The 114,066-nt window shown below is 67.3% G+C and carries 108 protein-coding genes and 1 pseudogene; 31 read left to right on the forward strand and 78 right to left on the reverse strand.

Annotated features, from left to right (window positions below; translation table 11 throughout):
* Positions 1-1,023, reverse strand: a 1,023-nt coding sequence (locus tag TL10_RS14500; RefSeq protein WP_043986203.1) for a winged helix-turn-helix domain-containing protein, incomplete at its 3' end; no start/stop codon positions are given.
* A 140-nt stretch (positions 1,024-1,163) separates the two neighbouring features.
* On the opposite strand from TL10_RS14500, the gene TL10_RS14505 reads away from it, so the two are divergent.
* Both TL10_RS14505 and TL10_RS14510 read left to right on the forward strand, forming a co-directional pair.
* Positions 1,164-3,197: a toprim domain-containing protein gene (locus tag TL10_RS14505; RefSeq protein WP_043986147.1), complete on the forward strand. Its 2,034-nt coding sequence runs from the start codon at positions 1,164-1,166 to the stop codon at positions 3,195-3,197.
* 12 nt (positions 3,198-3,209) lie between these two features.
* The gene (locus TL10_RS14510) at positions 3,210-5,351 is read left to right on the forward strand and encodes a DNA gyrase subunit A (RefSeq protein ID WP_043986149.1); all 2,142 of its coding nucleotides are present in this window, start codon (positions 3,210-3,212) and stop codon (positions 5,349-5,351) included.
* 21 nt (positions 5,352-5,372) lie between these two features.
* Here TL10_RS14510 and TL10_RS14515 read toward each other — a convergent pair whose 3' ends face one another.
* The 3 genes from TL10_RS14515 to TL10_RS14525 form a co-directional block, all read right to left on the reverse strand.
* The gene (locus TL10_RS14515; protein WP_043393779.1) at positions 5,373-6,176 is read right to left on the reverse strand and encodes a transglutaminase-like domain-containing protein; all 804 of its coding nucleotides are present in this window, start codon (positions 6,174-6,176) and stop codon (positions 5,373-5,375) included.
* Positions 6,177-6,213: 37 nt separating this feature from the next.
* The gene (locus tag TL10_RS14520) at positions 6,214-6,678 is read right to left on the reverse strand and encodes a dihydrofolate reductase (protein ID WP_043986150.1); all 465 of its coding nucleotides are present in this window, start codon (positions 6,676-6,678) and stop codon (positions 6,214-6,216) included.
* A gap of 69 nt (positions 6,679-6,747) precedes the next feature.
* Positions 6,748-7,548, reverse strand: coding sequence for a thymidylate synthase (locus TL10_RS14525; protein WP_043393776.1), 801 nt, complete (start codon positions 7,546-7,548; stop codon positions 6,748-6,750).
* A 43-nt stretch (positions 7,549-7,591) separates the two neighbouring features.
* On the opposite strand from TL10_RS14525, the gene TL10_RS14530 reads away from it, so the two are divergent.
* Together TL10_RS14530 and TL10_RS14535 are read left to right on the forward strand one after the other, a co-directional pair.
* Complete coding sequence (locus TL10_RS14530; protein WP_043986151.1) at positions 7,592-8,332, forward strand: dienelactone hydrolase family protein; 741 nt, start codon at positions 7,592-7,594, stop codon at positions 8,330-8,332.
* Positions 8,333-8,376: 44 nt separating this feature from the next.
* Complete coding sequence (locus tag TL10_RS14535) at positions 8,377-9,294, forward strand: HpcH/HpaI aldolase/citrate lyase family protein (protein WP_043393772.1); 918 nt, start codon at positions 8,377-8,379, stop codon at positions 9,292-9,294.
* Here the strand turns inward: TL10_RS14535 and TL10_RS14540 are convergent.
* Positions 9,288-9,767, reverse strand: coding sequence for a hypothetical protein (locus TL10_RS14540; protein ID WP_043394006.1), 480 nt, complete (start codon positions 9,765-9,767; stop codon positions 9,288-9,290). The genes TL10_RS14535 and TL10_RS14540 overlap by 7 nt on opposite strands.
* A gap of 157 nt (positions 9,768-9,924) precedes the next feature.
* On the opposite strand from TL10_RS14540, the gene TL10_RS14545 reads away from it, so the two are divergent.
* The gene (locus tag TL10_RS14545) at positions 9,925-10,746 is read left to right on the forward strand and encodes a hypothetical protein (RefSeq protein ID WP_043986152.1); all 822 of its coding nucleotides are present in this window, start codon (positions 9,925-9,927) and stop codon (positions 10,744-10,746) included.
* 54 nt (positions 10,747-10,800) lie between these two features.
* Here the strand turns inward: TL10_RS14545 and TL10_RS14550 are convergent, their stop codons facing one another.
* The 3 genes from TL10_RS14550 to dapB are packed head-to-tail and all read right to left on the reverse strand — an operon-like array spanning position 10,801 to position 12,462.
* Positions 10,801-11,250, reverse strand: a complete 450-nt coding sequence (locus TL10_RS14550; protein ID WP_043986153.1) for a flavodoxin family protein — start codon at positions 11,248-11,250, stop codon at positions 10,801-10,803.
* Positions 11,247-11,717: a tetratricopeptide repeat protein gene (locus TL10_RS14555; protein ID WP_043393768.1), complete on the reverse strand. Its 471-nt coding sequence runs from the start codon at positions 11,715-11,717 to the stop codon at positions 11,247-11,249. Before TL10_RS14555 ends, TL10_RS14550 begins: the two co-directional genes overlap by 4 nt.
* A 10-nt stretch (positions 11,718-11,727) precedes the next feature.
* A complete protein-coding gene (gene dapB / locus TL10_RS14560; protein WP_043986154.1) occupies positions 11,728-12,462 on the reverse strand; it encodes a 4-hydroxy-tetrahydrodipicolinate reductase in 735 nt (244 codons plus the stop codon).
* 36 nt (positions 12,463-12,498) lie between these two features.
* On the opposite strand from dapB, the gene TL10_RS14565 reads away from it, so the two are divergent.
* Entirely contained in the window at positions 12,499-13,401 is a 903-nt protein-coding gene (locus TL10_RS14565) for an NAD-dependent epimerase/dehydratase family protein (protein WP_043986155.1), read from the forward strand.
* Here the strand turns inward: TL10_RS14565 and aldR are convergent, their stop codons facing one another.
* Positions 13,402-13,926, reverse strand: a complete 525-nt coding sequence (gene aldR / locus TL10_RS14570; protein ID WP_043393762.1) for an HTH-type transcriptional regulator AldR — start codon at positions 13,924-13,926, stop codon at positions 13,402-13,404.
* Positions 13,927-14,015: 89 nt separating this feature from the next.
* Here aldR and ald point away from each other — a divergent pair, with 89 nt between their 5' ends.
* Both ald and TL10_RS14580 read left to right on the forward strand, forming a co-directional pair.
* Positions 14,016-15,122: an alanine dehydrogenase gene (gene ald / locus TL10_RS14575; RefSeq protein ID WP_043393761.1), complete on the forward strand. Its 1,107-nt coding sequence runs from the start codon at positions 14,016-14,018 to the stop codon at positions 15,120-15,122.
* A 120-nt stretch (positions 15,123-15,242) separates the two neighbouring features.
* Positions 15,243-15,782 carry a DUF4334 domain-containing protein gene (locus TL10_RS14580; RefSeq protein WP_043986156.1) on the forward strand — a complete coding sequence of 180 codons (540 nt, stop codon included), beginning with the start codon at positions 15,243-15,245 and terminating at the stop codon, positions 15,780-15,782.
* Between the two features lie 48 nt (positions 15,783-15,830).
* Here the strand turns inward: TL10_RS14580 and TL10_RS14585 are convergent, their stop codons facing one another.
* From TL10_RS14585 to TL10_RS14600, 4 genes are all read right to left on the reverse strand, one after another.
* Complete coding sequence (locus TL10_RS14585; protein WP_082067949.1) at positions 15,831-17,183, reverse strand: M16 family metallopeptidase; 1,353 nt, start codon at positions 17,181-17,183, stop codon at positions 15,831-15,833.
* Entirely contained in the window at positions 17,161-19,437 is a 2,277-nt protein-coding gene (locus TL10_RS14590; protein WP_043393755.1) for a polyribonucleotide nucleotidyltransferase, read from the reverse strand. The genes TL10_RS14585 and TL10_RS14590 overlap by 23 nt, the downstream gene beginning before the upstream one ends.
* Before the next feature lie 331 nt (positions 19,438-19,768).
* Positions 19,769-20,038, reverse strand: a complete 270-nt coding sequence (rpsO, locus tag TL10_RS14595; protein ID WP_043393753.1) for a 30S ribosomal protein S15 — start codon at positions 20,036-20,038, stop codon at positions 19,769-19,771.
* 92 nt (positions 20,039-20,130) lie between these two features.
* A complete protein-coding gene (locus tag TL10_RS14600; protein ID WP_043393752.1) occupies positions 20,131-21,105 on the reverse strand; it encodes a bifunctional riboflavin kinase/FAD synthetase in 975 nt (324 codons plus the stop codon).
* Positions 21,106-21,185: 80 nt separating this feature from the next.
* Here TL10_RS14600 and mntR point away from each other — a divergent pair, with 80 nt between their 5' ends.
* Positions 21,186-21,902, forward strand: coding sequence for a manganese-binding transcriptional regulator MntR (gene mntR, locus TL10_RS14605; protein WP_043393750.1), 717 nt, complete (start codon positions 21,186-21,188; stop codon positions 21,900-21,902).
* A 71-nt stretch (positions 21,903-21,973) separates the two neighbouring features.
* On the opposite strand, the gene TL10_RS14610 is transcribed toward mntR, so the two are convergent.
* The 12 genes from TL10_RS14610 to TL10_RS14665 all read right to left on the reverse strand — a co-directional run bounded on the left by TL10_RS14610 (position 21,974) and on the right by TL10_RS14665 (position 35,000).
* Positions 21,974-22,822, reverse strand: a complete 849-nt coding sequence (locus TL10_RS14610) for an SDR family oxidoreductase (RefSeq protein ID WP_043986159.1) — start codon at positions 22,820-22,822, stop codon at positions 21,974-21,976.
* On the reverse strand, positions 22,819-24,414 hold the full coding sequence (locus tag TL10_RS14615) for an acyl-CoA synthetase (RefSeq protein WP_043986204.1): 1,596 nt from the start codon (positions 24,412-24,414) through the stop codon (positions 22,819-22,821). The genes TL10_RS14610 and TL10_RS14615 overlap by 4 nt, the downstream gene beginning before the upstream one ends.
* 8 nt (positions 24,415-24,422) lie before the next feature.
* Complete coding sequence (locus TL10_RS14620; RefSeq protein ID WP_234711448.1) at positions 24,423-25,319, reverse strand: alpha/beta hydrolase; 897 nt, start codon at positions 25,317-25,319, stop codon at positions 24,423-24,425.
* A gap of 65 nt (positions 25,320-25,384) precedes the next feature.
* Complete coding sequence (locus TL10_RS14625) at positions 25,385-26,653, reverse strand: acyl-CoA dehydrogenase family protein (protein ID WP_043986162.1); 1,269 nt, start codon at positions 26,651-26,653, stop codon at positions 25,385-25,387.
* Positions 26,650-27,516 (reverse strand): SDR family oxidoreductase, encoded by an 867-nt coding sequence (locus tag TL10_RS14630; RefSeq protein WP_043986163.1) that lies wholly within the window; start codon positions 27,514-27,516, stop codon positions 26,650-26,652. The genes TL10_RS14625 and TL10_RS14630 overlap by 4 nt, the downstream gene beginning before the upstream one ends.
* A 22-nt stretch (positions 27,517-27,538) precedes the next feature.
* Positions 27,539-28,414: a MaoC/PaaZ C-terminal domain-containing protein gene (locus TL10_RS14635; RefSeq protein ID WP_043986164.1), complete on the reverse strand. Its 876-nt coding sequence runs from the start codon at positions 28,412-28,414 to the stop codon at positions 27,539-27,541.
* A gap of 1 nt (position 28,415) precedes the next feature.
* Positions 28,416-28,856 carry a type II toxin-antitoxin system Rv0910 family toxin gene (locus TL10_RS14640; protein WP_043986165.1) on the reverse strand — a complete coding sequence of 147 codons (441 nt, stop codon included), beginning with the start codon at positions 28,854-28,856 and terminating at the stop codon, positions 28,416-28,418.
* A 55-nt stretch (positions 28,857-28,911) separates the two neighbouring features.
* Positions 28,912-30,117, reverse strand: a complete 1,206-nt coding sequence (locus tag TL10_RS14645) for a lipid-transfer protein (protein ID WP_043986166.1) — start codon at positions 30,115-30,117, stop codon at positions 28,912-28,914.
* 123 nt (positions 30,118-30,240) lie between these two features.
* The gene (locus TL10_RS14650; RefSeq protein ID WP_043986205.1) at positions 30,241-30,897 is read right to left on the reverse strand and encodes a TetR/AcrR family transcriptional regulator; all 657 of its coding nucleotides are present in this window, start codon (positions 30,895-30,897) and stop codon (positions 30,241-30,243) included.
* Positions 30,898-31,001: 104 nt separating this feature from the next.
* Positions 31,002-32,537 carry an aldehyde dehydrogenase family protein gene (locus TL10_RS14655; RefSeq protein WP_043986167.1) on the reverse strand — a complete coding sequence of 512 codons (1,536 nt, stop codon included), beginning with the start codon at positions 32,535-32,537 and terminating at the stop codon, positions 31,002-31,004.
* Positions 32,538-32,559: 22 nt separating this feature from the next.
* Positions 32,560-33,498 carry an alpha/beta hydrolase gene (locus TL10_RS14660; protein ID WP_052506420.1) on the reverse strand — a complete coding sequence of 313 codons (939 nt, stop codon included), beginning with the start codon at positions 33,496-33,498 and terminating at the stop codon, positions 32,560-32,562.
* Positions 33,498-35,000, reverse strand: a complete 1,503-nt coding sequence (locus TL10_RS14665; RefSeq protein ID WP_043986168.1) for a flavin-containing monooxygenase — start codon at positions 34,998-35,000, stop codon at positions 33,498-33,500. Before TL10_RS14665 ends, TL10_RS14660 begins: the two co-directional genes overlap by 1 nt.
* Positions 35,001-35,262: 262 nt before the next feature.
* Between TL10_RS14665 and TL10_RS14670 the strand changes: the two genes are divergently transcribed.
* The gene (locus TL10_RS14670) at positions 35,263-36,144 is read left to right on the forward strand and encodes a short-chain dehydrogenase/reductase (RefSeq protein WP_043986169.1); all 882 of its coding nucleotides are present in this window, start codon (positions 35,263-35,265) and stop codon (positions 36,142-36,144) included.
* A 23-nt stretch (positions 36,145-36,167) separates the two neighbouring features.
* Here TL10_RS14670 and TL10_RS14675 read toward each other — a convergent pair whose 3' ends face one another.
* Positions 36,168-37,211 (reverse strand): AraC family transcriptional regulator, encoded by a 1,044-nt coding sequence (locus tag TL10_RS14675; RefSeq protein ID WP_043986170.1) that lies wholly within the window; start codon positions 37,209-37,211, stop codon positions 36,168-36,170.
* Positions 37,212-37,284: 73 nt separating this feature from the next.
* Between TL10_RS14675 and TL10_RS14680 the strand changes: the two genes are divergently transcribed.
* The 3 genes from TL10_RS14680 (at position 37,285) to TL10_RS14690 (ending at position 41,168) form a co-directional block, all read left to right on the forward strand.
* Positions 37,285-38,859: a flavin-containing monooxygenase gene (locus TL10_RS14680; RefSeq protein ID WP_234711451.1), complete on the forward strand. Its 1,575-nt coding sequence runs from the start codon at positions 37,285-37,287 to the stop codon at positions 38,857-38,859.
* 135 nt (positions 38,860-38,994) lie between these two features.
* Complete coding sequence (locus TL10_RS14685; protein WP_231575544.1) at positions 38,995-40,314, forward strand: cytochrome P450; 1,320 nt, start codon at positions 38,995-38,997, stop codon at positions 40,312-40,314.
* Entirely contained in the window at positions 40,311-41,168 is an 858-nt protein-coding gene (locus TL10_RS14690) for an SDR family NAD(P)-dependent oxidoreductase (RefSeq protein WP_043986172.1), read from the forward strand. The genes TL10_RS14685 and TL10_RS14690 overlap by 4 nt, the downstream gene beginning before the upstream one ends.
* Positions 41,169-41,195: 27 nt before the next feature.
* Here TL10_RS14690 and truB read toward each other — a convergent pair whose 3' ends face one another.
* From truB to TL10_RS14705, 3 genes are read right to left on the reverse strand one after another with little or no spacing between them, the layout of a single operon-like run.
* Positions 41,196-42,095: a tRNA pseudouridine(55) synthase TruB gene (gene truB / locus TL10_RS14695; RefSeq protein ID WP_043393731.1), complete on the reverse strand. Its 900-nt coding sequence runs from the start codon at positions 42,093-42,095 to the stop codon at positions 41,196-41,198.
* Positions 42,092-42,757 (reverse strand): 4'-phosphopantetheinyl transferase PptT, encoded by a 666-nt coding sequence (gene pptT / locus TL10_RS14700; protein ID WP_043986173.1) that lies wholly within the window; start codon positions 42,755-42,757, stop codon positions 42,092-42,094. The genes truB and pptT overlap by 4 nt, the downstream gene beginning before the upstream one ends.
* A gap of 31 nt (positions 42,758-42,788) precedes the next feature.
* Entirely contained in the window at positions 42,789-43,730 is a 942-nt protein-coding gene (locus TL10_RS14705) for an ACP phosphodiesterase PptH (protein ID WP_043393728.1), read from the reverse strand.
* A gap of 164 nt (positions 43,731-43,894) precedes the next feature.
* On the opposite strand from TL10_RS14705, the gene TL10_RS14710 reads away from it, so the two are divergent.
* Both TL10_RS14710 and TL10_RS14715 read left to right on the forward strand, forming a co-directional pair.
* Positions 43,895-44,476 (forward strand): DUF3558 domain-containing protein, encoded by a 582-nt coding sequence (locus TL10_RS14710; RefSeq protein ID WP_043986208.1) that lies wholly within the window; start codon positions 43,895-43,897, stop codon positions 44,474-44,476.
* Between the two features lie 59 nt (positions 44,477-44,535).
* A complete protein-coding gene (locus tag TL10_RS14715) occupies positions 44,536-46,182 on the forward strand; it encodes a CocE/NonD family hydrolase (RefSeq protein ID WP_043986174.1) in 1,647 nt (548 codons plus the stop codon).
* On the opposite strand, the gene TL10_RS14720 is transcribed toward TL10_RS14715, so the two are convergent.
* Together TL10_RS14720 and TL10_RS14725 are read right to left on the reverse strand one after the other, a co-directional pair.
* Positions 46,171-46,719 (reverse strand): DUF1802 family protein, encoded by a 549-nt coding sequence (locus tag TL10_RS14720; protein ID WP_043393725.1) that lies wholly within the window; start codon positions 46,717-46,719, stop codon positions 46,171-46,173. The two genes, TL10_RS14715 and TL10_RS14720, sit on opposite strands and share 12 nt — an antisense overlap.
* Positions 46,716-46,982 carry a DUF2277 domain-containing protein gene (locus TL10_RS14725; protein WP_043986209.1) on the reverse strand — a complete coding sequence of 89 codons (267 nt, stop codon included), beginning with the start codon at positions 46,980-46,982 and terminating at the stop codon, positions 46,716-46,718. The genes TL10_RS14720 and TL10_RS14725 overlap by 4 nt, the downstream gene beginning before the upstream one ends.
* A gap of 71 nt (positions 46,983-47,053) precedes the next feature.
* Here TL10_RS14725 and TL10_RS14730 point away from each other — a divergent pair, with 71 nt between their 5' ends.
* Positions 47,054-47,803, forward strand: coding sequence for an enoyl-CoA hydratase (locus TL10_RS14730; RefSeq protein WP_043393984.1), 750 nt, complete (start codon positions 47,054-47,056; stop codon positions 47,801-47,803).
* Positions 47,804-47,856: 53 nt separating this feature from the next.
* On the opposite strand, the gene TL10_RS14735 is transcribed toward TL10_RS14730, so the two are convergent.
* The 7 genes from TL10_RS14735 to rimP all read right to left on the reverse strand — a co-directional run bounded on the left by TL10_RS14735 (position 47,857) and on the right by rimP (position 55,714).
* The gene (locus TL10_RS14735; RefSeq protein ID WP_043986210.1) at positions 47,857-49,173 is read right to left on the reverse strand and encodes an MATE family efflux transporter; all 1,317 of its coding nucleotides are present in this window, start codon (positions 49,171-49,173) and stop codon (positions 47,857-47,859) included.
* Between the two features lie 97 nt (positions 49,174-49,270).
* Positions 49,271-50,272: a DHH family phosphoesterase gene (locus TL10_RS14740; RefSeq protein ID WP_043393724.1), complete on the reverse strand. Its 1,002-nt coding sequence runs from the start codon at positions 50,270-50,272 to the stop codon at positions 49,271-49,273.
* Complete coding sequence (gene rbfA / locus TL10_RS14745) at positions 50,247-50,738, reverse strand: 30S ribosome-binding factor RbfA (RefSeq protein ID WP_043393723.1); 492 nt, start codon at positions 50,736-50,738, stop codon at positions 50,247-50,249. The genes TL10_RS14740 and rbfA overlap by 26 nt, the downstream gene beginning before the upstream one ends.
* Before the next feature lie 3 nt (positions 50,739-50,741).
* Positions 50,742-53,591 (reverse strand): translation initiation factor IF-2, encoded by a 2,850-nt coding sequence (gene infB / locus TL10_RS30175; protein WP_197063759.1) that lies wholly within the window; start codon positions 53,589-53,591, stop codon positions 50,742-50,744.
* 133 nt (positions 53,592-53,724) lie between these two features.
* Positions 53,725-54,072 (reverse strand): YlxR family protein, encoded by a 348-nt coding sequence (locus TL10_RS30180; protein WP_418002279.1) that lies wholly within the window; start codon positions 54,070-54,072, stop codon positions 53,725-53,727.
* A gap of 26 nt (positions 54,073-54,098) precedes the next feature.
* Entirely contained in the window at positions 54,099-55,163 is a 1,065-nt protein-coding gene (nusA, locus tag TL10_RS14765; protein WP_043393721.1) for a transcription termination factor NusA, read from the reverse strand.
* Positions 55,160-55,714, reverse strand: coding sequence for a ribosome maturation factor RimP (gene rimP, locus TL10_RS14770; RefSeq protein WP_043393720.1), 555 nt, complete (start codon positions 55,712-55,714; stop codon positions 55,160-55,162). The genes nusA and rimP overlap by 4 nt, the downstream gene beginning before the upstream one ends.
* 168 nt (positions 55,715-55,882) lie before the next feature.
* Here rimP and TL10_RS14775 point away from each other — a divergent pair, with 168 nt between their 5' ends.
* Both TL10_RS14775 and TL10_RS14780 read left to right on the forward strand, forming a co-directional pair.
* Positions 55,883-56,410: a hypothetical protein gene (locus tag TL10_RS14775; protein ID WP_043986175.1), complete on the forward strand. Its 528-nt coding sequence runs from the start codon at positions 55,883-55,885 to the stop codon at positions 56,408-56,410.
* Positions 56,407-56,874, forward strand: a complete 468-nt coding sequence (locus TL10_RS14780) for a ferritin-like domain-containing protein (protein ID WP_043986176.1) — start codon at positions 56,407-56,409, stop codon at positions 56,872-56,874. Before TL10_RS14775 ends, TL10_RS14780 begins: the two co-directional genes overlap by 4 nt.
* 80 nt (positions 56,875-56,954) lie before the next feature.
* Here TL10_RS14780 and TL10_RS14785 read toward each other — a convergent pair whose 3' ends face one another.
* The 11 genes from TL10_RS14785 to mqo all read right to left on the reverse strand — a co-directional run bounded on the left by TL10_RS14785 (position 56,955) and on the right by mqo (position 70,045).
* Positions 56,955-58,700 carry a proline--tRNA ligase gene (locus TL10_RS14785; protein ID WP_043393715.1) on the reverse strand — a complete coding sequence of 582 codons (1,746 nt, stop codon included), beginning with the start codon at positions 58,698-58,700 and terminating at the stop codon, positions 56,955-56,957.
* An 11-nt stretch (positions 58,701-58,711) separates the two neighbouring features.
* Positions 58,712-59,368 (reverse strand): 4a-hydroxytetrahydrobiopterin dehydratase family protein, encoded by a 657-nt coding sequence (locus TL10_RS14790; protein WP_043986213.1) that lies wholly within the window; start codon positions 59,366-59,368, stop codon positions 58,712-58,714.
* Between the two features lie 25 nt (positions 59,369-59,393).
* Positions 59,394-59,810: a hypothetical protein gene (locus TL10_RS29645; RefSeq protein WP_131630744.1), complete on the reverse strand. Its 417-nt coding sequence runs from the start codon at positions 59,808-59,810 to the stop codon at positions 59,394-59,396.
* Positions 59,811-59,868: 58 nt separating this feature from the next.
* Positions 59,869-61,281, reverse strand: a complete 1,413-nt coding sequence (locus tag TL10_RS14800) for an alpha/beta hydrolase (protein WP_043986177.1) — start codon at positions 61,279-61,281, stop codon at positions 59,869-59,871.
* A gap of 32 nt (positions 61,282-61,313) precedes the next feature.
* On the reverse strand, positions 61,314-62,849 hold the full coding sequence (locus TL10_RS14805) for an MFS transporter (RefSeq protein ID WP_043986214.1): 1,536 nt from the start codon (positions 62,847-62,849) through the stop codon (positions 61,314-61,316).
* Positions 62,850-62,904: 55 nt separating this feature from the next.
* Positions 62,905-64,131: a uroporphyrinogen-III C-methyltransferase gene (gene cobA / locus TL10_RS14810; RefSeq protein ID WP_043393707.1), complete on the reverse strand. Its 1,227-nt coding sequence runs from the start codon at positions 64,129-64,131 to the stop codon at positions 62,905-62,907.
* Positions 64,128-65,504 (reverse strand): cobyrinic acid a,c-diamide synthase CobB, encoded by a 1,377-nt coding sequence (locus tag TL10_RS14815; RefSeq protein ID WP_043986178.1) that lies wholly within the window; start codon positions 65,502-65,504, stop codon positions 64,128-64,130. The genes cobA and TL10_RS14815 overlap by 4 nt, the downstream gene beginning before the upstream one ends.
* Positions 65,505-65,580: 76 nt before the next feature.
* Positions 65,581-66,195 carry a cob(I)yrinic acid a,c-diamide adenosyltransferase gene (gene cobO / locus TL10_RS14820; RefSeq protein WP_043986179.1) on the reverse strand — a complete coding sequence of 205 codons (615 nt, stop codon included), beginning with the start codon at positions 66,193-66,195 and terminating at the stop codon, positions 65,581-65,583.
* Positions 66,196-66,218: 23 nt separating this feature from the next.
* On the reverse strand, positions 66,219-68,066 hold the full coding sequence (locus tag TL10_RS14825; protein WP_110789092.1) for a magnesium chelatase subunit D family protein: 1,848 nt from the start codon (positions 68,064-68,066) through the stop codon (positions 66,219-66,221).
* Between the two features lie 5 nt (positions 68,067-68,071).
* Complete coding sequence (locus TL10_RS14830; protein WP_043393698.1) at positions 68,072-68,533, reverse strand: GNAT family N-acetyltransferase; 462 nt, start codon at positions 68,531-68,533, stop codon at positions 68,072-68,074.
* A gap of 15 nt (positions 68,534-68,548) precedes the next feature.
* Complete coding sequence (gene mqo / locus TL10_RS14835; RefSeq protein ID WP_043393696.1) at positions 68,549-70,045, reverse strand: malate dehydrogenase (quinone); 1,497 nt, start codon at positions 70,043-70,045, stop codon at positions 68,549-68,551.
* A gap of 114 nt (positions 70,046-70,159) precedes the next feature.
* On the opposite strand from mqo, the gene TL10_RS14840 reads away from it, so the two are divergent.
* Positions 70,160-71,221, forward strand: coding sequence for an alpha/beta hydrolase (locus TL10_RS14840; protein WP_043986215.1), 1,062 nt, complete (start codon positions 70,160-70,162; stop codon positions 71,219-71,221).
* A 4-nt stretch (positions 71,222-71,225) separates the two neighbouring features.
* Positions 71,226-72,602, forward strand: a complete 1,377-nt coding sequence (mtr, locus tag TL10_RS14845) for a mycothione reductase (protein ID WP_043986216.1) — start codon at positions 71,226-71,228, stop codon at positions 72,600-72,602.
* Here the strand turns inward: mtr and nicT are convergent.
* From nicT to TL10_RS14865, 4 genes are all read right to left on the reverse strand, one after another.
* A complete protein-coding gene (nicT, locus tag TL10_RS14850; protein WP_043986182.1) occupies positions 72,599-73,702 on the reverse strand; it encodes a Nickel transporter NicT in 1,104 nt (367 codons plus the stop codon). The genes mtr and nicT overlap by 4 nt on opposite strands.
* A gap of 15 nt (positions 73,703-73,717) precedes the next feature.
* Positions 73,718-76,954: a DEAD/DEAH box helicase gene (locus tag TL10_RS14855; RefSeq protein ID WP_043986183.1), complete on the reverse strand. Its 3,237-nt coding sequence runs from the start codon at positions 76,952-76,954 to the stop codon at positions 73,718-73,720.
* A 67-nt stretch (positions 76,955-77,021) separates the two neighbouring features.
* Positions 77,022-77,567 carry an alpha/beta hydrolase gene (locus tag TL10_RS14860; protein ID WP_043393970.1) on the reverse strand — a complete coding sequence of 182 codons (546 nt, stop codon included), beginning with the start codon at positions 77,565-77,567 and terminating at the stop codon, positions 77,022-77,024.
* A 43-nt stretch (positions 77,568-77,610) separates the two neighbouring features.
* Positions 77,611-77,958 carry a hypothetical protein gene (locus tag TL10_RS14865; RefSeq protein WP_052506421.1) on the reverse strand — a complete coding sequence of 116 codons (348 nt, stop codon included), beginning with the start codon at positions 77,956-77,958 and terminating at the stop codon, positions 77,611-77,613.
* Between the two features lie 188 nt (positions 77,959-78,146).
* On the opposite strand from TL10_RS14865, the gene TL10_RS14870 reads away from it, so the two are divergent.
* From TL10_RS14870 to TL10_RS14885, 4 genes are all read left to right on the forward strand, one after another.
* Entirely contained in the window at positions 78,147-78,806 is a 660-nt protein-coding gene (locus TL10_RS14870) for a response regulator transcription factor (protein WP_043986184.1), read from the forward strand.
* Positions 78,778-80,181 carry a sensor histidine kinase gene (locus TL10_RS14875; RefSeq protein ID WP_234711452.1) on the forward strand — a complete coding sequence of 468 codons (1,404 nt, stop codon included), beginning with the start codon at positions 78,778-78,780 and terminating at the stop codon, positions 80,179-80,181. Before TL10_RS14870 ends, TL10_RS14875 begins: the two co-directional genes overlap by 29 nt.
* Positions 80,178-81,107 (forward strand): TAXI family TRAP transporter solute-binding subunit, encoded by a 930-nt coding sequence (locus TL10_RS14880; RefSeq protein ID WP_043986185.1) that lies wholly within the window; start codon positions 80,178-80,180, stop codon positions 81,105-81,107. The genes TL10_RS14875 and TL10_RS14880 overlap by 4 nt, the downstream gene beginning before the upstream one ends.
* Positions 81,108-81,210: 103 nt before the next feature.
* Positions 81,211-82,791 (forward strand): amino acid permease, encoded by a 1,581-nt coding sequence (locus TL10_RS14885; RefSeq protein ID WP_043393683.1) that lies wholly within the window; start codon positions 81,211-81,213, stop codon positions 82,789-82,791.
* On the opposite strand, the gene TL10_RS14890 is transcribed toward TL10_RS14885, so the two are convergent.
* The 10 genes from TL10_RS14890 to TL10_RS14935 form a co-directional block, all read right to left on the reverse strand.
* Positions 82,792-84,279, reverse strand: coding sequence for a cobyric acid synthase (locus TL10_RS14890; RefSeq protein WP_082067952.1), 1,488 nt, complete (start codon positions 84,277-84,279; stop codon positions 82,792-82,794).
* Between the two features lies 1 nt (position 84,280).
* Positions 84,281-85,138, reverse strand: a complete 858-nt coding sequence (gene map / locus TL10_RS14895; RefSeq protein WP_043986186.1) for a type I methionyl aminopeptidase — start codon at positions 85,136-85,138, stop codon at positions 84,281-84,283.
* 84 nt (positions 85,139-85,222) lie between these two features.
* The gene (locus TL10_RS14900; protein WP_043986187.1) at positions 85,223-85,804 is read right to left on the reverse strand and encodes a DUF1707 SHOCT-like domain-containing protein; all 582 of its coding nucleotides are present in this window, start codon (positions 85,802-85,804) and stop codon (positions 85,223-85,225) included.
* Between the two features lie 52 nt (positions 85,805-85,856).
* A complete protein-coding gene (locus TL10_RS14905; RefSeq protein WP_043986188.1) occupies positions 85,857-87,671 on the reverse strand; it encodes a penicillin-binding transpeptidase domain-containing protein in 1,815 nt (604 codons plus the stop codon).
* A 121-nt stretch (positions 87,672-87,792) separates the two neighbouring features.
* Positions 87,793-88,647, reverse strand: coding sequence for a GNAT family N-acetyltransferase (locus TL10_RS14910; RefSeq protein ID WP_043986189.1), 855 nt, complete (start codon positions 88,645-88,647; stop codon positions 87,793-87,795).
* A gap of 73 nt (positions 88,648-88,720) precedes the next feature.
* Positions 88,721-89,887: a flavodoxin-dependent (E)-4-hydroxy-3-methylbut-2-enyl-diphosphate synthase gene (gene ispG, locus TL10_RS14915; protein WP_043393673.1), complete on the reverse strand. Its 1,167-nt coding sequence runs from the start codon at positions 89,885-89,887 to the stop codon at positions 88,721-88,723.
* A 9-nt stretch (positions 89,888-89,896) separates the two neighbouring features.
* Positions 89,897-91,132: a M50 family metallopeptidase gene (locus TL10_RS14920; protein WP_043393671.1), complete on the reverse strand. Its 1,236-nt coding sequence runs from the start codon at positions 91,130-91,132 to the stop codon at positions 89,897-89,899.
* A complete protein-coding gene (gene dxr, locus TL10_RS14925; protein WP_043393669.1) occupies positions 91,129-92,289 on the reverse strand; it encodes a 1-deoxy-D-xylulose-5-phosphate reductoisomerase in 1,161 nt (386 codons plus the stop codon). The genes TL10_RS14920 and dxr overlap by 4 nt, the downstream gene beginning before the upstream one ends.
* Positions 92,290-92,375: 86 nt before the next feature.
* The gene (locus tag TL10_RS14930; RefSeq protein WP_043986190.1) at positions 92,376-93,176 is read right to left on the reverse strand and encodes a DUF4097 family beta strand repeat-containing protein; all 801 of its coding nucleotides are present in this window, start codon (positions 93,174-93,176) and stop codon (positions 92,376-92,378) included.
* A gap of 45 nt (positions 93,177-93,221) precedes the next feature.
* Positions 93,222-93,728, reverse strand: a complete 507-nt coding sequence (locus TL10_RS14935) for a hypothetical protein (RefSeq protein ID WP_043393665.1) — start codon at positions 93,726-93,728, stop codon at positions 93,222-93,224.
* Positions 93,729-93,871: 143 nt separating this feature from the next.
* Here TL10_RS14935 and TL10_RS14940 point away from each other — a divergent pair, with 143 nt between their 5' ends.
* On the forward strand, positions 93,872-94,126 hold the full coding sequence (locus TL10_RS14940; RefSeq protein ID WP_043393662.1) for a DUF2631 domain-containing protein: 255 nt from the start codon (positions 93,872-93,874) through the stop codon (positions 94,124-94,126).
* A gap of 64 nt (positions 94,127-94,190) precedes the next feature.
* Here TL10_RS14940 and TL10_RS14945 read toward each other — a convergent pair whose 3' ends face one another.
* The 4 genes from TL10_RS14945 to TL10_RS14960 are packed head-to-tail and all read right to left on the reverse strand — an operon-like array spanning position 94,191 to position 97,460.
* Positions 94,191-94,928, reverse strand: a complete 738-nt coding sequence (locus TL10_RS14945) for a YoaK family protein (protein WP_043393659.1) — start codon at positions 94,926-94,928, stop codon at positions 94,191-94,193.
* Between the two features lie 55 nt (positions 94,929-94,983).
* Positions 94,984-95,412, reverse strand: coding sequence for an FHA domain-containing protein (locus tag TL10_RS14950; protein ID WP_043986192.1), 429 nt, complete (start codon positions 95,410-95,412; stop codon positions 94,984-94,986).
* Positions 95,413-95,448: 36 nt separating this feature from the next.
* A complete protein-coding gene (locus TL10_RS14955) occupies positions 95,449-97,086 on the reverse strand; it encodes a SulP family inorganic anion transporter (RefSeq protein ID WP_043986193.1) in 1,638 nt (545 codons plus the stop codon).
* Positions 97,083-97,460 (reverse strand): ArsR/SmtB family transcription factor, encoded by a 378-nt coding sequence (locus TL10_RS14960; RefSeq protein ID WP_043986194.1) that lies wholly within the window; start codon positions 97,458-97,460, stop codon positions 97,083-97,085. The genes TL10_RS14955 and TL10_RS14960 overlap by 4 nt, the downstream gene beginning before the upstream one ends.
* A gap of 148 nt (positions 97,461-97,608) precedes the next feature.
* Between TL10_RS14960 and TL10_RS14965 the strand changes: the two genes are divergently transcribed.
* Entirely contained in the window at positions 97,609-98,949 is a 1,341-nt protein-coding gene (locus tag TL10_RS14965; RefSeq protein WP_043986196.1) for a wax ester/triacylglycerol synthase domain-containing protein, read from the forward strand.
* 25 nt (positions 98,950-98,974) lie between these two features.
* On the forward strand, positions 98,975-99,526 hold the full coding sequence (locus TL10_RS14970; protein ID WP_043393646.1) for a TetR/AcrR family transcriptional regulator: 552 nt from the start codon (positions 98,975-98,977) through the stop codon (positions 99,524-99,526).
* On the opposite strand, the gene rlmN is transcribed toward TL10_RS14970, so the two are convergent.
* Positions 99,523-100,620 carry a dual-specificity RNA methyltransferase RlmN gene (gene rlmN / locus TL10_RS14975; protein WP_043393645.1) on the reverse strand — a complete coding sequence of 366 codons (1,098 nt, stop codon included), beginning with the start codon at positions 100,618-100,620 and terminating at the stop codon, positions 99,523-99,525. The genes TL10_RS14970 and rlmN overlap by 4 nt on opposite strands.
* Positions 100,621-100,702: 82 nt before the next feature.
* Here rlmN and TL10_RS14980 point away from each other — a divergent pair, with 82 nt between their 5' ends.
* Entirely contained in the window at positions 100,703-101,668 is a 966-nt protein-coding gene (locus TL10_RS14980; RefSeq protein WP_082067953.1) for a DMT family transporter, read from the forward strand.
* Here TL10_RS14980 and TL10_RS14985 read toward each other — a convergent pair.
* The 4 genes from TL10_RS14985 to TL10_RS15000 all read right to left on the reverse strand — a co-directional run bounded on the left by TL10_RS14985 (position 101,559) and on the right by TL10_RS15000 (position 104,613).
* Complete coding sequence (locus TL10_RS14985) at positions 101,559-102,431, reverse strand: phosphatidate cytidylyltransferase (RefSeq protein ID WP_043393639.1); 873 nt, start codon at positions 102,429-102,431, stop codon at positions 101,559-101,561. The genes TL10_RS14980 and TL10_RS14985 overlap by 110 nt on opposite strands.
* 31 nt (positions 102,432-102,462) lie before the next feature.
* Positions 102,463-103,020 (reverse strand): ribosome recycling factor, encoded by a 558-nt coding sequence (gene frr / locus TL10_RS14990; protein ID WP_043393636.1) that lies wholly within the window; start codon positions 103,018-103,020, stop codon positions 102,463-102,465.
* Positions 103,021-103,056: 36 nt separating this feature from the next.
* On the reverse strand, positions 103,057-103,800 hold the full coding sequence (pyrH, locus tag TL10_RS14995) for a UMP kinase (protein WP_043393633.1): 744 nt from the start codon (positions 103,798-103,800) through the stop codon (positions 103,057-103,059).
* A gap of 114 nt (positions 103,801-103,914) precedes the next feature.
* Complete coding sequence (locus tag TL10_RS15000; protein ID WP_043986199.1) at positions 103,915-104,613, reverse strand: class I SAM-dependent methyltransferase; 699 nt, start codon at positions 104,611-104,613, stop codon at positions 103,915-103,917.
* Positions 104,614-104,658: 45 nt separating this feature from the next.
* Between TL10_RS15000 and TL10_RS15005 the strand changes: the two genes are divergently transcribed.
* Positions 104,659-105,084 carry a MarR family winged helix-turn-helix transcriptional regulator gene (locus TL10_RS15005; RefSeq protein ID WP_043393628.1) on the forward strand — a complete coding sequence of 142 codons (426 nt, stop codon included), beginning with the start codon at positions 104,659-104,661 and terminating at the stop codon, positions 105,082-105,084.
* A 6-nt stretch (positions 105,085-105,090) separates the two neighbouring features.
* On the opposite strand, the gene TL10_RS15010 is transcribed toward TL10_RS15005, so the two are convergent.
* The 4 genes from TL10_RS15010 to TL10_RS15025 form a co-directional block, all read right to left on the reverse strand.
* Positions 105,091-105,540, reverse strand: a complete 450-nt coding sequence (locus TL10_RS15010; protein ID WP_043393626.1) for a DUF350 domain-containing protein — start codon at positions 105,538-105,540, stop codon at positions 105,091-105,093.
* 19 nt (positions 105,541-105,559) lie between these two features.
* A complete protein-coding gene (locus TL10_RS15015) occupies positions 105,560-106,723 on the reverse strand; it encodes a glutathionylspermidine synthase family protein (RefSeq protein WP_043393623.1) in 1,164 nt (387 codons plus the stop codon).
* Positions 106,723-107,334: a hypothetical protein gene (locus TL10_RS31705; protein ID WP_043986200.1), complete on the reverse strand. Its 612-nt coding sequence runs from the start codon at positions 107,332-107,334 to the stop codon at positions 106,723-106,725. The genes TL10_RS15015 and TL10_RS31705 overlap by 1 nt, the downstream gene beginning before the upstream one ends.
* A 208-nt stretch (positions 107,335-107,542) precedes the next feature.
* Positions 107,543-108,949, reverse strand: a complete 1,407-nt coding sequence (locus tag TL10_RS15025) for an amidase (RefSeq protein WP_043986201.1) — start codon at positions 108,947-108,949, stop codon at positions 107,543-107,545.
* Between the two features lie 289 nt (positions 108,950-109,238).
* Here TL10_RS15025 and TL10_RS15030 point away from each other — a divergent pair, with 289 nt between their 5' ends.
* Entirely contained in the window at positions 109,239-110,972 is a 1,734-nt protein-coding gene (locus TL10_RS15030; RefSeq protein WP_052506422.1) for a purine-cytosine permease family protein, read from the forward strand.
* 50 nt (positions 110,973-111,022) lie between these two features.
* On the opposite strand, the gene TL10_RS15035 is transcribed toward TL10_RS15030, so the two are convergent.
* On the reverse strand, positions 111,023-112,117 hold the full coding sequence (locus tag TL10_RS15035) for a substrate-binding domain-containing protein (RefSeq protein ID WP_043986221.1): 1,095 nt from the start codon (positions 112,115-112,117) through the stop codon (positions 111,023-111,025).
* A 157-nt stretch (positions 112,118-112,274) separates the two neighbouring features.
* On the opposite strand from TL10_RS15035, the gene TL10_RS15040 reads away from it, so the two are divergent.
* The gene (locus tag TL10_RS15040) at positions 112,275-112,733 is read left to right on the forward strand and encodes a MarR family winged helix-turn-helix transcriptional regulator (protein WP_043986202.1); all 459 of its coding nucleotides are present in this window, start codon (positions 112,275-112,277) and stop codon (positions 112,731-112,733) included.
* A gap of 61 nt (positions 112,734-112,794) precedes the next feature.
* On the opposite strand, the pseudogene fmdA reads toward TL10_RS15040, so the two are convergent.
* Positions 112,795-113,952 (reverse strand): annotated as a pseudogene (gene fmdA, locus TL10_RS15045) (formamidase); the annotation flags it as partial.
* Between the last annotated feature and the right edge of the window lie 114 nt (positions 113,953-114,066).

Consider the following 114,066-nt stretch of genomic DNA (forward strand, 5'->3'; position numbering starts at 1 on the left):
GCGCTTGAGGTCGACCCGCCCCACCAGCCGGCCGTCGAGCAGGAAAGGCCAGACGTAGTAACCGAATTGGCGTTTGGCTGCCGGGGTGTAGATCTCGATCCGGTAATGGAAGCCGAACAGCCGCTCGACGCGGGGCCGGAAGAAGATCAGCGGATCGAACGGGCACAGTAGCGCCGTCCCCCGGTCGCGCCGCGGCACCGTCTGCCCGGCGCGCAGGTACGCCGGGGTGCCGTCGACCGTCACGGCCTCCAACTCGCCTTCGGCGACCAGCGCCGCCAGCGCCGGTTTCACCTGGCGCGCACCCAGCCGGAAATAGTCGCGGATATCTGCCTCGGTGCCCACGCCCAGCGCCCCGGCCGCCTTGAGCACCAACTGCCGGACCGCCTCGTCGTCGGAGATCTCGCGGGCCAGCACCTCTGCCGGCAGCACCCGTTCGACCAGGTCATAGTGCCGGGCGAAGCCGACCCGGGTGGCGGTGGTGAGCACACCCGACGACCACAGGGCCTCGGCCACCCACTTGGTGTCACTGCGGCCCCACCACGGCCCTTTGGCACCGCGCGGCTCGGCCTCGAGGTGGGCCTCGATCTGGCCCGCGGTCGACGGCCCTAGTTCGGCGATGGCGGCGACGATCTTCTCGGCCAAGTCGCCGTTGCGCTTGACGATCTCTGTGCCCCACCGACCGTGGGTGTACTCGCGCATACGCCAGCGCAGCAGCGGCCAGTCGTCGACGGGCAGCAACGCCGCCTCGTGCGCCCAATATTCGATGAACTGCCGCGGCGACCGCGCATTGTGGCTCCAGGCCAGCGCGTCGAGCGCGTCCCGGTCGTATGCCCCCAGCCTGCTGAACACCGGCGCATAGTGCGCCCGTACGCAGACCGACACCGAATCCAATTGCAGCACTTGTATTCTGGACATCAAACGTTTCAGGTGCGCACGGGTTACCGGACCGGACGGCTTGGGCTCGTAAAGGCCCTGGGCGGCGACGGCAATGCGACGGGCCTGGACCGTGGTGAGTTCTGCCACTGTCACATCGTGGCGCAGACCACCGACAAATTCGCGCATGGATCTGCAAGGTTGTCGGCTCCACCGCCTACCATTCCTGCGGCACACCCTGTATTGGGGCATGGGCGCTTCATGCCCGGCCCTGACGGAAAGGACCAGCAGTGAGCTACAACGCTGCGGACATCACCGAACTCGACGATGTTCAGCACACCCGCCTGCGACCGGCGGTCAACCTGGGCCTGGACGTGCTCAACACCGCCCTGCGCGAGCTGGTGGACAACGCGGTGGAAGAGGTCGCCGACCCCAGCCACGGCGGGTCGACCGTCACCATCACGCTGCACGCCGACGGATCGGTCAGCGTCGCCGACGACGGCCGCGGCCTGCCCATCGACTCCGACCCGGTAACCGGCAAGAACGGCATCGTCAAGACCCTCGGGACGGCTCGCGCCGGTGGCAAGTTCTCCGCTCACACCGACGCCACCAGCACCGGAGCCGGCCTCAACGGCATCGGCGCCGCCGCCGCGGTGTTCATCTCCGCCCGCACCGATGTGACGGTGCGCCGCGCCGGCAAGACCTACCTGCAGAGCTTCGGCCACGGCTACCCCGGCACGTTCGAGGGGAAGGATTTCGACCCGAACGCCGAGTTCATCCGTGCTGACAACCAGAAACTGCGCGGCACGGGCAACCGCAAACCCGACGCCCACGGCACCACCGTGCGCATCCTGTTCGACCCGGCCGTCGTACCGGACGCCGGCGTGGACATCGCCGAGGTCCTGCTGCGCGCCCACGCCGCGGCCCGGATGTGCCCCGGTGTGCACCTGAAGGTCGTCGACGAGGGCTGGCCCGGCGAGGAAGTCCCACCCGCACTGCTGCAGCCGTTCGACGGCCCCTGGGGCACCGAGGCGCTGCTCGACCTCATGTGCACCTCCGCGGGCACTCCCCTGCCCGCGGTCCGCGCCGTCGTGGAGGGCCGCGGTGAGTACACCACCGGGCGCGGCCCCACGCCGTTCCGCTGGTCGCTGACCGCCGGACCGGCCGAACCGGCCACCGTGGCCGCGTTCTGCAACACCGTGCGCACCCCCGGCGGCGGGTCGCACCTGACCGCCGCGATCAAGGGCCTGTCCGAAGCCCTGGCCGATCGCGCGTCCCGGATCCGGGACCTGGGTCTGGCCAAGGGTGAGGACGGCCCAGAGCCTCAGGACTTCGCCGCGGTCACCGCGTTGGCCGTCGACACCCGCGCGCCGGACGTGGGCTGGGACTCGCAGGCCAAGACGGCGGTCTCGTCGCGCTCGCTGAACGTCGCGATGGCCCCAGATGTGGCGCGCAGCGTCAACGTCTGGGCCGCGAGCCCCGCCAACGCCGACACGGTGTCGCTGTGGACCCGCCTCGCGCTGGAGTCGGCCCGGGCGCGGCGCAGCGCCGAGGGCGCCAAGGCGCGCTCCCGCGCGGCGTCGAAAGCCAAGGGGCTCGGCACGAACCTGTCGCTGCCGCCGAAGCTGCTGCCGAGCCGGGAGACCGGCCGCGGGTCGGGCGCCGAACTGTTCCTGTGTGAGGGCGATTCCGCGCTTGGCACCATCAAGGCGGCGCGCGACGCCACCTTCCAGGCGGCCTTCCCGCTGAAAGGCAAGCCGCCCAACGTCTACGGGTTCACGGTCAACAAGGCCCGGGTCAAGGATGAGTTCGATTCCATCGAACGCATCCTGGGCTGCGGCGTGCGCGACAATTGCGACCCCGAGCAGTGCCGCTACGACCGGATCCTGTTCGCGTCCGACGCCGACCCCGACGGCGGCAACATCAACTCGAGCCTGATCTCGATGTTCCTGGACTTCTACCGCCCGCTCGTCGCGGCCGGCATGGTCTACGTGACGCTGCCGCCGCTGTTCGTCGTCAAGGACGGACAGGAACGCATCTATTGCCAGGACGAATCCGAGCGCGACACCGCCGTCGCCGAGTTGAAGGCCAGGTCCAAGCGCCGCGTGGAAGTGCAGCGCAACAAGGGTCTCGGTGAGATGGATGCCGACGACTTCTGGAACACCGTGCTCGATCCGCAGCGGCGCACCGTGATTCGGGTGCACCTCGACGACAGTGAGAAGAAGTTGCACCACACCCTGTTCGGCGGGCCGCCCGAGGGCCGGCGCAGCTGGATGGCCGAAGTGGCCGCCGTCGTCGACACCCTTGCGCTGGACCTGGACTAGAAGGACTCGACCGTGACCTCCCCCCTCGACCTTCCCGAGCAGAATCCGGACCTGGTCCTCGACCAGAGCGCCGATGATTACTGGAACCACTACCAGCTGACGTTCGCGCTCTACAGCGTCAGCGACCGCGCCATCCCGTCGGCGTTCGACGGCCTCAAGCCCGGCCAGCGCCGGCTGCTGTACCAGATGCACGACTCGAAACTGCTGCCCGGCAACAAGCCGCAGAAGTCCTCGAAGGTCTGCTCGGCCGTCACCGGCAACCTGCACCCGCATGGCGGCGCGTCGATGTACGGCGCCGCGGCGCTGATGGCCGCCGAGTTCCAGCGCGTGAAAGTCATTGACGGACAAGGCGCTTTCCCGCGCATCCAGGGCGACATCCCCGCCGCCGACCGGTACACCGAGATGCGACTGTCGGCGCCCGGTGCGGCGCTGACCGCCGAACTCGACGACCACGCGGTCCCGATGGTGCCCACCTTCGACGGGGAGTGGATCGAGCCCACGATGCTGCCGGCCCAGTGGCCGGTGCTGCTCTGCAACGGCGCCGTCGGTATCGCCGAAGGCTGGGCCACCAAGGTGCCGGCGCACAATCCGCGCGAGATCATGGCGGCCTGTCGGGCGCTGCTGAAGACCCCGAACATGACCGACGACCGGCTCGCCAAGCTGATCCCGGGCCCTGACTGGGGCTGCGGGTCGACGGTGGTCGGGAGCGCCGGCCTGCGCGAGTACCTCACCACCGGCCGGGGTGCGCTCACGGTGCGCGGCACCTTGTCGGTCGACGGCAAGAACGTCGTCATCACCGAGCTGCCGCCCGGTGTCGCGAGCAACACTGTGCAGGACCGGATTCGGGCGCTGGTCGAGTCCGGCGAGCTGGCCGGTGTCGCCGACATGTCCGACCTGACCGACCGTCGCAACGGGTTGCGCATCGTCGTCACCGCCAAGCGTGGCCACGCCGCCGAAACCATCCGCGACCAGCTGCTCGCGTTGACTCCGTTGGAGTCGACGTTCGCCGCCAGCCTGGTCGCGCTCGACGAGGATCGGGTGCCGCGCTGGTGGACGGTGCGCGAGCTGATCGGCGCATTCCTGCACCTGCGCGACTCCGTGGTGCTGCACCGCAGCCAGTATCGGCTCGAGAAGGTCACCGCCCGTAGGCATCTGGTGTCCGGGTTGATGAAGATCCACCTGGACATCGACGCCGCTGTCGCGGTCATCCGCGGCTCGGACACTGTGGACGACGCCCGGCGGGGACTGCAGGAACGGTTCAGCATCGATGAGGAGCAGGCCAATTACGTACTGGCCTTGCAGCTTCGACGGCTGACGAAGCTCGACGTCATCGAGCTGCAGGCCGAAGCGGACAAGTTGGACGCGGAATTCGCCGAGCTGACCGAGCTGGTGTCGAACCCGGACGCCCGGCGCGTGGTGATCGACAACGAGTTGAAGGAGACGGCGAAGCTGTTCGCCGGACCCGAATTCGACCGCCGGACCGTCCTCGATCTCGAGGGTGTCCCGACGGCATCGGGCTCCGACGAGGATGGCGCCCGCGAACGAAAGGTCAACGCCAACTGGCGTCTTGACGATCGCGGCGTGTTCTCCGACACCCACGGCGACCTGCTCACCGCGGGCCTGGGGTGGGCGGTGTGGACCGACGGGCGCGTCAAGTTCACCAACGGCAACGGCCTGCCGTTCAAGACCCGCGACATCCCGGTGGCTCCGGACATCACCGGGCTGCTGCGCTCGGGTGTGCTGACGCCCGGCTACCACCTGGCGCTGGTGACGCGCCGCGGCAAGGTTCTGCGTATCGATCCGGCCTCGGTGAATCCGCAAGGCGCGGCAGGCAATGGCGTCGCCGGCGTGAAACTGGCGGGCGAGGGCGACGAGGTCATCGCCGCGCTGCCGATCACCTGCGGGAACGGCGAGGCAATCCTGTCGACGTCCGAAAAGGGTTGGAAGGTAACCGAAGTCGCCGACATCCCGGTCAAGGGCCGCGGTGGCGCCGGCGTCGGGTTCCACCCGTTCACCGCCGGCGAGAGCATTCTCGTTACGGCGGCGGTCTCCCCCACCGGGTTTGTGCGCAACGGGAGAGCCGTGCGCGCCGAGAAACGTGCGAAGGCGTCGGTGAAGGGATCGGGTTCGGACGTGTCGCCCGCGGGAGAGTAACCCGCGGGCTTGGCCGACCGGTCAGCTGATCGATACCAGGTCGTGGACCGAGTCGATGGGCAGATCGGTATCCGTGACGGCGGTGACCGCGACGCGGTTCAGATTGATGGCACCGTTGTGGTTGTCCAAGAAAGCGATATCAGCGGCGTCGCGTCCGGTCGCGACGCGCACCATGGACTGCCGTGGCGCCAGTCCGGTCGCATCGACGACCCGCCACTGGCCGTCGACGAGCGCTTCGGCCACAGAGTGGAAGTCCATGGGAACACACCCGGGCGCATACACCGCCACCAGGCGAGCCGGGACTTTCGCGGCACGCAGCAGCGCTACGACCAAATGGGCGTAGTCCCGACAAACTCCGCGTCCGGCCAGCAGGGTGTCGACGGCGCCGTCGATGGGATCACTGGAGCCGGGGACGTATTGCAGCCGGTACCCAACCCAGTAGCAGATTTTCTCCAACAGGGTTGCGGCGTCCGAATACTGGCCGAATTCTGCTGCGGCGAAGCCGTAGAGTCTGTCCGCTTCGGCGTACCGACTGGGCCGCAGATACATCGTCCTGTCGTAGTCCGAGACCGGAGCCGGGTCGCAGTGCCCGTCGATCGTCGCCGAGTAGTGGACGCTCAAGTTGCCGGGGGCCGCATCGAAGGTATGAATGCGGGTTCCGTGCGCCCCGCATATCTCGCGGGGCTGTATTGCGTTGCCGTTCAACACAAATGACATCGACTCCGCGACCGTCGCGCCGGGGTGTGGAGCGACCGCGATCTGAAACTCCAGCGTGGTCGGTTCGGTCACCTCGACGTCGAGCTCAGCACTCACCTGTCGCTTCATGCCACAGATGATGCCAGTACGCGCGACGACCGGCAGACTACGGCCGGCGCAGGTAGCTGCAGAACCGGTACCGCAAGCCGGTCTTACTGGTCAGCCACGCCCCGCGCGTGACGGTCCAGCTGTCGTCCAGGGTCGGCGCGAACGCGTCGCCGTCTGGCACGTCGACGTCGATCTCGGTGACCTCGCACAGCGTCGCAGATTCGAGAGCCAACGCGTACAACTGCGCCCCACCGATGACCCAGCCGTCGACCTCCGCCGGCAGCGACGTCACGACCTCGGCACCGTCGGCGACGTATCCGCCGTCCCGACTGACGACGATGTTGCGGCGCCCGGGCAGCGGCCGGAACCTGGCCGGCAGCGACTCCCAGGTGAGCCGGCCCATCACGACCGTCTGCCCGAGCGTCAGCTCCTTGAACCGGGCCATGTCCTCGGGCAGCTGCCAGGGGATGTCATTGCCGCAGCCGATCACACGGGAGTTCGCCTGGGCCCAGATCAGCTTCATGACATCGGCCGAACGTGAAGTTGTTCGCGAGATTCGGCTGAAAACTCACCATCTACTTTACGTTCGAGGTCAGACCGCAACGGGAGCCTTGATCGCCGGGTGCGGGTCGTAGTTGACGATCGCGATGTCCTCGTACTCGTAGTCGAAGATCGAATCCCGACGCGCCAGAACCAGTTCCGGATACGGCCGAGCCTCGCGGGACAGCTGCAGCTGCACCTGCTCGACGTGGTTGTCGTAGATGTGGCAGTCGCCGCCGGTCCAGACGAACTCGCCGACCTCGAGGCCCGCCTGGGCGGCCATCATGTGCGTCAGCAGCGCGTAGGAGGCGATGTTGAACGGCACGCCGAGGAACAGGTCGGCGCTGCGCTGGTACAGCTGGCAGCTCAGCTTGCCGTCGGCGACGTAGAACTGGAACAGCGCGTGGCACGGCGGCAGGGCCATCTGGGCAATCTCGCCGACGTTCCAGGCCGAGACGATGTTCCGTCGGCTGTCCGGGTTGGTCTTGAGCATCTCGAGCGCCGCGCTGATCTGGTCGACGTGCTCGCCGGACGGCGTCGGCCAGGACCGCCACTGGACGCCGTACACGGGCCCGAGTTCGCCTGTCTCCGAAGCCCATTCGTCCCAGATGGTGACGCCACGCTCCTGCAGCCACCGCACATTCGAGTCGCCGCGCAGGAACCACAGCAGCTCATAGATCACCGATTTGGTGTGCACCTTCTTGGTGGTCAGCAGCGGGAAACCGGCCGCCAGGTCGTAGCGCAGCTGGTGGCCGAACAGGCTGCGGGTGCCGGTCCCGGTGCGATCGGATTTCGGCGTGCCCTGCTCGAGCACCAGGCGCAGCAGGTCTTCATACGGAGTCGGCACAGCCACGCTGCCAGCTTACGTGCGGCACCCCCGGAGTAGAACGGATGCCATGCCGATCACCAAGGACTCCATCACCACCGCCGACGGCAGCTGCGCCGTCACCGTCGCAACCCCCGAGGGCACCGGTCCGTGGCCCGCGGTGGTCATGTACCCCGACGCGGGCGGCCCGCGGCAGACCTTCGACGACATGGCCGCGCGCCTGGCCGCATTGGGCTACGTGGTGCTGGTGCCGGACATCTACTACCGCGACGCCGGGTGGGCGCCGTTCGACATGGCCACCGCGTTCTCCGACGAGACCGAACGGGCGCGGCTGTTCGGGATGATGCGCAAGGTCACGCAGGACATCATGGCCGCCGATGCGGCGGCATTCTTCGACTATCTGGCCGCCCGGCCCGAGGTCAGGGGCGACAAGTTCGGTACCACCGGCTACTGCATGGGCGGCCGCACCTCGGTCGTCATCGCCGGCAAGCTGCCCGACCGGGTCGCCGCGGCGATGTCGTTCCACGGCGGCGGACTCGTCACCGACACCGACGACAGCCCGCACCTGAACGCCGGCCGGATCAGCGCGGTGGTTTATGTGGGCGCCGCCGAGAACGACGGGTCCTTCACCGCCGAGCAGGGCGAGATTCTGGACCGCGCGCTGACCGACGCGGGCGTCGAGCACACCGTCGAGTTCTACCCCGCCGCGCACGGTTTCGCGGTGCCCGACAACGCCGGCGCCTACGACGAGGCCGCGGCGCAGCGGCACTGGGAGGCGATGGAGCGGGTCTTCGGCGCGGCGCTGAAGTAACCCCCGGAGCTGGCCCAGCTCCCGCCGTGCGGGACGATTGACGTGTGTATGACCAGCCCAGCACCTACGAACCCGACGCCAACGAGCACGGATCCCGACTGGACCCCGTACTCGCGCGCAGCTGGCTGCTGGTCAACGGAGCGCAGTTCGACCGCTTCTCGCCGGCCACCCGGTCGCCCGCGGACATCGTCATCGTCGACATCGAGGACGCGGTAGCGCCCAAGGACAAGGACTCGGCGCGCGACAACGCGGCACGCTGGCTCGGCGAGGGCAACACCGACTGGGTCCGCGTCAACGGGTTCGGTACCCCGTGGTGGGCCGACGACCTCGAGATGCTCTCGAAGACGTCGGTGGGCGGCATCATGCTGGCGATGGTCGAGTCCGTCGACCACGTCACCGAGACGGCGAAGCGGCTGCCCAACGTGCCGATCGTCGCGCTTGTCGAGACCGCCCGCGGCCTCGAGCGCATCACCGAGATCGCGTCGGCCAAGGGCACGTTCCGGCTGGCGTTCGGTATCGGTGATTTCCGCCGCGACACCGGCTTCGGCGACAACCCGGCGACGCTGGCCTACGCCCGGTCGCGGTTCACGATCGCGGCCAAGGCGGCACACCTGCCCGGCGCCATTGACGGCCCGACCATCGGGTCCAGCAGCCGCAAGCTCAGTGAGGCCACCGCGGTGTCCATCGAGTTCGGCATGACCGGCAAGATCTGCCTGACCCCCGAGCAGTGCGGAACGGTCAACGAGGGCCTGTCTCCGTCACTGGACGAAATCGCTTGGGCGCAGGAGTTTTTCGCGGAGTTCGAGCGCGACGGCGGCGAAATCCGCAACGGCTCGGACCTGCCGCGTATCGCGCGCGCCAACAAGATCCTCGATCTGGCGAAGGCGTACGGCATTCACCCGTCGATGTTCGGCGACGACCCCGACCACGTGTCGGCGCCGTCGGACACCTACCACTACTGAGCGGCGTCCCCGGCCTTCTTGTTGCGACGCAACACCGACGCGAAAGCCCGGATGATGCCGCGCGCCGCGTACCAACCCGCCAGCGCGGTGAAGACGATCAGCGCGATGAACATCGGCAGCCAACCGGTGCGGGAGTGCTTGACGTTCCACCAGATGATGGTGAACAGCACCGCCAGGATGAAGACCAGGATGTCGCGCAGCCGGCCTTCACGGTTGAACGCGTAGCCGATCGCCGTCGACTTGAGCTGGCGGCTGCGGTCGACAGCGGTGATCAGCTCGTCGATCCGCATGTCGATGGTTCGTTGCAACTCGGCGCGGCGCTCGGTCTGCTCGGCCGGGATGCGGTCCAGCAGGTCCATGTCGGCCTTGATCGCGGCCCGCACGTCCGGTGGCTTCAGGTTGCCCGCGACGGCTCCGAGCAGCGCGCCTCCGGCCAGCGGCGCGGCTCCCAATGCCAGGTCCGCTATTCCCATCGTCGGCTCCTCGTCTGTCCACTCAATCCAAAACACTACGGACCAACAGGCTCAATCCGTGAGCCTGACTGAATCCTGCCGATGTGTTTGTAGCAGTGCCGACGGTGACGGAGATCGCTAGGGTGACGCTATTGCGCAGTGACCGAGGGGGATACCAATGCGGATTGCCGTTGGCTTCTTCGGCATACCCAGAAGTTCCGGCATTTGCTATCCGTCTATCCAGAAGTACGTTGTGGGGGCGTTGCCCACCGAAGCAGAAGTGACATGCTTCTACCATTTCTACCAACAGGATGCGGTGGTCAATCCGCGATCGGGCGAGTCCCACGCACTGAACGTGTCCAACTATTCGCCATTCGTCGACAACATGACAGGAATTCTGGAGCAACCTGGCGAATGCTTGGACAGGTGGGGCTTCCACACCCTCAAGAAGTACGGTGATGCCTGGGACGACGGCTTCTCTTCGCTATCCAACCTTGTTCACCAACTCAACTCATTGCACCAGGTCACCGGACTGATCGAGGCATTCGAGCCCGATTTTGTCGTCTTCGCACGACCCGATCTCTACTACCACCGTCCGCTGCCTCAGTACCCGTTCAGCCAGTCGAACGAGTGGCAACGAACGGTATACGTTCCTTCCTGGCAGTGGTGGAACGGCGTCAACGACCGATTTGCGATCTGCGGATCCGATTCGTTCCGTCCCTATGGATTCCGCATCGAAGAGGCAATGAACTTCTGCGAAGCCGGAAACACATTGCATGGCGAACGATTGCTGAAATATGCACTCTCGAATACGCAATCCCGAATTCGAACGATCAGCACCAGAGCAACCCGCGTCAGGGTCGACGGGCGTTATCAACGCGAGCGTTTCTCAATAATGTGTTCGACGGGTGGCCAACTGCCCATCGAGGTCCTCAATCGAGTTTCGCGGATGCGGACCCTGTTCGACCGGCTGACGACGGCGCGGCACGAGAACGCCTAGAAGTGTGCCGCGATCGCTCGACAACGCGTGCCCATCGGTCAAATGCACCAACGGTCACGCCATCAACGTCGCCGCGACCGTCGCTCCCAGGTTCCAGCACGCCTCCAGGTCGGCCTTGCTCGGCTTACCTGAAACCACCACGTAATCAGCCGCTTTCACCCAGCCCAAACCGGTGGTGATCGACGTGACGGCCTTCTCGGCGCCTTCGGTGCCCTCGTTGCCGTGCAGCCAGAGGCCGAACGGCCTGCCGCGCGTCGCATCCAGGCACGGGTAGTAGATCTGGTCGAACGCATGCTTCAAGGCGCCCGACATGTAGCCCAGATTCGCGGGCGAGCCCAGCAGGTAGCCGTCGGCCTCCAGCACGTCGGCAGCCGACAGCGTCAGCGCCGGTCGGCGCACCACGTCGACGCCCTCGATCTCGGGATCGGTCGCTCCGGCGAGCACCGCCTCGAACATCTCCTGACAGTTCGGAGACGGAGTGTGATGCACGACAAGGAGTTTCATCGTGAGGCTTGTTCCAGTCGTACGGCTTTACGGATGGTCTCGCGGGCCCGGGTCCGGTCCCCCGCGTAGTCGTAGGCCCGGGCCAGCCGGTACCAGCCGCGCCAATCATCAGGCGCGGCCTCGACCTCGTCGCGCACGGACTCGAACAGCGCATCGGCGGCGTCGCGCTCGATACGGCCCGACGGGCGCTTGGGCAGGTCACTGATGTCGAGCTCGACGCCTTCGTCGTGCGCCAGCCGCGCCAGCCGTTGGTGTGCGAAACCGGCCCGCAGCGTGGCGACCATGGCCCACAGGCCGATCAGCGGCAGCACGAAGATGCCGATGCCGAGCCCGATCGCCGCGGCCTCGCCGGACTGCATGAGGATGACGCCGGAGCGCCCGAGCATCACGAAGTAGACCACCATCGCCAGGCACAGGAATGCGACTACCAGCTGGATGCGGAATACCTGCGAGCTCGGTTTGGTCATCACCGGCCCGTCACAGCCCCATCAGGGTCTCGATGCCGATGGTCAGCCCCGGGTATTTGGCCACCTCGCGGACACCGAGCAGCACACCGGGCACGAACGACGTGCGGTCGATGCTGTCGTGCCGGATGGTCAGCGTTTCTCCCTGGGTGCCGAACAGCACCTCCTGGTGCGCCACCAGGCCACGCAGCCGCACCGAATGCACAGGGATGCCGTCGACGTCAGCGCCACGTGCGCCCTCCAGGCCGGTGCTGGTGGCATCGGGGTTGGGCGGCAAGCCCTTTCGCGCCTCAGCGATCAGCTGTGCGGTGCGGGTGGCGGTGCCTGATGGGGCGTCGGCCTTGTAGGGGTGGTGCAGCTCGACGACCTCGACCGACTCGAAGAACGGGGCGGCCTGCTTGGCGAAGTGCATGGACAGCACCGCGCCGATGGCGAAGTTCGGGGCGATCAGGACCGCGACGCCGGGCTTGGCGGCAACCCACTCGCGAACCTGGGCGAGGCGCTCCTCGGTGAAGCCCGTGGTGCCGACGACAGCGTGAATGCCGTTGTCGATGAGGAACTTCAGGTTGCCCATCACGACGTCGGGGTGGGTGAAGTCGACGACGACCTCGGTGCGGCTGTCGGTGAACAGGCTCAACTCGTCACCGGCGTCGACGCCGACGGTGAATGTCAGGTCATCGGCGGCTGCCACGCCCTCGACGATGGTTGCACCGACTTTGCCCTTGGCACCCAGAACTCCGACTCGCATGAGGTCAACCCTAGCGGCCGCCCTACTATCGGCCCCATGCGCGGCGCCAAGATCCTCATCACCGGAGTCACCGGCCAAGTGGCCACCCCGATCGCCACAGCCCTGGCGGTCGACAACGAGGTGTGGGGTGTCGCCCGGTTCAACAACCCACGCTCCCGAGAGGCCCTGGAGCAGGCCGGGGTCCGCTGTGCGGCGGTCAACCTCGCAGTCGGTGACTTCAGCGCGCTGCCATCCGATTTTGACTACGTGATCAACCTGGCGGTGGCCAAGACCGGCCGATGGGACAAGGACCTGGCCGCCAACGCGGAGTCCGTGGGCCTGCTGATGGCGCACTGCCGCAAGGCGAAAGCGTTCCTGCACACGTCGTCGGCCGCGGTGTACGACCCGCCCGACGACGAGCCGCGCACCGAATCAGCCGCGCTGGGCGACAACCACAAGCACCTGTTCCCCACCTACTCGATCTCCAAGATCGCGGGCGAGACGGTCGTGCGCACCATGTCCCGCGCCCTCGGCCTGCCCGCGGTGATCGCCCGGTTCAACGTCCCCTACGGCGACAACGGGGGCTGGCCGTACTACCAGATGGAGATGATCCTGGCGGGCATCCCGATCCAGGTACCGCCGGGCGGCCCGGCCCGCTACAACCCGATCCACGAAGACGACATTCTGGCCACATTGCCCAAGCTGCTCGATGCGGCGTCGGTGCCCGCCACCACGGTGAACTGGTGCGGCGATCAGACCGTCAGCCTGCAGGAATGGTGTGGCTACATCGGCGAACTCGTCGGCCGCGAACCGGTGTTCACCGAAGATCCGAATGCGCTGCGCGGCGGCCCGACGGACACCACGCGCATGCACGAACTGATCGGCGGCACCTCGGTGGACTGGCGCGACGGCATCCGCCGGCTGGTGACCAAGTTCCACCCGGAACTGGTCAGCCGCTAGTCACAGCGGCGAGGCACCGCGCAGGTGCTCGAAGATCAGGGACGTCTGCGTGCCCGCCACGTCGGCGTCGGCGTTGAGGTGCTCCACCACGAACGCGCGCAGGTGCGCGGTGTCGCGGGCCGCGACGTGCAGGATGAAGTCGTCGGCGCCGGCCAGGAAGTAGACGTCCATCACCTGCGGCAGCCTGCACATGTGGGCGATGAAGTCGCGAATACGCGCCCGGGCACCTGATTGCAGGCTCACCGAGATCATCGCCTGCAGGCCCAACCCGAGGGCGGCGGGGTCGATGTCGGCGTGGAAACCGCGGATCACCCCGAGCTCCTGCAACCGCCGAACCCGGCCGTGACAGGTCGACGCGGCGATCCCGACCAGCTCGGCAAGTGCGCTGTTGGGCATGCGCGCATCGGCGTGCAGAGCGGTCACGATCTGGCGGTCCACGTCGTCGAGTTCGACGGGCTGAACATCCTTCGGCCGGGAGGCCGCTGGAACCTCGGATTTCGAAGATCGTTCAGAAGTAGGTGCCATGTTGAGAATTATAGTCACAGATATTGCAGGTCAGCCGACGTTTATTCACACTTAGGGCATCACCTGATCCGCCCTGAGGAGAACCCCAGATGCACGTCGGTATCCCGACCGAAATCAAGAACAACGAGTACCGGGTGGCCATCACCCCGGCCGGCGTCGCCGAACTGGTCAAGCACGGCCATGAAGTGCTGATCCAGGCAGGAGCCGGCGAAGGATCGGCGATCGCGGACAACGACTTCAAGGCCGCCGGCGCACAGCTCGTCACCACCGCAGACCAGGTCTGGGCCGAGTCCGATCTGCTCCTCAAGGTCAAGGAGCCCATCGCCGCCGAGTACCACCGCATGCGCAAGGGCCAGACCCTGTTCACCTACCTGCACCTGGCCGCCTCGCGCGAATGCACCGACGCCCTGCTGGCGTCCGGCACCACCTCGATCGCCTACGAAACCGTCCAGACAGCCGACGGCCGCCTGCCCCTGCTCGCCCCGATGAGCGAGGTGGCAGGCAGGCTGTCGGCCCAGGTCGGCGCCTACCACCTGATGCGCAGCCACGGCGGCCGCGGCGTCCTGATGGGCGGCGTACCGGGCGTTGCCCCCGCCAACGTCGTCGTCATCGGCGGCGGCACCGCGGGCTTCCACGCCGCACAGATCGCCAGCGGCATGGGCGCGCACGTCACGGTCTTCGACGTCAACCTGGACACCCTGCGCCGGATCGACGCCGAGTGGGGCGGACGGATCCATACCCGGTACTCCTCGAGCCTGGACCTGGAAGACGCCGTCAAGCAGGCCGACCTGGTCATCGGCGCGGTGCTGATCCCGGGCGCCAAGGCCCCGAAGCTCGTCACCAATTCGACTGTGGCCCATATGAAGTCGGGCTCCGTGCTGGTCGACATCGCGATCGATCAGGGCGGCTGTTTCGAGGACTCGAAGCCCACCACCCACGACGACCCGACCTTCGCCGTGCACGACTCGGTCTTCTACTGCGTGGCCAACATGCCCGGCGCCGTGCCGCGCACGTCGACCTACGCACTGACCAACGCGACCCTGCCGTACGTGCTCAAGCTCGCCGACCAGGGTTGGCAGGCGGCGTGCCGTGGCGACGCCGCGCTGGCCAAGGGCCTGTCGACGCACGACGGTCAGCTGCTGTGCGGCCAGGTCGCCGCGGACCTGGGTCTGCCACTCGGCGACGTCGCGCTCTGACGCCCTGACACCCGAATCTCGATACCCATCGCCCGACCGGCGCGCCTTCGCGTCGGCCGGGCGATGACTTTCAGACGGACCGGCACTGGATTTTTGACACGTGTCAAGTATCGTCGTGACATGCTCTTGCAGGAACTACTACCCACTCCGCCGACGACGACGGATGCGGCGCTCGAAATCTTCGACGCCGCGCCGGCCGTCGAACCCGACTTCATGAGGGGCACCTGGCACGGCGCGGAAGTACCCACCGGGCACCCCATGGACGGGCTGCTGGAAACCAGCGGCTGGTGGGGCAAGCAGTTCGTCGACGCCGAGACGGTGCACCCGCTGCTGTTCCCCGACGTTTCCGGCGAGTCTCTGTGGCCGCTCAATCCGGCACTGGCATTCTCCGCGCTCGGGCTGGCGACCAAGGTGCCGGCGCTGCACCGGCTTCCGGTCGCCAAGGCCATCGCCGCCCTGCGTCCGGTGCTGCAGGCCCGCTCGGCCAAGGCGCGACTGCGCACCACGCGGTACCGCGGAGTCGACACCGCGACAATGGTTTACGACCAGCTGCCGATCAACGATGTCTTCCGCAAGCTGTCGGACGACGCGGTACTGGGGGCCATGGACTTCCGCGGCGAATCACGGCCGTACTTCTTCGTGCTGCGCCGGGAAAGGTGATTTGGGCGTGATTCGTAACGCCAAGCGTGACGAATCACGCCCAAATCGCTAACCGATGGAGCGCAGCTGCTTCGGCAGTGAGCGCTTCGACCGGTGCGGACCGAGCACCGCGGCGCCGAAGGGCCGCGTCAGCAGTTCGCGCGCAACGGTATTGACCTCTTCGAGCGTCACCGTGTCGATCGACGCGAGGGTTTCCGAGATCGACTTGTGGTTGCCGTAATTCAGCTCGGCGCGCCCGATGCGGTGCATCCGGGAACCGGAATCCTCCAGGCCCAGGACCAGACCACCGCGCATCGAGCCCTTGGCGATACGCAGCTCGTCGGCGGTGATGCCGTCGCGCGCAACATCTTCGAGCACGTCGGTGGTCACGCGGACCACCTCCTCGAAGCGGTCGGGCAGGCACGCCGAATACACCGACAGCGCGCCGGCATCGGAGAACGTGTCGATCGTGGAATACACCGAGTAGGCCAGCCCGCGGTTCTCCCGGATCTGTTGGAACAGCCGGGAACTCAGCCCACCACCGAGTGCGGTGTTGAGCACCGCCAGCGCCCACCGGTGCTCCCAGTTGCGACCCGGAGTGCGCACACCGAGGTACATGTGGGCCTGCTCGGAGTCGCGTTTGACGAACTGCAGCGTCGGTGTGCCGGGCACCCGGCCGGCACCCTTGCGCGGCGGCACCGGCTTGCGGCCACGCACGAGGTGCGGCCGAAAGTGCCTGCGCACCAACGACACCACCTGGTCGTGGTCGATGTTTCCGGCGACCGCGACCACCATCCGGTCCGGCGTGTACCGGCGGACGTGGAACGAGTGCAGCTGGTTGCGGGTCATCGACGCGATCGATTCGACACTGCCGATCACCGGCCGGCCCACGGGATGCGAGCCGAACATCGACCCGAGGAAGACGTCCGCGAGGGTGTCCTCGGGATCGTCGTCGCGCATGGCGATCTCTTCGAGCACCACGTCGCGCTCCAGCTCGACATCCGCTGCGGCACAACGGCCGTTGAGCACGACGTCGGACACCAGGTCGATGGCGAGTTCGAGGTCGCTGTCCAGCACGTGCGCGTAGTAGCAGGTGTGCTCACGCGCGGTGAAGGCGTTCAGTTCCCCACCGACGGCATCCATGGCCTGCGCGATCTCGACGGCCGTGCGCGTCGGGGTCGATTTGAACAGCAGGTGTTCCAGGAAGTGCGCCGCCCCGGCCACGCTCGGCCCTTCGTCGCGCGAGCCGACGTTGACCCACACCCCGATGGATGCCGAATGGACGTGCGGCAGGTGTTCGGTGACGACCCGCAGCCCGCCGGGGAGATTGGTCTTGCGCACAGCGGCCGGGGCCTCCAGCGATGTCGCTGAAGAACCCCGGCCGTTGCGCAGTGTCGATTTAGGAGGTTGCAGTCGCGGCATCTGCCGGCGCAGTCTCCGATTCGGCCTCTGGCGCGTCAGCGCCCGAGGCGTCGTCATTCACCAGGATCAGCGAAATCTTCTGACCCTTGCCACGGTTGTCGGCAGAGATGTCCGCGATCTCCACGCGCAGCTTGTCGCCGACGTTCACGACGTCCTCGACCTTCGCGACGCGCTTGCCCTGGCCGAGCTTGGAGATGTGCACCAGACCGTCACGGCCCGGCAGCAGCGAGACGAACGCACCGAAGTCCGTCGTCTTCACCACGGTGCCGAGGAACCGCTCACCGATCTTGGGCAGCTGCGGGTTGGCGATGGCGTTGATCTTGTCGATCGCCGCCTGCGCCGCCTCGCCGTTCGAGGCGCCGACGAACACGGTGCCGTCGTCCTCGATGGAGATGCTCGCACCGGTCTCCTCGGTGATCTGGTTGATCACCTTGCCCTTGGGCCCGATCACCTCACCGATCTTGTCGATCGGCACCTTGATGGTGGTGATGCGCGGCGCGTACGGGCTCATCTCGTCCGGCTCGTCGATGGCCTCGGCCATCACATCGAGGATGGTCAGACGCGCGTCCTTGGCCTGGGCCAGGGCGCCGGCCAGCACCTTGGACGGGATGCCGTCCAGCTTGGTGTCCAGCTGCAGGGCGGTGACGAACTCCTTGGTGCCGGCGACCTTGAAGTCCATGTCGCCGAAGGCATCTTCGGCGCCCAGGATGTCGGTCAGCGCGACGTAGCGGGTCTCGCCGTCGACCTCGTCGGAGACCAGACCCATCGCGATACCGGCGACCGGTGCCTTCAGCGGCACACCGGCGTTCAGCAGGGCCAGGGTGGAGGCACAGACCGAACCCATCGAGGTGGAACCGTTGGAGCCCAACGCTTCCGAGACCTGGCGGATGGCGTACGGGAACTCCTCGATGCTCGGCAGCACCGGCATCAGGGCCCGCTCGGCCAGCGCGCCGTGGCCGATTTCGCGGCGCTTCGGCGAACCGACGCGGCCGGTCTCACCGGTCGAGAACGGCGGGAAGTTGTAGTGGTGCATGTAGCGCTTGCTGGTCTCGGGTCCCAGCGAGTCGATCTGCTGAGCCATCTTGACCATGTCCAGCGTGGTGACACCCATGATCTGGGTCTCGCCGCGCTCGAACAGCGCGCTGCCATGTGCCCGCGGGATCACGGCGACCTCGGCCGACAGGGCCCGGATGTCGGTGATGCCACGGCCATCGATGCGGAAGTGGTCGGTCAGGATGCGCTGGCGAACCAGCTTCTTGGTCAGCGAGCGGAACGCCGCGCCGATCTCCTTCTCGCGGCCGGCGAAGGTCGCAGAGTCCACAGTGAGACGCTGCAGAACTTCCACCTTGATCTCGTCGGTGCGATCGTCGCGCTCCTGCTTGCCCGCGATGGTCAGCGCCTGAGCCAGCGCATCGCTGGCCACGGCGGCGACAGCCTGGAAGGCGTCGTCGGCGTAGTCGGGGAACACCGGGTACTCGGCGGTCTCCTTACCGGCGGCGTCGTGCAGCTCCTGCTGCGCCTTGCACAGTGCGGCGATGAAGGGCTTCGCCGCCTCCAGGCCCTCGGCCACCACGGCCTCGGTCGGCGCACCCGCGCCACCGGCGATCAGGTCGATGACGTTGTCGGTGGCCTCGGCCTCGACCATCATGATCGCGACATCGCCGTCGACCACGCGGCCGGCGACGACCATGTCGAAGACAGCGGTCTCCAGCTGCTCGACGGTCGGGAAGGCAACCCACTGGCCCTCGATGAGGGCGACGCGGACGCCACCCACCGGGCCGGAGAACGGCAGGCCCGAGATCTGGGTCGACGCAGATGCGGCGTTGATCGCCAGCACGTCGTACAGATCCTTGGGGTCCAGGCTCAGGACGGTGACGACGACCTGGATCTCGTTACGCAGGCCGGAGACGAACGACGGGCGCAGCGGCCGGTCGATCAAACGGCAGGTCAGGATCGCGTCGGTGGAGGGCCGGCCCTCGCGGCGGAAGAACGAGCCGGGAATGCGGCCCGCGGCGTACATGCGCTCTTCGACGTCGATGGTCAACGGGAAGAAGTCGAAGTGGTCTTTGGGGTTCTTGCTGGCGGTGGTAGCGCTCAGCAGCATGGTCTCGTCGTCCAGGTAGGCGACGACGGAGCCGGCGGCCTGGCGAGCGAGCCGGCCGGTCTCGAAGCGGATGGTGCGGGTGCCGAAGCTCCCGTTGTCGATAACGGCGGTCGATTCGAATACGCCGTCTTCAATTTCAACTGCAGACATGGATGTCGCAATAACCTCTCTGGGGCCCGCCCTATGCGGGTTCCGTTTTTCTGGATCCTCTTTGTTACAGCTGTCGCATCGTCACACGCGAGCATCCAGAAAACCCGAAAACCATCCCGCAAACTGCTGACGGCCGTCGATCGAAGCGGCCGGGGTCATGCCCCGGCAGCCACTACCGAAGACCGCCCCACGAGGTTCAGGCGGACGCTGGTGTGACGTTCCGATGTTTTGCGCACTCGGGCCCAAAACAAATTCATGTTACTACCCGTACCAATGGCCATCGCCAGGCCTGCAGGAGCAGACCTGGCGATGGTGATGAATCAGTGGTGCGTCAGCGACGCAGACCCAGACGCTCGATCAGCGAGCGGTACCGCGCGACGTCGACCTGGGCGACGTACTTGAGCAACCGGCGGCGACGGCCGACCAGCAGCAGCAGGCCACGCCGGCTGTGGTGGTCGTGCTTGTGCTGCTTGAGGTGCTCGGTCAGGTCCGAGATGCGCTTGGTCAGCAGGGCGACCTGAGCCTCCGGCGAACCGGTGTCGGTCTCATGCAGGCCGTACTGGCCCAGGATCTCTTTTTTCTGCTCGGTGGTGAGTGCCACGAAAACAACTCCATCAATTCGGTCCGCGAAGAACAATCAAGAGCGCGGCCGCCGCGAACTGCAGCACACGCGTCGGGAAGTTTAGCAGGGAGCTAGTGCGCAGCCAGAATCGTGCGAGCTCGCTGCGTATCGCGATCCATGGCCACGACCAGGTCATCCACCGAATCGAACTTCTCCTGGCCGCGGATGCGCGAGACGAAATCGACCGCCACGTGCTGGCCGTACAGGTCGGCCTCGGTGTCGAGCACGAAGGCCTCGACGGTGCGGGTGCGCCCGGAGAACGTCGGATTGGTGCCCACCGATACCGCGGCCTGGTAACGCTCCCCCGGTGTCACGGTGCCGACCGAGGGGCCGTGCCCGAGCACGGTGAACCACGCGGCGTAGACGCCGTCGGCCGGGATCGCCGAGTGCATCGGCGGGGCAACGTTGGCGGTCGGGAAACCCAGTCCGCGGCCCCGGCCGTCGCCGCGGACGACGACGCCTTCCACGCGGTGCGGGCGCCCCAGCGCTTCAGTCGCGGCCACCATGTCGCCGGCGTCCACGCAGGACCGGATGTAGGTGGACGAGAACGTCACGGTCTCGGCGCGGTGATGCTCGGCCACCAGCGAGATGCCCTCGACGGCGAAACCGAACCGTTCCCCGGCCTTGCGCAGCAGCGGCACGTTGCCGCCGGCCTTCTTGCCGAAGGTGAAGTTCTCGCCGACCACGACCTCGAGGACATGCAAGCGCTCGACGAGGAGCTCATGCACGTAGCGCTCGGGGGTCAGCTTCATGAAGTCGGTGGTGAACGGCATCACCAGGAACACATCGACGCCGAGTTCCTCGACCAGCTCGGCCCGGCGCGTCAGCGTCGTCAGCTGCGCGGGATGGCTGCCCGGTAGGACCACTTCCATCGGATGCGGATCGAACGTCATCAGCACCGTGGGCACGCCGCGGGATCGGCCGGCCTTGACGGCATGGCTGATCAGCTCCGCATGTCCACGATGTACGCCATCGAACACCCCGATGGTGACCACACATCGGCCCCAGTCCGTGGGGATCTCGTCCTGCCCACGCCAGCGCTGCACGCCCGCAAGCCTACGGCGCGCCGCTACGGCAGGCACCGTGAGATCCCCGGATCAGGTGACGATTGCCTAAACTTTGTGCTGTGAGTCCTGCAGAAGACGCTGGCAATCCGCCAGATCTATCCCCGGTCGCCCAGGACTACCTCAAAGTCATCTGGACCGCGCAGGAGTGGTCGCGAGAGAAAGTCAGCACAAAGATGCTGGCAGAACGCATCGGGGTGTCGGCGTCGACGGCGTCCGAATCGATCCGCAAGCTCGCCGACCAAGGCCTGGTGCACCACGAGAAGTACGGCGCCGTGACGCTGACCGACATCGGGCGCAGCGCGGCGCTGGCCATGGTCCGGCGGCACCGGTTGATGGAGACGTTCCTGGTGCGCGAGCTCGGCTACGGCTGGGACGAGGTGCACGACGAAGCCGAAGTGCTGGAGCACGCCGTGTCGGACCGGATGCTCGACCGCATCGACGCCAAACTCGGCTTCCCGACCCGGGACCCGCACGGCGATCCGATCCCGGCGGCCGACGGCCGCGTGCCGACTCCCCCGGCCCGGCAGCTGTCGGCCTGCGCGGATGGCGACGCCGGCACGGTGGCCCGGATTTCCGATCACGACCCCGAGATGCTGCGGTACTTCGACAGCGTCGGGATCACACTCGATTCCCACCTGCGCGTGGTGGCCCGGCGGGACTTCGCCGGGATGATCTCCGTGGCCGTCACGGCCGCCGACGCCCTGGTCGACGACGCGGATGCCACCACCGTCGACCTCGGGAACCCCGCGGCCGAAGCGATCTGGGTCGTCGCCTAACTCACGCCGAGCGGCCAGTTATCGCACGCTTTTTCGTGATTTGCCTGCGATAACTGGCCAGTGGGCGGCAATCAGTTCGCGAGTCTGCTGTGGTACGCCGCACGCACTGCAGCGTCGGTGTGCGTGAACGTGGTGTCGAAGTGGGCGGCATGCGAAATCCAATGCCGGGCGCCGTCCGGAAGCGCGCCCATGATCTTGATCATGGCGCCGAGCAGCCGGGGCACGGCCACCTTCGCTCTGCCACGGACGACAGCGTCGACGATGGCCGCCGCGACATCGTCGGGTTCCACTTCGCTGATGGGCTGAATCCAGCGCGGAGCGCTGTGGCCCGCCGAGAGTTCGGTGTGCACGACGCCCGGGAGCACGGCGGTGACGGCGATGCCGTCATCGGCGAGTTCGAGATGCAGGGTCTCGGTGAATCCGACCACGGCGTGCTTGGTGGCGCAGTAGGTGGCGAGACCGGGAAACGCGCTCACTCCGGCCAGCGAGGCGACGTTGACGATGTGGCCGCCGCGCCCGCGCATCCGGAGGGCGGCCAGCTTCGATCCGTTCAGCACGCCGCCCAGGTTGATGGCGACCATGCGGTCGGTCATCTCGTCGGTCTCGTCGGCGAAGAGGCCGGTTGGCATGATGCCGGCGTTGTTGATCAAGACGTCGACGGGACCCAGCTGCGCTTCCACCTCGTCGAGGAAATCCGTGAACGATGCTCGGCTCGTGACGTCGAGGTGCAGTCCGCAGACCCGCTCGCCGGTGGCGGCGAATTCAGCGGCGGTCTTCTCGGCGAGCTCGACGTCGATGTCGCCGAGAGCGACCCGCGCACCGGCCCGCAGGAAGGCCAGGCCCGTCGCCCGCCCGATCCCTCTGGCGCCGCCGGTGATCACCACTACTTGGCCACGAATGTCGTTGATTTTCTTGGTCATTGGTCCACCATCTTTTGCAGTTGCGCCTTGAGCACCTTGCCGGTCTCATTGCGGGGCAGAGTGTCGACGAAGACGACGTCGCGCGGCACTTTGTGCCGGGCCAGCTCGGCACGGACATAACTCTTGACCTCGTCGGCGTCGAGCTCGGCGCCGCGGCGGCGTACCACGAACGCGCACAACCGCTTTCCGAATTCCAGGTCGTCCACACCCACAACCGAGGTCTCGACCACCGCGGGATGGCCGGCGAGCAGATTCTCGACCTCCAACGGGAAGACGTTCTCGCCACCGGAGACGATCATGTCGTCGTCGCGGCCGTCGACGAACCACAGTCCGTTCTCGTCGAAGTGGCCGGTGTCCCCCGATGACAGCAATCCGTCGACGGACTCTTTGTGGCCGCCGTCGGTGTAACCGGCGAAACTCAGTCCACTGGAGACGAAAAGCGTTCCGCTACGACCGGGTTCGGTGATCCTGCGCCGATGTTCGTCGTATGCGGCGAGGGTGCAGCCCACGGGCGGACGGCCCACAGTACCTGGCGCGCTTCGCAATTCGCGCGGCGTGGCGACGGCCGCGACGGCGACCTCCGTCGAACCGTAGAGGTTGTAGAGCACCTCCCCGAAGGCGTCCATCGTGCGCCGGCACAGGTCCGGCGACAGCGCCGATCCCGCGGCGAACACGACGCGCAACGACGACGTGTCATAGCGCGCCAGGACCTCAGAACCAAGGTCAAGGATCCGGGTGAGCATTGTGGGGACGACGATGAGCGCACTCACGCGGTGCCGTTCGATTGCCGCGAGCGTCGCCTCCGGATCGAATCGGCGCGCGAGCACGACGCGGTTGCCGAGCGCCAAACCCAAAGAGCAGGTGGCCAATCCAGTGGCATGGAACATCGGCGCCGCGACGTAGTAGGCACCACGGGACGGCCACGGGATCCGGTCCAGCAGTTGCGCGGACTGCAGCGGGCTGACCTTGGCGCGTGGCGCACCCTTCGGTGTACCCGTGGTGCCGCTGGTGAGCAGCACCATGCCGCCGACCGAGGACGGCGCGGGCAACGCCGCCGTCGACCGGCCGGCCGCCAGTCCACGGACGCCGGACCAGCCGACGATGCGGTCGACCTCGAACGGCAGCACGTCGATCAGTTCGATGAACTCGTCATCGGCGATGACCGCGGTGACGTTCTCCCGCCGACACACGTCGGCGAGTTGCGGGGCCGCGAAACCGGTATTGAGCAAAACCACTCTGGCGCCGACTTTTCCGGTCGCGAAGAGCGCCAGGAGCAGCGCGCGGTGGTTGCGCACGAGCAGGCCGATCACCGAACCTGCACCGATCCCCCGGTCCGCGAGCCCCCGCGCCAGCGCGTTGGACAGCGCTTCCAACTCGGCGAAGCTCGCCGTGCCATCCTCGTCGGTGAGTGCGGCCGCATCGCCGTAACGCGCCGCGACGTGCCCCACCAACCCACCGAACGATCCGTAACGGCGCAAGCCCCGCGAAGCCGATATCGCGTCCAGTGGCCGACAGATATCCACCAATCCCCTACGCTGCAACACGATTGCGGCCTCGGCCATATCGCGCACCTGGCGCAGCAGCACCGTCATCATGTCCCTCACTCTTGCGCCATGGGCTGATGTGCCTGCCCCACGGCGGCGCGCAGAAAACCACCGCCGGTCGTCATGCTGTCCAAACTTCCGTCGCGGCGACGTGGCACCATCCAATAGCCGTGGGCCAATCCCGGCCATACCCGCTGCTCGCAGTGGCCGCCCGTCGCAGTCACCCGCGCGGCGAAGGCTTCAGCATCTGCACGCATGACTTCTCTTGTGCCGTAGTGCAATTGAATCGGCGGCAGATTCGATAGATCGGCGTTGAGCAGGCACAGCCGCGGATCCGCGATGTCCGAATCACCCACGTACAGCGCCAAGGCGCGGGCAGCCGCACGGGGATCGAACGGCTGCCGACGCACCCGGGGATCGGCGATCGGCGCCCGGTAGGACGGGTCGATCAACGGGCCCCACAACGCCAATGCGGCGGGCGCTGGTAGGCCTTCCTTCTTGGCCCGCAGCGCCACCGCCACGGAGAGGTGTCCGCCGGCCGAATCACCGGCGATCACCACTTTGCGCGGGTCGTAGCCCTGGGCGAGTAGCCACCGATACGCCGCCATTGCCGCATCCTCGGCGGCGGGGAACGTGTGCTCTGGCGCCAACGGGTAACCGATGACCAGTGCCGGCAGCCCCGAGAACTCCGACAGACACGACGCAAAGCCCCGATGCGTGCGCGGCGAGCAGACCACATATCCGCTGCCGTGCAACACCAGTACGACGCCCGCGCGGTCGCGGACACCCGGCGCGCGGACCCACTCACCGTGTAGTGGCGGCTCGACGGATTCGACCGTCGTTCCGGGGACGACAGAGGTGAGGCGGGCGATCGCCTTGTTGGCGACCGGCCGCATCAGCGTGATCAGCCGCGGGTTGGCTGCCATCAGCCGGATGGCAGTACCGGCAGCCACCCGCGCAACCGAATTCCTGGTCAGTCGATCAACTATCGCCATGACGGTGAGTGGGGCCGCGGTTCTCATCCGGCCAGTAGTCCCTTCGCGATGTGGGTCACCTGGACCTCATTGCTGCCCGCGTAGATCATCAACGACTTGGCGTCCCGCGCGAGTTGTTCCACCCGGTATTCGGCCATATAGCCGTTGCCGCCGAACAACTGCACCGCATCCATGGCGACGTCGGTCGCGACCTCAGAGGAATACAGCTTCACCGCGGACGCCTCGGACAGCGACGGGATCTTTCCGGCTTGCACCTTCTCCAGGGTCTGGAACACCATGTTCTGCACGTTGATTCGCGCAATCTCCATCTTGGCCAGCTTGAGCTGGATCAATTGGAACTGTCCGATGTTCTGGCCCCACAGCGTGCGGGTCCTGGCGTAGTCCAGGCAACGCCGGTGACATTCGTTGATGATGCCCAGCGCCATCAGCGCCACTCCCAGCCGCTCTGCGGCGAAGTTCGCGCGGGCGCTTTCGCGCCCGTCCCCGCCACCGTGATCTTCGGTCTCACCGAGCAACCGATCCGGCGTGATGCGCACGTTGTCGAAGAACAGCTCGCCCGTGGGCGAGGACATCATGCCCATCTTCTTGAAGGCCTTGCCCTGAGTGAGGCCCGGCATCCCGGATTCGAGCACGAAGGTGAGCACCTTGCGGTTCCGGCGATCCGCATCGGGATGACCTTCATCCAACTTGGCGTAGACGATCAACACGTCAGCGTCGGGGCCGTTGGTGATGAAGGTCTTCTGGCCGTTGAGGATGTAGTCGGCACCGTCACGTTTGACGTAGGTCTTCATGCCGCCGAAGGCATCCGAACCCGCGTCGGGTTCGGTGATGGCCCAGCACGCGATCTTCTCGAGGGTTACCAGCTCGGGCAACCACCGCTCCTTCTGTGCCAGCGTGCCGCGGCTGGCGATGGTGGCCGCACCCAGGCCGAGACTGACGCCGAGGGTGCTCAGCAGCCCGATGCTGACGCCGGCCAGTTCGGACACCAGCACGGCGGCCATCGACATCTGACCGCCGAGATCGCCCATGCCGCCCGACGACCGCTCGCCCTTCTCCGGCTTCGGCTCCCCCGCGGCGATAGCGGCCGCTTTGACCCTTTCCTTCTCCAGCATGGTCTTGATGGCCTCGGCAGCAACCGCGTCAAGACCGAACTCGCTGAACAACTTTCGGGCGATCGGATAGGGCGACACCTCGCCGCGCTCCAGGCCGTCACGATGCGGCTCGATGTATTTGTCGATGAACTCGCGGACGCTCTCGCGAATGAGCTCGTCGGATTCGGACCACTCGATCACGACAGCCTCCCCGCGATGTCGTCGATCTCCCACAGACCGTCGGTCTCGATGGTTGTCAGGTCGTGCCAGCCGCCGAGCTCGGAGATCGCGCCGCCCTGCACCGCGAAGACCTTGCCGGTCAGCAGGCACTTCTCCGTTGCCAGGTAGGCCACCAACGGTGAGATGTTCGCTGGGCTGAACAGGTCGACCTCGCCGTCGTCGGGCTCCGCCATCAAGGCGCCCATGCCGGGGGTGGCCAAGGTGAGCCGGGTCCGGGCGATGGGTGCAATAGCGTTGGCCCGCACGCCATAGCGTTCCAGTTCATCGGCCGCGACCAAGGTCATCGCCGCGATGCCGGCCTTGGCCGCACCGTAGTTCACCTGCCCGGCGTTCGGGACGGTGAGGCCCGATCCCGATGCCGTGTTGATCACCGCGGCGTTCGGCTGGTTGCCGGCCTTGCTTTGCGCCTTCCAGTACGCCGCCGCGTGCCGGAGCACCGAGAAGTGGCCTTTGAGATGTACTGAAACCACGGCGTCCCATTGGGATTCATCCATCGTCGGGATGAAGCCGTCACGCAAGATCCCGGCATTGTTCACCACCACGTCCAGACCGCCGAACTCACTGACTGCCTGTTCGATCAGGGCCGCTGCCCCAGCCCAGGTGGCGATGTTGTCGGTATTGGCGACTGCTTTGCCGCCGGCGGCAACTATCTCGTCGACGACCTCTTGCGCCGGTCCCGCGTCTGCCCCCTCGCCGGTGTTGCTGCCACCGAGGTCGTTGACGACCACGCTGGCGCCTTCCCGGGCGAACAGCAATGCGTGCTCGCGGCCGATGCCGCGCCCCGCGCCGGTGATGACGGCGATCCGTCCTGCCAAAGCTCCCATGTCTGAAGTCCTCTCAACTCAACTAATCGGCGAATACGGCCAGGCCGTCAGTGATGGCGAATTCCTCGCCGGCACTGCCGTTTCGGACGGTCTCGAACGCGTATCTCGTCGTGTGGCCGCCGCGGCCGGCCTGCCAGATTCGGGTCTCCAGGTCATCACCGGGAAAAACCATCTTGGAGAACCGGACGGCAAATCTCTTGAGCCGGTTGACGTCTTCGCCGCCGACCTCGGTCAGCAAGGCCCACGATGTGAAGGCCATGGTGCACAGGCCGTGGGCGATGATGCCCGGCAGCCCGGCATCCTTGGCCACCTCCTCGTCGAGGTGGATCGGCATCGGATCCCCCGATGCCGGTGAGTAACGGAACGTCTGGTCGGCATCGACATGCTGGATGACCTTGGCCAGCGGGGGTTCGTCGCGCAGAGCGGTGTCGAACTTGTGGCTCGGGCCCAATTCGCCGATCTTCTTGCCGGCGTTGAACCCGCGGAAGAAGCACGTCACGTACTGTTCGTTGACGAGGTCACCATCATCGGTCCGGCATTCCAGGTAGACCGATGCGCGTGTGCCGTTCTCGAGCCCTTCGTAGCCGAGCATCATGCCGCGCGACACCAGCTTGTCACCCGGGTAGATCGGCCGGTGGAAGTGAAAGTCCTGCTCCCCGTGCACCACCCGGGGAATCAGCTCCACTGGCGCCACGTCGACGGTCGGAGTCAGCAAGGATTCGAACACCGGCACGATCGCGAAGATCGGCGGGGCCACATCACCGGCAAGGTGCGCCGGGATGGGATCGTTGGTGGCCTTCGCATAGTCGATCAAGTGCTCCCGGGTGACCTCGAAGTGGTCGTCGTCGGTCCACTTGTTGAGCCCAGCATCATCGAAAACCAGTTCCTCGTCGGCCATTTCAGACCGCCGCCGCGGCCAGCGCGTCGAGCTGCTCGAGGGTCTTGTCGAGTTGCTTGGCACCGTCCTTCTCCACCGCCTTGGCCAGCGCACCCTTGACCAGCGCGCCTTCGAAGTCTCCGGCCACGGTGAACTCCGAACCCTCACCCGACTGTGTGACGGTGAACTCGAAGAGTGCCTTCACTCCCGCCATGCCGGTGCCGGACAACGCGAAGGTGGTGGGCGCGTCCATCTTCTCGATCTTCCATTCGATCTTGTTGGCCATGCCCAGCATGACGATCTTTGCGGTCAACGCAGTACCCGGCGTGATCGTGGGCGGCACTTCGCTCAGCCACTTCTCGTGGACGGTGAACCACTTGTCCCAAGTGGAGAGGTCCGAGACGATCGCCCAGATTGCTTCCGGTGAGGCCGACAGGGTCTTGGTGGCTTCGATGTGTCCCATGGTTGTACTCCTTGTTCCTGTTGATCGGTTGTGTTGTGTTCGTTGATGGTTCGGTTCAGCGTTCGGCGCGCTGGTAGGCGGTGACGACGGCGGCCCCACCCAGGCCGATGTTGTGCTGCAGGGCTGCGGTGACGTTTTCCACCTGACGCTTGTCGGCGGTGCCGCGCAGCTGCCAGGTCAGTTCGGCACATTGCGCCAGGCCGGTCGCGCCCAGTGGATGTCCTTTGGAGATGAGCCCGCCGGACGGGTTGACCACCCAGCGTCCGCCATAGGTGGTGTCGCCGTTGTCGACCAGTTTCGCGGCTTCACCTTCGCCACACAGGCCCAGCGCTTCGTACAACAGCAGCTCGTTGGCGCTGAAGCAGTCGTGCAGCTCGATGACCTGGAAGTCCTCGGCACCGAGTCCCGCCTGTTCGTAAACCTGTTGGGCGGCAGCGACATTCATGTGGTGGCCGATCAGCGCCTTGCAGGTACCGTCGAAGCTGTTCTCGAAGTCGGTGGTCAGCGCCTGCCCGACGATTTCCACCGCCTGACCCGCCAGCCCGTGCTTGTCGACGAACGCCTCGCTCGCCAGGATCGCCGCGCCGGAGCCGTCCGACGTCGGCGAGCACTGCAGCTTGGTCAGCGGGTCGTAGATCATCCGCGCGCCGAGGATGTCGTCCAGGGAGTACTCGTCCTGGAACTGCGCGTACGGATTGTTCACCGAATGCTTGTGGTTCTTGTAGCCGATCTTGGCGAAATGCTCAGTGGTGGAGCCGTATTGCTTCATGTGCTCGCGGCCAGCCGCACCGAACATCCACGGCGCCGGCGGAAAGAGCACCTCGGAGATCTCGGCGAGGGCCATGATGTGCTTGGCCATGGGCTGCTCGCGATCGTCATACGTTGCGCCCAGCGAGCCCGGCTGCATCTTCTCGAAACCGAGCGCGAGCGTGCAGTCCGCCAGGCCACTGCGCACCGCCCGCGCGGCGAGATACAGCGCGGTGGAGCCGGTCGAACAGTTGTTGTTGACGTTGACCACCGGGATGCCGGTCATCCCGAGCTCGTAGACCGCCCGCTGTCCTGACGTCGACTCGCCGTAGACGTAGCCGACGTACGCCTCCTGGACTTCGCGGTAGTCAATCCCGGCATCCTGCAACGCCTTTGAGCCCGACTCGCGGGCCATATCCGGGTAATCCCACGCCGATCCGTCCGCGTTGGTACGAGCGCCGGGCTTCTCGAACTTCGTCATCCCGACGCCGATCACATACACCTTGTTGGGCATGAACCCTCTCTTTCTGTGCGATGCCAGAAACATACCAACCTGTTTGTATCTTAACAAGAGGGTAGCCGAAACCTAGGTCAGCAAGGAGCTATCAATTGCTCGGAACGACCCGAAAAAGACTGGTCAGAAGGAGATTTTGGCGTTAATGGGATTGCCGCCGAGGGCTTCGACAAACATGCCACGAAGCTGCTTACACACCCGGTTCCAGCGCTTCTTGGCCAGTTTCGTATCCCGGTCCACGAAGCTCAACAGGAGAATTCCGCGCAGTGCATCCATGGCGGTGAACGCCAGGTCGCGCAGGTCCTTTTGCGCGCCGCGATCCGGAATCAGTTGCGCCAGTGCGCCGATCAGCGCACCGGTGACGATGGGTTCGACACGCTCGATATGCTCGGCCAGCACCGGGTCGGTGCGTGCGGCCACCCAGAGTTCGAGCGTCGCAACCAGAATCGGCCCCTGGTGTGATTCCCAGAGGTAGTCCAGCATCGTCGACACCGGATCGGGCTTGGCTGCTGTCCGCCCGAGATCGCGGACCGCGGCCTGGACCCGCTGCTCGGCCAGGTGCTCGACCGCCGCCGCCACCAAGTCTTCCTTCGAGCGGAAATGGTGGACCTGGGCCCCGCGTGTGACGCCGGCGATCTCGGCAACCTTCTGCGTCGTCGTTCCGGAGTAACCGTAGGTGACCAGGCATTCGACCGTGGCATCCAACAGACGAGTTCGCATGGCGGCGGTGCGCTCGGCCTGCGTACGCCGCCTGGCCCGCCCGTCCACACCTGCTGTCACCACTGTTGAATGGTACGTCGTGGCGTCGCGAAATCTGTAGACATACCGTTCCAATCGGTATGTAAATGCGTGTCGCCGGCGATACGCCACCGAATCTGGTCCGGTCAACTGAATCGGCGGAGCAGATCGCGGGCACCGAGCAGACGGCCGACGCGGTGCACGATGGCCCCTCGAATCGCGGTGTACGGGTACCAGATGAACTCGCTGGCCGGTTGTACGCGGGCGGACACGATCGCCTGCGGCCGTGCGTATTTGAGCACGGCGTCGGCGCCGTTGCGGCGGCCCAGCCCCGACTGCTTCCAACCGCCCTGCGGCATCGACAGGGTGAACAGGTTGCCGAACACGTCGTTGATGTTGACCGCCCCGGCATCGAGCCGGCGCGCGATCCGTTCCGCCCGGGCTCTGTCGCCGGAGAACACCGTGGCCGACAGTCCGTAGTCCGAGTCGTTGGCCAGCTGGACCGCTTCGTCTTCGTCCCGCACCTTCATCACCGGCAGCGTCGGACCGAACGTCTCCCGCTGCATGCACAGCATGGTGTGATCGACGTCGACCAGGAGCGTGGGCTGGAAGAACGAGGTGCCCTCGATGGGCGCACCACCGACGACGATGGTGGCCCCACGACTGACCGCGTCGTCGACGTGGTCGCACACGATCGCGAGCTGGGCACCGGTGACCAACGGCCCCACGTCATAACGGAATTGCTGATCGTCCTCTCCCACACGCAACGCTTTCAGCTTCTCGACGACGAGACGGAGGAATTCGTCGTACACACCGGCTTCGACGTAGACGCGTTCTACGGAGACGCACATCTGGCCCGAATTGGCCAGCGCGCCCCACACCGCCGCATTGGCCGCGCGGGCCAGGTCGGCGTCATCGAGCACGATCATCGCGTCCTTGCCACCGAGCTCGAGGCCACACGGAATCAGCCGCTCCGCCGCCGCGTGCGCAATGGCCTTGCCGGTTCGCGCCGACCCAGTGAACTGGACGTAGTCGACGTTGTCGACCACTGCCGCCCCGGTCTCGCCCGCACCGATCACGCACTCCAGAACACGGGGTGCCCCAACCGCTGTCCAGCCTTCGATCGCTGCAGCCACCGTCAGTGGGGTGAACTCCGAAGGTTTGACCACGACCGCAGCCCCGGCCAGCAATGCCGGTACCGCATCCAGGAGTGAGAGCCCCAGCGGGAAATTCCACGGCGTGATCACCCCCACGACCGGGTACGGTCGCTGCACCAGGTGCTGACGTTTGGTCGCGGCGATCATTCCGTGGCGCTCTGGCGCGCGGTCCGCGAGCAGCCGGGGCGCGGTCCGTGTGTAGTAGTTGATCGCATCCACGATGTACGGAATCTCGAGGTTGGCCTCGGCCCATGGCTTGCCGGTTTCCCGCTGCAGCATCTGCGCCAGCCGGAACTCGTTGTCCAGCAGCCAATCACGGTATCTCAGCAGGTGCGCGGCCCGTGCCCGCGCCGACAAGTCTGCCCAGCCGGGTTGTGCGACACGTAGTTCTCCGATGACCGCAGCCACCGCGGCGGCGTCCACCTGCGGCACCGAGTCGATGACGTGGCCCGTGGCGGGAGAACAGACGGTGATGACCGGACCCGTCTCGACCGCGAGATCAACTCTCCCGGCCTCGCCCGTCATCGCAATGACTTTCGGACCGAATCTAGGCTTCATTGCGGTATCTCCTGCCGGTGCTGCGCAGCGCTGCGGACAACCTCAGCAGCGCCGCCGCGACATCATCGAGGGCACGGTCCGCCTGCCGCACCAGCCCGGCACCGGAATGGAATCCGTGCGGCATCTTGGCGTGTTCGCGGTAGTGCACGGTGACTCCGGACTGCCGCGCCTTGTCCACGAGCCGCTGTGCTTGACTCAGGAGCGGGTCGTTGCCCGCGGCGTCCACCACCAGCGGGGGCAGACCGGCGAGATCGGCGAGCAGCGGTGACGCCGCCAGATGCGCCCGGTCGTCGACATCCGCATAGGCCTCGGCGAAGCGTTGCATCAGCCGGGGTGTCAAGAACGGTTCGTAACGCACCCGCGTCAGCCTCGACATCGCGGACAGGGTCAAATCGATTCCCGGGCACAACAATCCGATCGCGGCCGGCACGGGCAGTCCCCGTTGGACCGCGGCGACACCGAGTGCCATCGACAGTCCCCCACCTGCGGAATCACCGGCGACGAAGATCTGGTCGGCGCGCCACCCACCGTCCAGCAGTGCCAGGTACGCCGCAAGGGAATCGTCGAAGGCGGCCGGAAACCGATGCTCCGGCGCCAGCCGGTAGTCGGGGACATAGGTGACCGCGTTGAGCGCGAGGGCGAGTCGCCCGGCGAGCGCCCGGTGGCTGCGCGGTGACCCCACCGTGTAGCCGCCGCCGTGCAGGTACAGCAGGACCCGGTCGACGGGTTGTTCAGGAGTCAGCATCTCGGTAGGGACGCCACCGAGCTCGGTCTGGCGGACGGTCAGCCCGTCTGGCGCCCCGGGCCAGGTGAACGCCAGGTCGAGCGCGCGCCGCTGCACCCGCCACGGCATGAAGGGCAAGAAGACCAACCGACCCAACGGGAACGCGAGCGACCGGACGGCCAGAGGTGGGACATGAATCGACATCAGTGGGACACCTTTCGCGCGCTCACCGCGCGCCGGGATCGAAGGTCGTAGTCGTCCAGGGTTGGCGGCTCACCCAGCCGCGCGCGGTAACGCGCGGGCGTCCACGGCCACAGTTCGGGCAGCCCGTCGGTGCCGAGATACCAACTGGTGCAACCGGTTGTCCAGACGGTGCCCGGCATCGCCGCGCGCATCTGCGCGTTGAACTCGTCGGTGGCGGCTTGTGTCGGTGCGACCGAGTCGAATTGGCCGTCGCGCCAGCGGTCGATCCAGCCGGCAATGTGGTTCGCCTGGATCTCGGCAATGGCGGTCAGTGAATAGTTGCCGACCGGACTGTGTGGCCCCATCAGCATGAACAGGTTCGGAAACCCCGGCATGGCGACGGTCAGGTGCGCTCGTGGCCCATCTGCCCACGCCTCGTCGACGGTGACACCGTCGCGGCCGATCAGCTGCATCGGACGCATGAAGGCGTGCGCGTCGAAACCCGTCGCCAAGGCGATCACATCAACCTCGTGCAGCACCCCATCGGCGGTGACGATGCCCCGGGACTCGACGTGATCGATGCCGTCGGTCACGAGGGCGACGTTGTCGCGTTGCATGGCACGGTAGAAGCCGGACGAGATGACCAAGCGGCGGCACATCGGTGCATAGTCGGGGGTGAGCCGGCGCCGCAATTCCAGATCACGCACCGTACGCAGATTGGCCTTGCATATCTGGCTGATCAGGGTGCGCTGCCATCCGGGACGCACGAGGGCATGTGCCAGGAATTCGAAGACGTCCCGATAGCCGTGATACGCGAAGCGCCCCAGCAGCGGCAGTCGCTTTCGCACCCGATCGGTCGCCGCCCAGTAGGGCGGGTTCGGCACCGGAGCCACCCACTGGGCGCTGCGCTGAAACAGCGTGAGTTGCTGCACCTCGGACGCGAGCCCGCAGACGATCTGCACGCCGGTCGACCCGGTACCGATCACGGCGACCCGTTTGCCTGCCGTCGCCACCCCGTGATCCCAGCGGGCCGAATGCATCACCGCACCGCCAAAATCGCTGATGCCCTTGATATTCGGATACCGAGGTACCCGCAGGACGCCGGCCGCCGAAATCAGGAAGTCGACCACCTGCTCATCGCCGGCCGCCGTACGGATCCGCCACTTGTCGTCACCGAAGATGGCCTCGACGATTTCGGTGCCGAACCGGATTCGGTCACGCAGACCGTAGTCGTCGGCGATCTTCGTGAAATAGTGCTGAATCTCGGCGCCCGGGGAGAAGAAGTGACTCCAGGCCGGGTTGGTGGCGAAGGTGTATTGGTAGAACCGCGACGGCACGTCACAGCTCAGCCCGGGATAGGTGTTGTCCCGCCAGGTGCCACCAACATCGGACGCCTTCTCGTACAGGGTGATGTCATCAATTCCGGCCTGGCGCAACGTGATCGCCATGCACATGCCGGACATCCCTGCCCCGATGATCGCGACCGAAGGCATGCGTCTACCGCTGTGACGAACGCTAGTCATACCCGCAACGCTATGGGCCGACGAGTCGCCACGGAATGCGTGAATCAGTCAGCTATTTGATAGAACCGGACACAGTTGGCCAGCGCGCCGGCACTCCCCTACCGTCGGCCCAGCCGGCTCGGCGGGTGCCCCCACCACCCACCGCCGTGCAATCCCAGCTCGCACCATCGCGCGCAGCTGCGACCGCCATGCGTCTGAAATTGTCAAATAGTGGTCCGGTTCCCACATTCCGTGATGACCCGCGCCTTCATAGTTTTGGAGCATGAACCTCCCCTGGCCGCGCCGCGCTCATCGATGGGACCTCACCGACAAGGTCGTGGCGATCACCGGCGCCGCAGCGGGTATCGGCGAAGCCACCGCCCGACTGCTGGTCAATGAGGGCGCACAGGTCGCGCTGATCGACCGCGATGAAACTGCCCTGCGCAGGGTCGCCGCATCGCTGGACGGTAGCGCGGTGCCGTTCGTCGCCGACGTCACTGACGCGAGTGCCCTCGACCAGGCCATGGCACAGGTGATCGAGCGACTGGGCGGCATCGACGTGGTGGTCGCCAACGCCGGAATCGTCGGTCCAGTAAAGACATTCGCGGCGATGACAGCCGAGGAGTTCGATCGGGTGATCGAGGTGAACGTCCGCGGTGTGGCGCACACTGTCCGCGCCGCGTTGCCGTCGATCCTCGAGCGAAAAGGCTATGCGCTCGTCATCGCGTCTGCCGCCGCCGCGATTCCCACCCCGACCATCTCGGCATACGGGGTGAGCAAGGCCGGCGTAGAAGCCCTCGGCCGGTCACTGCGAATGGAAATCACCGAGACCGGAGCCACCGCCGGCGTCGCCTACTTCGGCTTGATCGACACCGGAATGGTGCGCAACGACCTGTTGGGCGGCACCGGCCTCGAGGCAGTCATGGCCCCACTGCCCAAATGGTTCAGCGAGCCGGCACCGGTGGACGCCGCGGCCCGCGCCATCGTGGACGGAATCAAGCGCCGCGCCCGCCAGATCTATGCGCCGCGCTATCTGCCGCTGCTGCTGGCGTTACGAACCACGATCGCGCTGGCCGAACCGATCATGGCGCGCAGCACCCAACTGCGAGCGGCGATTCGCCAGGCGAACGTCACCGAACGGCATGACGTAGAAACTCGAAATTGATTGATGCCCAGCAGAAGTCACCGTCAAGACCGGGCCCGGCGGTGTCTGCTCGGCGCTTCGCCGGTCCAGCGGATGAAGGCCCGAGTGAACGCCGCCGTCTCTGAGTAGCCGAGTTGGCGCGCGGTTTCCTCGACGGTGAGACCTGACGACAGGAAGGCCGAGGCGAGCGTCACGCGGACCTCGTCGACCAACTGCCGGTAGCTGGTGTGTTCGGCCGTGAGCCGTCGGTGCAGCGTTCGTTCCGTGACGCAGAACTCCTCGGCGATCGCCATCATCGAGGGCAGTTGCCCTGGATCCCGAACAAGCCGGTTGCGCACCTGTGCGGCCAGCCCGCGGCGTTGACGACGGGCTTCCAACAGGTCTTCACACTGCTGAGCGCAGACCGCTGCGGTGGCGGCATCGGCCGCCGGCATCGGAAGAGCCAGGACGGCGGCGGGAATGCTCAGTGCTGTGGTCGCCGCCGCGCTGTCGAGTTCTATGGCGACCCGCATGAATTCCAAGCGTTCGATGGGTAACTCGATGCCAGGCAATTCGATCCGCACGGCCACTTCCGACGGCAACTGCGCCACCAGCAGCGGCGCCAGATTGGTGATGGCGAACATGTCGCGTTCCAGCATGAACCCGCGGACGTCGCCGGGGACATGGCTGTTGTCGAACTCGATGACGGCACCATCGGCGGTGTCATGCCGGATCAGCCGCAGAAACGTGGATGACAGCGTCGCGTACCGACAGGCAATATTGACGGCGTCGCCCATGGTCGGACTGGCCAGCAGCGCGTACCCCAGAATGCCCATGTTCGCGAAGTTGTACTGCAAGCCCACCATCTGGGCGAATTCATGCGGATCATCCACGCGCGCAAGGATGTTGCGGACGATGGCCAGTTCCTGGCCGGCTTGGATCTCTGTCGCATTGTCCGCGATGTCGGCGGCGGTGAGGCCGGTGTCCGACAGGCACTCAGCCGTCGCGATATCGAGTATTCGGGCCGCCTCCAGCAGGTGGCGACTGGTCGCCACCGGCCTCGGAATATCCCAGTCCGCATCCTCGCGGTGCACTTGGTCAACCGCCATGTGTCCGAAGGTATCAAATTGCCGTCCGTAGGCGTCATTACCCCGGGTACCAGATACCCATACCGTCAGACGTATGCCAGTGGATACCCCAAACCTCGAAGCGGACGAGATCAGCTGTCCCCAAACGGATCCGACGAAGCCGATGACCGAGCACCGTCATATCGTCATCGTCGGAGCCGGTTTCGGCGGCATCGGGCTGGTGATCAAACTCCGGGAGGCGGGTTTCGACGACATCCTGGTGCTGGAGCGCGCCGACGATGTCGGCGGGACCTGGCAGCACAACAACTACCCGGGCTGTGCCTGCGACGTGCCGTCACACCTGTACTCGTTCTCGTTCGAGCCCAAACCGAACTGGTCACGCATCTACGGTCGGCGCGACGAGATCCTCGACTATGCCCGCTCGGTCGCGACCCGCCACGACGTTTCCCGCGATGTTCGCTTCGGATGCGAGATGCTCAGTGCCCATTGGGATGACGTTCAGTGCCGGTGGCAGCTCCAGACGACGTCGGGGCCGTTGTCGGCCGATATTCTGATCAGCGCGGTGGGTCCGTTCGGCCGCCCGAGCACGCCCAACTTCCCCGGTTTGAACCGCTTCGCCGGCAAGATCATGCACAGCTTCGAGTGGGACCACGCCTACGACCTGTCGGGCAAGCGGGTCGCGATCATCGGCACCGGCGCCTCGGCAGTCCAGATCATTCCCGAGATCCAGCCGGTGGTCTCCGAGCTGCGAGTGTTCCAGCGCACCCCCTGCTGGATCATGCCCCGTTTCGATTGGCGCACCTCTGCCACCGAACATCGGCTGGCTGGAATTCCATTTCTCCGCAAGAGTGTTCGGGCTCTGCAGTACCTGCTCTACGAGAGCTACGGCACGTTCAACTTCGTCGACAACCGCTTTGCGTACGCGTTCGAGACGGTCGCCCGCACCTACTTGAGGATCCAGGTCGCCGACGCCGCCGTGCGCCGAAAACTCACGCCCACGTACCGGATCGGGTGCAAACGCGCGGCCGTCAGCTCGACCTACCTACCGAGCTTCAACCGACCTAATGTCGAATTGGTGACCGACAGCATCCGGGAAATCCAGCCCGGCGGCATCGTCACGGCCGACGGCATCACGCACCAGGTCGACGTCATCGTCCTGGCCACCGGATTCACGCTGCGGCACCGGATGGCCGACGACATCGTCGGTCAAAACGGGCGCACCCTCGCCGCCGCGTACGACGGCCGGCCGGAGGGCTATCTCGGTACGGCGGTATCGGGCTTCCCCAATCTGCTGTTCACCTCGGGTCCCTTCGGCGGCGCGGCGAATCAATCGTTCATCTACATGCTGGAATCGCAGTTCGGCTTCATCGTCGACGCGCTGACCCGGATGCGCCGCGACGGGATCGCCACCATCGACGTGAAACCGCAAGCGCAGCAAGACTTTGTGGCCGACGCCGAACGGCGCAGCGCGGGCACCATCTGGCTCAACGGAGGCTGCTCCGGCTACTACACCACCGCCGACGGCAAGCACAACGCCGGTCTGTGGCCGGACTGGAGCTTCAACTATCGCCGCCGCACCAAGACATTCAAACCGGCCGACTTCGACCTGGAATTCCGATCCGATGCTCCGGCTTCTGCCATGGCCGCAACACACCCGAAAGGCGCCTGACCGATGACGACCGCGCGACTCCACAATTCGGGACTTCCGAGTCCGTCGACGCTTCCCCAACCAAAAACGTTGCCACTCAGCGATGCACCCCGGTTCCTTCGATCCGCACGCCAGGACATGGTGCCCGCCTTGTCCATGCTGTTCGACGCGGTCGGGTCCCCGGCCAGGCTCGCCGTGCCGGGGATCGTCGACCTCGTCTTGGTCGACCGGCCCGAGGACGTCGAGCAGATATTCCTGCGCAAGCAAGACGTTTACGTCAAGGGCGAGGAATACGACGTCCCCGCCCTCGGCCTGCGTCGCGGCCTGGTGACCAGCCGCGGCGAACGCTGGAAGCGCGACCGCGGCATGCTGAACCCGCTGTTCGCCCGCCGACACCTGGAGCCTTTCGCCACCACGATGGTGAACTGCGCCGACGCGATGCTGGACCAATGGTCGACCCGCGCCGACGGAACGCGGATCGAGGTGGCCCACGAAATGATGGTCGTGACAATGCAAATCGCCGCCGAGACCATGTTCGGCACAGAACTGTCCGACGCCGACGTCGCTCTGTTCGGCGAAGGGATCGCCGAAGTGCTCACCGACATGCTGCTGGTCGGGAACTCACCAGTCACCTGGATCCTGCAGGCGCTGCCCGGTATCAGCATGCGGAACGCAGCTGCCCTGCACTGGCGCGCCCGCCGGATCGCGCGCCGAATCCGCGAGGCGGACAACATGATCACCAAGATCATCGAAGCGCGTCGCGCCACGACTGACCCTGGCACCGATTTCCTCGGCCTGCTCCTGTCGGCGCGCGACGAATCCACCGGGCACAAACTCACGCGAGCCGAACTGCTGGAGCAGTCCCTGACCTTCCTGGGGGCCGGCCACGAGACCACCGCCACCGCGATGGCCTGGTTCTGGCACCTGATGTCGCAGAACCCGGAGGCCCGCGACCAGATGTTCGATGAAGTGGACACCGTCCTGCACGGCGGTGTGCCCACATTCGACGACGTCGACCGGCTGCCGTGGACCAAAGCGTGCTTCTCCGAAGCCATGCGCATTCATCCGCCCGTCTACCTGTCGATGCGCAGGGCCACTGCCGACGACGATCTGAACGGCTACTACATCAAGAAGGGCACCATCCTCATCGTGCTGACCCACCGGCTACACCGCAATCCGGACGTCTGGCCCGAGCCAGAGCGGTTCGACCCCACCCGATTCCTGCCGGGCGCCGGGACCGACCGGCCGAAAGCCGCCTATGTGCCGTTCGGTGGTGGCCGGCGCATCTGCATCGGCTCGCAGTTCGCGATGATGGAGGGCACCTTGATCGCCGCCCGGACCAGTCAGCGGTTCGTTCTGGACACACTGCCGGACCACCGAGTCGTTGAGGAGGGATTCACCACATTGCGCCCAAAGGGCGGTCTGCCCATGGTGATTCGGCGCCGGACGGACGTGGCGGCGGGGGCAACCGCATGACGCGCATCGCGGTGACCGGACGCACGGCGGTGATCAGCGGCGCTGGTTCGGGTATCGGCCGGGCGTTGGCCGTGCGCCTGTCGCGCGCGGGATGCCCAGTGGCACTGACGGATTGGAATCCCGACGGCCTCACCGAGACGCAGGCTCAACTGACCGGACCCTGCGTGACCCAAGTGTTGGACGTGCGGGACCGTGACGCGCAGCTGGCCTGGGCACAGAAGGTGATGGCATGGGCGCCGGCGCCAGTGGGTGTCGTCGTCAACAATGCGGGTGTCGTGGTCTCCCAGCTCGCCGCCGACGCGGTGTACGACGATGACGCCTGGCTCATGGACATCAACTTCTGGGGCGTCGTGCACGGGTGCCGCGCGTTCCTGCCGCACCTGATCGACCAGGGGTCCGGCGTCGTCGTCAACCTGTCGAGCATTCTCGGATTGCTGGCCTTCCCCACCCAAACCGCTTATTGCGCATCAAAATTCGCGGTCCGGGGCTACACCGAAGCACTGCGGCACGAGCTGCACGGAACCGGGGTGCATGCGGTGACGGTGCACCCCGGCGGGATCGACACCCCGATCACCAGGGCGGGGCGGGTGCGTGTTGATGCCCTCGGCAACACCGACCCGGAGTTGTTCCACCGCAACTTCACCACGCTCGCCCGGACCTCACCGGAACTGGCGGCCGCGACCATTCAGCGGGGTGTCGAACGTGGCCGCGCACGCATCCTGATCGGGCCCGACGCCCACCTGATGAACGCGCTGGCCACGATGCTGCCGGTGCACTACTTCGACCTTGTCCGTCCCGCGATGCCGATTGCGCGCCGGGTGCTCAACGCGGTGGCCAACCGCTCACCGGCGTAGACGGCGTCGGCCCGGGCAGTGCCGCCGCTACAACGTGGCCGGACGCAGCACCACGACGCTGCTGGTGCGTTTGGGCCCGTCCTCCAACAGCGCGATCACGCGCCCATCGGCAGCGGTCGCGGCGTAGGTGCCGTCGATGCCGGCCGGCGCGAGAGCCCGGCCATGGCGCGTGTCCTCGGTCTCGGCGTCGGTCAGGTCCCTGCGCGGGAACCCCAGCAGGCAAGCCGCATCCAGCGAGTAGCTCAGTTCGGCGGCGTCGGTCAGCTGCTCCAACGTCCGCGCCTCGTCCAGCCCGTAGCGGCCAACCTTGGTGCGCCGTAACGCCGTCAAGTGCCCACCGACACCGAGCGTCGCACCGACGTCACGGGCCAGCGCCCGAATGTAGGTGCCCGACGAGCAGTCCACGGTCACGTCGACATCGACGAATTCCTCGACGCGCCGCACCGCGTCAACAGTGAACCGAGAGATCCGCACCCGGCGCGCCGCCAGTTCCGGCGCCTTACCTTCGCGCACCAGCTTGTACGCCCGCTCGCCGTCGACCTTGATGGCACTGACCGCCGACGGCACCTGGTCAATCTCGCCGCGCAACGCCGCCACGGCGTCCTCGATCTGCTCGTCGGTCACCTGGGCAGCGGAAACCGTCTGCAACACTTCACCTTCGGCGTCTTCGGTCGACGTAGTCTGACCGAGCCGGATGGTCGCGATGTACGTCTTGTCGGTGGCCGTCAGCAGACCCAGGATCTTGGTAGCCCGCTCGATGCCCACCACCAGCACACCGGTGGCCATGGGATCGAGTGTGCCGGCGTGCCCGACCTTGCGGGTGCCGAACAGCCGCCGGCACCGGCCGACGACGTCGTGGCTCGTCATCCCGGCGGGCTTGTCGACGATCACCAGACCGGGTGGTGGGGCGGGCTTCGACGCCTTCACAGCGAGATCGCCGTCAGCACAAGCCCGTTGGACACGGTGAAACGCCCCGGCAGTTCGATCAGCGGTGGCCCGGACTCGGCCACCGGGTCGATCAAGATCCTCGACAGGAACGTGCCCGAACTGCCCGTCGAATCCAGCGTGAAGGTGATGTGCGCGTCCTCGAATCCCAGCCACCGGTGCGTCAGCGGGAACCACGCCTTGTACGTCGCTTCCTTGGCGCAGAACAGGATTCGGTCCCAGTGCAGGTCACCCTCCAGCGTCCCGATGGCGCTCTGCTCTTCCGGCAGTGCCACAGCGCCGAGCACGCCCTTGGGCAGCACGCCGTGCGGTTCGGCGTCGATACCGACCGACCGCACCTGCGTGGACCGCGCCACCACCGCTCCGCGGAAGCCCTCGCAGTGCGTCAGGCTGCCGACGATCCCGTCAGGCCAGCACGGTTCGCCCTTCTCGCCCTTGAGGATCGGGACCGGGCCCACATCGAGTTTGCCCAATGCCTCACGGGCGCAGTGCCGGACGGTGATGAACTCGTTGCGGCGCTTGGCCACCGACCGGGCGATCAGCGGCTCCTCTTCGGGCAACGGCACGAGATCGATGGCATCGGAATACCTTTCGGCGGTAGCCACCACGTCGGGCAGCACCTGCGTCAGCAGGGCGTCGCTCACTGTGCCGCCTCGTTCTTCGCGCAAGCGCTCATCACAGTCGCCTCGAATTGATTCGGTCCTGCATCTTCTGCGCGTGCTCCCGCATTTCCTGGGTGATCTCGAAGTGGCCACCGAAGTCGTTGAGGTAGCCAGGTGGGTACTGGGGATCCGGCAGGATTTGGCGCATCCACCGGTAGGGCTTGCGGCGCCGCCACTCTCGCGGGTAACCGACGGAGACTTCCTCGAACCGCACCCCGTCGTAATAGGTGGTGCGCGGGATGTGCAGGTGGCCGTACACCGAGCAGATGGCGTTGTAGCGAGTGTGCCAGTCCTTGGTCGCGGTGGTGCCGCACCACAGCGAGAACTCCGGATAGAACATGGCGTCGCACGGTTCGCGCACCAGCGGGAAGTGGTTGACCAGAACCGTCGACTCCATCCAGTCCAGGTCGTCGAGCTTCTTACGGGTGATGTTCAGCCGGTCCCGGCACCAAGCGTCCCGAGTGGCGTAGGGCTCGCTCGAGAGCAGGAACTCGTCGGTGCCGACGACGTTGCGTTCCTTGGCCAGCGCCAGGCCCTCGGCCTTGGTCGCGGTGCCGGCCGGCAGGAAGCTGTAGTCGTACAGCAGGAACATCGGCACGATCGTCGCCGCGCCGCCCGGGCCGGTCCACACCGGGAACGGGTGCTCGGGGGTGACGATGCCCATCTGGTCACACATGTCGACCAGGTAGTCGTAACGGGACTTCCCGAAGATCTGCATCGGATCCCTGGCGGTGGTCCACAGTTCGTGGTTGCCCGGCACCCAGATGACCTTGGCGAAGCGCTTGCGCAGCAGGTCCAGCGACCACCGGATGTCGTCTGTGCGCTCGGCGACGTCGCCGGCGACGATCAACCAATCGTCCGGCGACGCCGGGTGCAGCGATTCGGTGACCGGCTTGTTTCCGGTGTGCCCGATGTGCAGGTCACTGATTGCCCAAAGGGTCGGCTGGGTCGACACAAAAATCCAGGGTACTTGGGTGGTAGCAACCCCCGTTGTCGTGCCAACCGTCCCGCGCAGTGGGAGAAACTAGAACAGGTTCTCCCATCCTGTCCGGTGTGACCCAGGCGACTTGTAGACTCCCCGCAGTATTGCTCGGAGTTAAGAGGGGTGTCATGGCAGCGATGGCCAGAAAACTGCGTCTGGTGTCAGCGCTGTGTGCGCTCGCGACAGCAGGCGTGGTGGTCACACAGACCAACCCCGTGACGCCCACCGGCGGCGACGCCGTCGAGCTGCGCTCCACTTCCGCCCCGATGAGCGTGACCAGCAGCATCAAATCGCCCATCATCTCCACCACGAACCCGAGCCCGTTCGATCCGTGCGATCAGATCCCGCTCGACGCCATCAACGCCATGGGACTTGGCTTCACCCCGCCCGACCATGAAGACGGCCTGCGTTGCCACTACGACGCCGGCAACTACCAGATGGCAGTCGAGCCCATTGTCTGGCGGACGTACGAGCAGACGCTGCCGGCCGACGCCGTCGAGCTGAACATCGGCGGACATCGTGCCGCGCAGTACTGGATCATGAAGCCCACCGACTGGAATGACCGCTGGTGGGTGACCTGCATGATCACCTTCAAGACCAGCTACGGCCTGATCAACCAGTCGATGTTCTACTCGCCGATCGAGTCGCCGGACCGGCCGGACTGCCTGCAGACCAACCTGCAGCGCGCCAACCAGCTGGTGCCGTTCTACAAGTTCTGATTTCGGGTCGCGCCTGAGCTCGAGGACGGCGCACGACGGTACGGATCGGTACCATCCGAATGGTGAGCTCCCGAATCGCCCGTCTTGGCTCCCGGTTGCTGAGCCGCGTCCTCGACGTCCCGCCTCCGACGACGGACTACACCGTCAGCCGCGTCATCACCCCGATGCGTGACGGCGTCGACCTCGTCGGCAGCCACTTCGCCCCCACCGGTGTCGCCAAGGGCACCCTGCTGGTGCGGTGCCCCTACGGCCGCGGCTTCCCGTTCGGCCAGGTATTCGGCGCGACGTACGCCCGCCGCGGCTACCACGTACTGCTACAGAGCGTGCGCGGCACGTTCGGCTCCGGCGGCGACTTCGAACCGATGGTCAACGAGATCGCCGACGCCGTGGACACCGCCGCCTGGCTGCGGGACCAGCCGTGGTTCACTGGGTCGTTCGCGACGATGGGGTTGTCGTACCTGGGCTTCACCCAGTGGGCGCTGCTCACCGATCCCCCGCCTGAGCTGAAGGCCGCGATCATCACCGTCGGCCCCCATGACTTCGCCGAGTCAACCTGGGGCACAGGCGCATTCACGCTCGACAACTTCCTGGGCTGGAGCGACATGATGGCCCACCAGGAAGACGCGCGGTTGGCCGTCGGGGTCCGGCAATTCCGGGCACCGCGCCTGGTCGCCCGCACCCACGGCCAGGCGCCGGCCGGCGCCGCCGGACGTCAGCTGCTGGGTTCCGGAGCGACCTGGTACGAATCGTGGCTGAGCCACCCCGACGGCACCGATCCGTTCTGGGAGAACATGGCCCTCGCCGACACCCTCGACAAGGTCGACGTGCCGGTGCTGCTGATCGGCGGCTGGCAGGACCTGTTCCTCGAGCAGACCCTGGCACAGTTTCAGCACCTGCACCAGCGTGGCGTGCCCACCGCGGTCACCATCGGGTCATGGACCCACAGCCAGGTGATGACCCGCGGTGGCGCCATGGTGCTGCGCGAATCATTGGCCTGGCTCGACACCCATCTGACCGAGAAAACCCCCGCCCCTGAACGCCCCGCGGTACGGGTCGAGGTCAACGGGCAGGGCTGGCTGGCCATGCCGGACTGGCCACCGGTCGCCACCGAACTCGAGTTGTACCTGCAACCCGCGCATCGCCTCGGTGCCACCGCGCCCGCCGACACCGCGCCGCCGTCGCGATTCACGTTCGATCCCGCCGCGCCGACCCCGACGCTCGGCGGCCGGCTGCTGTCGTCGGCCGCGGGCTATCAGGAGGATTCCGCGCTGAGCCGGCGGCCCGACGTCGTCGACTTCACCGGTGAACCACTGGCCGAGGACCTGTACGTGATCGGCAACCCGGTCATCGAACTGGCGCTGTCGTGCGACAACCCGAACCGGGATATCTTCGTCCGGCTCAGTGAGGTCGACGCGCAGGGCAAGTCCCGCAACGTCAGCGACGGATTCCGCAGGCTCACAACACCTTTGGGTGAGCCCGAGACACTGCGACTCGAGCTCGACGCCGTCGCGCACCGGATCCCGGCCGGGTGCCGGCTGCGGGTGGTGGTCGCGGGCGGTTGCCACCCCAGGTACGACCGCAACCTCGGCACCGGCGAGCCAGTCGTCTCCGGCGAGCGCATGGTCCCGGCGACCCACACGGTGCATCACGGCGCGGGCGGAGTGTCCCGGCTGCTGCTGCCGAAGGTGGCGCTGTCAGCCGACTGAGTCACGCACCCGTTGCGCGATGGCGGCCAGCGCCGCGTCGTCGTACACCGGCGGGCCCCACTCTGGCGTGATGGGCACGTCCACCCAGCTGCGGCAGCCCGCGTAGTCGGGGGTGCGAGGCAACCGAATCGGCGCCACAAGGGCTTTCGCCTGCACCACCAGCACCGTCAGCCGGTGCCGGGGCCGGAAATCGAGCCGGTCGTTCTGCACGGATTCAGCAGTCCAGATGTGCAGATCGGCGATGGCGTCCAGGTGCTCCGGGCGCTCTACTGCCACGGCGGCAACGACTTTCGCGCCGCCGCGCAGCAGGATGTCGGTCTCGGTGCTGTCCCCCGCCGCCCGGTCCAGCAGGTCGCTGAACTCGGGCCGAACCCGTGCCGCGTGGCTGTGCTCGACCGTCGGGAAGAACACGAACTCCGGCGCCGATACCTCGAATCGTTTCTCCCCGATGCCGCCCTTGCGCAGCAGTACCGTCTGGCGGCCGTCGAGCAGGGCCTGCACCGCCGCGCCCCACTCCTTGAGCGCGGGCGAATTCACTTGGCGGCCAACCTCCCTTGCACCTCGGGCCGCCGCAGCGGCGGCACCGTCTTCGGTGGCTGTCGACGGGCCGGCAGCTGGCTCAGCAGTTTCTCGGTGACGGCCGTGACCTCGGCGACCGCCGCTTCGAAGGCGTCGACGTTGGCGGCGGTGGGTCGGGTGATCCCGCTGACCTTGCGGATGTACTGACGCGCGGCAGCCTCGATCTCCTCGGCCGTGGCGGCCGGTTCCAGGCCACGCAGTTCGGTGATGTTGCGGCACATGGCCTCCACGATAGGCCCGTTCGGGCCGCAAGTTACGGTGTCGGTGGGTGACCGCCAAGCAAGGAGCCAACGTGACCGACGTTCTACTCATCGACACCACCGACCGGGTACGCACCCTGACGCTGAACCGGCCCAAGTCCCGGAACGCGCTGTCGTACGAGCTGCGCGATGCCTTCTACGGCGCGCTGCGCCAGGCCGAGGCCGATCCGGACGTCGACGTGGTGATCCTGACCGGCGCGGATCCGGTGTTCTGTGCCGGCCTCGACCTCAAGGAGCTCGGCGAGGGCGCGGACCTGCCGGACATCTCGCCGAAGTGGCCGAACATGACCAAGCCCGTGATCGGCGCCATCAACGGCGCCGCGGTCACCGGTGGGCTGGAGCTGGCCCTGTACTGCGACATCCTGATCGCCTCGGAGAACGCCAAATTCGCCGACACCCACGCCCGCGTCGGGCTGCTGCCGACCTGGGGTCTGAGTGTGCGACTGCCGCAGAAGGCCGGCATCGGACTGGCCCGCCGGATGAGCCTGACCGGCGACTACCTGTCGGCCGCCGAAGCGCTGCGGGCCGGGCTCGTCACCGAGGTGGTGCCGCACGACGAGCTGCTCCCGACCGCGCGCCGCGTCGCGGCCTCGATCGTCGGCAACAACCAGAACGCTGTGCGCGCGCTGCTGGATTCGTACCACCGCATCGACGGCTCGCAGACCGACGCCGGGCTGTGGATCGAAGCCGCGTCGGCCCGCAAGTGGATGGACTCCTCCAGCGGCAACGACATCGCCGCCAACCGCGACGCCGTCATGCAGCGCGGCCGCACTCAGGTCTGAACCGCCGAACGTGAAGTAGATCGCGAAGAATCTCAAGATCCTCGCGATCTACTTCACGTTGGGCCGGACTCGTACAGCCAACGGCCGGACAGGGCACGCCAGCCGACGAACACCAGCCGCAGCAGCAGGAAGGTGCTCAGCCCGGACCAGATGCCGGCCAGACCCCAGCCGAAGGCCAGCGACAACCAGATCAACGGCAGGAAGCCGACGAGCCCGCTGATCAGCGTGGCGTTGCGCATGAACTTCGCGTCGCCGGCGCCCAGCAGCACCCCGTCGAGCGCGAAAACGATACCGGCGATGGGCAATTGGGCCACCATGAACCACCAGGGAACGCCGATCTGAGCCCGCACGGCGTGGTCGGCGGTGAACACTGCGGGCAGCACGCCGGAGCCCAGCGCGAACACCGCGGCCAGCACCGCCGCGGCGGCTGCCGAATACACCGTCACACGCCACGCCACCGTCTTGGCGTGACCCGGCTCCCCCGCCCCGAGAGCCGCGCCGACCAGCGACTGTGCCGCGATCGCCAACGAATCCAATACCAGCGCAAGGAAATTCCACAGCTGCAGCACCACCTGATGAGCGGCGACGGCCGCCGCACCGAACCGGGCCGCAACCGCACCGGCGGACAGGAAGCACACCTGGAAGGCCAGGGACCGCAGCACGAGATCGCGACCCATGGTCAGTTGAGCGCGCAGCACGTCGGGCCGTAGCCGCAGCGAAACCCGTTCGGACAGCAGCGCATACCCGAACAACGCCGCGGCGATCCACTGCCCGATCAGGTTCGCCACCGCCGAGCCCGTCAGGCCGAGCCGCGGAAACCCGAGCCGTCCGAAGACCAAAAGCGGGCATAGCACCGCTGAAATACCCACGCCGACAAGCACATACCGCAGTGGACGGACCGTGTCCTGCACGCCGCGCAGCCAGCCGTTGCCGGCCAAGGAAACGAGGATGGCCGGCACCGCGAGGATCGCGATGCGCAACCACGGCAATGCCGTTTCGGCGATGCCGCCACCGGAGCCGGCGATGGCCGTCAGCAATACCGGTGCCAGCGCCTCCACCACAACCACGATGAGCGTGCCGAGGGCCAGCGCCAGCCACGTCGCCTGCACGCCCTCCCCGACCGCACCGGCCCGGTCACCGGCACCGAAGCTGCGCGCCGACCGCGACGTCGTGCCGTACGACAGGAAAGTCAGCTGCGAACCGACCAGGCTCAGGATCAACCCGCCCACGGCCAGGCCGGCCAGCGGCAGCGCGCCCAACCGGCCCACCACGGCCGTGTCCAGCAGGAGATAGATCGGCTCGGCGGCAAGCACCCCGAGCGCGGGAAAGGCCAGCCCCGCGATGCGCCGACCGGTGACCCCGGTGGTCATGACGCGCACACCCGTCGGCCGCGAGCGGCCTCAAAATGCACGCCAAACACGGCGTGTCGCCGTACAAACACGGCCGCTCGCGGGGAGGGGGAAAGCACTAACTCAGCGCGGCGATGAGGGCCGCCACGACGTCGTCGGCGCTACCGGTCGGTGAGTAGCCCGCCGCGAACCGGTGGCCGCCGCCGCCGAACGAACTGGCCAGCACCGACACGTCGACCTCGGTCTTGGCACGCAGGGACACCGACCAGCCGCCGGGCTCGATCTCTTTGAGCACCGCGGCGACCTCGGCCTCGGATGTGGTCCGCACGATGTCGACGATGCTCTCGACCTCTTCGGGCCGCGCCGCAGCCCATTCCTGGTGCGGCACAATGGCATACACCAGACCCTTGCCGCCGGCGGCCTCAGGCACCAGGCATGCCGTCGACAACACCCGGGACAACATGGGCAGCCACGAATACGGATGGGTGTCCAGGAGCGCACGACTGATCGCGGCGTTGTCGACGCCGATATCGAGCAGTCGCGCCGCGAGCCGGTACGCACGGGCACTGGCCCAGCGGAACGAACCCGTGTCGGTGGTCAGCCCGGCGTACAGGCAGTGCGCCACCGGCAGCTCGATCGGCTTGCCCCAGGCATCCAGCAGCTCAGCCACCAGCATGGTGGTCGAATCTGCTGACGGGTCAACGTAATTCGCGGAGCCGAACAGCCGGTTCGAGGCGTGGTGATCGATCACCAGCACCTGCCGCCCGGGATCAGCCAGCTTGGCCAACGACCCCAGCCGGTTCACACTCGGGATGTCGACGGTGACCACCAGGTCGGCATCGGGACGCATCTGGTCCGGCGGCACCAGCAGGTGCCCGCCGGGCAGAGTTTGCAACGAGTCCGGCACCGCCGCGGGTGCGGCGAAGCCGACCTGCACGTCTTTGCCACATTCGTTGAGGACCAATGCGAGCGCGAGGCCCGCCCCGATGGTGTCGGCGTCGGGGTACACGTGGGCGACCACGCTGACGCTGTCGACCGCACCGAGTAGATCGGCCGCACCGCGCGCGTCAACCCGCGCGCCCTGCGGCCGAATCTCAGTCGTCGGTTCGATCGCCGTCACCCTGATCCCTGAGGCCCTCGGATTCGTCGATGCTCTCTCCCACCACACGGTACGGATCGGCGTCACCGGCGTGCGTGGCACCCTCGCGGATCCGCGCCACATCCTCGTCAGCGGCACGGGCCCGGGCCAGCAGCTCCTCCATTTTCAGAGCAGCATCGGGCACGGTGTCGCGCTCGAAAGTCAGTGTCGGGGTGAAGCGAACTCCGGTCCCCGCACCGACTCTCGTGCGCAACGCACCCTTGGCCTTCTCCAGGGCAGCCGCGACGCCGGCATAGTCCGGCTCCTCGTCGAGGCTGGTCCCGATGACGGTGTAGTACAACGTGGCGTCGTGCAGATCACCGGTCATCTTGGCATCGGTGATCGTCACGCCGTCGAGCCGCGGATCCTTGATCTCGTACTCGATCGCCGAAGCGACGATCGTCGAGATGCGCTTGGCCAATCGCTTGGCGCGTGCTGGATCGGCCATCGCTTACGTACGAGCCTTCTCGACGAGTTCGTACGTCTCGATGACGTCGCCTTCCTTGATGTCGTTGTAGGTCAGCGTCAGACCGCATTCGTAACCTTCGCGCACCTCGGTGGCGTCGTCCTTCTCACGCTTGAGCGAGGACACCGTGAGGTTCTCGGCGATGACGATGTTGTCGCGCAGCAGGCGGGCCTTGGCGTTACGCCGCATGAGGCCCGACTGCACGAGGCAACCAGCGATGTTGCCGATCTTCGACGACCGGAAGATGGCGCGGATCTCGGCGCGGCCGAGCTCCTTCTCCTCGTAGACCGGCTTGAGCATGCCCTTGAGCGCGCTCTCGATCTCGTCGATGGCCTGGTAGATCACCGAGTAGTACCGAATCTCGACACCCTCGCGGTTCGCCAGCTCGGTCGCCTTGCCTTCGGCACGGACGTTGAAGCCGATGATGATCGCGTCCGAGGCCGAAGCCAGGTTGACGTTCGTCTCGGTCACGCCACCGACACCACGGTCGATGACGCGCAGTTCCACCTCGTCGTCGATCTGGATGCCCATCAAGGCCTCCTCGAGCGCCTCGACGGTGCCCGAGTTGTCGCCCTTGAGGATCAGGTTCAGCTGGCTGGTTTCCTTCAGCGCCGAATCCAGGTCTTCCAGGCTGATGCGCTTGCGCGAACGTGCGGCCAGCGCGTTGCGCTTGCGCGCGCTGCGCCGGTCGGCGATCTGGCGGGCGATGCGGTCCTCGTCGACCACCAGCAGGTTGTCGCCGGCGCCGGGCACCGAGGTGAAGCCGATCACCTGGACCGGACGTGACGGCAGCGCCTCGTGGACGTCCTCACCGTGCTCGTCGACCATGCGACGGACGCGGCCGTAGGCGTCACCGGCGACGATCGAGTCACCGACCCGCAGCGTGCCGCGCTGGATCAGCACCGTGGCGACCGGACCGCGACCGCGGTCCAGGTGCGCCTCGATGGCCACACCCTGGGCTTCCATGTCGGGGTTGGCCCGCAGGTCCAGCGAGGCATCCGCGGTCAGCAGCACTGCTTCGAGCAGACCGTCGATGTTGGTGCCCTGCTTGGCCGAGATGTCCACGAACATGGTGTCGCCGCCGTACTCCTCGGCCACCAGGTTGTACTCGGTCAGCTGCGCCCGGATCTTCTGCGGATCCGCGCCTTCCTTGTCGATCTTGTTGACCGCCACCACGATCGGCACATCAGCGGCCTGAGCGTGGTTGATGGCCTCCACCGTCTGCGGCATGACGCCGTCGTCGGCGGCGACCACCAGGATCGCGATGTCGGTGGCCTTCGCACCACGGGCACGCATGGCGGTGAACGCCTCGTGACCCGGGGTGTCGATGAACGTCACCAGACGCTCGTTGCCGTCCAGCTCGGTCAGCACCTGGTAGGCACCGATGTGCTGGGTGATGCCGCCGGCTTCGCCCTCGCGAACGTTCGCCTTACGGATGGTGTCGAGCAGTCGGGTCTTACCGTGGTCGACGTGGCCCATGACGGTGACCACAGGCGGCCGGCTGGCCAGGTCGTCCTCGTCGCCGGCGTCCTCGCCGTAGGTGAGGTCGAACGACTCGAGCAGCTCGCGGTCCTCGTCCTCCGGGGACACGACCTGCACGACGTAGTTCATCTCGCCGCCCAGCAGCTCGAGGGTCTCATCGCCCACCGACTGGGTGGCGGTGACCATCTCGCCCAGGTTGAACAGCGCCTGCACCAGCGAAGCCGGGTTGGCGTTGATCTTCTCGGCGAAGTCGCTCAGCGACGCGCCGCGAGCGAGGCGGATGACCTCGCCGTTGCCATGCGGCAACCGCACGCCACCGACGATCGGGGCCTGCATGTTCTCGTATTCGGCGCGTTTCGCGCGCTTCGACTTACGGCCACGACGGGGCGCGCCACCGGGACGCCCGAAGGCACCCGCGGCACCGCCGCGCTGACCGGGACGACCGCCGCCACCACCGGGGCCACCGCCACCGGGAGCGCCGCCGCCACCGGGACGACCACGGAAGCCACCAGCAGCACCTGCGCCGGCACCAGCACCACCGCCGGCGCCACCGCCGCGGTAGTTACCGCCGCCACCGGCACCGCCGGGACGAGGGCCGCCTGCGCCGCCACCCGGACGGGGACCGCCACCGGGGCGCGGACCGCCCGGACGACCGACGGCACCCGGACGGGCACCCGGCGGACGCGGAGGCATGTTGCCCGGCGTGACACCGGGACGCGGGCCGCCACCCGGACGGGGTCCACCGGCGCCGGGGCCCGGACGGGGTCCACCGGGACCGGCCTGCGGGCGCGGTGCCGGCCGGTCGACCGGCTGCTGGGAAGAGAAGGGGTTGTTGCCGACGCGCGGAGCCCGCGGGGCCGGCTTGGGTGCGCCGGGTCGCGGACCCGGAGTAGCACCCGGGGTGGCCGGACGCGGCTGGGCCGGAGCCGCCGAAGCGGCGGGCGCTGCCGGCTCCGGCGCGGCCGGTGCCTGGGGCTGCGGAACAGCGGGCTTGGGCGCACCGGGCTTGGGTCCACCGGCGGCGGGTGCCGACGGTGCGACTACCTCTGCTGCCGGAGCTGCGGCCGGCGCTGCCGGTGCAGGTGCGGCGGGAGCCGCGACGGGTGCCGGCTTGGGTGCGCCGGGCTTCGGGCCACCCGACGGCCGGGCGGCCGCGGGCGCGGCCGGTGCCTCGGACTTGGCGGGCTTGCCGCCGCCGAATGCCTCACGCAACCGGCGTGCGACGGGCGCCTCCACAGTGGAGGACGCAGATTTGACGAATTCGCCCTGTTCGCTCAGCCGAGCGAGTACTTCCTTGCTGGTCACACCGAGTTCTTTGGCCAACTCGTGTACGCGTGCCTTACCTGCTGCCACTTCTCTCCTCATCGTGAGGCGTCAGCGGTAGTAGGCCGCGCCTCGGTTTAGCTATGACGCATGGTCATCGGGACTTCACGGTGTGCTCATGTTCTTCGCTACCTGTTCTGGTTGCTGTGGTGTTCAGGGCCCATCAGGCCGGTATGGCACTGAAGAACTCTTCGACCGCAGAGGTGTCCGGCGAACCGGTGATGCGCAACGCTCGGGCGAATGCTCGCCGCCGAACTGCCGCGTCGAGGCACTGCTGAACGGGGTGCAACCACGCACCCCGACCCGGCAGGTTACCCGCTGAATCGACCGAAACGGCGCATTTACCGTCCCCGTCGCGTACAGCTGCCACTCGAAGCAAGTCGACGGCCAGCTCTCGTTTCCGGCAGCCGATGCAGGTACGCACCGGGGCTGTCGGAGTCTCGCGCTGGATCACAGTGCAGTCTACCGTCTCGGGGCCCTTGAACTTCAATCGCGGTCGCGGCCCCGACACGCCGCCGGTAACTGCGGGTTCTCGCCTCAGCGGTCGCGGCCACCACCATGGCCTGCCGACCGGCCGCCGGCGTCGGCCTCCCGACCCCCCGCCGGCGCACCCGCACCGTCGGCGTCGCTGCGGATGTCGATGCGCCAACCGGTGAGACGCGCCGCCAGACGCGCGTTCTGGCCCTCCTTGCCGATCGCCAGCGACAGCTGGAAGTCGGGCACCACGACCCGCGCCGCGCGCTGCAACTCGTCGATCACCGTCACCGACACGACCTTGGCCGGCGACAGGGCGTTGGCGACGAACTTCGCCGGGTCCTCGTCGTAGTCGATGATGTCGATCTTCTCGCCCGAGAGCTCGCTCATCACGTTGCGCACGCGCTGACCCATCGGTCCGATGCAGGCGCCCTTGGCGTTCAGCCCCGGCACCCGCGACGCGACGGCGATCTTGGACCGGTGTCCGGCTTCACGTGCGACGGCGACGATCTCCACCGACTCGTCGGCGATCTCGGGGACCTCCAGCGAGAAGAGCTTCCGCACCAGGTTCGGGTGCGTCCGCGACAGCGTGATGACGGGTTCGCGGGCGCCGCGGGCCACCCCGACGACGTAGCAGCGCACCCGGTCACCGTGCACGTAGGTCTCCCCCGGCACCTGCTCGGCGGCCGGGATCACACCCTCGGAGCCCTTGGCCTCGGTGCCGACCCGGACCACCACGAGGCCGCGGGCGTTGGCCCGGGCGTCGCGCTGGATCACGCCGGCGACGATGTCGCCCTCGCGGGCCGAGAACTCGCCATAGTTCTTCTCGTTCTCGGCGTCGCGCAGCCGCTGCAGGATGACCTGCCGCGCAGTGGTCGCCGCGATCCGGCCGAATCCCTCTGGGGTGTCGTCCCACTCGTGGATGACGGTCCCGTCCGTGTCGGTCTGACGCGCGATCACCCGCACGATGCCCGACTTGCGGTCGACGTCGATGTACGCGTCGGGCTCGTGCCCTTCGGTGTGGCGGTATGCAGTCAGCAGCGCCGTCTTGATGGTGTCGACGACGACGTCGACCGTGATTCCTTTGTCCGCCTCGATGGCATGTAGTGCCGCCATGTCGATGTTCATCCCTCGGCCCCCTCTCCGGTCATACCCGCCAGCTCCAGTTCCCGGCGATTGGGTGGTGAAAATTCAACCTGTACAACAGCTTTCGTAATATCCGCGAGCGCGACGGTGGTCACCGACAGCACGCCCCGGTTGGCGACGACCAGTTGGATCGCGCTGCCGTCGTGCTCCCCCAGCCGGCCCGTCAGCGACTTACCGTCGGCCAGGGTCAGCTCGACCTTGCGACCACGGGCGCGGCGGTAGTGCCGCTCCGCGGTCAGCGGACGCTCCACGCCGGGTGAGGTGACCTCCAGCACATAGGGCTCTGAATCGGCGGTCACCTGGTCCAGCAGCTCGGCTGCGACGCGCGATAAGTCGGCGACCGCATCCAGGTCCAGACCCGAGTCACCGTCGGCCACCACGACGACCCGTGGGGGGCGCGCGGCGGCATCCACCCGCACGTCCTCGATGTCGTATCCGGCGTCCGCGAAAGCACTGCTGAGCAGCTCAAGCACCTGGCCTGTGGTCGGTAACCGACTGGGTGGCAGCGGTTGTTCCGGCGTGTCCCGGGCCACGGCGAGCTCCTCATCTTGAGTTGTGCGGACAGGGCCCCCAGAAGGGTGAACCCGGTACCAACGATACGCCAGCAGCGCATGACCGAATGGCAATCGCGGCTGCGGCACCGGAGAACATCCAGCCGGACGCTGCCGGGCAGCGGCTATCGGCAATGGCAGGATGTGCCTGTGCCGCACACCGAAACCACCGTCAGCCGACGGCGTGTCCTGCTGGGCACAGCCGCACTGGCGCTGCTCGGCGGCGCGGTGTCGGCGTGCGGATCGGCACCGCAGCGCGATCCCGCCCTGGACATCCTGAACGCCGAGCTCGACCGGGCCCGCAAGGACAGTCAGCTGGCCACTTCCGCCACCACCGGCGTGCCGCCCCAGGTGGCGGCGGCGCTGACGGCCGTCGCAGCGCTGCGGGACGCGCACGCCCGGGCACTGGCCGACGAACTCACCCGGATGGGCAGCCCGCCGCCGGCCGCGCCGTCGTCCACCACCGAGACGTCGGCGACCCCTGCCGCGACTACCGGCGCCACGCCGCCACCGGCGCCCCCGACACCTCAGGAAGTCGTTGCGGCACTGGAACAGGCGGCCGACAGCACGGGGCGTGCCGCGGCCGGTCAATCCGGTTATCGCGCCGGGCTGCTGGCCTCGATCGCCGCCGCCTGCACCGCGGCACACACCGTCACGCTCGCCGGGCAGGCATCATGACCAGCCCGCAACCCACCCCGACGCGGCCGGGCAGCCCCGCCGACGCCGCGCTGTACGACGCGGTTGCTGCCGAGCACGGCACCATCTACGGCTACGGCCTGGTGTCGGCGCACACCACACCCGACGTCAATGATCTGGTCGCCCAGGCCATGGCCCAGCATCGGGCGAACCGCGAAGCCGCCATCACCGCACTGGCGGGACGCTCGGTGCCGGCTCCACTGCCCGCCGCGGGCTATCAGCTCCCGATCGACGCCAACAACCCCGGCGACGCGGCCAAGCTGGCCCTGCAGATGGAAGAGGAGACCGCCGTCGCCTGGCGCGCGGTAGCCGAGCAGGCGACCACCACCGAAGACCGGACCCTGGCCGTCAAGGTCCTCACCGACAGCGCGGTGCTGGCCGCGCGGTGGCGCGCGGTGCTCGGGGTGACGCCGGCCGTCGTGGCATTCCCCGGCGGCACCGAGTAGTCCACTCACTGCGCCGAGTGGCCAGTTATCGCACGGTTTTTCCGCAAACGCGTGCAACAACTGGCCGTTCGGCGGTCGGGCTATCCGGCCAGTGCTGCCGTGATCGCGGCCGCGGCGCCGTCGGCCGGAACCTCGGTCTTCTCACCGGTGTGCCGGTTGCGCAGCTCGACGGTGCCGTCGGCCCAGCCGCGGCCGACCACGACGATCCACGGCACACCCAGCAGCTCGGCGTCCTTGAACTTCACGCCCGGCGAGGCGGTGCGGTCGTCGAACAGCACGTCGAGGCCGAGCCGGTCGAGTTGGCCGGCCAGCTCGGTCGCGCCGGTGCGGGCTTCGGCGTCCTTGTTCGCGATGACCACGTGCACGTCAAAAGGCGCGACGGAACTCGGCCAGCGCAGCCCGAGCTCGTCGTGGTGCTGTTCGGCGATCACCGCGACCATGCGCGACACCCCGATGCCGTAGGAGCCCATGGTCAGCCGCACCGGCTTGCCGTTCTCGCCGAGCACGTCGGCGCTGAACGCATCGGTGTACTTGCGGCCCAGCTGGAAAACGTGCCCGATCTCGATGCCGCGGGCCGACACCAGCGGCCCGGCGCCGTCGGGTGACGGGTCGCCGTCGCGGACGTCGGCGGCCTCGATGGTGCCGTCGGCCACGAAGTCACGGCCCGCGACCATTCCGACGATGTGCTTGTTCGGCGCGTCGGCGCCGGTGATCCAGGACGAGCCGTCGACGATCCGCGGGTCGACCAGGAAGCGAATACCGTTGTCCAACAGGGCTTTCGGACCAACATAACCCTTCACCAGGAACGGGTTGGCGGCGAAATCGGCGTCATCGAGCAGCGCGTACTCCGCGGGCTCGAGCGCCGCGCCGAGGCGCTTCTCGTCGATCTCGCGGTCACCCGGCACACCGATGCCGAGCAGTTCCCACTCGCCACCCGGCTGACGCACCTTCAGCAGCACGTTCTTCAAGGTGTCGGCAGCGGTGATCTCGCGGCCCAGACCGGCGGTGTTGGCCCAGTCCACCAGGGTGGCGATGGTCGGGGCGTCGGGAGTGTCGTGCACGACGGCCGCGGGCTGGCCGTCGATCGGCAGCGACTCGGGCACTGCGGTGACGACAGCTTCGACGTTGGCCGCGTAACCGGACTGCACGCAGCGCACGAAGGTGTCCTCGCCGACCTCGCTCTCGGCCAGGAACTCCTCGGAGGCGCTGCCGCCCATGGCGCCCGACACCGCGGACACGATGACGTACTTGACCGCCAGCCGGTCGAAGATGCGCTGGTAGGCCTCGCGGTGCGCCTCATAGGCGTCCTTGAGTCCACTGTCGTCGATGTCGAACGAGTACGAGTCCTTCATGATGAACTCGCGGCCACGCAGGATGCCGGCGCGGGGACGCGCCTCGTCGCGGTACTTGGTCTGGATTTGGTACAGCCGCAGCGGGAAGTCCTTGTACGACGAGTACTCCCCCTTGACCGTCAGGGTGAACATCTCCTCGTGGGTGGGTCCCAGCAGGTAGTCGTTCTTGCGGCGGTCCTGCAGACGGAACAGGTTGTCGCCGTACTCGGTCCATCGATCCGTGGTCTCGTAGGGCGCGCGCGGCAGCAGCGCCGGGAACAGGATCTCCTGGGCGCCGATGGCGTTCATCTCACTGCGGACGACGGCCTCGATCTTGCGCAGCACCTTCAGGCCGAGCGGCAGCCAGCTGTACAGGCCTGGCGCGATCGGGCGGACGTAGCCGGCCCGGATCAGCAGCTTGTGGCTCGGCACTTCGGCGTCGGCGGGGTCGTCGCGCAGAGTGCGCAGGAACAGCTCGGACATGCGGGTGATCACGGGAGGCCAGCCTAGTCGCGGCCCTGCCAGGTACAGACACACACCTCATTGCCTTCGGCATCGGCGAGCACCCAGAATGCGGGGGCCGCCCCGTCGCTGAGCAGCACGCCGCCCGCGGCCAGCGCCGCCGCGATCCGTGCCGGGGCCTCGTCGTGCGGAACATCGACGTCGAGATGGATCCGGTTGCGCTGCGGCCGCGGGACATCCATCTGCTGGAACCACAGGGCCGGGCCGCGACCGGTCGGGTCGACGAGTCCCCCGCTCAGATCCGACGGACCCGCTTCGTCCACATAGCCGGTGACGGCCCGCCAGAACGGGCGGACCGCGGGGATGTCGAGGGCATCGATCGCGATCTCGAGGGCCTGCACCGATACCCCGCCCGGCGTGGTCGTTTCGCCGCGCGCGGCAAGGCACTCCGAGATGCGCCGCGCCAGCGCGATGTCGTGCGCCGTGACGCCCTCGGCCGAGCGCACCCGCAGCAAGACGCGGTCGGCACGTATATCGATGGTCAAGTGCCCCTGCGACGCTGAGCCGGTTTCCTCGACCACCGCGGCCGCCAGCGCCGCGGCAGCTGCCAGGCCGGACGTCAGCACCTCGGCGTACACCGCACCCAGCACCAAACGCCAGCCCAGCGGACTCACCGCATCGGAAATCTCTTGGCGCAGCATCATGATTCGGTCCCGGCGGTCACTCTCAGAGCAGCGCCTGGTTCACCACGCGCTCGTAGGCACTCTTGTCGGCTGCGGTGACCGACGGGCCGAACTGCACCACGATGTTCATCGCCTCGAAGGTGCTCGGCGTGGCGCCGGAGTAGCTCGCAGCGGCGCCCGTGGTGGAGAACACCAGCACCGTGACCGTGTCCGTCTCGATGGCCTCGATGCATCTGATGTCCGGGCATTTCTGCTTGGCCACGTCCCGCGGGTTCGACACGGCCAGGCCCGCCGCGCCCATGTCCTTCACCACTTCCGCAGCGGTGACGGTATTGAGCATCGGGGCCCCCGACAGCGCACCGGCCTGTGGGCCGGGAGCCGGTGGACGCTGGCAGCCGGTGACCACGGTGGCGGCCAGCACGGTCGCGATGAGCATCGTCCGAGCGCCGGTAGCCGTCATACGCCATGTGTAGCAGCGGAACCTGGAGCCCCGACCACCGGGCGACGATGACGACCGGCTAGAGCGTCGGAGCGGCGTGCGGGCCGGCCGCAGTCGTCGGGCCCGGGGTGCCGGGCCTCGTCGGCGTGCCGGGCGCACTCTCAGCCTTCGGCGTCCCGATCTTCCCCGCGATCCACGGCAGCGAATCAGCGAATGACTCGTTGGCGAAGCCCCAGTCGTGCAGACCGAGGAGTGCCCGGACCTCGGCGTTGATCCCGTGCTGCTGGGCAATCTCGCAGAGAGTACCCGCGGCGATGTCCTGGCCCTCCGGGTTCGCGCGGGCATCACGCGGGACGCCGGGGCCGGGTGCATTGCACGCGGCGGCGGTGCCAGGGATCTCGAACAGGCCGGAGATGCCGTGGTAGCGGCCGTACTGTCGCATCACGGTGCTCGGATCGAACTCAGCCCATTTGGCTGCGTCACCGCCATAGAGCCGCGCGATGGTCTGGTCCTTGGTGCCGATGTTCGGGCTCAGATCGCCGGCGATGTCGACGAACGCGCTGAAAAGGTTGGGATGGCGCGTGGTCAGCTGCACCGCGCAGGTGCCGCCCATCGACCAGCCGACGATGCCCCAGTTCTCAGGCTTGGGGCTGACGCCGAAGTTCGAGATCAGGTAGGGCACCACCTCTTTGGTCAGGTGGACCGACGAGTTGCCGTGGCTGCCGTTGACGCATTCGGTGTCGTTGTTGAACGAACCGGTGGCGTCGGCGAAGACGAACACCGGCGCCTCACCGCCGTGCGCCGCCGCGTAGCTGTCGATCGTCGCCTTGGCGTTGCCCGCCCAGATCCAATCCGCCGGGGTGTTCAGCTGCGAGCCGATCATCATGACCGTCGGCAGCGGCGGAGGCGGATTGCTGGCGAACCACGCGGGCGGCAGGTAGACGAGTTCGGCGCGGTGCGTGAAATTCGATTCTTGCGAGCTCGTCGAGACCGGCACCACCACCCCACGCGGCGGCCGGATGCCCTTGAGCTGCATGGCCGTCACCGTCCAGCGGTCGACCTCGTCGGGCACCTTGCCGACGGTGAACTTGTGCCACGCCACGTACGCCGTCGGGAAGTAGCCGACCCACAGATTCAGCATCAGCAGCGCGCAGACCGCGCACAGCGGCACGGCCACCACGGCCATTCCGCGGCGCCGCCAGTGGGACCCGCGCCAGCCGAGGATCAGGACCGTGGCGGCGAACCCGCCGAGCGCCGTCCAGATCCACAGCCCCACCGGCGCCGGGTCACCGGCGATACCGAGCGAGGTGATGTACCAGTACAGGGCGCCGGCGGACGCGACGCCGACGGCCAAGGCCACAGGCAGCCGCCTGACACGCCATTGCGGAGACCGTCGCCCGACCGCGCAGCACAGTGCCGCGAAAGTCAGCAGCTGGATGGTGAAAGGCAGCCACCCATGCGTCAGCGACGCATGGGTGACGAACGAAGGCACGCCGATATTCTCCAGGAAGAAACTGCGCGGGCTTAAAGCTCTCCCGCGTCCAGCGCTTCCTTGGTGTCCTGCGCCGCCGCGACTTCGTCGGCGGTGTAGGTGATGAACAGCGCCACCACACCGACGATCACTGCCACCGCGGCGACCCAGAGCAGGCCGTAGGTGTACCCGTGGTCGAGGGCGGTGTGCTGCGCCTCATTCATCTTGGCGACCGGACCGGTGGTCCCGCCCAGGTACAGGGTGCGTGAGGTGATGACGGCCTGGATGATGGCCAGCACCACCGGGCCACCGAGGTTCTGCAGCATCAGCGCGATGGCCGAGAGCGGGCCGATGTCGCTGAGCGCCACGCCGGCGATGGCCGAGACGGTCAGCGGCACCACGATCATGCCGATACCGAAACCACCGACGGTGATCGGGATGACCAGGTTCGGGAAGTACGGGATGCCGCCGTTGAGGGTGGAGCCGTAGATCATCGCGGCGAGCACCATGACGCCACCGGCGATCACCAGCACTCGCGGCGAGAACATCGCCACCAGCTGCGAGGACAGACCCAGCCCGACGCCGAGGGCGATGACGAACGGGATGAAGCCGATGCCCGCCTTCAGCGCGCTGTAGCCCATGATGTCCTGCACGTACAGGCCGATCAGCACGGTCAGCGTGAACATCACGCCACCGGCCAGGAAGACGGCCGCGAAGGTCGCCACGCGGTTGCGGTCCCGGAACAGGTTGAACGGAACGACCGGGTGCTCGGCGGTGCGCTCGACGAACAGGAACGCCAGGAACAGCACGGCAGCCGCGGCACCGGAGCCCAGCGTCAGCGGGGACATCCAGCCCTTCTCCGGGCCCATCGAGAAGCCGAACACCGCCGCGGTGCAGGCCAGGGTCGCCAGGATGGCGCCGGCCGCATCGAGCTTCATGCGCTCGCGGTTGGTCTCGGTCAGGGTGGTGCGCGCCAGGTAGATCATGATGATGCCGATCGGCACGTTCACCAGGAATGCGTAGCGCCAGGAGAAGACGGTGAGGGCACCGCCGACCACGAGGCCCATCACCGAGCCGACGCCGGTCATGGCCGCGAAGATCGCGGTCGCGGCGTTACGGGCCGGGCCCTTCGGGAAGGTGGTGGCGACGAGCGCCAGGCCTGTCGGCGACGCGATGGCCGAACCGACACCCTGCAGCAGCCGGGCGGTGACCAGGGTGGTCTCGTCCCAGGCGACGCCGCACAGGATGGAAGCGATGGTGAAGAGCGCGACACCGACGATGAAGGTGCGCTTGCGGCCGATGGTGTCACCGAGGCGCCCACCGAGCAGCATCAGACCACCGAAGGTCAGCACATACGCGGTGATCACCCAGCTGCGGCCGGCGTCGGAGAGGCCGAGCTCGTCCTGAATCTTAGGAAGGGCAACGATGGCGACAGTGCTGTCCATCGTGGCGAGCAGCTGCATGCCACCGATGGCAATGACTGCGGAAAGGAAGCGGGGCGACGGCAGCCAAGCTGGATACCAGCTCTTTCGCTCGTCCTCGGTTTGTCCCACGTGCATGGAGAGCGGTTCCCGGCGGCTGTTTGCCATGGCGGTTCGCTCAGCGTCGTTGAGAGCCGTCATGAAAAGCTACCTTACAGTAATCTTAAGATTTCTTTAACCCTGCGAACGCCGCGACGTCCCCGATCACGATGATTGCGGGAGGTCGGATGCCCTCCGAACGGATGTCTTCCGGCGCGTCGGCAAGCGTGGTCTGCAACGTCTGCTGTGCCGCCGTCGTCCCGTGCTGGACCACCAGGACCGGTGTTTCCGCAGGTCGGCCGCCTTGCAACAGCACCTTGGCGAAAAGTTCGATCCGCTCGACGGCCATCAGCAGCACGATGGTGCCGCGCATCGCGGCCAGTGCGTCCCAATTCACTAACGATTCCGGGTGTCCCGGCGCGAGATGGCCGCTGACCACCACGAATTCGTGCGTCACGGCCCGGTGGGTGACCGGAACTCCGGCCAGTGCCGGAACCGCTATGGCACTGGTCACACCGGGTACGACGGTCACCGGAATGCCCGCATCGGCGCATGCCAGCACCTCTTCATAACCGCGCGCGAAGACGAACGGATCGCCGCCCTTGAGCCGGACCACGAACTTGCCTTCCCGGGCGCGGTCAATCAGGACGGCGTTGATGGCGTCCTGGGCCATCGCCCGGCCGTAGGGAATCTTGGCGGCGTCGATCACCTCGACGTGCGGGCCGAGTTCGGCGAGCAGCTCCTGCGGGGCCAGCCGGTCGGCGACCACCACGTCGGCGTGCGCCAGCAGCCGGCGGCCACGGACGGTGATCAGCTCAGGGTCCCCCGGCCCACCGCCGACCAGTGCCACTCCGCTGTAGCTGTCGGGTTCGGTGGCGTCGCCGATGGCGCCGCGCTGCAGGGCCTCGCGGATCGCGGTGCGCAGCGTCGCCGAGCGCCGGTGTTCGCCGCCGGCCAGCACGCCGACCGTCAGGCCGTCGTACTCGAAGGACGCCGGGGTCACCGCCGAGCCTTCCAGGCCGGCGTCGGCGCGGACGCAGAAGATGTGGCGCCGGTCGGCCTCGTCGGCCACCGCGGCGTTGACGGCCTCGTCGTCGGTCGCGGCGAGCACGTACCAGGCGCCGTCGAGGTCGTCGTTCTGGAATTCCCGCGACGTGAGGGTGATGCCGGTGCCGTCGGGGTTGTCGACCAGCGCTTCGACCACCGGGGTGGCGACGGGCGCGACGACGTGCACGTCGGCGCCACTGGAGATCAGCAGCGGCAGGCGACGCTGGGCGACGCTGCCGGCGCCCACGACCACGACCTTCTTACCGGTGAGGCGCAGGCCGACGAGGTAGGCGTTCTGAGTCACTCGGCGAGTTTAGTTGCCGCGGATACGAACCGACGCACCGAGTGCGGGTGCGCGGCCGGATGGGTGTGCAGGTAGCCGGCGTGGACGCCGCCGCGGACGGCCCCGTCGTGCACGGTGGCCTGCCCGGCACCCCGGAAAATCCAGGCCGGCGGCTGCTCGTCGGTGAATTCGACTGTGGTGCGGTGAAATTCATGGCCGGTGACGCGCTCGCCCGCCGCGTGCATGCTGGAGTCCACCATCGCGACGGCGTCCCGGTAGCCCAGGGTGAGCCGCTCGGTGAAGCGCGCCGAGCCGGGCAGCACGCCACACATGGGGTGCCCGTCGAGGTCGTCGACCAGGTAGGTCAGTCCGGCGCACTCGGCGTGGACCGGTGCGCCCGTCGCGGCCAGCGCGGCAATCTGTTCCCGGACAACGGCATTGGCCGACAATTCGGCGGTGAACTGCTCGGGGAAACCGCCGGGGATGACGAGCGCCCGGGTCCCGTCCGGCAGCGGGTCGGTCAGCGGGTCGAAGGCCGCGACCTCGGCACCGGCCATGCCGAGCAGCTCGACGTGCTCGGCGTACCCGAAGCTGAAGGCCTTGCCCGCGGCCACAGCTACTGTCACAGCCGCGGTGGCGCTCGATGTCGGCTCCAGTTCAGGGGCCCACACCGGCTCCAACGCCCCGATGCCCGCGCACCGCACGATGGCTTCTATATCGACGTGGCGGACGACGAGTTCGGTCATGACGTCGACGGCCTCGTGCGCCCGGCGACCATGCTCGACAGCGGTGACCAGCCCGAGGTGCCGGGATGGAATCTCCAGTCCGCTGTCCCGCGGGATCGCGCCGAACACCGGGACACCCGCTTGCTCGCAGGCCTGGCGCAGGACCTGTTCATGCCGCGGCGATCCCACCTTGTTGAGGATCACCCCGGCGATCCGTACCGCCCGGTCGAACGTCGAAAAGCCGTGCAGCAGAGCGGCAATGCTCTGGCTCTGGCCGCGCGCGTCGACCACCAGCACCACCGGCGCCCCGAGCAGACCGGCAACGTGTGCCGTTGATCCCGGCGCCGGAGACATCGGCTGATCGGTGATGCGCCCGTCGAACAGGCCCATGACGCCCTCGATGACGGCGATGTCGGCGCCCGCGCTGCCGTGCCGGTAGAGCGGTCCGATCAGGTCGTCACCGACGAGGACCGGGTCCAGGTTGCGGCCGGGCCGGCCGGTGGCCAGCGCGTGGTAGCCGGGGTCGATGAAGTCCGGTCCGACCTTGGCCGCGCTGACCCGATGCCCGCCGCGGCGCAGCGCACCCATCAGTCCGGTGGCCACGGTCGTCTTGCCGCTGCCCGACGCAGGCGCCGCAACAACGACAGCCGGCGTGGGAGAGGTAGTCACTTTTTCCTCGCGAACAGACGTAAAGCTGTCGTTTTCGGACGAAAAACGACAGGTTTGTGTCTGCTCGCGGGAATGGTCACCACTCGATGCCGCGCTGGCCCTTGCGGCCGGCGTCCATCGGGTGCTTGACCTTGGTCATCTCGGTCACCAGGTCGGCGGCGTCGAGGAGCTGCGGCGGGGCGTCGCGGCCGGTGATCACCACATGCTGGGTGCCGGGGCGGGACGTCAGCGTCGACACCACCTCGTCGATGTCCAGCCAGCCCCACTTGAGCGGGTAGGTGAACTCGTCGAGAACGTAGAAGTCGTGCTGCTCTGCGGCCAGCCGGCGTGAGATCTCGGCCCAGCCTTCGACGGCCGCGGCGGCGTGGTCCTCGTCGGAACCCTGCCGGCGGGTCCACGACCAGCCCGAGCCCATCTTGTGCCACTGCACCGCTCCCCCGACGCCCTGCTCGTCGTGCAGCCGGCCGAGCGCCTGGAACGCCGCTTCCTCCCCGACCTTCCACTTGGCGCTCTTGACGAACTGGAACACCGCGACGTCGAAGCCCTGGTTCCAGGCGCGCAGCGCCATGCCGAAGGCCGCGGTGGACTTCCCCTTACCCGGGCCGGTGTGCACCGCCAGGATCGGCGCGTTGCGGCGCGCTTTGGTGGTCAGCCCGTCGTTGGGGACGGCCGACGGTTGTCCTTGTGGCATAGCGTTTCTTCCTGCCGAATTTCTTACGCCGCGGCTTGCCCGGCCCGGACCACTCGGGCCAGGCTGTCGGCGCGCAACTGCTCCAGTTGCACAGCGGGCGCACCCAGTTGACCGGCCAGCTGCTGCGCCAATCCCAGTCGAATATAAGAGGTTTCGCAATCGACGACCACGGCGGCCGCCCCCTCCGCGACCAGGAGTCCGGCAGCGGTCCGGGTCCGGCCCAGCGGATCTGGTCCGCCCGTCGCCCGGCCGTCCGTCAGCACGACCACCAACGGCCGACGGGCACGATCGCGGGTCTTCTCCCGCAACACCACGTCGCGCGCGGCCAGCAGCCCTTGGGCCAGTGGGGTTTTCCCGCCGGTGTCGAAACGTGCCAGGCGCCGGCTGGCGATGTGCACCGACGAGGTGGGCGGCAGCAGCAGCGCCGCCTCGGCCCCCCGGAAGGTGACGACGGCGACCTTGTCGCGGCGTTGGTAGGCGTCGCGCAGCAGCGACAGCGTCGCTCCACTGACCGCTGACATGCGGTCCCGTGCCGCCATCGAGCCTGAGGCGTCGACCACGAAGATCACCAGATTGCCTTCGCGCCCTTCGCGGATCGCGTGCCGGACGTCGGTCGGCGCCACCTGCAGGCGGCCCGGCTGCGGACGACGGTCCGCCGCGGCCAGCAGGGTGCCGAAGACGTGCACACCGTGCCCGGCCTGGGCATCGTCGGTGGCCGAGATCGGGGTGCCCGTGCGGTTGCGGGCCCGCGACCGTCGGCCCGGGGCGCCCTCCCCGACGCCGGGTACGACGAGCGCCCGGGTCCGGAACGTCGCCGACGGCGGGGCGCTGGGCCGCGACGCGCTGCCGGGTCCGGCCGAGTTTCCTTGCGGTGCAGCCTCTTCCGAGCCCTCCGCGGAGACCCCGCCACCTGGCGGATCGGGATCGGGCTCGGGTTCGGTCTGCGCCTGTGCATCGGCCTGGGCCATCGCGTCGTCGAGCTGCTGCGGGTCCAGGCCCGGGTCGTCGAACGGATCGCGCCGGCGCCGGTGTGGCAGTGCGAGTTCGGCCGCGACCCGGATGTCTTCCTCGGTCACCTCGGCGGCACCGCGCCACGCGGCATGTGCGACGGCCGCGCGGGCCACCACCAGATCGGCGCGCATGCCGTCGACGTCGAACGCCGCACACAAGGCCGCGATCCGGCGCAACTCGTTGTCGGGCAACAACACTGCGGCCACCGCGGCACGGGCCTTGGCGATCCGGCCGGCCAGCTCGACATCGTCGGCGGCGTACCGCTCGCTGAACCCAGCAGGGTCCGCTTCATAGGACATCCGGCGTCGGATCACCTCGACCCGGACGTCGACGTCCCGGGAGGCGTAGACGTCGACGGTCAAGCCGAACCGGTCGAGCAGCTGCGGACGCAGCTCGCCCTCTTCCGGATTCATGGTGCCCACCAACATGAATCGGGCCTCGTGCGAATGCGAAACACCGTCGCGCTCGATGTGGACCCGGCCCATGGCGGCGGCATCGAGCAGCACGTCGACCAGATGGTCGTGCAGCAGGTTCACCTCATCGACGTAGAGGACGCCGCCGTGCGCGCGGGCCAGCAGGCCCGGCGAGAAGGCATGTTCGCCGTCGCGCAACACCTTCTGCAGATCGATCGAGCCGACCACGCGGTCCTCAGTTGCACCGATAGGCAACTCGACCAGGCGAGCATCGGCATCGACGGCCGCCAGCACCTCGGCGAGACCGCGCACCGCCGTCGATTTGGCCGTGCCCTTCTCGCCGCGGATCAGCACACCGCCGATGTCGGGGCGCACGGCGCACAACACCAGCGCGAGCCGCAGCCGGTCCTGCCCGACGAGGGCACTGAACGGGTACGGCGCCGTCACGGCACTCACCGACTCTCCGATCCGTGCCGGACCATCGGCACATGGGGAATACCGTCTTCGAGGAATTCCTCACCGTCGCGGACGAATCCGAGCCGGGTGTACATCTCCTCGAGATAGGTCTGGGCGTCGATTCGGCAGGGGTAGCTGCCAACCTCGGCGAGGGCCGCCTGCATCAGCCGGGTGGTGTGCCCCTGACCGCGGGCGGTGCGTTTCGTACACACCCGGCCGATCCGGAACACCTTCTCCCCGCCGGGATGCTCTTCCATCAGGCGCAGTGTCGAAATGACCTGCCCGTCAGGGCTTTCCAGCCAGAAGTGCCGGGTCTCGGCCAGCAGGTCGCGGCCGTCGAGTTCGGGGTACGGGCAGGCCTGCTCCACCACGAAGACCTCGACCCGCAACTTCAGTAGCTCGTAAAGCGTTGCGGCATCGAGATCCTTGGCCCAGCTGCGCCTCGGCGCGACGCTCACGCGACCACCTGCGGATCAGGCCGGCTGGTCGAGTTTGAGTGCCTTGGTTCCCCAGTCCCACACCTCGCGGTACAGCTTGGGTTCACCGGACAGGTCGACGCCCAACGAGGGCACCATCTCCTTGAGCTTGGGCAGCCAGGCCTGGTAGCGGTCACCGAAGCAACGCTCCAGCACCTCGATCATGGCCGGCACCGCCGTGGAGGCACCCGGCGACGCACCGAGCAGACCGGCGATGCGCCCGTCCTCCGCGGTCAGGACCGTGGTGCCGAACTCCAGCACGCCACCGATGCCCTTGCGGCGGATCACCTGCACGCGCTGGCCCGCGACGTCCAGCTCCCAGTCGGAATCGACTGCGCTGGGGGCGAATTCACGCAGCGAATCCACCCGCTCACCCTCGCTGAGGGTCAGCTGCTCGACCAGGTACTTCACCAGGCCCAGTTCGGTGACGCCGACGCCGAGCATCGACGCGAGGTTGTTGGGCTTGACCGACAGCGGCAGATCGGTGATCGAGCCCTGCTTGAGGAACTTCGGCGACCAGCCGGCGAACGGACCGAACAGCAGCCACGACTGGCCGTTGATGATGCGAGTGTCCAAGTGCGGCACCGACATCGGCGGGGCACCGACCGACGCCTGGCCGTACACCTTGGCCTGGTGCGCCACCGTCAGGTCCTGGTTGTCGGTACGCAGGAAGGCGCCGCCGACCGGGAACCCGCCGAAGCCCTTGGCCTCCGGGATGCCGGCCTTCTGCAGCAGGTGCAGCGCACCGCCACCGGCGCCGAGGAACACGAACTTGGCGTTGATCTTCTGCCGGTCGCCGCTGCGCCGGTTGACCACGTTGAGCTTCCAGCTGCCGTCGGACTGCTTGCTGAGGTTGGTCACCTCGTGCCCGAACATCGTGGTCATGCCCCGCTGTGCGGCGAACCCGATGAGCTGCTTGGACAGCGAACCGAAGTCGACGTCGGTGCCGTCGGTGGTCCAGTTCAGTGCGACCGGCTCGGCGAAGTCACGCTGCTCGGCCATGAACGGCAGCCGACGGGCGAACTCGTCCTTGTCGTCGATGTACTCCATGGTGGAGAACAGCGGGTTGGTGACCAGCGTCTCGCGACGCTGACGCAGGTAATCGAGGCTGTCGGCACCGTGCACGAAGCTGACATGCGGGATGGGGTTCAGGAAGCTCTTGACGTCCGGCAGCACCCCGTTCTCCACGGCGTACGCCCAGAACTGCCGGGTCACCTGGAACTGCTCGTTGACGTGGACGGCCTTGGTGATGTCGATGGTGCCGTCGGCGTTCTGCGGCGTGTAGTTGAGCTCACACAGCGCCGAGTGGCCGGTGCCGGCGTTGTTCCACGGGTCGCTGCTCTCGGCGGCGGCGCCGTCGAGACGCTCGATCATGGTGATGGACCACTCCGGCTCCAGCAGCCGGATCAAGGCACCGAGGGTGGCGCTCATGATTCCCGCGCCCACGAGGACGACGTCGGTCTGTGTGCTCCCAGCTACGTTTGCATTCGACACGTGATCGCTCGTCCTTCGCACTCGGGTTACCCGCCGGTATTGGCGGATGCTCGGTGCTCAAGGTTATCGCGACCGAGTTCGCCGCTGACGCGGTATCTCCTCCCATCGACCATGATGTTGGTCGCAGTTAGGGTTGAGGATGTGACGCCGCAGGAGCCACAGGGACAACCCGAGTGGCAGCCGGACGTGCTGCCCGGGTACTGGCAGCAGACCATCGCACTGGGTCCCGACCCCGACGGAGAGGGTGACCTGGTCGCCACCGTCGTGCGGCGCGGGCAGCCCGGGCGGATCGCGCACGCGGTCTTGGTCATTCATGGCTATACCGACTACTTCTTCCACACCGAGCTCGCCGACCATTTCGCCGCACGCGGAATCGCGTTCTACGCGATAGACCTGCACAAATGCGGACGGTCGCGGCGCCCCGGGCAGACCCCGCACTTCACCACGCACCTGGCGTCGTACTACGACGAGCTGCGGCGAGCCCTGCAGCTCATCGCCGCGGACACGGCCGGCGCCCGGGTGTGCCTGTACGGCCACTCCGCGGGCGGGCTGATCGCGACGTTGTTCGCCGACCAACTGCGCAGCGCCGGCGCGCTGGCGTCCCACCATGTCACCGGCCTCATTCTCAACAGCCCGTTTTTCGATCTGCACGGGCCGGCGGCGCTGCGCTCGGCGGCGGTGTCGGCTGCGCTGACGGCGATGGCCCGGTTCCGGAAGCTCGCGGTGATCCGCCAGCCGACCGAGGGCGGCTACGGCACGAGCCTGCACCGCGATCACGGTGGGGAATTCGACTACAACCTGGACTGGAAACCGTTGGGCGGCTTCCCGGTCACCATCGGCTGGATCAACGCCATCCGCCGGGGGCAGCTGCGGCTGCATCGCGGGCTCGACGTCGGGGTGCCGAACCTGATCCTGCGGTCCGACCACACGGTGGCCGAGACCACCACCGCCACCGGGATGGACCGCGGTGACGCGGTGCTCGACGTCGAGCAGATCGCCCGGTGGGCCGGCTGCGTCGGCAACCGCAGCACCATCGTCCCGGTCACCGACGCCAAACACGATGTGTTCCTGTCGCTGCCGACGCCGCGGGCCGTGGCGTTCGACGAGTTGAATCACTGGCTGGACTGGTACCTCAACCGGTCGGTCTCCCCCACCACGCAACATGAACAGGCCTGACGTCATGCAGCATTACGACCTGACCATCATCGGAACCGGCTCGGGCAACAGCGTTCTCGACGAGCGGTACGACGACCTCAAGGTCGCGATCTGCGAACAGGGCACCTTCGGCGGCACCTGCCTGAACGTCGGGTGCATCCCCACCAAGATGTTCGTCTACGCCGCCGACGTGGCCCAGACCATCCGGCACAGCGCCACTTACGGCGTCGACTCCCACATCGACGGAGTGCGCTGGCCCGACATCGTCAAGCGCGTCTTCGGCCGGATCGATCCGATCGCGTCGGGCGGCGAGGACTATCGCCGCAGCCTGCCGAACATCACGGTGTACGGCAGCCACACCCGCTTCGGCCCGACCCTGCCCGACGGCCGGTACACGCTGCGGACCGCCGCCGGCGACGAGTTCACCTCCGACCGGGTGGTCATCGCCGCGGGCTCGCGCAGTTCGATTCCTCCGGCCATCGCCGACTCCGGCGCCCCGTACTTCACCAGCGACGACATCATGCGAATCCCGTCGCTGCCCGAACATCTCGTGATCATCGGCGGCGGCTTCATCTCCGTGGAGTTCGCGCACGTGTTCTCGGCGCTCGGGTCGAAAGTGACCATCGTGCTGCGCGGCGACCGGCTGCTCAAGCGCTGCGACGAGGAGATCTGCCGGCGCTTCGGCGCCGTCGTCGCGAAGAAATGGGACCTGCGCACCCATGAGAACGTGGTCGGCGCCCGCCAGGACGGCGACGTCGTCGTGCTGGAGTTCGACGACGGCGAGACGCTGACGGCCGACGCCCTGTTGGTCGCGACGGGCCGGGTGCCGAACGGCGACCTGCTCGATGTGCACTTGGCCGGCGTGGAGCTGGACGACGACGGCTACGTCGTGGTCGACGAGTACCAACGCACCACGGCGCGTGGGATTTACGCCCTCGGTGACGTGTCGTCGCACCATCAGCTCAAGCACGTGGCCAACCATGAGGCCCGCACCGTGAAAGAAAACCTGCTACGCGACTGGGACAGCGAGCTGGTCGCCAGCGACCACCGGTTCATCCCCGCCGCGGTATTCACCGATCCACAGGTCGCGATGGTCGGCCTGAACGAAGCCGAGGCGCGGGCAGCCGGTTTCGATGTGGTGGTCAAGCTGCAGGACTACGGCGACACCGCCTACGGCTGGGCCATGGAAGACACCACCGGCGTGGTCAAACTCATCGGCGAGCGCGGCACCGGCAAGATTCTGGGCGCACACCTCATGGGCTATCAGGCCTCGTCCCTGATTCAGCCGCTGATCCAGGCCATGTCGTTCGGGCAGACGGCGCAGGACGTGGCCCGCGGCCAGTACTGGATTCATCCGGCACTGTCCGAGGTCATCGAAAACGCGCTGCTGGGGCTGGTTTAGCCGTCGGCCGGGCTGAGCCGGGCCGTCCACTTCTCCTCGATGCGGCCCCACCGCCACACCAGCAGCGCCACCACCCAGGTGACGACGAACAGTCCGACGATCGCGAATCCGACGGTGTTCAGGTCGATTCCGCCGATCCAGTCCCAGATGCCGCCGGACCAGCCGAACTCCTCGGCCAGCAGGCCGAGCAGCTCGATGGTGCCGATCACCAGGGCCACCATGACGGACAGTCCGGTGATGGTGATGTTGTAGTAGACCTTGCGCACCGGCCGGGCCAGCGCCCACCCGTACGCGACGTTCATGAACGCGCCGTCGATGGTGTCCAGCAGGCTCATCCCGGCCGCGAAGAGCACCGGCAGACAAAGGATTGCGTACCACGGCAATCCAGCCGAGGCGCCGGTCCCGGCCAGCACCAGCAGCGCCACCTCGGTCGCGGTGTCGAAGCCGAGGCCGAAGAGCGCGCCGAGCGGATACATCTGCCAGGACTTGCTGATGGTGCGGGTGAACCGGCGCAGGATGCGGTTCATGAAGCCGCGGTTGTTGAGTTGATGTTCGAGTGCGGCCTCGTCGTACTCGCCGCGGCGCATCCGCATGAAGACCTGCAGAATCCCGACCAGCACAACGACATTGATGGCGGCGATCAAGTACAGGAAGAAACCCGAGACGCCGGCACCGATCAGCCCGGTGTAGCGGTGCAGCATCGACGAATCGTCCTGCAGTGGGCCGACGAGCGACGTGACGCCCAGCGACAGCAGCAGGGCCAGGCCGAACACGATGGTCGAATGCCCAAGGGAGAAGAAGAATCCCACGCTCAGCGGCCGGTTGCTGCCGCGCCCGTGCCCGGCGACGGCGCTGTCGGCCATGAGCTTTCGGGTGGTGTTGTCGATGGCGGCGATGTGGTCGGCGTCGAACGCGTGCCGCAATCCCAGGGTGTAGGCGGTGAGGCCGATCCCGATGCCGAGCGCCGTCCCGCCGACGGTTTGATGCTCCGGCACGACGACCAGGATGAGGGTCCCCCAGCCGATGACGTGCAATGCGGCGATGACGCCGAACATCGCCGCCAGTCGCCCCCAATCCTGACCGGTCAACGAAAGCCGCATGCGGTTCAGTCTCCCTCAGCCCAGCAGTTCGCGAATGTCGGAGGCGGTGATGGCGGTGCCGAACATGTCGCCGTCGTCGATAACCGCCGCGAACAGGGCACGTTTGCGCTCCTGCAGCGCGATCACCTTCTCCTCGATGGTGTTCTCGGACACCAGCCGATAGACGTTCACCGGGCGCTGCTGGCCGATGCGGTGCGCGCGGTCGACGGCCTGCGCTTCGGCCGCCGGGCTCCACCACGGGTCGCACAGGAAGCAGTAGTCGGCGGCCGTGAGGTTCAGCCCGAAGCCGCCGGCCTTGAGGCTGATCAGGAACACCTGCGTCCGGCCTGAGCTGAAGTCGTCGATGGCCTCCGCCCGCCTGCGCGCGTCCACCGACCCGTCCAGGTAGCTGTACGCGATGCCGGCGGCATCCAGGCGGTCGCGCAGCACCGCCAGAAATCCGGTGAACTGGCTGAACACCAGCGCGCTGTGGTCCTCGGCGACGAGCTGGTCCAGTTGTTCGATGAGGAACTCGACCTTGGTGGAACCGGCCTCCATCGCGTCGGGATCGACCAAACCGGGATGCAGGCTGAGCTGGCGCAGCAGGGTGAGCGACCGGAATATCTGGAAGCGGTTCTTCTCCCACTCCCCCAGCAGCCCGAGCACCTTCTGTCGCTCCCGCGCCAGCCGGGTGTCATAGATCTTCCGGTGCTTGGCCGATAGTTCGATGGCCAGCACCTGTTCCTGCTTGGGCGGCAGCTCCTTGACCACCTGATCCTTGGTGCGGCGCAACAACACTGGCTTGATCCGCTGCCGCAGTATCGCCAGGCGTCCCGGTTCTCCGTCGGACTCGATGGGCTTGCGGAAGTAGCGCTCGAAAATCTTGGGGCTGGGGAACAGACCGGGCACCGTGATCGACAGCAGCGACCACAGCTCCATCAGATTGTTCTCCATCGGGGTGCCGGTGATGGCCAGCTTGAACGGCACGTCGAGGCGACGCGCGCACTGGTGCGTCTTGCTGTGATGATTCTTGACGAACTGTGCCTCATCGAGAATCAATCCGGCCCAGGCGATTTCTCGATATCGGTCGTTGTCGATACGCAGCAGTGTGTAGGTCGTGACGACGATGTCGGCCGCGGCGACCTGCTCGGCGATGGGCACCGCGCCGCGGGCCTCGGTGCTCGACACCACGACGGTGGTGAGGCCGGGCGCGAACTTCGCGCATTCCGCGGCCCAGTTGCCGGCCACACTGGTCGGCGCCACCACCAGGAACTTGCCCGCGCCCTGCTCCACCGCACGGCTGATCAGAGCCAGGGTCTGGACCGTCTTGCCCAGACCCATGTCGTCACCCAGCACACCGCCGATCCCGTTGTCCCACAGGAACGCCAGCCAATTGAGCCCGTCGCGCTGGTAGTCGCGCAGCTCGGCCCGCAGTCCGGCAGGCGTGGGTACCGGAACGGGAGGCTGCGCCGCAGCCAGTCGGGCCATGTTGTCCCGCCACTGCGCGAGTTCACGGTCGACGACGCCGAGGCCCAACAGCTCGTCCCACAACGTCGCGTTCATGGACGACGCGTTCACCCGATCGCCGTCGAGCTCTCCCAGCGCCTGGGCTTCTTCGATCAGGGCCCGCAGCTTAAGCAGTTCGGGGGTGTCGAGCCGGAAGTACACCCCGTTCGACAACAGCATGTGTGTTGCGCCCAACGCCAATTCGGCGATGACGGCAGACAGCGCCACCGGGTAGCCGTCGACATCGATGGCGATGTGCAGATCGAACCAGTCCTGCGCCGGCGCCTCGTCGGAGGACGCGGTACCGAACCCGAGTTGCGCTCCGGCAACCGAGCGCCGGAACGTCGCGACCCGTTCGTCGATTTCGATGATCAGCTGTTCGTAATCAGCGAGCTGCGGCAGCACCTCGTGGCACAGCACCGCGACCTGGGTCAGGGACAGCCGGCGCGACAGCAGCAGCGAGGCCAGCGGGTCGTCCGCTGCGGACAGTCCGGACACCGCTTCCAGCGCCGGCGCGACCGCCCGCCACATCGCATCCTCGGCGGCGGTGTCCCGGATACCGCTCGTGCGCGTGACGCCCACCGCGTCGAACTCCTGACGCTGCCCGTTGACCTCGTACCGGGTCCGCCACTTCACGAGGCCATCGATCTCGTCGGCGGTGATGGTCAGTACCGGGATCGGCCCCACGACGTCCGGCTCCGCGAACAGTCCCTCCACCATGTCGACGGCGACGGTCCGACGCAGCCGCGGCAACATGTCCACCGCGAAGTCGGACAGCGCCTCGGGCGGAATCTGCACTTTCTCGTCGTTCGCGATCAGCTTGAGCAGCGTGGGACCCGGCACCGGCGCGAAGGCCCCGAGATGCAGGATGCCGTCCACCAGTTGATGGATGCCATGCGGTGTGGGTGTGCCCACCAGCCCGACACCGTCGGGCGCCCGCGATTCGCCGTCGACGACGAGCACCGCCGACATCTGCGCGCCACCGGTGTCGGAGGCGGTGAAGTCCAGCCGCAACTGCACGTCCTTGGCGATCTGTACGGCCCTGATCCCGGCGCCGGGCAGCAGGGTGAGGCCCGCCGCCACCGCCAGGTCCAGGTCACCCCAAAAGCTTTGCCCCACACCGGAAAGCACCAATTGATCACTGCTGTAGGGATAGTAGCCGGGCACGCCGAGGACGAGCGCTCGCAGCGCGCTGTACTGCCCTCGGTCGAACTCGCCCGGGTCAGCCGCATCGAACAGGCGCCGCCAGGTGATCCCGGTCTTGATCCAGTTGCCGCGCTTGCCGACCGTCAACGGCCGCAGCGTCGCGATGGGCGTCGTGTGGTACCGACCGGCCGGCAGCATCCCGAACTCCAGGGCCAACGGATTGCCCGTGGTGTCGGTATCGGTGTCGGTCATCTCGTCCAGCAGCGAACCCAGCACCACTTGCCAGCGTTGCGGGGCCGCCCGGTCGGGTGCGCGCGGAATCGCCGCCAACAACAGGGCAACGGCATGCTTGCAGTAGCGCCCCACCGGGCACGTGCAGACCGCGTACTCGATCTCCAGGCTGGTGCGGGCACCGGACAGCGCCACTTCGACCTCGTAGTACTCGGATGTCGAGCCCAAACAGGAGCCGGTGAGCGTCCCGTCGAGGGGGGCGTACCTGGCCGTGACGACGCGCCCCTGGTTCGCATAGGTCTCGCCGCGCGCCAGCGTCTGTGCGTTGAACGCACGAAGCAACTCGTGTGGCGCGAGCGCTAGCCCGGCCGTCGAGTCCGTGCCGTCCATCTCGTCACGATAACGGCCAGGACCGACATGCTCCTCTTTCGTCGCTTGGCTATCGCCGAGCGGCCCGTCACCAGGTGCTGCTGCGCAGCACGATCTCGTTGGCCACCTGCGCGGTGAACTCGTCGGCGCTGCGTCGGCCCACCAGCTCGGACAGCCGGAATTCGCCATAGATGAAGCGCTGTCCGGCCTGTGCCCGCGCCCGGGCATCGGCACTGGTGACCACGACCGTGGTGTTGATCTCCACCGGCGGGCACACGTCGCCCGTCTCCTCGGTGGCTCGCGGATGGCTGCCGTCGATCGCGACCAGGGCGGTGAACCGGTCCAGTCGGGTGGCTGCCAGCCGCCAGGCCAGCTCGCCCGCGCCGCCGGCGGCGAACAGCAGGGCCCACTTCACCCCGAGCGTATCCAGAATGCCGACAACCGAATTCACGGTGAGCCGGTCGTCGGCCTCGATCACCACGGTGCGCAGTGACGCGGTGTGCAACAACTCGCAAAGGGCTCCGTGGCCGGCCGTTGCCTGCTTCGTGACGAGCATGACGACGGTCGTGGCGTTGTCGGGGCCGGACACGTCGACGGTGGCGCCGAAGCCGTCGACGGTCGGGATGATTGGCATGACGCCACCGTAGCGAACGCGACGGGACCGCAGGTACCGATATTCAGCAGCCGCCTCCGCCACAACCCCCGCCACCGCCGCAACCACCACCACCGCCGCAGCCACTGGAGCCACCACCGCAGCCGCTGGAGCCGCCGCCGTCCGAACATCCGGACCCACCGGCGCCCCAGCCGCCGTCACCGGAGCCGGCGTAGCCGTAGCCCGCGCCACCGGCCATCCCCGCTCGACGCCGCGTGCCCGCGCGACGGGCGGGCTGTCGCCGGCCCATCAGGATGGCCATCCCGACGATGATCCCCACGACCGCGAAGCACACGAGCATCGGAATCCAGGACGATTCCTCGCCTGCGTTGGCCGCCAGTCCGGTCGCATTGACCGCGAGTACAGCGTTCATTTTCTGCTCCGTTCTCTCGTCGCTCAGGCCGTCGGCCGCGAGGTCAGGTCCCGGTCGATGTGCACATGTTTTCCCTGCACCGAGCCGACGGGAATAGGGCTCGGCCCGCGCCGGGTCTTTCCTCGCACGATCCTCAGATTCATGGCGAAATCGGCAGTTCCCGGACATGGCCCCCTACCATCAGGCCCATGCGCGTGCTGCTCGTCGAGGACGACCAGGGTGTCGCGGCTGCGCTCGTCGAGCTGCTGGAACAGACCGGGCTCACCGTCACCCACACCACGCGCGGCGACGACGCCCTCAATCGCGTCAAGGGCTGTGACCTGGTGTTACTGGATCTGGGCTTGCCCGACATGGATGGCCTGGACGTGCTGCGCACGTTGCGCCGGGCGTCGACGGCGCCGGTGATCATCATGACGGCCCGCGACAGCGACGGCGCGGTGGTGCTGGGGCTACGCGCCGGGGCCGACGACTACCTGGTCAAGCCCGTGCGCAAGGCCGTGCTCCTGGCGCGGATCGAGGCCGTCATGCGGCGGGTACAGCGCGGTGCCGGTCCGGTCGCCCACCCGTCCGTCGTTGCCGGGCCGGTGACGATCGACCGCGACCGCCACGAGATCACCGTCGGGGGCCAGGTGCAGCCGCTGACCAAGACCGAGTACCAGATTCTGGCTACGCTGGCCGCCCGTCAGGGCGAGGCGGTCAGCCGCGAAGAGGTCATGCTGGAGTGCTGGGGCACCGCGGTGGTGGGCCGGTCGCGGTCGCTGGATTTCTTCGTCGGCCAGATTCGGGCCAAGTTGACCGGGATACCGCTGCACACCGTGCGTGGTTTCGGGTACCGGTTGGACCGCTGACGTGGGGCTGCGGGTTCGTGCGCTGCTGATGACGCTGCTGCTCATCGCGACGGCGGCGTTGGCGATCCCGCTGGCGCTGAGCCTGGCCGATCACCGCACCAACGTCCTGCACACCGAACGCGAGCGACAACTGGCGACGCTGGCCGACATCGCCGCCACCGCGGACGCGCCCGACACCGAGCTGGTCGACCGCTACCACCAGGTGTACGGCGAAGGCGCGTTGATCGTCGACGCGGACGGCCGCACGATGGCCGCCAGCGGGCTGACTGCCACTGATCCGGGGGTGACGACCGCCGCCGAGCGTGCGCTGTCCGACGCGCCCGACGCGCCCCGGGCGCGGATCATGCCGTGGGACCGGCGGTCGATGTTGGAAGCCAAGGGAATTCGGCGCAACGGCGAGCTGGTCGGCGCCGTGGTGCTGAACGTCGACCCGACCGTGGCCGCGCGCGACATCACCACCGACTGGTTGTGGATCGCGGCGGGCTGCATCGTGCTGCTCGGTTTGGCGGCCGTCGCCGCCCAGAGCCTGACCCGGTGGGTGCTGCGGCCGCTGGTCGGGCTCGAGCGCGCCGTCGAGGACATGGCCGGCGGCATCGCCGGCCAACCGGCTCAGGTGTCGGGACCGCCTGAGCTGCGCCGGTTCACGTCGGCGTTCAACGCGATGGCGCAGGCGGTGCACGCCTCCCTCGATCACCAACGCCGACTCATCGCCGACGCCTCCCACCAGCTGCGCAACCCGCTGGCCGCCATCCGCCTGCGCGCCGACACCCTCGAAGACCACGTCGCCGAATCCGGACGACTGACCTACGATTCGCTGTCGGCCGAGCTGGACCGTCTCGAGAATCTGCTGGCGCAGTTGCTCCGGCTGGCGCGCGCCGAGCAGGCCAGCCACAGCCACAAGTCCGGTCTGGTTGCGGCAGTTCATGATTCGACGGATCTCGACAGCGTCGCCGAGCAGCGGCTGGACTTCTGGCGGGCCACCGCCGACCGCAATGATCAGCGGCTGCGCTTCGACCCGACCCACCCGCATCTGGCGGTGCAGATGCCGCGGCACGATGTGGAACAACTGCTCGACATCGCGCTGGACAACGCGTTGCGCTACTCCGGTACCGGCACCACCGTCACGGTGTCGACGGTCCCCACCGACAGCGGCATCGATCTCACCGTCAGCGACGACGGCCCGGGCCTGCCCACCGACACCATCGCCCATGCCGCCACCCGGTTCTGGCGCGGGCACACCGACAGTGAGGGCACCGGATTGGGACTGGCCATCGCCACCGAGATCGCCGCCGCGCACGGCGGACTGGCGTCGGTCACCCGGTCCCCCGACGGCGGCCTCGCGGTCCACTACCACCTGCCGACGAGCGCATCATGATGCTGACCCGACGCGCGTTCCTCGCCTCCGCGGCCGCGACCGTCGCGGCGGGCTGCCTGCCGAACAGCACGCAGGGCACCATCCGACTGGCCGCAGGCGACCGGGGCGGGCTCTATCTGGCGGTCAGCGAGTTGTTCGCCCAGCGCCTGCGGGTCCGCTATCCCGGCATCACGGTCACGGTGCAGTCGACCGCGGGCAGCGTCGACAACATCAATCGGCTGAAGTCGGGCGAGGCCGACATGGGACTGGCCCAGGCCGATGTCGTCGAGCAATATCTGCGAGCGGAACCCCCCGCCGGCGCGCCGCTCGCGGTGGCCAGAGTCTACGAGAACTACGTGCAGCTCGTCGTGCCCGCAGACAGCCACGTTCGTCAGCTGAACGACCTTGCGGGACTGCGGGTTTCAACAGGACCGTCGGGTTCCGGTGTCGCGGTCGTGACCAAGGTGCTGTTCGACGCGGCGAAGTTGACCGACCGGATCCTCCGGGTCGACCTGCGACTGGGCGACGCCATCGCCGCACTGCGCAACCACAGCATCGACGCCATGGTCTGGTCGGGTGGGATACCCACGCCGGCCCTCGCCGAACTCAATGCCACGCTGCCATTGCGCATCATCGACCTGACGCCGTGGGTCACCGCGATGTCGGAAATGGCGTCCTACCCGTATCTGCTGCAGCGCGCGCCCGCCGGCGCGTATGTGCCGGCCGATGTCAACACCATCGGCACGCCCGACCTGCTGCTGTGCCGACCCGACCTGCCGAACTCGTTGGCGGCCGCCGCGGTCGACGTATTGGCAACGGATGCAACACAGCTCATGCCGCCGGAAGTGCGTGGCCTGCAATACCTACAACCGCCGTCGATGGTCCAGACCGGCCGAATCCCGCTGCACCCCGGCGCCATCGAGGAATATCGCGTCCTGCACGGCTGAGCGCGCACCGCTGTGTCGTCGAATCGACCGCATCAGTTGGCCTGCGGGAACCCCGGAGGCAACCTATTGTTCTTCAGCATCCGGGGCGCCTAAGGAGGCCGCAGTGCCAGAAGGACACGAAGCACTTACCGAAGACGAGCTGCTACTGGCCAAGCTCGGCTACAGCCAGGAGCTGCAGCGCTCCTGGTCCGGTTTCAGCAATTTCGCGATCTCGTTCTCCATCATCTCCATCCTGTCGGGATGCTTCACCTCGTTCGGCCTGGGCTGGAACAACGGCGGACCGGCCGCCATCGCCTGGGGCTGGCCGATCGTTGCGACTTTCATCCTCGTCATCGGCCTCTGTATGTCTGAATTGGTGTCGGCCTTCCCGACCTCCGGCGGAATCTATTGGTGGGCAGCAAAACTCGGCGGAGCGAAGGCCGGTTTCTATGCGGGCTGGCTCAACCTGATCGGCCTGGTGGCCATCCTGGCGTCCGTGGCCTACGGCTGCGCGACATTCATCGACCTCACCTTGGGCACCCTCAGCGCCGACTGGTTGGCCGGGTACAGCCTCACGCGGACGTTCGTCATCTTCGTGGGCATCCTGGGCATCTCGGCGCTGATCAACATCTTCTCCAGCCACCTGCTGGCGATCATCAACAACGTCTCGGTGTGGTGGCATGTCTTCGGCGCGGCCGCCGTCATCGGGATCCTGATCTTCGTGCCGAGCCACCACGCGAGTTTCTCGGACGTCTTCGCCAAGACCATCAACAACAGCGGCATGTTCGGTGGGGCCACCTCGGGCGCCGGCTGGCTGTTCGTCGTGCTGCCGATCTCGGTGATCCTCACGCAGTACACCATCACCGGCTACGACGCGTCGGCACACCTGTCGGAGGAGACCAAGAGCGCGGCCGGCGCGGCCGCCAAGGGTATCTGGCGGTCCATCTTCTACTCGGCCGTCGGCGGCTGGATTCTCTTGTTGGCCTTCCTGTTTGCGGTCCAGGATGCCGACGCGGTATCCAAGGGCGGCGGCGCCGTGGCCGCCATCTTCAACCAGGCGATGAGTTCGAAGTGGGCGGTGGTGGTGCTGTTCATCTCGACGGCCGGTCAGTTCTTCTGCGCCGTCGCCTGCCAGACCAGCGCGTCCCGGATGTTGTTCGCGTTCAGCCGGGACCGCGCGGTACCCGGCCATCGGTGGTGGTCTGAGGTCAACAAGCACCGGGTGCCGACGCACAGTGTCACCATCACCGCCGTCGTGGCCGCCGCACTGACCCTGCCGGCGCTGGTCAAGGTCGACATCAACGGCACACCCACCCCGGTGGCGTTCTACGCCGTGGTCTCCATCGGGGTCGTCGGGGTGTACTTGTGCTTTGCGGTGCCGATCTACTACCGCTGGCGCGCCGGCGACGAATTCGAAACGGGCAGTTGGAATCTGCGCGGCCACCACCGGTGGATGGCACCTGTCGCGCTGGCCGAGATCACGATCACCTCGATCATCGCGATGTTCCCGACGTCGCTGGGCGGGGTGCCGTGGGACCCGAGTTTCGAATGGAAGTTCGTCAACTACACACCGTTGCTGGTCGGTGGCGTCCTGCTGCTGTTGTACATCTACTGGCACGTGTCGGTGAAGAACTGGTTCACCGGCCCCATCAAGCAGGTCGAGGAGCCGGTGGCGTCAGTAGAGCCGGTGGCCGAACCCGGCTGATCACGGCAGCAGACTGTTGACGATGATCGGCCGCTGCGGCGCACCGGACTCGACGAGCTTCAGCACCGCGTCGATATCCACATGTGCGGCAAGCAGATCGGCCATCACGTCGAGCTGAGCATCGCGCAGCGCTGCGACGTTGACATCGTCGGCCACCACGAAGCCGTCCCTGCCGCAGCCCGTCGCCACTTCGGCGAGCCAGGTCCGGCGCACGGCGTCGTTGTCCAGCAGCCCGTGCCAGTGGGTGCCGTACACCTGCCCCCGCCGGATGCCCACACCCAGCCAGTCCGGTTCCGCGCAACGGGCGACGCGACCGTGGTGAATCTCGTAGCCGTACAACGGGGTATCCCAGTGCTTCAGGGTCTTGTCGGCGTCGAACTCGATGTCCGCGTCGAGCAGGCCCAGCCCCGGTACCCGGCCCGCTCCTGATTCGACGGTGTCGTGGATCGTCGTGCACAGCATCTGAAATCCGCCACACACGCCGAGCACAGCCCGGCCGGACCGGGCATGTGCCGTGGCGGCCTCCGCCAGGCCGCGGTCGCGCAGCCAGTTCAGGTCGGAGACCGTTGCCTTGCTGCCGGGCAGCACGACCACGTCGGCGCCGGCCAACTCCGCGGCGGTGTCGACCCAGCGCACGTGCACGCCGGGCTCGCACGCCAGGGCCTCGACGTCGGTGGAGTTCGAGATCCGTGGCAGCCGTATCGCGGCGACGGTCAGTGCTTCAGCACCCCGCGGCGCCAGGGGCCGGCCCAGTTGTCCGCGCGGCGTCACCGACAGCGAGTCCTCGGCGTCGAGCCACAGCTCGTCGCAGTACGGAATCACGCCGTAGGTCGGGCGTCCGGTCAGCGATTCCAGTTGCCGCAGACCGGGTTCCAGCAGTGCCGGGTCGCCCCGGAACTTGTTGACCAGGTACCCGGCGATCAGTTTCTGGTCCTCGGGCTCGAGCACCGCTACCGTGCCGTACAGGTGCGCGAGCAGCCCGCCCCGGTCGATGTCGCCGACCACGACCACCGGCAGATCCGCGGCCCGCGCCAGGCCCATATTGGCCACGTCGGTGGCGCGGAGGTTGATCTCGGCGGGCGAGCCCGCGCCCTCACAGATCACCACGTCGAATTCGCTTCTCAATGAGGCCAATTCGTCGGCCACGACGCCGGCCAGCTGGCTCCGCCGGGTGAAGTAGTCCCCCGCCGCCACCGTACCGGCGACGATGCCGCGCACCACGAGCTGCGAGGTCCGGTCCCCACCGGGTTTGAGCAGAATGGGGTTGAACCGCACACTCGGCGCCAACCCGGCCGCCCGCGCCTGCATCGCCTGGGCCCGGCCGATCTCACCACCTTCGACGGTGACGGCCGAGTTGTTGGACATGTTCTGCGCCTTGAACGGCGCTACCCGCACGCCCTTGCGCGCCAGCAACCGGCACAATCCGGCCGCCACCATCGACTTACCGGCGTCCGACGTGGTGCCCGCAACCAGCAGTGCGCCGGTCACGTCACGGCAGGGTCAGGATGTCGGCGCCGTCGTCGGTCACCACGAGGGTGTGCTCGAACTGCGCCGTCCACTTCTTGTCCACGGTCGCGACGGTCCAGTCGTCGTCCCAGATCTCGTAGTCCAGCGAACCGAGGTTGATCATCGGCTCGATGGTGAAGGTCATGCCCGGCTCCAGCACGGTGTCGACCTCGGGCTTGTCGTAGTGCAGCACGATCAGCCCATTGTGGAACGTCTCACCGATGCCGTGGCCGGTGAAGTCGCGAACCACGTTGTAGCCGAACCGGTTTGCGTAGGACTCGATGACCCGGCCGACCACCGACAGCTGCCGCCCCGGCTTGACGGCCTTGATGGCCCGCATGGTGGCTTCGTGGGTGCGCTCGACCAGCAGCCGGTGCTCCTCCGACACGTCGCCGGCCAGGAAGGTCGCGTTGGTGTCGCCGTGCACGCCGCCGATGTAGGCGGTGACGTCGATGTTGACGATGTCACCATCCTCGATCACCGTCGAGTCGGGGATGCCGTGGCAGATGATCTCGTTCAGCGAGGTGCAGCAGGACTTGGGAAAACCCTTGTAGCCCAGCGTCGACGGGTAGGCGCCATGGTCGAGCATGTACTCGTGCGCCACCCGGTCCAGGTGGTCGGTGGTGACCCCGGGTGCGACGGCCTTGCCGGCCTCGGCGAGTGCCTGGGCCGCGATCCGGCCGGCGACCCGCATCTTCTCGATCACCTCAGGGGTCTGTACCCATGGCTCGCTGCCTTCGCGCACCGTCGGCTTCCACGCGTACTCCGGACGCGGGATCGACTTGGGCACCGGCAGGGTCGGAGACACCTCGCCGGGGCGAAGCGCGGTACGAACAGACATCGTCCCAGGGTAGCGGGCGCGGCCCGCTCACACATTTGGCGCACTCCCCAACGCAGCTCGTGCCTCGCTGCCTGATCGTCGCCGCTAGCGGTCTCCGCGCCCGAACCAGGTCCGGCGCGGCCCGCGGATGTCGACCGACCCGAAGACCACTCGCCCGGTCAGGATGACGTGCGGCGTCCCGTCGGCGGGCGCGTCCTTGCGATGGTCGGTCGCGCTGCCCACGGCCACTTCGACGTCGTCGATGGACGCGCTGGCGCCCTCCGGCAGCCGGAGGTCCAGGGAACTGAACTTGAGATCGAGCTCGATGACCACGATGGGCCCACCGAACCGGGCGCGGGTCAGGTCCAGGTCGATCGAACCGACGCGGCGGACCAGCGCCAGCCGGGTCGGCACGACCCATTCACCCTGGCGCTTCAGCGACCCCATGACCCCGCGCAGCTCGACGCGGTCCGCCGAGCCCGTGACGATGGCGTTCGGCGCGGGCAGGTCACCGACCAGCACCGCCAGCTCGCCCTGTTGTCGGGCCATAGCAACCAGCGCGGAACGCTCGGAGAACTCGTTCATGTCGATGAGTCCGAGCGCCACCGCGTTGTGCAGCCGCCGGAGCGTGCCGTTGCGGTCCGCGTCAGAGACGCGCAGGACCGCGATCTCGTCGCCGTTGGTCATCCAAACAGGCTACTCAGGCCAGGTTCGGTGGGCAGGAGCGGAGCGACCCGGGTCAGGCCAGATAGTCGGGCGGCAAGCCCTTGAACATGTCGCGGCACATGCGGACCGCGGTCTCGGACCCGCCGCCGCCGACGATCAGGGCGGCGAAGGCCATGTCACCGCGGTAGCCGGCGAACCAGGCATGCGAGCCACCGGAGAATTCGGCCTCGCCGGTCTTCCCGCGCACATCGCCGCTGCCCCGCAGGTCCTTGGCGGTGCCGTTCGTCACGACCAGCTGCATCATCGGTCGCAGGCCGTCGAGCATCTTCGGGCTGATCGCCCCGCTGTTGCCCGAAACCGTGGTCGGGCGGCCCTCGATCAGCTGCGGCAGTGGGGTCTTGCCGGCCGCGACGGTCGCCGCCGCCAGCGCCATCCCGAACGGGCTGACCAGGACCTTGCCCTGGCCGAAGCCGTCCTCGGTGCGCTCGGCGAGGTTCACCGTGGGCGGCACCTTTCCGGTGACGGTATCGATCCCGGCGACCTGATAGTCGGCGCCGATGCCGTACTGCGCCGCGGCGTTGGTGAGGGCGCGCGGCGCCATGCGGCTGGCGAGCTCGGCGAAGGTCGTGTTGCACGAGTTCGCAAAGGCCCTGGACATCGGGACCACGCCGAGGTCGAACCGGTCGTAGTTCGGGATGGTCCGCTGCCCGATGTCGATGGTGCCGGGGCAGCCCAGCAGCGTGTTGGGTCCGGCCATGTCCGATTCGATGGCGGCGCCTGCCGTGACCATCTTGAAGGTCGACCCCGGCGGGTACAGGCCCATGGTGGCGGTCGGGCCGTCGGTATCGGCGGCCGCGTTCTGCGCCACGGCCAGGATTTCCCCGGTGGACGGCTTGATCGCGACGATCATCGCCTTACGGCCCACCATGTTCACCGCATCCTGGGCGGCATTCTGCACGTTGCGGTCCAGGCTGATGGTGATCGACGGGGCCGGCTTGCCCTGAACCTCGTTGAGGATGTCGATGTCCGCGCCGTTCTGGTTGACGCTGACCACGCGCCAGCCGGATTGACCGATCAGCTGGTCGGCCACCTGCTTCTTGACCTCGGTGACGATGGCCGGCGCGAACCGGGGATCGGTGGGCACCATCTCCGGCTGCGGGGTGATCACCACGCCGGGCAGATGGCCGAGGGCCCCCGACACCTTGTCGTTGTCCTCGCGGCGCAGGGTGATCAGGTTCAGCGGTCCGGTGGACGAGCTGGCCTGTTCGGCGAGCCGCTGGGCGTCCATGGTGTTGTCGAACTGTCGCAGCACGTCGGCGACCACGCGGGAGGTCCGCATGAGGTCACCGGCGGCGGAACGGGCATTGAGCGCGTAGTTGTAGTGGTACCCGGGTACCAGAACGTTCGTGCCGCCGAGCTCGTTGACCGAGGCCCGGACGGGCTGGTCGGCGCGCAGCTGGAAACTCTGGTGCTCCCCCAGGTTCGGATGCAAATCCGTGCTGCCCCAACGGACTTGCCAACGGCCGTCCTGCCGGATCATGTTGAGCTGCCCGGTGTAGGCCCAGGTGCGGTCCTTCGGCAGGTGCCAGGTGTACCGATAGGTGATCTTGCCGGTGTCCTGGGTGTACTTGGAGCCGAGCACCTGCGCGTCGAGCTTGGTCGCCTGCAGACCGGACCAGGCCTGGTTGATCGCGGTACGTGCGTCGTTGGGTTTGTCGGACAGGTCCGCGGCGGCACCGGTGTCCCCGCGGCCGAGGGCAGCGAAGAACGCCTGCGCGGTCGGCTCGGGGCCGTTGGGCTTCGGGGTGCAGGCCGTCATCGCTCCTGCGACCGCCACGACCGACAACAACGCGGCCGAGCGTGAAACGGATGATGTGTGCGTTGCCATTGGGACTGATGTTAGAAGTGTGACAAGCCGGTCTCGGGGAGGCACACCGAGACGCAACCGTGACGTTTTTGTGAGAAAGCGGATGCGCGAACACTCGTGTGGGCGACCCACCCGGCTGAGGTCAGTCGAGCAGGACCGTGGCGTAGGTACCCACCTGGGTGAACCCGATGCGCCGGTAGATCGCGCGGGCCGGGCCGTTGAAATCGTTGACATAGAGGCTGGCGGTCCGGCCGCTGCGCAGCACCGCGGACGCCAAGGTCGCGGTGCCCGCCGCACCCAGACCGCGGCCACGCCAGTCCGGATGCACCCACACGCCCTGGATCTGACCGACCCGCGACGTCTGCGCCCCGATCTCGGCCTTGAACACCACCTGGCCGTCCTCGATCCGCGCCCAAGCCCGGCCGGCCGCGATCAATCCCGCCAGCCGGCGACGATAGCCGCGGCCACCGTCGCCAAGACGCGGGTCCACACCGACCTCGCCGATGAACATGTCCACTGCCGCAACGACATACGCGTCCAACTCGTCCATCCGGACCGGACGCACCGCGGGATCGAGCGTGCACTGCGGGGCATCCGACAGCGTCAGCAGCGGCTGGCAGTCCCGGACCTCGCGGGCCGGGCCCCACACCTGGGCCAGTTGCTGCCACATCGGCAGCACCAACTCGGCGCGGCCCACCAACGACGAACACCGGCGCGGGGCACTCATCACCTTGTCGGCGAACACCATCATGTCGGCCGCGGTCCCCCGCATCGGAATCAGATTCACCCCGGCGAAGCACAGCGACTCGGTGGCCTGGCTGCGGGTCCACAGCTCGCCGCCGATGGCCACCGCATCGAGGCCGTGGTCAGCCACCCGGGCGGCCACCATGCAGGTGCCCACCGGATCCTCGTCGAAGACCTGCTGCACCTGGGCGACTTCGCGCACCACTGATATCCGGCGCGCATCTGCGATCCGGAAAAGTGGAGGTGCCGACATTCACCGACCTTCTTGCGAGTGTGACCTGACGTGCTATTGAGGCTTGCCCGTGACTGCGATCACAAGGCTGTGCTCAGCTTACGGTTACGACGGGCGAACCGCTCGCATCGGTGCCGGACTCGGCCGCGATTCGCATGGCCTCTTCGATCAGGGTCTCGACGATCTGAGATTCGGGGACCGTCTTGATCACCTGGCCACGGACGAAAATCTGGCCCTTGCCGTTACCGGACGCCACCCCGAGGTCAGCCTCACGCGCCTCACCCGGTCCGTTCACCACACAGCCCATGACAGCGACGCGCAGCGGCACGTCGAGCCCGTCGAGCCCGGCCGACACCGCGTTCGCCAGCTTGTAGACGTCCACCTGGGCGCGCCCGCAGGACGGGCACGACACGATCTCCAGGCCGCGGGGCCGCAGGTTCAGCGACTCCAGGATCTGGTTGCCGACCTTGACCTCTTCGACCGGCGGCGCGGACAGCGATACCCGGATGGTGTCGCCGATGCCCTCGCTCAGCAGCGCGCCGAAGGCGACGGCGCTCTTGATGGTGCCCTGGAACGCCGGACCGGCCTCGGTCACGCCGAGGTGCAGCGGGTAGTCGCACTTGGCGGCGAGCTGGCGGTAGGCCTCCACCATGATCACCGGGTCGTTGTGCTTGACGCTGATCTTGATGTCGCCGAAGCCGTGCTCCTCGAACAGCGAGGCCTCCCACAGCGCCGACTCGACGAGCGCCTCCGGGGTGGCCTTGCCGTACTTCTCCAGCAGTCGCGGGTCGAGCGAACCGGCGTTGACGCCGATGCGGATCGGGATGCCCGCGGCGCCGGCGGCCTTGGCAACTTCCTTGACCCGGCCGTCGAACTCCTTGATGTTGCCCGGATTCACGCGTACCGCGGCGCAGCCGGCGTCGATGGCCGCGAAGATGTACTTGGGCTGGAAGTGGATGTCGGCGATCACCGGGATCTGGCTGTGCCGGGCGATCTCGGCCAGCGCGTCGGCGTCTTCCTGCCGCGGACAGGCCACGCGCACGATGTTGCAGCCCGACGCCGTCAGCTCGGCGATCTGCTGCAGCGTGGAGTTCACGTCGTGCGTCTTGGTCGTGCACATCGACTGCACGGAGATGGGGAAATCGCTGCCGACGCCTACGTCGCGCACCATCAGCTGGCGGGTCTGGCGACGCGGCGCCAGGGTTGGCGGGGCCGGGGGCTCGCTACCGACGCCCGGCATACCCAAACCGATGGAGGTCATCACGGTCTCCTACTGGAAGATTCGAATGGGGTTCACAAGATCGGCCGTGACGGTCAGCAGCATGTAGCCGCCGATCACCACCAGGACCACATAGGTGGCCGGCATCAGCTTGAGGTAGTTCACCGGAGCCGCGGCGACTTTGCCGCGGGACGCGCGAATCATATTGCGGAGCTTCTCGAAGACTGCGACCGCGATGTGTCCGCCATCGAACGGCAGCAGCGGCAGCAGGTTCACCGCGCCCAGGACGAAGTTCAGCTGCGCGAGGAAGAACCAGAACATCACCCACAACCCGTGGTCGACGGTGTCGCCGCCGATGATGCTCGCGCCGACCACGCTGATCGGGGTTTCCTTGTCGCGCTCGCCGCCGCCGATCGAGTGGATCAGCGCACCCACCTTGGTCGGGATCTTCGCCAGCGACTTGCCCAGTTCGACGGCCAGGTCACCGGTGAAGGTGAAGGTCGCGGGCACGGCGGTCAGTGCGTTGTACTGCGTCGGTCCGGGCAGCGGCGCCGCGGTGACGCCGATGGCGCCGACGGTCGCCGCGGTGTCGGAGTCCTTGACCGTGAATCGCTGGGTCTGCTCGACGTTGACGGTGGTGGTGAACGTCTGGCCGCCGCGTTGGTAGACGACCGGAACAGTGCCGCTGAGGCCGCGGATGGCTTTCGCCATCTCCTCGAACGTGCTCACCGATTTGTCGCCGACCTTCACCACGGTGTCCCCGGCCTTCAAGCCGGCCGCGGCGGCGGGACCGGCCCCCGGATGCGGGCACGGACCGAACGGGTTGTCGCCCGTCTTGGCAATTTGCGGTGCCACACAAGCGGTCTCACCGATCACCGCGGTCGTCGTCTGGTGCAGATTCGGCAGGCCCCACGTCACCGCGATGCCGTAGATCAGCACCAGTCCGATGATGAAGTTCATCGCGGGTCCGGCGAACAGCACGGCGACGCGCTTCCACACCTTCTGCTTGTACATCGCGTACGGCTCATCCGCGGGCGCGATCTCGTCGACCGACGTCATGCCCGCGATATCGCAGAAGCCGCCCAGCGGCACGGCCTTGAGGCCGTATTCGGTGGTGCCGAGCCGGTTGGGCCGGTGCGTGGACCACAGCGTCGGGCCGAAGCCGACGAAGTACCGCCGCACCTTCATCCCGGTGGCCCGGGCCACCCACATGTGGCCACACTCGTGCAGGGCCACCGACACCAGAATGGCCAGCGCGAAGAGCGCAATACCGATCACGAACATCATCGGGCGGGCACAACCTCCTGTGCGATGGTGCGCCGCGCCCGGTCCCGGGCCCAATCCTGCGCATCAAGTACGTCTTCCACGGTAGCGGGTTCGGCGGCCCATTGATCCGCAGCGCCCAGCACGTCGGACACGGTCCGCACGATCGCCGGGAACCCGATGCGCCCGTCGAGGAACGCTGCCGCTGACTCTTCGTTGGCCGCGTTGTACACCGCGGTCAGGCAACCACCGCGGGTTCCGGCCTCGCGGGCCAACCGGACCGCGGGAAAGACGTCGTCGTCCAGTGGCCCGAACTCCCAGGTCGAGGCCTTGGTCCAGTCGCAGGCCAGGGCGGCGCCCGGGACGCGGGCCGGCCACCCCAGGGCCAGCGCGATGGGCAGTTTCATGTCGGGCGGGCTGGCCTGCGCCAGCGTCGAACCGTCGGTGAACGTGACCATCGAATGCACGATGGACTGCGGGTGCACCACGACGTCGATGCGGTCGTAGTCGATGCCGAACAGCAGGTGGGTCTCGATGAGTTCCAGCCCCTTGTTGACCAGCGACGCCGAGTTCAGGGTGTTCATCGGCCCCATCGACCACGTCGGGTGGGCACCGGCCTGCTCGGGGGTGACGTCCTCCAGGTCCTTGGCCGCCCAACCGCGGAACGGGCCGCCGGACGCGGTGAGCACCAGCCGGGCCACTTCGTCACCCGTGCCGCCGCGCAGGCACTGGGCCAGCGCCGAATGTTCGGAGTCGACGGGCACGATCTGCCCGGGCTGTGCGGCCTTGAGCACCAGCGGTCCACCGGCGACCAGCGACTCCTTGTTCGCCAGTGCGAGCCGAGCACCCGAATGCAGCGCGGCCAGCGTCGGCTTCAAACCCAGCGCCCCGACCAGCGAGTTCAGGACGACGTCGGCCTCGGTGTCCTCGACGAGCCGGGTGGCCGCGTCGGCCCCCGCGTAGGTGACGTCGCCGATGCGCTCGGCCGCGGCGACGTCGGCCACGGCGATATTGGTGACGCCCGTCTCGGCGCGCTGCCGAGCCAGCAGTTCGGCATTGCCGCCGCCGGCCGCCAGGCCGACGATCTCGAACCGGTCGGGGTTGGCGGCGATCACCTCCAGGGCCTGGGTACCGATCGACCCGGTACTGCCGAGCACCAGGACTCTTAGCCGCTCACTCACCTCTCTATTGTGCCGCCCCACCCGGCCTTCGGCGTCGGTGGTGGCACATCGGGATCAGCGGCGACGGAACCAGCCGGCGATTCGCGTCAGGCGGGCACTGTTGCGGCGCGCCGGATGGCGATGTCTCCCGAGGCGGTCCGGGCATGCACGGCCAACCGACGGTCGTCGTCTTCGGGGCCGGCGGTGGGGGTCAGATCGCTGTGCACCTTCCCGGACCGGCTGTCCAGATCGAGGTTCGCCGCGGTCCCCTCGGCTACGCCGACCTCGACGTAGCCACTGGCAGTGGCCACCGACACCGATCCCGATTCGGCGCCTGCCACTGTCAGCGATCCGGACGCGGTCCGGCTGTGCACGGCTCCGCGCAATGTCCCGACGGTGGCCGAGCCGCTGGCTGCCTGAAACTTCAGGTTGCCGTCCAGATCGTCGATCGACAGGTCCCCCGAGGCAGTGGATACCGTGGCGTGCCCCAGCACCCGGCGGGCAGCGATGTCGCCGGATGCCGTGGCGGCCTTGATGTTTCCCTGTACAGAGTCGAGGACGGCGCTGCCGCTGGCGGCGTTGAACCGGCAGTCCGCGACCGGGCCGTCGACCTGCAGATCAGCCGACGCCACCGAGACCGAGAGCCTGGACAGTGCCGGCAATGCAATGTCGACGTTGACGGCACCGCGGGACAGCGACAGCAGCTTTCTGCCGACGATCACGGTCAGCGCGCCGTTCGAGAAATCGATGTGTGCCTGCTCGGCCGCCTTGACGTCGGCGGCCCGCATCGGGTCACGTGGCGTGACACGCACCTCGGTGTCGGTCCGGTCGGCGGCGGCGATGCGTACAGCGCCGGCCGCGAGTTCGATCGTGGCGGTGATGGGGTCTGACGTCGGAAACGTTCGCATGGTGCTCTCCTGTCGGTGGGTGGGGTTTGTTGTCTGCTGTTTTCGTCAGCGGACCCAGCCGCTGATGGTGTTGCCGCGCTTTCGATCGCGTGGCGCCGGCCCGCCGAGCGCGGCACCGACGGCGCGAACCAACCAGGCGTTGACCGAGAGCCCGTCGCGCCGCGCCGCGGCGTCCACACCGCCGCGCAGAGCCTCGGGCAACCGCAGGGTCACGCGCCAGGTACCGCCGTCGTCACCGGTCGGAGCACTGACGGCGCCGTCGGCCAGGTCCGCATCGGCGGCGACCGGCGGTTCAGGATCCGCGTCTGCCGATGTCCCGGTCACGACGAATTCCGGGTCGCGGCCGCGCAATCGCACGTCGACCGACGCCGGTGCCAACTCGCGCGTGATGTGCTCGGCCGCTTCGGAGAGCGCCTCGAGCAACGCCAGGCGAAGAGCGGAATCGAGCGGTGCACTGAGTCGTTCGGCGAGTTCAGCTGCCTCGGCGCCACCTGCCGCGGCGGCGATCTCCAGCTCGATCCGAACTCCGTCGACGTAAGGCTGCAGGTCCATGACACCACTATGACATCACTCTGGTGTCATAGCAAGCATCAAGTTGACGCCACGCCGTGCCGCCCACGCGCCACCTACACCGACTACGACCGAGCGTCGTATGCAAGAATGACCGCAATCCATCGGATCGTTAAGGAGTAGCCGTGGCCACCACCGAGGTCGAACGAAGCACCGGCGTCGATGTCGAGGACGTCCCCTCGGCCGAGTGGGGCTGGTCCAAGATGAACCGCGGCGTGATTCAGGCCGGTGGCATCCTGTCCGCCCTCTTCCTGCTGCTGATGCTGCGCGGCAACCACGTCGGCCACGTCGAGGACGCCTGGCTGATCGGGTTCTCCATCCTGTTGTTCGTCATCGTGATCCGCGGCTGGTGGCTGCGTCGTCGCGGCTGGATCCGCTGACCTCAGTCCTTACGACAAAGGCCACGAACTCTTTCGAGTTCGTGGCCTTTGTCGTTGCCGGGTTTCAGGCGGTGGGCTCGCGGTGCCGCCGGTCCGAATGGAAGAACGTGACGAGTGTCGTTGCGCCGCAGATCAAGCCGACCGTGCCGATGAGCTGCGGACCGGTGATCCGGTCGGCCAGCCCGCCACCCACGGCCGCGCCGATCATGAACGACAACAACAACGCCAGGTAACCCAGCCAGTCGTAGACAGTGCCGCTGCCACAGATGTGGCGCTCCAGCCCCTGTCCCAGCTTGACGACCGTTCCAGTGACGTAGCTGAGCGGCACCGCCACTTCGCCGCGCTTGACGAAACTCGTGTTCAACGCGCCCACCGAGAAACAGATGATCAGGATGCCCGTGAAGTTGACGTCCTCGTAGTACCAGCCGTCCTCGTACAGCTCGACCACGGACGCCACCAGCAAGCCGATGGTGACCAGCGCGGTGGCACCGTGCGGATGGTTCTGCCAGTACCGGCGCCGCAGGAACGACGCCACGAAGACGCCGGCCAGGAAGCAGGCCATCAACGACAACGCCGCCAGCGGCCCCGCCCCGGACACCTTCTGCCGTTCCGCGACATCGAACCAGCCGAGTACCGCCCGTTCGGTGTTGCCCGTCATGAAGGTGACGAAGTATCCCGCACTGTGCAGGAACGCGACCGCGCCGATCATGCCGGCCAACCACGACAGCAGCCACGACAACCGCGCCTCCGGTCCGATGGCGCCTTCCTTGCTCACAACCCTGTCGGGTGACTGCTGATCCACCGGCACATTATGTATGGCGCGGATCGACGGACGGCTCAGATCGATCCCGGCGCCGTCACCAGCGTTGCGGCCGGCAGGTGAAGCTCAGCCGGAATTTGCCGATCTGGATTTCGTCACCGCTGGTGAGCGGGAGCGACAGGACCTGGACTCCGTTCACCGAGGTGCCGTTCAGGCTGCCGACGTCGATGATCCAGTATTCGCCATCGAGCCAACGGATTTCAGCGTGATGGCGGCTGACGGTGATGTCGTCGAGAAACACGGCACTGTCGGGGTGCCGACCGGCGGCGACAATGTCGTCGGCCAGCAGGAACTGGCCGCCGGCACCGGGGCCGCCGGTGATCGCCAGGACCCCCGAGCCCGGGCGCACCTCCGACACCCTCTGGTGCCCGGCATGCCCTTCGGCACCTTCGTCGATTACCCGGTCGATCGCGGTGGCGTGGACGGCGACGTCGTCACCGAGGCGCGCGTGGTCGGTCAGACTCATATCGGGTTTCCTTTGCCTGGCTGGGTTTTCGAAGCGCTACTTGATGGTGTGGCTGCGGGCATGGGCGATGGCATCGTCCAGCGTCTCGATGAGGTGGTTCTCATGACGCAGGGAGTCGATGGTGCCGACACCTGCGAGGAGGTCTCGGTGCTCGGGCCGGACACCTTTGATGATCACGGTGATGCCCCGTGACTCAAGATCTTCCACGATCTGCGTCAGGGTGTGCGCACCCGTGGCATCGAGCATGCCGAGTTGCGACAGCCTGATGATGACGACCTCCGTCTCGGCATGGTGACCATCGGTGATCGCGGTCGAAATCCGTTCGGCCGCACCGAAAAACATTGCCCCGTCGAGCCGCAGCAGGGCGATGCGTTCGTCGCCGGGCACGTAGGGTCCCGGCAGATCCTCGCGCGTGACGCTGCTGCGCCGGGCCAGCGCACGCAGCGCAAACAACGCCGTTGCCGCGACACCGATCTCGACGGCCTGGATCAGGTCGAAACAGACAGTGACAGTCGCGGTCAGCAGAAAAGTCACCGCGTCCGAACGCGTGGACCGCAGAATCCGCGTGACCGTGTGCGGTGAGATCATCCGGAACGCCGTCACCATCAACACCGCCGACAGCGCCGCCAGCGGGATGGTCCCGACCAGTCCGCTGACCAGGTAGACCACGGCCAGCAGCACCACCGAGTGCACGATCGCCGCGACGCGGGTCCGCGCGCCGGAGCGTACGTTGACCGCGGTGCGGGCAATGGCCCCGGTGGCCGGCATGCCGCCGAACATCCCGGAGGCGACCGAAGCCAGTCCCTGGCCCACCAGTTCCCGGTTCGGGTCGTAGGGCCCGGTCGGGGACATCGTCGCCGCGACCCGCGCCGACAGCAGTGACTCGATCGCGGCCAGTGCGGCGATCGCCAGTGCCGCACCGAACAGAGAGTGCAACACCGCCAGATCAGCGTGTGGCCATACCGGTGTGGGCAATCGCGAAGGGAGCGCGCCGATCCGGGCTGCCGGCAATCCAGTGCCCACGACCAAGGCGGTAGCCGCGACAACCGCCACCAACGACGCAGGCACCGCGGGGTGCAGCCTGGGCAGCACGATCATCAGGGCTGCCACCAACACCGTGACGAGGAGGGCCGGCCATGCTGCCCCCACGTCGAGGTGCGAGACGACCAGGCCTGTGGCCACCAGCGGGGACCGCCCGGCGGGTGCCGCCTGCCCGAATGCGGCCGGGACCTGCTGCAGAAAAATGATGACGGCGATGCCGAGGGTGAATCCTTCGATGACCGGCCACGGAATGAAGGTCACCGCGCGCCCAACGCCGGTGATGCCGGCCACCACGACGATGACCCCGGCCAGGATGGTGACGGCGGCGACGCTGCCCAGTCCGTACTGGGCCACGATCGGCGCCAGTACCACCGTCATCGCCCCGGTCGGCCCCGATACCTGAACATGCGATCCGCCGAACACCGCGGCCACCAGGCCAGCCACGACCGCGGTGACCAGACCGGCCGCCGCGCCGACACCCGAACTGATGCCGAACGCCAGCGCGAGCGGCAACGCGACGACCCCGACCGTCACCCCGGCAAGGACATCACGCCGCCACGAGTGCCTCAGGCCGGCATAGTCCTTGCGCGACGGCAACAACCGGGTGATGCGGTCGCCGGCGACCTTGGTCATCGGCTGGTGCCGATCGGCGGCAGTGCGTTGACGGCATCGAGCTGATCACGTTGCGCGGCAAGGGTATCGGCGAGGAACGTTCGCGCGATGAGCAAAAGTTCGGCGATCTTCGGATGCGCCAACGTGTAGTACACCGCGTTGCCGGCCCGATACCCGCTGACCACACGATGACGTTTGAGCACGGCCAGATGCTGCGAGAGCAGCGTCGGTTCGATATCGCTGGCCGCGAGGATGTCGCTCACCGGCGTCGGGCCATCTGAGGTCGACAGGATCTCCAGCACTCTGATACGGGCCGGATGCGCGAGCGCTTTGAAGAGGTTCGCCTTGATCTCGTACAGCGGCCGTTCGGGACCGTCGAGCACGCTGTCGACCATTTTGCTGCACCCCTAATTGATGGATTGCGTAAATTCTCAATCCATCATAGCGCGCCGGGCCCGCCCGACAGATTCACCAGATCAGCTTTTGCCAGACAACGCACAGGCTCGCGAAGCGAAAGTGCGTGGGCTCGGTAACATTCGCGCCATGGCCGTAGCCGACAACACAATCGACCTGGGAGACCAAGCCTCCTTTACCGGCTTACGGGCGCTGGGCCGTGGCCCGCTCATCCAATACACCTGGATCTACGAACATCCCATCGACCTGGATGGCCTGCGCCGCCTGCACCGCAATCTGGGTAGCGGCGGCCTGTTGGGCCGCCGGATCGAACGGTCGCCGCTGCCGTTCGGGCGGCACCGGTGGGTCCGCTCGACCGGACCGCTGGGCCTCGACATCGCCACCGGGACGCGACCCGTCACCGAGCTGAACGACTGGGTCAACGAACGCGCCTACATCCCGGTGGACCCGGAGCATGGCCCGCCCTGGCACCTGGGCGTGCAGCAGCTCGAAGGCGGCGGCGCGGCCGTGTCGCTCGTGGTGTCGCACACCGTCGGGGACGGCCTGGCCATTGCCGAAGCCGTCGCCGACGCGGTCAACGGCGAACCCCGCGACCTCGGCTACCCGATACCCGCATCCCGGACCCGGCGCGAGGCACTGCGCGAAGACCTCCGCCAGACAGTGCGCTCGGTACCCAGTTGGTTCAAGGCCGTGGTCGGGGCCGCCAAGATCGCTCGCGATCAGAAGGGCGACCTCGCGGCGTCGGCCAAATCGGTGACGGCGGCGGTGTCCAGCGGGATCGCCACGCCGGTGACGCCGCCGTTCGTCACCATCCACATCGACATCGACGAGTGGCACCAGCGCGCGAAAGCCCTTGGCGGGACCAGCAATGTGCTGTTCGCCGCACTCGGCGCCCGGGTCGGGCAGGTGGTGGGCCGGCTGGGCGACGACGGCCGGGCCATGCTCTCGTTTCCCGTCAACATCCGCACCGAGGGCGACACCCGGGGCAACGCGCTCAGCACCATCACCGTGATGGCGGACCCCGAGAAGGTCAGCACCGACCTGAGCGAACTGCGGGGCGACATCAAGCACGAGCTCGCCGGTGTCGACGAGTGGACCCGAATGATGCTCACGCCCCTTCCGCTCACTCCCCTGGTGCCCAAGTTCGCGGTGCGACGGCTGGAGAAGATGGTGCTCAAGGTCGGCAAGCCCATCGGCTGCTCGAACCTGGGCCTGTTCCCCCCCGCGTTCAACCGGCCCGACGGCACCGACGCCGACAATTTCCACGCCCGCCTGGTCGAACCGGGACTTACGCCGGTGGACCTCGAACGGCTCAACGGTCACCTGTTCCTGGTGTTGTGCCAGACCCCGACGTCGATGATCGTGACGGTCACCGCGTGGGAACCGGGCGAGACGAACACCAAAGCGGCACTGGCAGATTCCACCCGCAAGGCGCTGGCCGAACTCGGGCTCACCGGAACCGTCGACTAAGTTACCGGGTAGTACCATCGGTATCGTGGACAGTACCGCGAGCCCCGAGGGCAGCTCCGTCGAGGACGCCTCGACCCCGAGCCGAATCCTGGTGGCAACCGCGGAAGTGCTTGCCCGTCAGGGACAAGCCAAACTCAGCCTGTCCGAGGTCGCCATGCAGGCGGGGGTTTCCCGCCCAACGCTGTACCGCTGGTTCGCTTCCAAGGAGGCGCTGCTCGAATCATTCGGGCGGTACGAACGCGAATTGTTCGTCGACGGCATGAGCGCGGCCACCGAAGGGCTGCGGGGCAACGAAAAGCTCGATGCCGCACTGCAATTCATCGTGCGGTACCAGAAGACCTATTCCGGTGTGCGCGTCATCGACATCGAACCCGAAGTCGTGCTCGCCCAGCTGCCGAACGTCCTCCCGATCATGCGGAACCGTCTGCAGAAACTGCTCTCCGGACCGAACGCCGAACTGAAGGCGGCCACCGCCATCCGGATCGCGATATCGCACTACCTGGTCCGCAGTGACGACACCGACCAGTTGCTGGCGCAACTGCGCCATGCCGTCGGCCTACGCGAGCCGAGCAGCTAGCCTTCAGCCGCCAATTGCCCACACGCAGCGGCGATTTCACGACCGCGGGTGTCGCGCACCGTGCATGACACACCGGCGGCCTGCACCCGGCGCACGAACTCCCGCTCGACGGGCTTCGGACTCGCGTCCCACTCGCTGCCCGGGGTCGGGTTCAAGGGGATCAGGTTCACGTGCACCAACGGGCCCAGCTTGTTACGCAGCTTCTTGCCCAAAAGGTCTGCCCGCCAAGGCTGATCGTTGACATCACGGATCAGTGCGTACTCCACCGAGACCCGGCGACCGGTCACGTCGGCGTAATACCGTGCGGCGTCGAGGACTTCGGAGACCTTCCACCGGTTGTTGACCGGCACCAGGGTGTCACGCAACTCGTCGTCGGGGGTGTGCAGTGACAGCGCCAGCGTCACACCGAGCTTCTCGTCGGCGAGTTTGCGGATCGCCGGCGCCAGCCCGACGGTCGAGACCGTCACCGAGCGGGCGCTGATACCGAAGCCCTCCGGCGGTGCCGCGGTGATCCGACGGACGGCGGCCACCACCCGGTTGTAGTTGGCCAGCGGCTCCCCCATGCCCATGAAGACGATGTTGGACAGCCGGCCGTCGTGCTCGTTACGCATCGCGGCCGACGCCGCGCGCACCTGCTCCAGGATTTCGGCGGTCGACAGATTGCGCTGCAGACCGCCCTGTCCGGTGGCGCAGAACGGGCAGGCCATGCCACAGCCGGCCTGCGACGAAATGCAGACGGTGTTGCGCTGTGGGTAGCGCATCAGGACCGATTCGAACGTCGTACCGTCGACCGCGCGCCACAGGGTCTTGCGCGTCTCCCCCGCGTCGCACTGAATCTGTTTCACCGGCGAGATGAGGTCGGGGAACAGCGCCGAGGCCACCTGATCGCGCACCGCGGCGGGCAGATCGGTCATCTCGTGCGGGTCGGCGATCAGCCGGCCGTAGTACTGATTGGCCAGCTGCTTGGCCCGGAATTTCGGCAATCCCAGCTCGGCGACGGCCGAGGCGCGGCCGTCGGCGTCGAGGTCGGCAAGGTGCCGCGGCGGCATGCCGCGGCGCGGTGCTTCGAAAACCAGAGGAAGGGAAACGGCCATAACGGGCTTCAGTATCGCACCGACTCGCCCCTGCAGACGAAAATCGTTGGACCTGGCGCCGCCGACCACTCACCATGGCCCCATGCCACCCCGTCCCGCGTCGCTTCTGGCCTTCGTCTACGCACTGGGTTATCCCATTGGCGCCCTTGCTGTTTCGGCCCTGGCGCCCATGGCGACGCTGGTGTTCCGATTCGGTCTGGCGGCCGCGATCCTGACCACATGGGCACTGGCGGCGCGTGTGAAATGGCCCACTGGTACCCGACTGGTGCACGTGGTGATCAGTGGTCTGCTCACCCAGGCTGTGCAGTTCATCTGCCTGTACCTGGCGCTGATGCACGGCGCTCCCGCGGTGCTGGGCGCCGTGGTCATCTCGATGAACCCCGTCGCCACGGCCCTGCTCGCTGCCGTGTTCCTGGGCGAACGGCTGACGCCGATGCGCGTCGTCGCCCTGGTCCTGGGTGCGCTGGCGGTGCTCGCCGCGTGTGCCCAGCGGCTGCTGATGGTCGGCGGGGTCGACGCGGTGATCGTGCTGCTGGTCGTCTCGCTGCTGGCCCTGGCCGCGGGCGGCGTCTATCAGCAGCGGTTCTGCCGTGGCGTGGATTTCCGCGCCACCGCGGCGCTGCAGAACGCGGCGTCGTTGCTTCCCGTGGCGGTCCTGGCCGCCGTCATGCCGTGGACGGTGACCAACCTGCACACCGCCGTCCTCGCGGTCGGCGCGGTGGTGCTGTTCAACGCCACGTTGTGCATGACGCTGTACGTGCGGGCAATCGATCGCTACGGCGCCGCCGCGGTGGCCATGCTGTTCGCCGTCATCCCGGCGATCGCCGGCGTGCTGTCCTGGCTGCTGCTGGGCCAACGGCCCGACCTCGGTGTGGTGGTCGGCCTGGTGCTCGGCGCGCTGGCCTGCTGGCTCAATTCGCGCGCCGTGGCGCGGACCGTCAGGCCAGCAACTCCAGCACCAGCCACGCCGCCACTGCAGACGGCAGAATCGAATCGATCCGGTCCATCAGACCGCCGTGACCAGGCAGCAGAGTGCCCATGTCCTTGATCCCGAGATCGCGTTTGACCTGAGATTCGACCAGGTCGCCGAGGGTGCCGGTGATGACGAGCATGATGCCGAGCGGCACGCCGACCCACAGCGGCCGGTCGGCCAGGTAGTGCACCGACAGCACCGAGACGATGATGCTGAACAGCAGTGATCCGCTGAAGCCCTCCCAGGACTTCTTCGGGCTGATCGCCGGCACCATCGGATGCTTGCCGAACAGCACGCCCGCGGTGTAGCCGCCGATATCGGAGGCCACGACGCCCAGCATCATGCAGAACACCTGCATGGCGCCTTCGTGGTAGCCGCCCTGGTGCGGATAGATGAGCAGCGCCGTGAAGGCGCCGAACAGCGGCACCCAGGCGGCCAGGAAGATCGTCACCGAGACGTCGCGCGTGTAGTTGACCGGCGCGGCTTTCAGACCGCCCGACAGCAGCCGCCAGATCAGGCACAGCGCGACCGTGGCGCCGAACGCACCCAGCGCCCCGGCTTCCCGGAAGGGCACGGTCAGCCAGATCATCGCCTGGCCACCGATCAGCAGCGGAATCACCGGGACGGCGTAACCGCCTTCGCGCAGCCGGCGCACCACCTCGTGGGTGGCCAGGGCGACGGCGAGCGCCACCAGCGCCACCCACAGCTGCGGGACGAACAGCAGGGTGGCGATGACGGTGCCGCCCAGGACGGCGCCGACGGAGATGGCGGCGGGCAGGTTGCGCCCGGCGCGCGAGGACTTCTTGGGCTCCCCGGTGGGGGCGGTTTCGGTGGCCACGACTGTGTGGATGCGGACAGCTGGAAGGTCGTCAGACCTCCAGCAGCTCGCCTTCCTTGTGCTTGACCAACTCGTCGATCTGAGTCGTGTAGGTGGCGGTGGTCTTGTCCAGATCCTTTTCGGCGCGCGCGACTTCGTCCTCGCCGGCCTCGCCGTCCTTCTTGATCCGGGACAGCTCCTCCATCGCCTTACGACGGATGTTGCGCACCGACACCTTGGCGTCCTCGCCCTTGCCCTTGGCCTGCTTGACGAGTTCCTTGCGGCGTTCCTCGGTCAGCTGCGGGATGGAGATGCGGATGACGGTGCCGTCGTTGCTCGGGTTGACGCCGAGGTCCGAGTTCCGGATCGAGTCCTCGATGGCCCTGAGCTGGTTGGCCTCGTAGGGCTTGATGACCACCAAGCGCGCCTCGGGGACGTTGATGCTCGCCAGCTGGGTGATGGGCGTCATCGAGCCGTAGTACTCGATGTTGATCCGGTTGAACATGCCGGGGTTGGCCCGGCCGGTGCGGATCGACCCCAGGTCATCACGGGCCACCGCGACGGCCTTGTCCATCTTCTCTTCGGCATCGAAGAGGGTTTCCTCGATCACTTCATATTCTCCCGTCGCTCGCCCGGCCACCCAGCTCTAGCTGGAGACCAGCGTTCCGATCTTCTCACCCGCGACCGCGCGCGCGATGTTGCCTTCGGTCAGCAGATTGAAGACCAGCATCGGCATGCCATTGTCCATGCACAGGCTGAACGCGGTGGCATCGGCGACCTTGAGGTCGCGTTCCAACACCTCGCGATGGGTGATGCTGGTGATCATCTGGGCGTCGGGCACCTGGCGCGGGTCCGCGGTGAACACACCGTCGACGGCCTTGGCCATCAGGACGACCTCGGCACCGATCTCCAACGCGCGCTGCGCGGCGGTGGTGTCGGTGGAGAAGTACGGCAGGCCCATGCCGGCGCCGAAGATGACCACGCGCCCCTTCTCCAGGTGCCGGCGTGCGCGCAGCGGGATGTACGGCTCGGCGACCTGCCCCATGGTGATGGCGGTCTGCACGCGGGTGTCGATGCCTTCCTTCTGCAGGAAGTCTTGCAGCGCAAGGCTGTTCATCACGGTGCCGAGCATGCCCATGTAGTCGCTGCGGGTGCGCTCCATACCGCGCTGCTGCAACTGCGCACCGCGGAAGAAGTTGCCGCCACCGATCACGACCGCGACCTGAGCGCCGGCCCGCACCACCTCGGCGATCTGCCGGGCGACCAGAGCGACGACATCGGGGTCCAGACCCACCGCGCCGCCACCGAACATCTCACCACCGAGCTTGAGCAGCACCCGCTTATAAGCCGGCCGGATCAAACCCTGGCCACCGTTGTCTGCCTCGGCCATCAGACTCCTTCGGTCCCCACATGTCACAGCTGCCCCGGCGATCGGCAGCGGCTCCATCCTGCCTCATGACGATCGGGCCGGAGGCAAGGAGGGTGGAACCCGACGGCGTGCGGACTAACCCAGGTGCGCCTGCAACAACCACGCGCGAACCGATTTGAGTCCGCTCGGCTCGTCCCTGACGTCGAGGGCGGCGAAGCCTGCGCCGGGCGCCGAGTCGGCGCCGGGCGCCGCGAAGCCCGCCGGCATGTTGCCGTGAATGCGGGCCGGGGAGATGTCGTCGATCACCCAGTACTTGCCGACGACATCGCGCAGCTCTTCCTCGGTCACCGGGTTGGCCGGGCCGGCGGGCATGCCGCCGCGGTCGAAGACGAGAACGATATAGGTGGCGCCCGGTGCGGCAGCCCGCACGATCGAGCGCTGGTAGCCGTCACGGAGCTCGACGGGCATGGAGTGGAACAGCGTGCTGTCGATGATGGTGCCGAAGCGGCCGTCGTATCCGGTGAAGTCACTGATGTCGGCGACCTCGAAGCTGGCGCTGTGCGCGCCGCGCCGGGCGGCTTCGTCGCGGGCCAGTTCGATGGCGGTGGCCGACTGGTCCAGGCCGACCGTGGTGAAGCCGCGCTCGGCCAGGTAGATCGCGGTGGCGGCCTCGCCGCAGCCGGCATCGAGCACTTCGCCGTGCACCTTGCCCGCGTCGATGAGCGCGGCGATCTCGGGTTGCGGCGTTCCGATGCTCCATGGTGGCCGGGCGCCCATCTCGGGAGCCTCGCCGCGGTACGCGCTTTCGAACATGGCATCAGTCGGTCTGGTCATACCTCCGGTTTATCAACGCTGTTGATATATGTCAATATAGTTGACATGTTCGAAGGTGAAGACGCTCCCCTGGGCTATCTGCTCAACCGCATCGCCACCGCGCTGCGCGCCGACATCACGGCCGATGTCCTTGAGCCGCTGGACCTGACGTTCCCACAGTTCGTCTGCCTGCGCATCGTCGACAACCGGCCCGGCATGTCGAATGCCGAGATGGCGCGTTTCATCGGGGTGTCGCCACAGGCGATGAACATCGTGGTGCGCGCGCTACAGGACCGCGAACTGATCACCCGGCCGTCGACCGTCGCCGCCGGACGGTCCCGGCCCACCGAACTGACCCGGGCCGGCCGCACCCTGCTGAGCAAGACCGTCGCCGGCATCCGCGCCGCCGACGACGCCCTGCTGGCCGGCCTGACCGCCGCCCAGCGCCGGGAGTTCCGCGAGACGCTGACCAGCCTGCTACCGCCCGACTAGCGGCGACTAGAGAATCGCGGCAGCCACGATCAGGCCGAACGCCAGGTACGAGGCCGCCACATCGAGCACGATCGGTGAAAACTTCTCCTGCTCGAGCATCTCGCCGATGTCGAGGCCCTTGACGGCGCCGATCAGGCGCACCGAAAGCGCCTGCGCGGCAATGCCGACGAGGCCGAAGACCACGGTCTTGATCAGGCCGCTCGCCAGGTCACCCGACGAGCTGTAGATGGCGAGCACCACGATGAAGGCCATCGACACCACACCGGAGGCGGCTACCGCCGCGGCGTTGGGCCGGCCGGTGCGCACCAGTTCACGCAACGGCCCCGGCGTGGTCCAGTCGATCACGAAGAAGCCGAGGATCATCAGCGCACCGCCGACGATCGCGTACAGCGCGATCGCCGATGCGCCATGTCCGACGATCGACCAGTAGTCGTTGCCAAGTGCGGTGAGGGTCATGAAGTTCGTTTCCTTCCGGTCACTGCGGGATGCGATGGGGCACAAAGGCTGCGCCGTTGTCGGTGACCAGACCCGAGGTCTCTCGGATACCGAGTCCAGCCGATTCGTCGCCGACGATCCACGCGCCCAACGCGGGGCGCATGTCGTCGAATTGCGGTAGTGGGTCGAGCAACTGGTAGACGTAGCCCTCTTCGCCGTACACGCCGCCGGTCTGGGTTTCGTATCCGGCGCCGACGATCGTGACGTTCGCGCCCTCACGCCCCAGCTTGGGCTTGCGGACGTATTCAGTCAGCTCGTGCGGGTCATCGATGTACGCCGGCAACAGATTCGGGTGCCCCGGGTACATCTCCCACAACACCGCCAGGATGGCCTTGTTGCTCAGCAGCGACTTCCACAGCGGCTCGATCCACATGGTCTCGGGCAGGGATTCGGCTGCGTACTTGCCGAATTCGTCATCGAGGACCCATTCCCAGGGATAGAGCTTGAACAGCGTCGAGATCGGCGCCTCTTCCAGGTCGACGAACCGATTCAGATCCCGGTCCCAGCCCAGCTGCTCGATGGCCAGGCCCACGGTGTTCAGTCCGGCCTCGGCGGCGCACTCCTGCAGGTAGGCCAGCGTCACGTTGTCCTCGCCGCTGGTGTCGGCCGACGACCAGGTGAAGTGGGCTTCGTTGCCGGGCAACTGATCCTGGATCTCCTTCCACCGTTCCACCAGTTTCTCGTGCAGCGAGTTCCACTGGTCGTCGGCGGGAAAGACGTCGGTCTTCCAGTACCACTGCAGGATCGCGGCTTCGAGCAGCGACGTCGGGGTATCGGCGTTGTACTCCAGCAGCACCGGGGGCCGGCGGCCGTCGTAGCGCAGATCGAAGCGGCCGTACAGGTGCGGATCGCTACGCCGCCAAGACTTCTCGATGTGCGGCCAGCTCCACTCCGGGAGCCCGAAGTCGCGGTAGCGCTCGGTCAGCACCACGTTCTCGACGGCCTCCAGGCACATCGAATGCAGCACCTCGACCGAGGCCTCGATCGAGAGCACCTCGTCCATCTCGAACACGTAGTGCACCGACTCGTCCCAGTAGGGCCGCATGCTGCCGTCGGCGCTCGCCGCGGGGGTGTCGAAGCACATGCCCTGGTCGGCGATGATCTTCTGCCACCCCGGCCGCGGGGTGCTGCGTTCGCGACGCATCAGCTACCGGAGCTTCCACTGCTCGACGAGCCGAAGCCGCCGCGGGACACCGATGAGCCGCCCTTCGAAATCGACGTACCGGATTTCGTTGTGGCCGTAGTGCCTTTCGGTAGGGTCAGCGTGCCGCCGCGGGCGATGCTGCCGACTCCGGTGTTGGAGCCGCCGTAGTAGTAGCGGTACGACGATCCGGCGTAGAAGAACGTGCTGCCACCCGAACTGTGCCCGCTGCTGCAGTAGCTGTCCGGCACCACTTCATTGGAGCCGTCCTTGACGCAGGAGGCGCTGATCTGGTCGTCGCGATGGAAGATCGCGTAGCCGGCGGCAACGACAGCCACCACACCGACGCCGACGGCCGACCCGATGAGAACTTTCTTGCCGGTGGCCGCGCGCTTGCGGGCCTTTTCGGCCTTCACCCGCTCGATCTCTTCTTCGGCTTCGCGCGCCTTCTGCGCCTTGTCCCGGGCGCGGGCTTCGGCGATGGTCGGCTGCCGCGGCTTGGCCGTGGCCGGGTCCTGCCAGCGGACCGAACCCTGGGGATCTTCCGGTGGCGGACTCGGCTGAAATGCCGGAGTCGGATTCGGTGTGGGATCGGCCGGCGGCACCGGCGGCATGCTCGGGCCGGCCCCCGGGACGGGGTCGGGCCCAGTACCTGGCGCCGACGCTTTCCACGGCTGCCTCTGCGCCCCATCCTCGGGCCCGACAGTCATGCACACCCCCAATTGACGCAACCTGTGAGACAGCATAAGGCTGGCTGGCCGGCGAGGTGGCCGTTGGCGCTGCTTCCGTACTGCAAAAGTAGCCGCCGTCCGCCGCGCACGGTCAGCGCGCCGCGAGCGACGGCCATCCGATCTCCCGCTCGAGCTCGAAAGCCAAGGCCAGCAGCGTGGCCTCCTGCCCCGCTGCCGCGCCGAACATCATGCCGACGGGCAATCCGGAGGCGGACTGGGTCAGTGGCAGCGAAACCGCCGGCGCTCCGCTGGCATTCTGCAGCGGCGTGAAGCCGACCCAGTCGATCAGTCGCGAGATGATCTGGTCGTAGTCGGCAGTCGGGTCCAGGTGTCCGATCGGCGGCGTGACCTCGCTGAGGGTCGGGGTCAGCACCACGTCATAGTCTCGGGCCAGGCGCGCCGGGATGCGCCGCGACGCGGCCAGCCGGGCGATGGCGGCCGGCACCCGATGCAGGTTGCGGGCCGCCTTCCGTTCCAGCCCCAGGGTCAGGTTGTCCAGCTTGGCGCGGTCGAAGCTGGGCCCGAAGGTGTGTTTTCCGCCGCGGACCAAAGCGAAGGCCAGGAAGGCCCAGTACAAAAGGAAGTCGTCGCGGAACCGCTCCGGCGCCGGGTTGCCGATCTCGGTGACCCGGTGGCCGAGCTGTTCCAACCGGGCCGCGGTCTGCATGGTCAGCTCCCGGATCTCGGGGCTGGCGTCGCGGCCGATCGAGCTGGTGCACACGGCGATGCGCAGCCGGCGCTGCCCGGGCGCGGTGACGTCGCCGATCGCCGGCAGCTTCGGGTTCCGGTAGACGCGCTCGGCCTCCCGGTAGAACGCCGCGGTGTCCCGGACGCTGCGGGTCAGGACACCGTTGGCGACGATCTGCAGCGGCATCCGGGTCTCCCGGTCCAGCGGCAGCCGGCCACGCGTGGGCTTGAGACCGACCAATCCGTTGCAGGAAGCCGGGATTCGGATGGAACCGCCACCGTCGTTCGCGTGCGCGATGGGCACCACGCCGGCTGCGACGAAGGCACCCGACCCGGACGACGACGCGCCCGCGGTCACCGTGGTGTCCCACGGATTGCGCACCGGACCGAGACGAGGGTGCTCAGCTGAGGCGCTGAAGCCGAACTCCGACAACTGCGACTTGCCGAGCGCCACCAGCCCTGTCGACAGGTACAGGCGCGCCCATTCCCCGTCCGCCGGCATCGGCCTGGGCGCCCACGCGTCGGCGCCTTGCATGGTCGGCCAGCCGCGGACCGCGACGTTGTCCTTGATGAACGTCGGCACACCGTCGAAGAAGCCTCCGAACGGCCTTGGTGCGCTTGCCTTTTCGACTGCCTGCTCGAATGCTTCGTACGCCATGCCACCCAGTTCGGGCTGCGCCTTCTCGGTACGGGCGATCGCCGCCTGCACCACCTCGACCGCCGACACCGCACCGCCGCGGATCGCGTCGGCGACACCGACCGCGTCGAGGTCACCGAGGGCGTCGTCACCGAATGCGCTGATGCGTGTCATAGCACCCACGGTACCAAGCAGTACCACCAGCCTGCCTTACCCCCAGATTTCACGTTGTGAGTCCGGACACCGACTTCGCGCACCATTGAACGCGCCGCGTAAACGCCTAGTTTCCCCGGCGTAACTTTCCATTTGAACTAGTGCCATATGGAAGTAATTGGTGTTAGCTTTCGTCCGACCCGGCTGCTGCAGGTCGCGGACCGGTCCGGTCATCGGCGCCCGCATTCGACCTGTTTGCCTGATGCCTTGCAGCACTGGCGATTACGACGGATTCGACAGGACATGCTTCATGACTACCGAGCAATCCATAGACGAAGTTCAGGACCATCCGATAGCCGGGGCGCGCGTCGGCCCGTGGTCCCGCTTCGCCACCTGGGCAAGCCAAGACAACATCGAGGACTTCTCACTTCGCTACGCGCCCAAGTCTTTTCGTAAATGGTCACCGATGGCGTGTGCCGTGGCCGCCCTGGGCGGCATCGCCTACCTCGCCGACTACTCCATCGGGGCCTCGATCGCCGTCACCCACGGTGCGGCCAACGCAGTCGTCGCGATCCTGGTCGCCGCCGTCACCATCTTTCTCACCGGCATCCCGATCGCCTACTACGCCGCCAAATACAACATCGACATGGATTTGCTCACTCGCGGAGCCGGTTTCGGGTACTTCGGTTCGACCCTGACCAGCCTCATCTACGCCAGCTTCTGCTTCATCTTCTTTGCGCTCGAGGGCGCGATCATGGCACAGGCGATGAAATTGGCGTTCGGCCTTCCACTGGCGGTCGGCTACATCATCGGCTCGCTGATCATCATTCCGCTCGTGCTCTACGGCATGACAGCGCTGGCCAAGTTTCAAGTCTGGACCCAGCCGTTGTGGCTGATCCTGTTCGTCGCTCCGATCGCCTTCATCGCGACCGCGGATCCGGCGGGCTTCCACGGGTTCCTGAGCTGGGCAGGCAATGGCGGCAGTGAGCAGGTGACCGCTATCGGAGTCGGTGCGGGTGCCGGCGTGGCACTGTCGCTCATCGCCCAGATCGGCGAGCAGGTCGACTATCTGCGCTTCATGCCCGAGAAGTCGGAAACACCGCCACTGCGATGGTGGGGCGCGGTCCTCGCGGCCGGACCCGGCTGGGTGATCCTCGGTGCGGCCAAACAGATTTGCGGCGCCTTCCTGGCTTTCTACGTCGCGGGCAAGGTCGGTTTCGCCGCCGCGACAGAACCCATCGAGCAGTTCCTCGGCGGGTTCGGTTCGGTCATCCACAGCGATGTCGCCGCCCTCGCACTGGCGACGCTGATGGTGTTGCTGTCCCAGGTGAAGATCAACGTCACCAACGCATACTCGGGCTCGTTGTCGTGGTCGAACTTCTTCAGCCGGGTTCTGCACGTGCACCCGGGCCGGGTGGTGTACCTCGGTCTGCACATCGCCATCGCGTTGGCGCTGATGCTCAGCGACATGTTCACCGTGCTCAACACCATCCTGGGGTTCTACTCCAACGTCGCGATCGCCTGGGTCGGCGCGATCGTCGCCGACCTGGTGATCAACAAGCCGCTGCTCAAGCTCAGCCCGTCCTACGTCGAATTCAAGCGTGCCTATCTCTACAGCATCAATCCGGTCGGATTCGTCTCCATGCTGGTGGGTTCGGTGTTCTCGATCATGGCCTTCTATCACGCTTTCGGCGATTTCCTCGCGGCCTGGTCGCCGTACCTGGCGCTGACGTTGGCGTTCGTGCTCTCCCCGCTGATCTGCATCGCAACCAAGGGCAAGTACTACCTGGCGCGGCGCAATCCGCTGCGCGAGGAGATCGAGAAGGAGCCGCTGTGGGCGGGTCAGACGCTGCTGGACGTGGTCGACCAGAAGCGGTACGAGCTGCCGGATATGGTGCACGACTGCCCTTTTCATCACGGCACCGTGTCCTCGCTGACCTGCACCCTGACCAAGGACTGCCATGACATGTGCAAGAAGGAGGAATACGACGATTCGGTGAGCGTGGATCTACTGAAAACCGCGACGACACCACAGTCGAGCTGATGAACCGTCATGACCCCGCCCGCTTGGCCGGACGGGGTCATGACCGTCGGTCATGGAGTCAGCTCGACGATCACGTCGAATTCGAGTTCGTCGGCGCTGGCGAGATACACCGGTTGACGGGTATGAGCACCACGCATGACCACCTCACCGCGCGGCCCCTGGTACGCGACATTGGAGCGCGCCCGGTCGATCGCGGCCACCTCAAGGCTGCGGGCCGTCTGCGCCAACGCCGTCAGCAACAACAGTCCCTCATAACAGGATTCACCGATGTTGTTCAACGCCGGGGCCGCGCCGCCGAACCGCTGCTGATAGTGCGAGCCGAACCCCATGTTCACCTCGGTGGGCAGGCTCTCGAAATAGCCGCATGCCGTGTACAGGCCGGTGGTCGCCCCACGTCCGCTGGCGCACAACACATCCTCACCGATCATCAGCGACAGGCGCACGACACTCTGATCCAGACCAGCTCTGGCGAACGCGCGATTGAATGCCGCGTTGTCCGCACCCACCATCAACACCAACACACCGTCGGCCTCCGAGCGGCGGATGACGTCGAGCATCGGCCGAAAATCCCGCCCGCCCAAGGGAACGAAGGCTTCACCGACGAATTCGAAGCCCGATCGCCACATGTACTCCTTGGTCACTCGGGCTGTCTGCCGCGGCCAGATGTAGTCGTTTCCGACGATGCACCAACGTTTCAGCCCGAGGTGCTCGCGCAACCACGTCAACGCCGGAAACAGTTGCTGCTCTGGGGTTTCCCCCACCATGTACACGCCGTCGGTGCTCTCCCCGCCCTCGTAGAAGGTCGTGTACACATAGGGCACCCGTCCGGCCGTCTGCGGAGTGATGACCCGCCGCGCATTCGACAGGTGCCAACCCACCACGGCGTCGATCCGGTCCTGGGCAACCAGGCGGCCCAGCTCGTCGGCCAGATCACTCAATGGCGCCCCGGCATCGACCGGATGAATCCGGACCGGCCGGTCCAGGATGCCGCCGGCCGCGTTGATGTCCTCAGCGGCCAGCTCGGCGCTGGCCTCGCACGAAGGCCCGAACATCCCGGCGGGTCCGCTCAACGGCACCACGAGCGCGATATCGACCACATCCCGGTCGGCGCGCACGGGAATCGTCGCAAAACTCGGATCCACCATCACCTCACCTCGGGACACCGACCCAGCTACGCCACACCGATCGCGACGACCACTACGTCCATCGCCCGGGTGACCAGAATTCACTTGAACATACCTGCCGATCAGCGCTGTTTCACGGCGAGACGACAGCTCCGATCACGGTAGGCTGGGCGCCACCATGGACATCAAGCCCGGCGGCCGTGCCGACACCATCGAGGAACTCGCTCGATTGGTGAAGTCGGTCGCCTTCGAACTCGACCGCGTCGTGACCGAGCAGCTGGCCGGTTTGACGGTGCGTCAGTGGCACGTGCTGGCCGCGCTCGAGGGCGGTGTCGGAAAGCCGATGACCGCGCTGGCCGAGGCGACATTGTTGCCCGGGCCCAGCCTGACGCGGCTCGTCGACGGGATGGTCGACGACAATCTGGTGCTGCGCAAGGCCGATGTGGTGGATCGCCGACGGGTGTTGGTCTACCAGACCCGCCGGGGCGGTTCGTTGTACCGCCAGATCCGCGAGCGGCTGGGCAAGTCCGAGCAGCTGACCGCGCTGTGCACGGCAAGCTCACTGCCGGCAGACACGCTGACCGAACTACTGAGCGCCCTGCAGGTACCGGCCACCCCGGCGGATCTCCGCGGCTGACTGAACCCGCCAAACAGCCAGTCCCCCAAGGAAATCGAGGAACTGGCTGTCGGCTGCGGGATCAGAAACTGGCGTGTGGCGCACCCATACCGGGATCGATCTGGTACGGCCCGGACGCCGACGGCGCCACCGGGAAGTCGAAGATGGCCGTCGGGATGTACACCGTCGCACAGGAATTCGGGATGTCCACCACTCCGGAGAGCCGCCCCTCGATGGGTGCGGACCCGAGCAGCAGGTAGGCCTGCTCCGGGCTGTACCCAAATTTTGTGAGGTAGTCGATCGCGTGCAGACATGCGCGCTGGTAGGCCAGATCCGAGTCGAGGTACTTCTGCTCGCCGTCGAGTGTCACCGAGGTGCCCGAGAAGGCGAGCCATTCCGAGTACTGCGGGTCGGTGTTGCCCGGCATGAATATGGCGTTCTCATGCACGCCGTAGGTGTCCATGCCGCCCTTGATCAGATCCACGTGCAGGTCCATGAATCCGCCCATCTCGATGGCCCCGCAGAACGTGATCTCGCCGTCGCCCTGCGAGAAGTGCAGATCGCCGAACGACAGGTTCGCACCGGGGACGAACACCGGATAGAACACCCGGCTGCCCTTGGTGAGGTTCTTGATGTCCTGGTTTCCGCCGTTCTCGCGCGGCGGCGCGGTACGGGCCGCCTCGGCGGCCGCTTTGGCGAAGGCGTCGCCCTGCAACGAACCGAGGATCGCGTCCTGGGGTTCGGGTGGCAATGCCAGCGGCGGGACGCGGTCGGGATCGGTGGCGATCAATGCACCCTCGCGGGCATTCCACTTGGCCAGCAGTGCCGCCGACGGTGCGGTGCCCATCAGGCCGGGATGCACGATGCCGGTGTACTTCACCCGGGGCACGTGCCGTGAGGTCGCCGTCTGGCCGGAGAAGTCCCAAATCGCCTTGTAGGCATCGGGGAACTGGTCTGTGAGGAATCCGCCGCCGTTCTGCTTGGCGAAGATGCCGGTGTATCCCCAGCCCTGCCCCGCCAGCGGCCCCGAGTCTTCCTGCGGAATCGGGCCGACGTCGAGGATGTCGACGATCAGCAGGTCGCCCGGTTCGGCCCCCTCGATCGCGAACGGTCCGGACAGGCAGTGCACGCCCTTGAGCGGGGCGTTGAGGATGTCCTCGGCAGAGTCGTCATTGCGGATGGCGCCGTCGAACCACTCCCGGCAATGCGCCCGGAAGCTGTCTCCCGGCTTGACGGTGAGCAATGATCAGAACCTGTGGATGAGCCTCGGGGGGTGGCGTAGGAAAGGGCGCACCTTCCCGAGGATGATCTGAATATCCGTAGGTCCGATCAAGAGCCGGCGTTGGCGCGCTGG

Source organism: Mycolicibacterium llatzerense (assembly GCF_000878195.1).
GTDB classification, from domain to species: domain Bacteria; phylum Actinomycetota; class Actinomycetes; order Mycobacteriales; family Mycobacteriaceae; genus Mycobacterium; species Mycobacterium llatzerense.

Coding starts and splice junctions, on each gene's coding strand:
- TL10_RS14675 (WP_043986170.1), bottom strand. CDS start 37,211: ATGGCGGTTGACCAAGTGCACCGCGAGGATGCGGACTGGGATATTCCG.
- TL10_RS14710 (WP_043986208.1), top strand. CDS start 43,895: ATGGCCAGAAAACTGCGTCTGGTGTCAGCGCTGTGTGCGCTCGCGACA.
- TL10_RS14585 (WP_082067949.1), bottom strand. CDS start 17,183: ATGCCGCGACTGCAACCTCCTAAATCGACACTGCGCAACGGCCGGGGT.
- map (WP_043986186.1), bottom strand. CDS start 85,138: ATGTCTGTTCGTACCGCGCTTCGCCCCGGCGAGGTGTCTCCGACCCTG.
- TL10_RS15030 (WP_052506422.1), top strand. CDS start 109,239: ATGACTACCGAGCAATCCATAGACGAAGTTCAGGACCATCCGATAGCC.
- TL10_RS14920 (WP_043393671.1), bottom strand. CDS start 91,132: ATGATGTTCGTGATCGGTATTGCGCTCTTCGCGCTGGCCATTCTGGTG.
- TL10_RS14965 (WP_043986196.1), top strand. CDS start 97,609: ATGGCCGTAGCCGACAACACAATCGACCTGGGAGACCAAGCCTCCTTT.
- mtr (WP_043986216.1), top strand. CDS start 71,226: ATGCAGCATTACGACCTGACCATCATCGGAACCGGCTCGGGCAACAGC.
- TL10_RS14545 (WP_043986152.1), top strand. CDS start 9,925: ATGCGGATTGCCGTTGGCTTCTTCGGCATACCCAGAAGTTCCGGCATT.
- rlmN (WP_043393645.1), bottom strand. CDS start 100,620: ATGGCCGTTTCCCTTCCTCTGGTTTTCGAAGCACCGCGCCGCGGCATG.
- TL10_RS14550 (WP_043986153.1), bottom strand. CDS start 11,250: ATGAAACTCCTTGTCGTGCATCACACTCCGTCTCCGAACTGTCAGGAG.
- TL10_RS14980 (WP_082067953.1), top strand. CDS start 100,703: ATGCCACCCCGTCCCGCGTCGCTTCTGGCCTTCGTCTACGCACTGGGT.
- TL10_RS14540 (WP_043394006.1), bottom strand. CDS start 9,767: ATGGGAATAGCGGACCTGGCATTGGGAGCCGCGCCGCTGGCCGGAGGC.
- TL10_RS14950 (WP_043986192.1), bottom strand. CDS start 95,412: ATGAGTCTGACCGACCACGCGCGCCTCGGTGACGACGTCGCCGTCCAC.
- nusA (WP_043393721.1), bottom strand. CDS start 55,163: ATGAACATCGACATGGCGGCACTACATGCCATCGAGGCGGACAAAGGA.
- TL10_RS14900 (WP_043986187.1), bottom strand. CDS start 85,804: ATGACCAACGGCGACGAGATCGCGGTCCTGCGCGTCTCTGACGCGGAC.
- TL10_RS14870 (WP_043986184.1), top strand. CDS start 78,147: ATGCGCGTGCTGCTCGTCGAGGACGACCAGGGTGTCGCGGCTGCGCTC.
- TL10_RS14565 (WP_043986155.1), top strand. CDS start 12,499: ATGCGCGGCGCCAAGATCCTCATCACCGGAGTCACCGGCCAAGTGGCC.
- TL10_RS14660 (WP_052506420.1), bottom strand. CDS start 33,498: ATGTCGATTCATGTCCCACCTCTGGCCGTCCGGTCGCTCGCGTTCCCG.
- TL10_RS14630 (WP_043986163.1), bottom strand. CDS start 27,516: ATGGGAGCTTTGGCAGGACGGATCGCCGTCATCACCGGCGCGGGGCGC.
- TL10_RS14725 (WP_043986209.1), bottom strand. CDS start 46,982: ATGTGCCGCAACATCACCGAACTGCGTGGCCTGGAACCGGCCGCCACG.
- TL10_RS31705 (WP_043986200.1), bottom strand. CDS start 107,334: ATGCCGCCGGTGCCGCCGGCCGATCCCACACCGAATCCGACTCCGGCA.
- TL10_RS15010 (WP_043393626.1), bottom strand. CDS start 105,540: ATGACCCTCACCGCACTTGGCAACGACTACTGGTCGATCGTCGGACAT.
- TL10_RS14610 (WP_043986159.1), bottom strand. CDS start 22,822: ATGACCAAGAAAATCAACGACATTCGTGGCCAAGTAGTGGTGATCACC.
- TL10_RS14780 (WP_043986176.1), top strand. CDS start 56,407: ATGACCAGCCCGCAACCCACCCCGACGCGGCCGGGCAGCCCCGCCGAC.
- TL10_RS14880 (WP_043986185.1), top strand. CDS start 80,178: ATGATGCTGACCCGACGCGCGTTCCTCGCCTCCGCGGCCGCGACCGTC.
- TL10_RS14635 (WP_043986164.1), bottom strand. CDS start 28,414: ATGGCCGACGAGGAACTGGTTTTCGATGATGCTGGGCTCAACAAGTGG.
- TL10_RS14735 (WP_043986210.1), bottom strand. CDS start 49,173: ATGACCACCGGGGTCACCGGTCGGCGCATCGCGGGGCTGGCCTTTCCC.
- TL10_RS15025 (WP_043986201.1), bottom strand. CDS start 108,949: ATGACACGCATCAGCGCATTCGGTGACGACGCCCTCGGTGACCTCGAC.
- TL10_RS14520 (WP_043986150.1), bottom strand. CDS start 6,678: ATGAAGCTGATCTGGGCCCAGGCGAACTCCCGTGTGATCGGCTGCGGC.
- TL10_RS14840 (WP_043986215.1), top strand. CDS start 70,160: ATGTTGGTCGCAGTTAGGGTTGAGGATGTGACGCCGCAGGAGCCACAG.
- TL10_RS14905 (WP_043986188.1), bottom strand. CDS start 87,671: ATGGCAACGCACACATCATCCGTTTCACGCTCGGCCGCGTTGTTGTCG.
- TL10_RS14910 (WP_043986189.1), bottom strand. CDS start 88,647: ATGTCGGCACCTCCACTTTTCCGGATCGCAGATGCGCGCCGGATATCA.
- cobO (WP_043986179.1), bottom strand. CDS start 66,195: ATGCCACAAGGACAACCGTCGGCCGTCCCCAACGACGGGCTGACCACC.
- TL10_RS14805 (WP_043986214.1), bottom strand. CDS start 62,849: ATGGCAAACAGCCGCCGGGAACCGCTCTCCATGCACGTGGGACAAACC.
- TL10_RS15005 (WP_043393628.1), top strand. CDS start 104,659: ATGTTCGAAGGTGAAGACGCTCCCCTGGGCTATCTGCTCAACCGCATC.
- TL10_RS14640 (WP_043986165.1), bottom strand. CDS start 28,856: ATGGGACACATCGAAGCCACCAAGACCCTGTCGGCCTCACCGGAAGCA.
- TL10_RS14680 (WP_234711451.1), top strand. CDS start 37,285: ATGCCAGTGGATACCCCAAACCTCGAAGCGGACGAGATCAGCTGTCCC.
- ald (WP_043393761.1), top strand. CDS start 14,016: ATGCACGTCGGTATCCCGACCGAAATCAAGAACAACGAGTACCGGGTG.
- TL10_RS14645 (WP_043986166.1), bottom strand. CDS start 30,117: ATGCCCAACAAGGTGTATGTGATCGGCGTCGGGATGACGAAGTTCGAG.
- nicT (WP_043986182.1), bottom strand. CDS start 73,702: ATGCGGCTTTCGTTGACCGGTCAGGATTGGGGGCGACTGGCGGCGATG.
- TL10_RS14690 (WP_043986172.1), top strand. CDS start 40,311: ATGACGCGCATCGCGGTGACCGGACGCACGGCGGTGATCAGCGGCGCT.
- dapB (WP_043986154.1), bottom strand. CDS start 12,462: ATGCGAGTCGGAGTTCTGGGTGCCAAGGGCAAAGTCGGTGCAACCATC.
- TL10_RS15040 (WP_043986202.1), top strand. CDS start 112,275: ATGGACATCAAGCCCGGCGGCCGTGCCGACACCATCGAGGAACTCGCT.
- TL10_RS15000 (WP_043986199.1), bottom strand. CDS start 104,613: ATGACCAGACCGACTGATGCCATGTTCGAAAGCGCGTACCGCGGCGAG.
- TL10_RS15035 (WP_043986221.1), bottom strand. CDS start 112,117: ATGGTGGATCCGAGTTTTGCGACGATTCCCGTGCGCGCCGACCGGGAT.
- TL10_RS14530 (WP_043986151.1), top strand. CDS start 7,592: ATGCCGATCACCAAGGACTCCATCACCACCGCCGACGGCAGCTGCGCC.
- TL10_RS14955 (WP_043986193.1), bottom strand. CDS start 97,086: ATGACCAAGGTCGCCGGCGACCGCATCACCCGGTTGTTGCCGTCGCGC.
- ispG (WP_043393673.1), bottom strand. CDS start 89,887: ATGACCTCCATCGGTTTGGGTATGCCGGGCGTCGGTAGCGAGCCCCCG.
- TL10_RS29645 (WP_131630744.1), bottom strand. CDS start 59,810: ATGACGGCTACCGGCGCTCGGACGATGCTCATCGCGACCGTGCTGGCC.
- TL10_RS14935 (WP_043393665.1), bottom strand. CDS start 93,728: ATGGACCTGCAGCCTTACGTCGACGGAGTTCGGATCGAGCTGGAGATC.
- TL10_RS14655 (WP_043986167.1), bottom strand. CDS start 32,537: ATGACGGGCGAGGCCGGGAGAGTTGATCTCGCGGTCGAGACGGGTCCG.
- TL10_RS15015 (WP_043393623.1), bottom strand. CDS start 106,723: ATGCGTCGCGAACGCAGCACCCCGCGGCCGGGGTGGCAGAAGATCATC.
- TL10_RS14590 (WP_043393755.1), bottom strand. CDS start 19,437: ATGTCTGCAGTTGAAATTGAAGACGGCGTATTCGAATCGACCGCCGTT.
- TL10_RS14715 (WP_043986174.1), top strand. CDS start 44,536: ATGGTGAGCTCCCGAATCGCCCGTCTTGGCTCCCGGTTGCTGAGCCGC.
- TL10_RS14665 (WP_043986168.1), bottom strand. CDS start 35,000: ATGACTAGCGTTCGTCACAGCGGTAGACGCATGCCTTCGGTCGCGATC.
- TL10_RS14685 (WP_231575544.1), top strand. CDS start 38,995: ATGCTGTTCGACGCGGTCGGGTCCCCGGCCAGGCTCGCCGTGCCGGGG.
- TL10_RS14670 (WP_043986169.1), top strand. CDS start 35,263: ATGAACCTCCCCTGGCCGCGCCGCGCTCATCGATGGGACCTCACCGAC.
- TL10_RS14860 (WP_043393970.1), bottom strand. CDS start 77,567: ATGCCAATCATCCCGACCGTCGACGGCTTCGGCGCCACCGTCGACGTG.
- aldR (WP_043393762.1), bottom strand. CDS start 13,926: ATGGCACCTACTTCTGAACGATCTTCGAAATCCGAGGTTCCAGCGGCC.
- TL10_RS14930 (WP_043986190.1), bottom strand. CDS start 93,176: ATGCGAACGTTTCCGACGTCAGACCCCATCACCGCCACGATCGAACTC.
- TL10_RS14555 (WP_043393768.1), bottom strand. CDS start 11,717: ATGACCAAACCGAGCTCGCAGGTATTCCGCATCCAGCTGGTAGTCGCA.
- TL10_RS14865 (WP_052506421.1), bottom strand. CDS start 77,958: ATGAACGCTGTACTCGCGGTCAATGCGACCGGACTGGCGGCCAACGCA.
- TL10_RS14515 (WP_043393779.1), bottom strand. CDS start 6,176: ATGAAGCGACAGGTGAGTGCTGAGCTCGACGTCGAGGTGACCGAACCG.
- TL10_RS14580 (WP_043986156.1), top strand. CDS start 15,243: ATGCTCTTGCAGGAACTACTACCCACTCCGCCGACGACGACGGATGCG.
- TL10_RS14960 (WP_043986194.1), bottom strand. CDS start 97,460: ATGGTCGACAGCGTGCTCGACGGTCCCGAACGGCCGCTGTACGAGATC.
- TL10_RS14790 (WP_043986213.1), bottom strand. CDS start 59,368: ATGCTGCGCCAAGAGATTTCCGATGCGGTGAGTCCGCTGGGCTGGCGT.
- rbfA (WP_043393723.1), bottom strand. CDS start 50,738: ATGGCCGATCCAGCACGCGCCAAGCGATTGGCCAAGCGCATCTCGACG.
- TL10_RS14615 (WP_043986204.1), bottom strand. CDS start 24,414: ATGACGGTGCTGCTGCGCCAGGTGCGCGATATGGCCGAGGCCGCAATC.
- TL10_RS14855 (WP_043986183.1), bottom strand. CDS start 76,954: ATGGACGGCACGGACTCGACGGCCGGGCTAGCGCTCGCGCCACACGAG.
- pyrH (WP_043393633.1), bottom strand. CDS start 103,800: ATGGCCGAGGCAGACAACGGTGGCCAGGGTTTGATCCGGCCGGCTTAT.